Here is a 90,520-nt window from a genome sequence, read left to right on the forward strand (position 1 = left end):
CGCCCTTGGCACCGTAGTTCTTGATGCCCTGCGGGATGTCGAGCTTGTCGTTGAGGTCGCGAATCTCCTGGACCAGAGCCTCGACCAGCTCGTCCTCGGTCTCGCCGGCGAGGTGCAGGATCTCCTTGGCGATGAAGGCGTAGCGGCTCTTGGCGCGAGCGTCCTTGGCGTTGAACTGGATGACCTTGCCCAGGTACATGGCGTTGGCGCAACCGTGGATGATGTGGTCGCCCTCAAAGGCGGCACCGGTCTTGTGAGCCATGGAGTGGACAATGCCCAGCAGACCCGAGGAGAAGGCGATGCCGGCGATGCACTGGGCGTCGTGCATGTGCTGGCGGGCCTCATGATCGCCCTGATAGGACTTGGGCAGCCACTCGACGATCTCGCGGATAGCATGCAGGGCGTTGGCGTCGGTGTACATGGAGCCAGCGGTGGAGACGTAGGCCTCGATGGCGTGAGTCAGAGCGTCCATACCGGTGTGAGCGCACAGCTTGGAGGGCATGGTGTAGGTGAGCTCGGGGTCGACGATGGCGACATCAGGGGTGATGTTGAAGTCGGCCAGCGGGTACTTGATGCCCTTGGCGTAGTCGGTGATGACGGAGAACGCGGTGACCTCGGTAGCGGTGCCGGAGGTAGAGGAGATGGCGCAGAAGTGAGCCTTCTGACGGAGCTCCGGGAAGGAGAACGGGACGACCGCCTCCTCGAAGGTCTCCTCGGGATACTCGTAGAACAGCCACATAGCCTTAGCGGCATCGATGGGCGAGCCACCGCCAATGGCGATAATCCAGTCGGGCTGGAACTCGGTCATGGCCTCGGCGCCCTTCATGACCGTCTCGACGGACGGATCGGACTCGACGCCCTCGAACAGCTTGACCTCGAAACCGGCCTCCTTGAGGTCGGCCTCGACGTCCTGCAAAAAACCGCCGCGGCGCATGGAGCCGCCGCCGGTCACGATGATGGCCTTGCTGCCCTTGAGGTTCTTCACCTCGTGGCGAGCGCCCTCACCAAAGTACAGATCGCGAGGATTGGTAAAACGTCCCATACTGTGCCTCCTAAACAAGCCCCTCTTAGACTTGCGTATATAACGGAGCACCCGATTGGCTCCGTTAGGACCGTTTTGCGCGTTGCCGGCGATGACAATGCGCGATGTCTAAACGTCTCAACGCTCAGACAAATAGTATTTTACCGTTCTGGTTGGTCAGTTATTTACCGAAAGTCGACAATGATGAAACGTTTTTTCTATCCCTGAAGACCCTTATGCGGCATTCATACTCCCAAGCTGGGCAAACGTTTTATCAAGGTTGACCACATATCCAGGGCAGGACTGTGCCCCTCCAAAAGACACACCGTTCGCCGCCAAAAATCGACCGTTTGCGGCACCGTGATACCACTCGGTCGTCCAAGGTGCCGACATTTGTGCGACATCCGTCTTCGTGGTGCAAAGGTGCATGTCCAAGTGCGGCACTCCCAATGTGCCTCATGCGGGTAAACTAGAACCTTATATAGAGACATTTGAACCCTAACCGCAGCAAAGGAGGCCCCATGGCATTCGATCCCATTCAAGAAGATTGCCATCGCCTCGTTCTTGAGGCCTTGCGCCGCGACAATATCCCGCTCACCGACGGCCCTGCCGTAGAGCGTCTGATGGAACAATTCACCCGCAACCCCGCGCCGCTCATCGTGCACGACCGCGACCGCGCCGGACATCTGATTGCCAAGGTAGTCGAGGCTGTCGACTACCGCATTCCCTTTATCCCTGACGATACCCAGGCAGAGCAAGAAGAGGCCGCTGCCGAAAACATGCTTTGCGAGGCAGCCGCACTCGACCCGACCAATTGGGACGCTCAGCGCATGTTGACCGCCCTCACCGCTAACTCCAACGAGGAGTACGTACAGTACTTGGTATCCAAGTGCGATGAAGTCGAGCACGACCTGGCACTCAAGATCGCCTCGGCGCAGGACCCCTACGAGCGCGAGGCCGCAGGCGACCTTACACGCCGCCCCTACCTGCGCTGGCTTGCCGCCCTTGCGTCGCGCGCCCTCATTAGCGGCCGTTACCGCCTGTCGCTCGAAACCGCAAACCGCAGCCTGGACTTTGCCCCCAACGATCCGGCCGGTGTCCGCCACACTGCGATGCTCGCCATGGCAAAACTCGAATACCCCGCCGAGGAGCTCAAACGCTTTCGCTCTGCCCACTCCGTCCCCTATCTTGCCAACACGCCGCTGCGTCGTCGTCCCAAGGACGCGGAGCGCGACTTAGACCCGTGGACACTCATCGCGCTGATGAGCGCTGCCTGGCGCGAGCTGGACTACGAGGGCGCCGAGCACTACTTGCGCATCCTTGCGCGCTCGTGCCCGCACGCAGCCGAGGCGCTTTACTTTCAAACCGAGTTTCCCGATGGCGTCTATGCCCGCGTCAACGTGGGCGTGGGCTCCACCGACGAGCTTGTCCTTGCGCTGTCCGAAGCGACGCCGGTACTGCAGGAGGGCTTGGGCGCCCCCGACAACGCCAGCTTTGCCGCCTGGGTCGCCACCAACGATATCGTGCGTTCCCAGATTGACGAGCGCATCCTGCGGGCGGCCGAGCAGGGCTTGCCGTTTAAGGGAGGAGACCTCTAATGGATCCGAGCGTCTACATCCCCGCCTACCTGGAGCGCGCCTACGTTGCGTCGCACCCCGAACTCACCGATGCAGCACGCGATCTTGTCCATAACGACGTAAGCGTCAACCCTCATAAGTATGCGCAGACCGAGCATGCCCAGGCACTGCTTTCCTATGCCGGTGTTCACCGCCACCTGCTCGACGAGCTCCATCGTATCGAGAATATGGGCAGCGATGAGGAGTTTGAGCAGACGCGCAACCGCCTGTTCGACGATATGCGCGATGAGCTGCTCAAGATCGTCCGCGTCGATGCGTATGTCTTCGATGCCCAGCTGCTTGCCATCATTTTGGCGGACACGCCCGTCGACGCCTGCCTGGGCGACCTGATGAAGCTCGAGGCGACCACAGCCGATTACTTACGGCAAAGCGTGCCCGGATTCGATATGGAGGCCCCGCACTACTGGACCAACAAGGTGCTGACAGACGGCGTGACGGCGGCCGATCTCACCGTGAGCGAGCCGGCGCTTATCGGGTGGCTCCACACGCTCGAGGCCATCTCGCAGCTGTGTATGGCGAGCGCTCGCTACCGTGCTGCCGTCAACTATTCTCGCCGTGTTCTTAAGGCGGAAGGCTATCCCACCCGAGCTGCCGGCACCGTGCTACTCGCCCTCGCTCGTCTGGAAGACGAGGACGGTTTTTTTGCCCTGGCCCACCAGCTCGAGGAACAGATGGGGGCCGATGCCCTCGAGAACTCCCCCTGGTACCTACTCGCCCGCACGATCCTGCTGTTCAAAACGAACAAGATGCGCCCGGCGACACGCGCCCTGCGTGAGTTTGCCAACCGCTGCGAGGGCGGCGCGTTCTTTCTGCTGAACCCCATGTATCAGACTCCGTACCTTCCCTGCCGGCCCGAGCCGCACGACCCCTGGGACCTTTCGCACCAGGCAGTTTGGGAGGCCGACGGTATCATCTCGGATACTCCCGACTTTGCCCCCTGGGCCAACGCTTGCGAAGACGTATCACAGCTTGCCCAGGAATTTGCGCGCCGTTATGGCTTTTAACGGCACGATCGCCACGACCATGTCATTCACGTTAGGAACGGCTTCATGAACTTCCGCTCATCTCTCGCCTGCACTTCGAGCGATATCGCCCGCTGGGGGCTGCGCTCCATCCTTAAGCGCCAGGGCGGCGTACTCCCCGGCCGCATCGCCATGAAGATCGACCCCGAGCTGCTAAGCGACCTCGCGGGCCTTGTCGACCGCAGCGTGGTGGTCACCGGCACCAACGGTAAGACCACCACCTCCAACCTCATCGCCGACGCCGTTGCCGCCAGCGGCGCCACCGTGGTATGCAACCGCGCCGGCAACAACATGGAGCCGGGCGTGGTGGGTGCCCTGCTCGAGGGCCGCAGCGATCTTAAGCGTGCCGCCAGCAGCAAGCGCGTAGGCGTCTTTGAGTGCGACGAGCTCTACACGGTGCGCGTCTTGCCCAAGCTCAAGCCAACGTACTTTGTGCTGCTCAACCTGTTCCGCGACCAGCTGGACCGCTACGGCGAGATCGACCACACCCAGGACGTCATCGTCCACGCGTTGGAGCTTTCGCCGGCAACGACGCTCATCTATAACGCCGACGACCCGCTCTGCGCCTCGATCGCCGCACGCGTCCCCAATATGAGCATCGCCTTTGGCATCGACGGCGCCACGGGCACCGAGTCCGATCGCATTAGCGACTCGCGTTTTTGCTCGCAATGCAACGCGCCGCTGGAGTACGACTATGTTCAGTACGGCCAGCTCGGCGCCTATCATTGTCCTTCGTGCGGTTGGAGTCGCCCCGCGCTGGTCCGTCGCGTGACAGGCGTTGAGCTCGGCTGCGACGGCTACGGCTTTGACCTGGCCTTTGGACCCGAGGCAAAAGCGCCCGCAACGCACATCGCCACACGCTACAACGGCTTGTACATGGTCTACAACGTTGCCGCCGCCTTCTTTGCGGCGCGCGAGTTGGGCGTGGACGCAGCGCATCTGCAGCCCACGCTCGATGCCTACGTCCCCGCCGGCGGGCGCATGGGCCGCTGGGAAATCGCCGGCCGTACCGTCGAGGCAAACCTGGCCAAAAATCCCGTGGGCTTCGATCGCCAGATCCAGTCCATTAAAACGGCAGGCGGCAGACTCTGCGCCTTCTTCCTGAATGACAACGACGCCGACGGCCACGATGTCTCGTGGATCTACGACGTCGACTTCGAGCGCATCGCCGATACCCCAGGGCTTATCGCCTTTGCCGGGGGTACGCGCGCGCACGACATGCAGGTGCGCCTGAAGTACGCCGGCATCGACGCCGCCATCATCTCGAATATCGAGCAGGCGATCGGCGCCGTGGCAGATGAGGCAGCCGATGACACCTTCTACGCCGTCGCCAATTACACGGCATTCCCGCCGCTGGTCAAAGAGCTCGACGGACTTAAAGACGCCGATGCGAGCTCGGTTGCCTCCTGCGCCGTAACACGCACCGATGGCAGCGCCGTCCCCACCGATATTGCGTCGGTCGAGCTTCCGCGCCCGCTGCGCATCGTCTATCTGTATCCCGATGCCCTCAACCTCTATGGCGACGGCGGCAACGTCATCGCCCTCGAGCGCCGCTGCGCCTGGCGCGGCATTCCCGCGCGCGTGGACGAGGTCCGCATGGGCGAGACGCTCGATCTTACCGACGCCGACATCGTCATGATGGGCGGCGGTGCCGACCGCGATCAGTTGGCTGTGGCACACGAGCTGCTCGCTCAAAAGGACAAGGTTGCGACATATGTTGAGGACGGCGGCTCGTTGCTCGCTATCTGCGGCAGCTATCAGCTGCTCGGTCGTTCGTACTATATGGGCGAGAATCGCATCGAGGGCCTAGGTGTCATCGCCGCCGAGACCGTGCGCGGCTCCGACCGCCTGATAGGCAACGTCGCCGTCAAGACCGACCTGGCACCCGAGCCCTTTGTGGGGTTCGAGAACCACGGCGGCCGCACCCTGCTCGATGCAGAGGCCACGCCGCTCGGAACGTCTGTCGTCACGGGCACCGGCAATAACGGCGACGATGGCTTTGAAGGCCTCATCTACAAGGGCGTCATCGGCACGTACCTACACGGACCGGCACTGCCCAAGAACCCCGAGCTCGCCGACTGGCTCATCGCCCATGCCCTTGAGCGCCGTGGCGATGCACAGGCCGCCGCCCTGCTGCCGCTCAAGCCCCTCGACGACACCTACGAGCACGCCGCCCACGACGCCGCGATGAAGCTCCTCCCCTAACGCCCCGCCACCACAAAGGGACAGGCACCTTTGTGGTGGTTTTGACCCGTCCCAGCGGTTTGTCTCAATCTGTAACATCTAGACCACCAAAGGTCGTCTTACTGTTACAGATTGAGACGTTCGTCCCGACGCCTGCATTTTGTCTCAATCTGTAACAGATAAGGCCGATTTACCCGCCCAGATGTTATAGATTGAGATTTTTGAAGATCGGGGGGGAGAGGGCCAGCTCCTGTGTGGTGGTTTTCCAGTTTGCCAACGATATACGCGCCGACAAAAAAGTCTGCTATACTCTTTCCCGCTGTCCCCATCGTCTAGCGGCCAAGGACGCCACCCTTTCAAGGTGGATATCGCGGGTTCGAATCCCGCTGGGGGCACCACAGAATCTGAGAAGCCCGTTACCAATTCAGTAGCGGGCTTTTTGTTACCGATGTGCCGGGATTCGAACCCGACAGGGTGCGGAGCTGAGGAAACGCGAAGCGTTTTCCAGCGCAGCACGCAAGGAGCGAAGCGACGCAGCGAAGGCGGGCGGCGCCAGCCGCACGCGGATATCCCGCTGGGGGCACCATTTAAAACGAGAAGCCCGTTACCCTCGCGGTGGCGGGCTTTTTTCTACCCCAACGCCGGGATTCGAACCCGACAGGGTGCGGACCCCGGCAAATCGGCGGCAAAACGGACTCCAAAGCGTCCTTCGCAATCAAAAAGCCGGGGCCCGCGCGATGCGGACCCCGGCTTAATACCGTGACGATATGCTGGCTATGCCCTACACGTAGAACAGGATGTCATCGTAGGTCGGAACCGGCCAGTAGTCGGCGGCCACGATCTCCTCCATGGCATCCACGGAGGCACGCAGCGTATCCATAGCGGGAACGACCTCGTGTGCATACACATTGGCCTGCTCCTGGCCATCGAGAGCCTCGGCCTTCTGATGCACGGCATCGAGCGCCTTGATGGAGTCGTTGATGGCGGTGATACCGTTGCAGAGCTTGTTGAGCGTGTTCTGCTCGCACTGCATGGCGGCCTCAGCACCGGCGGCACGAATTGTCTCAAGGCCCTTAGCGACCTTGGTGGCATAGGCGGTAATGACCGGACGATAGGTACGACGTGCCTCGCGAATCATCGTGGTAGCCTCGATGTTCATGAGCTTGTTGTACTTCTCGAGCTTGCAGTCGTAGCGGCACTGAGCCTCGGCCTTGGTCAGAACGCCCGTCTCCTCAAAGAGCGCGATAGCCTTATCGGAAACAAAAGCGGGAAGAGCGTCGGCCGTGGTCTTGTTGTTGGCAAGGCCGCGCTTCTCGGCCTCGATGGGCCACTCGTCGGAGTAACCGTCGCCGGAGAACAGGATGCGCTGGTGATCGGTCAGCACCTTCTTACAGTACTCGAGCGCGGCGTCCTGGAACTTATCCTCGGGCGTACCCTCGAGTGCATCGGCGAAGGACTTGAGCGACTTGGCCACGGCGGCATCGAGCACCAGGTTGGAGTCGGAGACGTTCTGCTCGGAGCCGCAGGCACGGAACTCGAACTTGTTGCCGGTGAAGGCGAACGGAGAGGTGCGGTTGCGGTCGGTGTTGTCCTGCATCAGCTTGGGCAGGGTATCGGCGCCCAGGTCGAGCACGCCGCGCGTGGCATGGACGGAAGCCTTGCCATCGATGATCTTCTCGACGACCTCGGTAAGCTGGTCGCCCAGGAAGATGGACATAATCGCCGGAGGAGCCTCGTTGGCGCCCAGACGATGGTCGTTGCCGGCCGAGGCAACGGAGGCACGCAGGAGCTCCTGGTAGTTATCGACGGCCTCGATCACCGCGGTGAGGAAGACGATGAACTGCAGGTTGTCGAGCGGGGTGTCGCCCGGATCGAGCAGATTCTCGGACTCGGTGCCAAGCGACCAGTTATTGTGCTTGCCCGAACCGTTGATGCCCTCGAAGGGCTTCTCGTGCAGCAGGCAGACCAAATCGTGGCGGGAGGCGATGAGCTTCATCTTCTCCATCATGACCAGATTCTGGTCGATGGCCTCGTTGACCTCGCCATAGACGGGGGCGAGCTCATGCTGGCAGGGAGCGACCTCGTTGTGTTTGGTCTTGGCGGGAATGCCAAGCGCCCACAGCTCATCGTCCAGGTCCTTCATATAGGCCGAGACGGTGGGGCGGATAGCGCCAAAGTAGTGCTCCTCGAGCTCCTGGCCCTTGCAGGGAGCAGCACCAAAGAGGGTGCGGCCGGTGATGACCAGGTCCCTGCGCTTGCGGTAAGCGTCCTTCTTGATCAGGAAGTACTCCTGCTCATCGCCCACGGAAGGAACGACCTTCTTGGGGGTCTTACCAAACAGCGCCAAAACGCGCTTGGCCTCACGCGAGAGCGCGGTCATGGAGCGCAGCAGCGGGGTCTTCTTGTCCAGGGCCTCGCCCGTGTAGGAGCAGAAAGCCGTGGGGATGCACAGGACATCGTCCTTGATAAAGGCGGGGCTGGTGGGATCCCAAGCGGTATAGCCGCGGGCCTCGAAGGTGGCACGCAGGCCGCCGTTGGGGAAGCTGGAGGCGTCCGGCTCGCCCTGGATGAGGTTCTTTCCCGTAAACTTGGTAATAGCGGTGCCGTCGTGGTTGGGTTCGAGGAAGCTGTCGTGCTTCTCGGAAGTAATGCCCGAAAGCGGCTGGAACCAGTGCGCGTAGTGCGTCGCGCCCTTGGAGATGGCCCAAACCTTCATGGCATGGGCAACGGCGTTGGCCACATCCAGGTCGAGCGGCTCACCGTCCTCGAGGGTTGCAGCAAGGCGTTTCCAAATGTCCTTGGGGAGGTAGTCCTTCATGACTTCCTCAGAGAACACCATGGTCCCGAAGCGGTCAGTAAGTTCGGCCATACGGAACTCCCTTCGTATCGGCACCGCGTGAGAAGCGGTGTTGATTACTAACGAACGAGTCATAGCTTAGACTCGCCGTGTTTCCGCGACATTACCGTTATGTTGCCGTCGCGAAACTAATCAATAAGGTTACCGCATCGCGGCAATGTTGCCACCCTCAACAGCCAATCAACTGTATAAATTGCAGACCTCTCCGCATGGTTTACGGGTAGTCTTTTTGGGACGGGGCTTTTTTAGCTGCCCTATTTAAATATGGTCTCAAGCTTTGGAGGCGCCAGATTGGGTAGCTAAAAAAGCCCCGTCCCAAAAAGACTACCCTGCGTACCTGGTTGATGGGGTAAAAAAGCTCCAAATTAGCTACGCTGTTATAGGGAATGCCGATAGCGAAACATCTTCGATTGATATTTCCAAATAGCGAGTAAAACTCCACCGTAGCGCAGCGGTGCTGTAGAATCCTTACAACACATCACGCTAATGTATCTAAAGGAGCACGACATGCGCGTCGACGAGGTTTTTAAGCAGGCAGCATCCCAGGGCACCACGCCCGTTTCGTTTGAGATGTTCCCGCCCAAGGGCGAGCTTACCCTCGACACGGCTCGCGAGGTGGCTGGCAATCTGTGCAAGCTTTCGCCGAGCTTTGTCTCGGTCACCTGCTCGGCCGGCGGCTCGGGCAACGGCTCCGCCACCGCCCCCATCGCGCATATGATTACGGGCGAATTCGATACGCCCTCGGTGGCGCACCTCACCTGCGTTGGCCGCACGCATGCCGATATCGCCGCCAAGATCGACGAATACCGCTCCGCCGGCGTAGAAAATGTGCTGGCCCTGCGTGGCGATCTTCCCGCCGGCGCGAGCGAGAATGACAAGCCCGCCTCGGACTACGCCTACGCCCGCGATCTCATCCCCGAGCTCGTCGACGCCGGCTTTTGCGTGGGCGCCGCAGCCTACCCCGAAGGCCACATTGCCTGTGAGAATCTCAACCTCTCGGTCGAATATCTCAAGCAAAAGCAGGACGCCGGCGCGAGCTTCTTTGTGACGCAGCTCTTTTTTGATAACGAGTGCTTCTACCGTTTTCGCGAGCTTGCCGACAAGGCCGGTATCACTGTGCCCATTACCGCAGGCATCATGCCGTTTATGGGCAAGTCGCAGATCAGCCGCATGGTCTTTATGTGCGGCGCGTCGCTGCCCTCCCCCGTCATCAAGATTCTCGCCAAATACGAGAACGACCCCGAGAGCCTGCAGGCAGCCGGTGTAGATTATGCCGCCCGCCAGCTTTGCGACCTTAAGGAGCACGGCGCCGACGGCCTGCACCTGTACACTATGAATCGTCCTGCGATCGCCGCAACTATTATGGAGCGCCTGGGGTAATGGAAAAACCGCACATCGATACAGCTTTTGGTGAAGTGCCGGCCGACCTTGCGTCGCCGGCGCTCTACCGTATCGATGATGCCCACCATCCCCGCGTCGATCGTGCCGAGATGCTGCGGTATCTGGGTTACGGCGGCCAGCAGATTGAACCCGAGCTGTCGCAGCGTATTGAGCTTGTCGTTGAACGTTTGGAACTGGACATTGAGCCCCGTGGCGTGCGCCGCGTATTTGCCGTCGACGCCATGGGCGTGGACGAGCAGGGAGAGCCCAGCATCCGTCTGGTTGGAACCAACGTTGAGCTGCGCGGTCGCGATATCTATCGACATCTCAAAGACGCCCGCTTTGCCGCGCTCATGGCATGCACCCTCGGCATGGACGCCGAGCGTCGTCTGCGCACCACGGGAGCCCAGCAGCCCCTAGAGGGAGCCGTGCTCGATGCCGCGTGCTCCGCCTATGTGGAAGCTGCCGTCGAGCAGATGGACCAGCAGGTCAAGGCTGCGGCCGCCGCACACGGACTCGCCGGTAACTGGCGCTTCAGTCCCGGCTACGGCGACTGCCCGCTTACGGCTCAGCGTTCAATCGTGGCTGCACTCAACGCCACGCGGCTCATCGGGCTTACCGTCACACCTACCAGCCTGCTCATGCCCACCAAGAGCGTGACCGCGGTGATCGGTCTGTTTGACGGCGAGGTCCACGACGCCCAGAGTCGCCCCACCTGCAATATCTGCCGCATGCGCGAGCACTGCCGCTTCCGCGCCGCCCACACCACCTGCTATTCCAGCCATTAGGAGCCCCCGATGTTTACTCCGCTTATCACTCATGATCTGGACGGCACCGCGCTGGCGGCGCCCGTTGATGCTGCCCGCCGCAAGGGCGCCACGTACAAGACGCGCACGATCGACGACCTTTACATTAAGGACGATCGCCTGCGCGCCGCCATCGAGGGCACGGGGCACCTGCTGTTCGACGGCGGCATGGGCACCATGCTGCAGGCGGCCGGCATGAAGGCCGGCGCCCTGCCCGAGCTGCTCAACTTTGAGGAGCCCCAGGTCATTACCGATATTCAGCGTCAGTATGTCGAGGCCGGCTGCGATGTGATCACCGCCAACACCTTTGGCGCCAACGCCCACAAGCTCGACGGTGCCGCCACCGTGGCAGATGTCTTTGCCGCCGCTGTCGCCTGCGCCCGCGCGGCCGGTGCCCGCTACGTCGCCGGCGACATCGGCCCCATCGGTGCGCTGCTTCGCCCCTTGGGTACCCTCAGCTTCGACGAGGCCTATGACCTCTTTGCCGAGGAAGTGCGCGCTGGCGTCGACGCGGGTGTGGACCTCTTTATTATCGAGACCATGACAGATCTTGCCGAGATCAAGGCGGCGGTCCTTGCCTGCCGCGAGAACTCCGAGCTGCCCGTCTTTGCCACCATGACCTTTGAGGAGGACGGCCGCACCTTCCTGGGCACGAGTCCCGAGGTTGCCGCTATAACGCTCGACGCCATCGGCGCCGACGTCCTGGGCATCAACTGCAGCCAGGGACCAGCCGAGCTCCGAGGGCTCGCCGCACGCATGCTCACCGTTACCGACAAGCCCGTTATGGTGCAGGCCAACGCGGGACTCCCCCACGTGGACGACGACGGTAACACCGTCTTTGACATCCAGGCCCCCGAATACGCCAAGGCCGTCGCCGGCATGATCGCCGACGGCGTGAGCGTCGTGGGCGGTTGCTGCGGAACCACGCCGGCGCACATGGCAGCGCTGTGCACGCTTATCGATACCCACACGCCCAGTCCGCGCCACCGCAAGCCCAGCATGTCGGTCACAAGCGCCCAGACCGTGGTGGACCTCCCCTGTGACGGCCACAAGATCGCCGTCATCGGCGAGCGCATCAATCCCACCGGCAGAAAGCGCCTGCAGCAGGCCCTACGCGACGGCGACCTGGACTACGTCGTAAGCCAGGGCATCAGCCAGCAGGAGCAAGGCGCCGACATCCTGGACGTCAACGTGGGCCTGCCCGAGATCGACGAGGTCAAGATCATCCAACAGGTCACCGAGCAGCTCCAGGGTTCCACGCTGCTGCCGTTGCAAATCGACTCCACCGACCCCGCAGCCGTCGAGGCCGCCGTGCGCCGCTACGCCGGCAAGCCCATCATCAACTCGGTCAATGGCAAGCAGCAGATCATGGATGAGATCTTTCCGCTGGTCGCCCATTACGGCACCAACGTCGTCGGCCTCACGCTCGACGAAGGCGGCATTCCCGATACCGCCGAGGCTCGCTTCGCCATCGCCGAGCGCATCGTGGCCGAGGCCGCCCGCTACGGCATCGGACCGGACCGCATCCTCATCGACTGTCTGGTCATGACCGCCTCGACCAATCAACGCCAAGCCGAGCAGATTCTGCGCGCCATGTCCCTGTGTAAGGAGCGTCTGGGCGTCAAATGCGCGCTCGGCGTGTCGAACATCAGCTTTGGTCTGCCCGCCCGCCCGCTGCTGGGCTCGGTCTTTTTGGCTGCCGCTTTTGGCGCGGGTCTGGACGCCCCCATCATGAACCCGGGCTCCAAGCGCTTTATGGATACCGTCTACAGCTATCGCGTCTTGAGCGTTGAGGACGAGGGCTCAACCGGATACATCGAGCGCTACGCCGGCTGGACCGATCCGTACAAGATCGCCGCGAACCCGGCGGCGGCTCAGACAGTATCGACCGACACTGTGCCCGCCGCTGGCACCGCCGGCAACGACGACCCGATTCGTCGCATGGTCGTCTCGGGCCGCAAAGGCGAGATTGCGGCCGAGACCGAGCGTCTGCTGGCAGACCACGACGCCATGGACCTCATCAACAACCACTTTATCCCCGCCCTCGACGAGGTTGGCGTTCTCTTTGACCAGGGAAAGTTCTTCTTGCCGCAGCTCATGGCCTCGGCCGAGGCCGCGCGCGTGGGTTTTGACACCATCAAGCGCCTGATGCCCGCCGGCGAGATTGCCGACAAGGGCAAAATCTGCGTGGCCACCGTCAAAGGCGACATCCACGACATCGGTAAGAACATCGTCAAGATGCTGCTCGATAACTACGGCTATACCGTCTTTGACCTAGGCCGCGACGTCGACCCGCAGGAGGTGCTCAAGACCGTACGGGAGCGCGACATCAAGCTCGTCGGCCTCTCGGCGCTTATGACCACCACGGTCGTCGCTATGGAGGAGACCATCAAGTTGCTTCATGCCGAGGTGCCGGGCGTCAAGATCATCGTAGGCGGCGCCGTACTCACCCCCGAATACGCCAAGCAGATCGGCGCGGACTACTACGCCAAGGACGCCGCCGAAAGCGCTCGTATCGCCGAAGAGGTCTTTGGGCAGTAACACAACGGAAACAACCGAGCACCAAAACGTGCCGCATGCGCCACTTGGCACGTGCGGCACGTTAGAATAGACAAGGCTATGCTCGTTTTGGCAGATAGGAGTGCAAGGATGGCGATCACGCCCGCAGAAATCGCGGAAACCCGCGGCATGGTTGAGGAGCAGAACCTCGACATCAGGACCATCACCATGGGTGTTTCGCTCATGGGTTGCGGCGACGAGAACCTCGACCGCATGTGCACGAAGATCTACGACCACGTGACGCACACGGCTGAGCATCTGGTCGAGACCGCCGAGAACCTCGAGCGCGAGTACGGTATCCCCATTGTCAACAAGCGCGTTTCCGTCACCCCGGTGGCGCAGATCGCCGCATGCTGCAAGGATGAGGACCTCACCCCCATCGCGCATGCCCTCGACCGCGCGGCCGAGACGCTCGGCATCGATTACCTGGGCGGCTTCTCCGCACTCGTCCAGAAGGGCATCGGCGACGCCGACCGCCGCGTCATCCAGTCCATCCCCCAGGCGCTCGCTACCACCAGCCGCGTCTGCTCCAGCGTCAACGTCGCCAGCCTGCGCGCCGGCATCAACATGGACGCCGTGCTCATGGCGGCTCAGACCATCATCGATGCCGCCAAGCTTACGGCAGATGAGGATTCCGTCGGTGCTTCCAAGTTTGTCTGCTTTGCCAACATGGTCGAGGACTCCCCGTTTATGGCGGGTGCCGTTCACGGCGGTGGCGAGGCCGACGCCGTCATCAACGTAGGCGTCTCGGGCCCCGGCGTTATGGCCGCAGCCCTGGAGAAGCTGCCCGATTCCGCATCGATGATGGAAGTCGCCGAAAAGATTAAGCAGACCGCCTTTAAGATCACCCGTGCCGGCGAGCTCATGAGTCGCGAGGCTGCCCGTCGCCTAGGTGTCGAGAAGGGCATTGTCGACCTGTCGCTAGCGCCTACGCCTGCCGTCGGCGACTCCGTCGCGCGCATCCTCGAGATCATCGGCGTGGGCACCTGCGGTGGCCCCGGCACGACCTGCGCGCTCGCCATGCTCAACGATGCCGTCAAGAAAGGCGGCGTCATGGCCAGCTCCAGCGTGGGCGGCCTCTCGGGCGCCTTTATCCCCGTGTCCGAGGACGCCGGCATGATCGCCGCCGTCGAGGCCGGCGCGCTTTCGCTCGAGAAGCTCGAGGCCATGACCTGTGTGTGCTCCGTTGGCCTGGACATGATCGCCATTCCCGGCGACACCCCGGTCGAGACTATCGCCGGCATTATCGCCGACGAGATGGCCATCGGCGTCATCAACAATAAGACCACGGCCGTGCGCGTGATCCCCGCCATCGGCAAGGGCGTGGGCGACTGCGTCGAGTATGGCGGCCTGTTTGGCCGTGCGCCCATCATGCCGGTGAACCCCAACGCCGGCACCGTGCTTGCCCACCGCGGTGGACGCTTCCCGGCACCGCTGAACTCGCTCAAGAACTAGCAGGGAGTTACAGGGCGAGGAGCCCCGGTGAGGGCAAATATATAAGGTCGCCTGCTCGGACAGTCCTGACTCGCACGGAGAGCACATTAAGTGCTCTCCGGCTCGTGCGGACCTCGCGATCGACCTTATATATTTGCCCTCACCGGGGCTCCCGCACAACGGGACCTCAGTTGGGTTCTATCCCGGTTGCAGTTGCTTCGCTCCTGCACCACTTGGCTGGTGCGGCGGCTTGGCGTTGGAACGGTTCTTTTTCTGATATATGCTTGTTGCGGCTCTTCTTTTGGGAGGGGCCGCTTTTTTGTTGTAAGGGGGATGGCCCGTGGCTGATGGTCTAATTCAATCTGAGCTTCTTTCTGCGGATTGGAATGGCGAATGGATGCGCTTGCAGGCTGCTCGGCGGCGGGCTGATGATTCTTTTGAGTGGGATAAAAGGGCCCGGCATTTTCGTCCACTGGAGACTGCCCCCTACGCCCGAGATTTTATAAAGCTGCTGGCGCTTGAGCCCGGCGAGTCGTTGCTCGATATGGGGTGTGGGGCCGGGTCGATTGCTATTCCGCTTGCTCAGGCTGGACATCCCGTGATTGCTGCTGATTTTTCCCCTGCTATGTTGGGCACGCTTGATGCTGGCATTGAGTATTATGGGCTCGAGGATCGCATTACACCGCTTGAGCTTGCTTGGGATGATGACTGGGATTTGGTTGGACCGGTCGCGAAAGCGGTAGATGTTGCCTTTGCGAGTCGCTCGGTTACTACGAACGACCTAAAAGGCGCGCTTGCCAAGCTCGACCGTACGGCTCGGCGGCGTTGTGCTGTCACGATGGTCGCCAACTCCAGCCCACGCTATGACCTGCACGTGATGAATGCCATCGGCGCCTCGGTTACCCGTAGCAATGGTTTTGTGTACGCCTTTAACATCCTTATTCAGATGGGTGCACTACCGCAGGTCACGTATTTTGAATCGCCCCGTCGTGACACCTTCGATAGCCTCGAGGCCGCCGTGGCAGACCTCTCCCGTATGCTCGAGCATGGCAACGAGGATAAGATCGATCGTCTGCGCGACTATATCGCCCAACATATGATCGAGAACCCCCATGCCGGCGAGCCGGGATCCAAGGGCGTGCCGCAGGGACCTTACATGCTCGACCACATCCGCAAGGTCCGATGGGCGTTCATTGCCTGGGAGCCGGTCTCTGCGCCCCGACCGTAGCCCATCTAAAGTATGCATCGTCTACCCGCCCGGCATCCGCATTCTTTGCGAACTGGCAAACGCGCTCCACACCGCGCCGTTCCTGCGCTATCGTGGGACAGCTCACGTAGATTAAGGCCCCATCGCGGGGCGCCCCATACATAGAAAGCGAGATCCCATGGCACTGACAGGAGCCCAGGTCAAGCAGCTTCGCAGCATGGCCCATCACCTCAACCCCGCCATCATCATCGGTAAGTCCGATGTCAACGAGGGTACCGTCGAGCAGACGGCCGCCTACCTGGAAAAGCACGAGCTCGTTAAGTGCTCCGTGCTGGACGGCTCCAGCCTTTCTGCCCGCGAGGCCGCCGAGGAACTCGCCGAGCGCTGCCACGCCGACGTCGTTCAGGTTATCGGCCGCAAGTTCTCGCTGTATCGAGAGTCCTCGCGCAAGGATATCGAGAAGATCAAGCTTGTCTAAGGGCCGATCGGTTCACACAGAGCAAGCCTGCGGGCGTCCGAATGATGCGGGCGCCCGTTTTTTATCGTTCAATGAACGGTCGGTTGACCCTGCTTTCGACCAGACGCTCGTAGAGACGCTTGGTCTCGGGCTCGGGAACGCCTGCGACCTGTTCCTTAAGATGATGGATATGCCCGCTATAGAGCTCGACGATATCGCGGCGTCTCCCCGCCGCTCCGTACACGCGCATGGCGCATCGCACCATGTCCTCGCGTGCGGTCTCCTGACGTAGCCCCGCTTCTACCAGCCAGATTGCCGACTGCAGGTCGTTTTCTTCCAAGGCAGCGCTTGCTCCCACAATCATGCAGTCGATAAACTTCGACTGCATGATGCGGCGCATGCGCAAAAAGTACGTCGGATTGCAACCGTTGGGGATATACAGCGGTCCGGTATAGAGCTGTTCGATCTTAAGACACAGCTCGACCAGGTGAGGCCCACGCACTCTTGTGCGATTACCCAAAATCTCGCGGCTTATCTGCTCAAATAGCTTCACATCGGTCTTAACGTAATCCCTGTTGAGGCCAAGGCAGTCGTTTTGAATCAGGACGCACGACTTGCCATCTGGCGTGGGTCCCAAAGCGGATCGTAAGCGTGACACAGTCGAATACAAGTTGTTACGGGCGCTACTGTACTCGGCATGTGGCCACAGTTCCATAGCCAAGGTCTCGCGATCGACAAACGAATCGATACCCAACGCAAGCCGCTCGGCAAGCGTTGCCGCTTTCTTACGACGCCACATCTTGTCTGTGATGGGGAATCCGTCGCGCTCGGCACGAAACGCGCCAAACATGCGAATCTCGATATGATCGATAGCGTCGACGGGTTCGACCTCGCCGACCTGGAACAGCCGCTCGCTCTCTCCCTCCAAATCGTCGCGCAGCGAATATCGCGATAGCTCACGCACCGGGAGCTTCTTTCGAATCTTGGCAGCAGGCTCGCCCAAGCAATGCATCGCAAGGCGTGCAAACAGCCGATACGCTGGCTCCAGAATCCCAGAACGATTCATAGACATCCAGGCGGCAAGATCGCTGTCACGGCCCGCAGACGCCAAATGCAGCGCTACGACCCAAGCCTCCGCGCCGCCGACTTGTGTCCGACTTAGGTCGAGCAGCTCTGCCTCTTCTCGTACCGACACCATCGACGTATTGCGAAGGCTTGATGCACGCTCCAACAGCAACGCGTTGTCGCGCATGTATGCGATCGACTCGTCAGCAAGCTTGAGTACCTGGACCGCGCGGAACTTCGCGTTGACCGGGCGCCCCTCGGCGAGCGCCTGCCAGCCTTCAAGTAGCAGGCCAAACAGCTGGATTTGATTGTCACGCACGCGCACGGCAAAGCGATCGAACTCATTAAACGCCGTATCGTCAGTCATTGGCAGGCCTGCAAGCAGACGCCGTGCCGCCAGCACCATACGCACCCAGACAGCCGGTGCCTTAAGCCCACGAGCATCGAGTGCCTCCCGTGTTCGAGACATCTCGTCGTCACGCTCATCGATTCCCATAAAGGACCCATCGAAGAGCTCCACCAACATCCGATCTGCCCGTATGAGAATCTCTGCAATATCGAGTTCGCAATCATATACCTTGTTCGCCTTGAGTCCCGAAAGTGCTGCGCCGTCTTTCGCCTGTTCGGTCAGCCGGCTCTTAACCTCGATATGCGCCGACAGCATATCGAGCGCAGCACAAGATGCCTCATTTTTTGGAAGAGCAGGATTGGCTGGAAGCCCAAGCTCGCAATCTCCATAACAGACGACCGTAAGCACCTGGGCGACTTTCCAAGAAACCAAATCAATCTCGCGGACCGACTGTGCGCTCGCATGTTCGACAATCGAGGCCATATACCGGGCCAGTTTAGTATTCGAAACGCTTACCGCCGCCAAATAGACACCAAGTGCCTCGGTGGGCGTCGGCTCCAACGCGGGATTGTCGGCATCCGTCGTCCTCAGTACCGCGCGACAGACATCCCCTCCATGCCCAGTCAGAGCCAAATCGACACCATACTGTCCAGCAAGCTCAAGGACGGCATCGCGATCCAAAAAGGCATCTGCCAAATCCATCGCAGCATCGCATCGGCCCGCCTTGAGCAGAATGCGTGCCGCGCGCATAACGAGCTCTGGACGAATTTCCGCAACCATTTTTCGTAATCTCAGGCGCGCGTTATCCTCGGTGCCCATACACGTAAAGCTTCGGTCGACCGGATCGACACCAAAAATCGGATAATCACGAACAAGATAGGACTGATCGATCATGGAAAGCCTGACACCGCATGCCTCAAGTTCCGCAATCTTGCCCTCGCCCATCAGGGCCATCACGCACGCCACGTTAAATAGGGCGCCGTTATCGATTGATGCCATATCGGCAAGTGCCGCACCGTATACGTTGACAATCTCGTTTTCGAGCAAGCTGGCAACGTCGCCCTCTCCGTACAGCCCCGTCTGCATAGCCGAAACCAACTCGGGAACACCCTGTGTGAGCTGGTAAAAATCGAGCGACGTGCTAATCGAGAACGCCGATGCCCAAGCCGAATACTCATAGGCATGCACCTTGAGCATCTGCGCATTGATCTTGACCGAGTCACCCAGCCCGCGAATCAACTGGCGATTTGAGGGACGGCAGGTGACAAAGACCCCGATCCCCATAGTGCGCAGGCCTCGAATTCGATCGATAAGCTCCTCGGTATCTTGCTGATCGAGGTTGGGGACGTTATCGATCGCAATCAACGATCGCGGTTTGTCCTCAAGTTCATCTGTGACCACTTCGAGCTGTATAAACACCTCGCGGGCAATCGCGCGGTCAGCCTCGATGATTCGTACCAGACCGCGCGTCGGGTCGCTTTTGACTTCCTGAGTGTACTGAAGCAATATCGATGTTTTCCCAAACCCATCTGGTGCATAGAGCAACACAATACCCGCCTTGCGGCCCTTGACAATCAACTCGCTCATCAGGCGATCACGTCGGACCATATAACCTATGCCCAATGGCGCCAATTCGAGATCGTCCGTATCGTTCAGCCCGTTCATCATGCTCGCTCCTTACCTCGGCCACATGGACACCGTAATCGCAAGACAGCCCAAGCCATCCCGTAAATCGAACGACGCAGAGTTTTAGGTTGTCTTTCGGTTCGCATTTGGCAAGTTTTTGTTCAGCGAGCGCCGATTGAAACTTTTCCCCCAACCACCCGGTCTTTGCGCAGGTCAATGCGCTTGCCAGCATGTCCCACTCATTTGGCAGTGTAACGCAATGGGGCTTGTAATATTTTGTTGCGCAACTCGCCTACGCGCTGCTACCGTTTGCGACTCATTAGTAGCATTTTTGAATAGAATATGCTAGAGAATGCATCACACTATACGCGGCACCACCGTCAAGCTTTTGGCAAGCTAATGTTATGCACACCATAAAGCCCGCGCTCATTCTGATTCCGCTGGCAGATATTGCGGACGGACGCAGCATAGGGGCCCATGAGTCTATAAGCTAGCCGCCATCCCGCATATGCATAATAAAAAAGGCCCCCGCAGAACGGGAGCCTGTAACAAAGTAATAACAAATCGCTCGGATTGTACTACTCGCAGAGCGAAAGGGCAGCCTCGTCGGCAACGACGACGCAGTTGGTGTGCAGCTGCAGGATCGAAGCCGGGCACTCGGGCGTAACCGGGCCATAGCACATATCGTGAACAGCCTGAGCCTTGGCCTCGCCGTTGGCGACGACCAGGATCATGCGGGCATACATGATGGTCTGGGTACCCATGGTGTAAGCCTGGCGGGGAACGTCGTCGATGCTATCGAACAGGCGGCTGTTGGCCTGAATGGTGCTCTCGGTGAGGTCGACGCAGTGCGTACCCTTGGAGAAGTGGTCATCGGGCTCGTTGAAGCCAATATGACCGTTATTACCAATGCCGAGCAGCTGCAGATCCGGGTAACCGGCGGCAGCGACGATCTTGTCGTACTCGGAGCAGGCAGCGGCGGCATCGGGGTTGGAGCCATCGGGCACGTGCGTGTTATTCAGATCGATGTTGATGTGATCGAAGAAGTTCTCGCGCATGAAGTAGTGATAGCTCTGGGGATCATCGTGCGAAAGGCCACGATACTCGTCCAGGTTATAGGTGCTGACCTCGGAGAAGTCAATATCGCCCTTCTTGTACCAATCGGCGAGCTGCTTGTAGGCGCCAATAGGAGTGGAGCCGGTAGCAAGACCGAGTACGCAATCGGGCTTAAGGATAACCTGCGCCGAGATGATATTGGCAGCCTTGCGGCTCATATCCTCGTAGTCTTTAGCTTTAATGATCTTCATTACGCATCCTTTCTCGTAGAAGAGAGGCAAGGCTCCCCTTACAAGCACTTGCCCGCGGCCTGCGTCGGCCGCAACCAACGTGTGCGGCCACCAGGGCGAGGTCGCGTAATGTATGTATCTCGTGTCTAGCCGCGTCGAGGCCCCTGCCCGTCCACGGTGACCCGAAGCCTTTTAGCCTCGGACAATTTCCATCTTGCCACGGAGGGCGCCCTCTTTCAAGGGCGCCCTCCGTAAACGTGTTTGAATTGTAGGCCAAAGGGCAAGCGAACGAGTTAGCGCTCGCGAGCGACGATGAGCTGATCCATCTCCTCGACATGCTCGCCGACGGAGCCCTTGATGCTCGAGAACTCAACAGAGTTGCACACCAAAATGGGAACCGTCACATCGTAGCCCTCGGCCTCGATTGCCTCGCGTTCAAACTCGATAAGCACATCGCCCTTATGGACGATATCGCCCACCTGTGCATGCACGGTAAAGTGTTTGCCCTCAAGCTGAACGGTATCGAGTCCAACGTGGATTAAAACATCCAAGCCATCGACCGTGTTGAGCGCAACGGCGTGTCCCGTTGGAAAAATCGCCTCGATCTTGGCATCCGCAGGTGCAATCACGCGCGTGCCCGTAGGCCGAATGGCAACGCCTTGGCCCAAAAGGCCAGTGGCAAACGTCTGGTCGTTAACCTCGGAAAGCGGAATGACATCGCCCGAGATGGGAGCATCCAGCGTAAGGACCCGACCACGCATACCAAAAGACCTTAGGACTTTAGTGAACATGCTCCCCCTTGGACATACCAATAATCAAAACCAGTTTACTAGTTTACCACTTGGCATTGGTTTTTGACCATTAGGGGAGTTCGCGCTTGACAACCTCGACGATGTCGTCAACGACGCGCTGAGTCAGCTCGTGCGTCTCGGCCTCGGCCATCACGCGAACCAGCGGCTCGGTACCGCTCGGGCGCACCAGAATGCGGCCGCGACCGTTAAGCTCCTTCTCGGCGGCAGCGACAGCGTCCCAAATGGGCTGGCAATCGTCCAGACCGGCCTTGTTGTCGGAATGCACGTTGACGAGCACCTGCGGGTACTTCTTCATGATGCCGGCAAGGTCGGTGAGGGTGCGGCCAGTGCGCTTGAGCACGGCCAGCAGCTGCAGCGCCGTCACCAGGCCATCGCCGGTGGTGTTGTGCTCCAGGAAGATGATGTGGCCGGACTGCTCTCCGCCGATAACGGCGCCGTCCGCGAGCATGCGCTCCAGCACGTAGCGGTCGCCCACGGCGGTCTGCACCATCTCAAAGCCCTGTTCCTTCATAGCGATGGAAAAGCCCAAGTTGCACATAACGGTCGAGACGATCTCGGAGTTGGCGAGCTTACCGCGAGCGGCGAGGTCAGAGCCGCAGATGGCCAGGATGTAATCACCATCGATCTCGTTGCCCTCGCTGTCCACGAACAGCACGCGATCGGCGTCACCGTCGTGGGCCAGGCCGATGTCGGCGTGGGTGCGCAGCACGAGCTCGCGCAGGGGCTCAAGATGAGTGGAGCCGCACTCGACATTGATGTCGGTGCCACAGTAGTCTGTATTGATGGCGTGGACCGTGGCGCCCAGACGCTGAAGCGCGGCAGGCGTGGTCTGGCAGGAAGCACCGTGACCGCAGTCAACGGCAACGACCAGGCCGTCGAGCTTAAGGCCGTCGAGGGTGCTGATAGCGTGGTCGACGTATGCCTTGCGAGCGTCCTTCATCTTGATGATGTGGCCCACACCGGCGCCGGTCGGCAGCGTGTCGGCAGCCATGGCCTCCTCGGACATGACCCAGGCGCTGATCTCTTCTTCAACGGCATCGGGAAGCTTCATGCCCTTGCGGCTAAAGAACTTGATGCCGTTAAACTCCGGCGGATTGTGCGAAGCGGAGATGACGATGCCGCCGTCGAGGTCGTTTTGGACAGTGAGCAGCGCCACGGCCGGCGTAGGGATAACGCCGCAGCAGTGCGGGCGACCGCCCTCGGCCATAATGCCAGCGGTCAGAGCGCTCTCGAGCATGGTGCCCGAAAGACGCGTGTCACGGCCGATGCAAATGTCCGGACCAAGGAACTTGGTCGCCGCACGGCCAAGGCGAAACGCGAGGTCGCACGAGAGGTCGGCGTTGGCGACGCCACGGACGCCGTCGGTGCCAAAGATGTTCTGGGGCATAGGATCGCTCCTTCCCAAGTGGGCAAAACGCACTCGCCCACCCTAGTCGAAAAAGAAAAGCGGGACCCGCCGAGCAATCGGCAGGCCCCGCTTGTACATTGTATCTCGTAAGGAGAAAAACCTTAACGCTTGGAGAACTGGGGAGCGCGGCGGGCCTTCTTGAGGCCGTACTTCTTGCGCTCGACCACGCGAGCATCGCGCGTAAGGAAACCGGCCTTCTTGAGGTCAGCACGGTAGTCGCCAGCGTTCAGAAGAGCGCGAGCGATGCCCAGGCGCAGAGCGCCGGACTGACCGGAGATGCCGCCGCCATCGCACAGAGCGATAACGTCGAACTGACCGGCGGTATCGGTCACCTTGAAGGGAGCAAGGGCGTTCTCAACGAGCTGATGACGGCCGAAATACTGCTCGGCGTCACGCTTGTTGATAGTCACCTTGCCGGTGCCGGGGACGAGACGGACGCGGGCGACGGCGTTCTTACGACGGCCGGTACCCTGGTAGACAACGGTGTTCTCAGCCATCTTTAAGCCTCCAGCTCAATCTTCGTGGGGTTCTGGGCAGCATGCGGATGCTCGGCACCAGCGTAGACCTTAAGCTTGGTCATCTGGGCACGGCCGAGGGTGGTCTTGGGCAGCATGCCGCGAACGGCGCGCTCGATGACCTTCTCCGGGTGCTTCTCCATAGCCTGGTGGAAGCTCTCAGCCTTGAGGCCGCCGTTGTAGCCGCTGTGGCGATAATAGGTCTTCGTGTCGGCCTTGTTACCGGTAAGCTGGACCTTATCGGCGTTGATGACGACAACGAAGTCGCCGCAGTCGCTGTTGGGCGTGAACTGGGGCTTGTTCTTACCGCGCAGGATCATTGCGATCTGGGTGGCAAGACGGCCCAGGACAGCACCATCGGCGTCGACGAGAACCCAGTTGCGCTGGACCTCGCCCTGCTTGGCGTAGTGAGTCGATTTCGAAATCACTTAGACTCCTCCATGTACAGTACGTGTTGTTACAGAGATTCACGGGGCTCTGCAAGTAACCCGTCCATATTACCCCGCCCGTCGCCCGAGTCAACAGGTATTTTGGCTCTGACCAGACTTTCTGCACATGTCGTCCATCGGTAATGATGTCGCGACGCTAGCGCTCGACAAATGCCTCGATATCACTCAGCAGACGCTTTACCTCCTGACGACCCTGAATATACAGGTCGAGAAGCTTTGCCGGATCGTGCTCGACGTGACCGACCTCGACAGGCTTTTGCGGGGCAACGACCAGCGCGCGGCCCTCGCGCTCATACTTCCACAGATGCATGCGCTGGATGTTATAGCGGTCGTGGCGCGTCTCAATAGCCTCGAGCAGATAGGGGTAGTCGGCATAGCGGGCGCGTGCGGCAGGCATAAACTCGTAGGGCTTTTTCTCGTACGAGCGGTCCTGCGTGACAATGACAACCGCGCGATCGAAGCCGGCCTCCTCCAGCACGTGCTCGATGGGGACCGAATCGGCTACGCCGCCGTCGACGTATTTGTGCCCGTCGATCTCGACCGGCGGCGTCACCAGCGGCAGCGACGTCGAGGCGCGCACGGCATCGAGGTCGAGCACGGCGCTTTTGACCGGCAGGTATGCAGCGGTTCCAAAGAGCATGTCCGTCGCGACGGCGTACATCTCGATGGGGCTCGCGTCGAATGCCTCGTTATCAAAGGGATCCAAGCGGTCCTGGACATCGTTGAAGATGAAGTCGTAACCCACGATGGAGCCCGTGGACGCAAACGATGCGGCACCCATGAAGCGGTTGTCGTTGCAGAAAGTCAGGTTGATGCGGTTGGCACGGCCGATCTGGTGCGACTTGTAGTTCACGCCGTTGAGGGCGCCGGCCGATACACCGTAGACAGCCGGAATCTCGACGCCAGCCTCCATGAGGACGTCGAGCACGCCCGCGGTAAACTGCCCGCGAAAACTGCCGCCCTCCAAGACGAGCGCGACCTTGCCGGCGTTCTTTGCCTTATCTTCTGCCGTCATGTTGACCTCCTACTGTTTCGTTTTGGCCTTCTTCTACCCAGTTTTGAGATGGCGAGCGCATGGGTTTTGGAGTTGAGGAGGACGGGGCGGCTGGCGGAAAGCACGTCCCGTTCTGGGGGGCGATTCCGGGATGGACTTTCCGCCAACAACCCATCCGGAAAATGCATCCCATTCTGAGCGTAGATTCTGGGATGCAACTTCCGCTTGAGGCGTCAACGTGAGTAGTCAATTTGGGACGGGGCTATTTTAGCTGCCCTTTGACTGTCGACGAATTATTGGGGACCGGAACTAATATCGACTGGCTTATAGGGGTAGCTAAAATAGCCCCGTCCCAAATTGACTACTCCACCTTGTAGAGGCTTTGCGCGGAGAATCCGCGTATTTGCTTCGCAAATCCGCACCGGCTTCGGCCGCCTCCCGGCGTCCTCGCCCGCGGGCTAAAAACGCTTACGCGTTTTCTTTACGCCCGCGCCCTGCATAGAGTTCGATTCTCCGCGGTGCGGGGATGACGCTGGCGCAGGGCGTTGCCGGCTGTCATCCGATCGGCATCGCATCTATATAGGGTCGAGGCTTTGCGCGGAGAATCCGCGTATTTGCTTCGCAAATACGCGCCGGCTTCGGCCGCCTGCCGGCGTCCTCGCCCGCGGGCTAAAAACGCTTACGCGTTTTCTTTACGCCCGCGCCCTGCATAGAGTTCGATTCTCCGCGGTATCTATAAGTAATAAAAAAGCAGGTAGGTGCGTTTACCTACCTGCCTGTAGCTATTGGTGGAGGCGCGGAGAATCGAACTCCGGTCCACGAAAGCCCCCTGATTGGCATCTCCAAGCTCAGTCGCTGGTTTAGTCTCGGACGCTTTGCGCGCAGCGACACGCTCGCGGCATCCCAACCGGTTCGGTCTTAGCCCGCGCCATACCGATTACGTGCGCGGGAGCATTCCCCTAACATGACGTCGCGCCGGTGTCGGGGAAATCACCGGGTTGACGCGCCGCTATAAACTAAGCAGCGAGAGCCATAGGCTCAAAAGAAGAGTTGTTGTCAATTCAATTTGACGGTACCCCTGTTTAACGAGGCGAGGAGACCTCGGCTTGCTTCCTCTCTCAGAGCTATCGTGTCGAAACCAGTCGCCCCCGAATGTTGGGAAAGTCTGGATGGTATCGGGCCTGCAAACACCCGATAACCGTCGACTTTTCAAGGAACACGCGGGGTAAACCCCGCTCGTGGATAGCTATCTTACCACGTTCTAAAGGCAGACAGCTGCTCTATGCACGAGCTGTGAAGGCCCTAATGTGCACCATACTTCGCATTTTTGCCACTGAACGCGTCACGTATATTTTCGCCAAGCAAAATTGACCCGTCGGAAGGACCGTTATGGATACCAAGCAGCAACTCGTCAATGCCCTCGCAGGCCTGGGCTCAACCATTACCGAAGCTATGGATGTCATCGAAGGCTTTGTCCCCTGTGGACATCCCGCCCTCACGGTATCGAACGCCCTTGTTGCGCTGGACGCTGACGATGATGCAGCTCTCGCCCAGCAGTTTGAGACCGTCGCGGGCTTTATCGACCACGTGAGCGAGAACCGCGGCGTGGCCGCCTACCACGGCATCGAGGTCGAGCTCGCGGGTCCCAAAGCCGATCTGCTCGCAGCAATCCGCGAGGTAGGCGCCCTTATGCAGACCGCAGGCGTCAAGAACACCCAGGTCAACGAGTGGGTCTACCGCAGTCTAGCAGCACTAAACGATTCCGACGAAAAGGCCGCCGAGAAGCTCGTCGAAGCTCCCGTCATCAAGGCAGCGCTTTTGTAATTAAAGGATGCGTGGCCTTCTGAGCGCCGACGTTCCGAAGGCCACGCAAACAGTTCGCGCTAACCGATAGCCGCGCCACCACGTTCGGCCAAAGCTAGAATCGGCATCATTTGGCGCGGGGTCTTTGCTGCAAGATCGGCATGTTCGAGCAGCTTGCGATTGTTGGTCACCAAGTAATCGATCTGCGCGCGCTTGCACGCGGCGAGTACCAAGTTGTCCTCGTAATCGCGATGGAGCGCTAAGTATTTGTCGGCCAGCCAAAGGTCCGATGCATCAGTACCCACGGCCGTGGCGTTTTCGGTCATGTTCCGAACAAACGCCAACGCCGCATCGCCAATTGCACGGACAGATGCCTCGTCGAGCGCTCCCCCGCCGGCAAGAACGCTACGCTTCAGCTCGTGTTGGACAACGTACAGCACGTCCTTGGCAATATGCACCGGAAAGAACAGCAACGCCCCCGTCTCCGTCGCCTGCCCAATAAACGTACGCGCGGCAAGCGACTCGGTATGGTCGACGCAAAACGAATCGACCCATACGTTGGCATCCACCATGATCCTAAGGGGGCCTCCACTCACAGGATCATCCCCTTTTGGCGATAATGCTCATCCATGGCTTCGGAATAGATTGTGTCCCAATCGCGATCGTCGGATACGGGCGACGTAGCGATGCCCAGGTCCGCGTAAATCTGATCCGCCGCCGCCCATGATGCGACAAACGGCGAGGTGGCACCAGCGCTAGGCGGCTGGTCGTCAATGGCCGACAACACCTCTTCGCACGAACCGCCACCCTGCGCAACCTTGGCCACCACCTTTTTGATGAGCTCGGGCAGTGACCCGCCCGAAAGCCGCAGCGCCTCCTCGGCGCGGTTCTTGACCTGGCGATCCACGCGAACGTTCACCTGCGCCATGCCGCTAGCAGCACCCACGTCGATCTCGCTCCCTTCAATTGCTAGCCTCGATAGCAACACTATATAGAGACGCTATCAATTGGGGTCAAATACAAAAGGCCTGCATCCGGACGACACCGATGCCGTCTGGGCGCATGCCAGATAACGTGGGCAAACACGTCTCCTAACGCAGATATGCCTTCGCGTTGCTCAGGCTGTAGGCGATTGTCGAGCCGTTGTGCAGCAGCAACGATGCCTGCGGGGCAATCGCGCCGGTAATGCCCAGTACCAAGAGCGCCGACTTGGTGAGCATCACCTTAGAGTAGGAGCTCGTCAGACGATCAACGAGGCCCTGGCTCATACGGCGCAGGCGCACGATCGCAGCAAGATCCGTATCGGTCAGGATGATATCGGCGACCTCCTTGGCGACGTCGCTTCCGCCACCCATTGCAAGCCCCACGTCGGCCAAAGCGAGTGCCGACGAATCGTTGACGCCGTCGCCCACCATGGCAACATGGCTCCCCTCGCCCTTAATGCGCTCCGCATACGCGTACTTGTCCTCGGGCAGCAGCTCGGCCTTAAACTCGTCGACCCTGTCTCTCGCGCAATGCGCTCGGCCGTGCGCTCGGAATCGCCTGTGAACATAACGACATGCTTGACGCCCAGAGCATGCAGGTCGGCGATGACCTCACGGACCCCAGGCTTGAGCGGGTCCTCGATGCCGAGCACGCCGACGACCTTGCCATCGACCGCCAAATACAGCGGCGACAGGCCCTGCATCTGAGGCTCGATTTGCTCCTTAATGTCGGACTCGAGCTGCGCGCCCTCATCCTCAAATACAAAGTGCGCGGAACCGATGATGACGCGACGCCCTTCGATGGACGAAGCGATGCCGTGTGCCACGAAGTACTCGACGGCAGCATGCCGCACGCAATGCCCTGCACGCAGGCATTCTTTACCGGAGCGCTGGCGAGCAGCTTGATGCCAGCCGTACCAAGCAGAAAACCGCCACCGACAAGCAGGGTGTTAAACGTCGACTTCTTCATGTTGCTTCTCCCTTTTGCCGCATTGGACACGGCACGGTGCCTCAACACCCGAGTGAATAAGTTTGCATGAGCACACTTTTGGATAATAGTTAAGTAGGACTAACTATTAAGGTCAATAATGGTTAACTTTCTGGAAATCTTAGGGTGCAGACCGACCGACTTTCGACAATCGGTCTGCCGCAACGTACATCTCCGGCATCCAAGAAAGACTCTCCCCCGTCCCAGCAAATCGAGGTCTAATACTTTTCCCGAGAAGTGAACGAGCAAAATCGGACCCCTGAAGCATCCGCATTTTTTAGTAACAAAACCGCAGGGAAAACTCGGCAAAACCGCAGGAAACAGCGTCCAAATAGTGTCGATGCTTCAGAGGTCCAAATAAGGTCGTTCACTTCTCGGGAAAAGTATTAAGCTTCGCTTTCCACAGCCCAAAAATGTGACCAAGGGACCGTCCCTGCGCCACATCCACAAAAAAATGAGGGTGCCAACGGCACCCTCATTCACCAAATTCCATTCAGCCCGACTGACCAGAACGGCTGAGTCGCCACGGAACCCGGGAGCCCCGGCAGGGCGGGCGCTTGCTCAAAATGAGTTCCCTTCAAAAACAATGGGCGCGCCAACGGCGCGCCCATTCACTCTATTTCCATTCAGCCCGACTGACCAGAACGGCCGAGTCGCCACGGAACCGAGGAGCCGGGCGCAGGGCCTTGCCTCTCAATGAGTTCCGCACGAACAGGAGGCGCCAGTGGCGCCTCCGTCGTGAGTCAGGACTGTCCGAAATTGAGAGGCAAGGCCCTGCGCCCGGCCCCTCGGTTCCCGCTTACGAGAGCGACGTTCTCAGCAACTCGTTGAAGAGCTTTGGGTTACCCTTGCCGCGGCTCGCCTTCATGCACTGGCCCACCAAAAAGCCGATGACCTTCTGGTTGCCGTCACGATACTGCTGTGCCTGATCGGCACAGTTTGCCAGCACCTCGTCCACAATCGGCTGCAGCGCGCCGGCATCACTCACCTGACGCATACCGCGCTCGTCGACGATCTTGTTGGGGTCGTCGCCGGTCTGGGCCATGGCCTCAAAGACCTCGTGAGCCTGGTTGGAGCTGATGGCATCGGTCGCCAGCAGCTTGGCAAGCGCTGCCACCTGAGCCGGCGCGATGCCGGACTCGACGAGCGACACGCCCGCGCCCTTAAGGTAGGCGATCATCTCGTTCACCAGCAAGTTTGCAACCGTCTGGGCCTCCTTGCCAGCCATACCGGCAGCGGCGGCCTCAAAGAACTCGGCAAACTCCGGGTCACCGGCGATTTGCTCGGCATCGGCCGCCTTAATGCCAAAATCGGCCTCAAAACGGGCGCGCTTGGCATCGGGCAGCTCGGGAATCTCACCTCGGCAGCGATCGATGAACTCGTCGTCCAGATCGAACGGCGCCAAGTCGGGGTCGGGGAACAGACGATAGTCGTCGGCCGTCTCCTTCACACGCATGACCACGGTGCGCTTGCGGCTGGGCTCCCAGTGGCGGGTCTCCTGATAGATAATGCCGCCCTCCTCGAGCACCTCGGCCTGGCGGCAAATCTCGTAGGCAAGGCCGTCGTGCAGGCTCTTAAACGAGTTGAGGTTCTTAAGCTCGGTTTTGGTACCCAGCTTGGTCTCGCCGCGACGGCGCAGCGACACGTTGCCGTCGCAGCGCATAGAACCCTTCTCCATGGAGCAGTCCGAAATGCCCAGCGTCACAAAGATGCGACGGAGCTTTTCCATAAACAGGCGAGCCTCCTCAGGCGTACGCAAGTCGGGCTCGGTGACGAGCTCGATCAAAGGCGTGCCGCAGCGGTTGTAGTCGACGAGCGACTCGGCCGCGGCGGTAATGCGGCCCTCGGCACCACCCACGTGGACCATTTTGGCGGCGTCCTCCTCCATGTGGATGCGCAGAATGCGGATGGGCACCGTGTAGGAACCGTCCTCGCGACGCTCGGGCATCTGCAGGTTGGACGCGTCATAGCTGGCCAGATGGCCGGCGCGCTGGTTGCCCTCGCGCATGGTCGACGTCATGGACGTGGACAGGCCCTCGGCGTTGGCCGAGGCGCTCGCCAGGCTCTGGGCCTCGGCCTCGCCAAACGCGCAATCGGGGCGCTCTGCAGCGCCGCGGCCAGTCACGTCCAGGTCCAGGTGACCGTACATGGCAAAGGCGACCGGACCCTGCGTGGTCTGGAAGTTCTTGGCCATATCGGGATAGAAGTAGTGCTTGCGGTAGAACATCGAGTGGCGCTGGATCTCGCAGTTGGTGGCGAGGCCGGCCTTAACGATGCTCTCGATGGCGCGCTTGTTGGGCACCGGCAGGGCGCCGGGCAGGCCCAAACACACCGGACACACGTTGGCGTTGGGCTCGTCATCGTGGCTGAGCTTGCAGTTGCAGAACATCTTGGTATCGAGTGCGGTGAGCTCGGTATGAATCTCCAGGCCGATCACGGCCTCCCAATCCTGCAGGACCTCGGAAAGCTCCTTCATTACAGCTCGCCTCCCTTCCCGGCAAAATCGGGTGCGACGGAAAGCGCGGGCGCACCCGTGGCGGCATCGGCAAAGCCGCGCTCCAGGGCGCGGGCAAACGTGAGCAGCTGACGGTCCTTAAACGCCGGACCCACCAGCTGGGCAGAAACGGGCAGCTGAGTATCCTCGCCCAAGCCCAGCGGCACCGAGATACCACCGTTGCCGCAAATGTTGAGCGAGATGGTGTACAGGTCGGAGAGGTACATCTGCGTGGGGTCGCTGATCTCGCCAAACTTAAAGGCCGTGCGCGGCGAGGCGGGCATGAGGATGGTGTCCACCTTGGCATACGCGATGTCGTAGTCCTGCGTGATGAGCGTGCGGGCCTTTTGCGCAGCGTAGTAATACTTGTCGTACACGCCCGAGCTCAGCAGGTAGGCGCCGAGCATCTGACGGCGCTTGGCCTCGGCGCCAAAGCCGTGGGCGCGCGACAGCGAGCTCTGGTCGGACAGGTTGGCGCAGCCCTCCTCCTGATAGCCGTAGCGAATACCGTCGAAGCGGGCCAGGTTGGAGAACGCCTCGGCCGGGCCGATGACGTAGTAGGCGGCGATGGCGGCATCCAGGTGCGGCAGGTCGACCTCGACCAGCTCGGCGCCCTGGTTCTGCAGCTCCTGGGCGGCGCGCTGAACAGCGGCCTTGACCTCGGACGTCAGGCCCTCGGCCTCCATAAACGCGGGGATGATACCCACGCGCTTACCCTCGATGCTGTCGTTGAGATGCTCGGTAAAATCGACGGCGCAATCCTGGCTGGTGCAGTCGTACGGATCGTGGCCCGCGCCGGTAAGCGCGTTCATGGCCAGCGCGACATCCTCGACCGTGCGGCCGAAGGGGCCCACCTGGTCGAGCGACGAGCCAAAGGCGACCACGCCGTAACGGCTCACGGCGCCATACGTGGGCTTAAAGCCCACCACGCCGCACAGCGACGCCGGCTGGCGAATGGAGCCGCCGGTGTCCGAGCCCAGCGAGAGCGCGACCTCGCCCGCGGCGACAGCGGCAGCGGAGCCGCCCGAGGAGCCGCCGGGCACGCGCTCGGTATCCCAGGGGTTGTTGGTGCGGTGGAACGCCGAGCTCTCGGTGGAGCTGCCAAAGGCAAACTCGTCCATGTTGGCCTTGCCCATGGGCAGGCAGCCGGCATCGAGCATGCGCTGGACGCAGGTGGCGGTGTAGACGCTCTGGTAGTTCTCGAGCATGCGGGAAGCGCAGGTGGTGCGCGTGCCCACAAGGTTCATGTTGTCCTTGATGGCCAGCGGCACGCCCGCGAGCGGGGGCAGCGGCTTGCCTGCGGCACGATCGGCATCCACGCGCGCGGCGGCCTCGAGCGCAAGCTCGGGCGCCACCTGCAGGAATGCCTGGACCCCGCCCTCGCGCGCCTCGATGGCGGCAAGGGAGGCCTGGGCCACCTCGGTAGCGGTAAAGTCGCCCGCGGCAACGCCCGTGGCAATCTGGACAGCGGTAAGGGAATCGAAGCTCTGCGCCATTACTCGCTCTCCCCCTCTCCCAAAATGGACGGCACGCGGAAGTAGCGGTCGCGCGCGCTGCCGGCGTTTTCGAGCGCGACGTCGAGCGGCAGGTCGCGCTCGGACTCGCGCAGGTCATCACCCATCACGTTGGACAGGCTTCCGATGGGATGGAACGTGGGCTCCACGTCGGGCAAGTCATATTGCAAGACGGGCTCGAGCATCTGGACGGCATCGTTCATGTAGGACGTCATCTGGGCGAGCTCGTCATCGGTCAGTGCGATCTTTGCGTACTCGGCGATACCGCGCACGTCTTTCTCGCTGAGTGCCATAGGCGCTCCCTTCCGCATAACAGTTAAACCGCTCTAGTATACAAGGCAACGCCGGCTTGGAGCAGGCGCTTTACCCAAATGCAGCGAAAACGTAACGAGGGCGGCGGTTGGCAGGCGGCGGGCCGGCGGTTCTGCAGCGAAACCGCACCGTCCATAGCAAAAACCGCCACAAAGGTGCCTGTGAACTGCGCCCTTTGTGGTGGCCGGATCCGCAGGATGGCATGACCCGGGGCGCAAACCATCACAACATTCGACGTTATTCGGCAAAATCGCGATTTTCATCGAATGTTGTGATGGTTTTTACTGCTTTGCGGCACGATCCAAATGCCGGTGTCCAAACAGCAGCAGTGCCGCGGGAACCGCCGTCACGACCATACCCGCCCCGATGAGCGTCTGCTGCACGCCAAACATCGCCGCCAGCCACGGGGCAATCGCCAGCGGCGCCACGCCGGCGAACATGTTGCCAAAGCCCATGACCGAGTTGACGCGACCGAGCTGTTCGAGCGGGGCCGTCGTTTGCACGATCGTGTTGTGGAGCGGGTTGACGACGCCCCAGGCCACGCCCAGGGCAATCTGGCCGACGAGGGCTACGCCCACGTACGGCGTCCCCACATAGAGCAAACTTCCCAGGCCCACGGACAGAAGCGCCACAAGCAGCGTCTTAAGGTTGACCAGGTGCGGCGGCAAGCGGAGCGCGACCACGGCGCCCAGCACCGCGCCCACGCCGCAGGTAGACGAGAGCCAGCCCATCCACTCGACACCGACATGCAGGACATCACGGTAGAAGAATGACTCCAGTGGATCGAAGGCGCCATAGCCAAAGTTCGAAAGGAAAATAATGCAGAACAGCAGGGCGAGGACGCTGTTGGTAAAGACTGTCTTGATGCTAGTCACGAAGGTGACGCGGGTGGATTTATTGGAGTCGGAGCTTTGAATGGCAGTACTTGCCGTTGTGCTGCTATCCGCGGGAGCACTTTCGCGCGCGGCGACGCGACCTGCTTGCGGCCTAAAGCCCCAACCGGCGACGAGCGCCAGTACGGCAAAGATCATCATGAGCAAAAACACCGCGTGTGACGATGCAGCCGCCGCGACAAAGCCGCCCAGTGTGGGGCCGACGATAATGCTCACGTTGGAGAGCATGGCGATGGCGGAGTTGATGTCTTTGAGCTCGACGGGGTCGTCGGTGAGATACGCCGGATAGGACGTGGCGACGGGCTGGGCGAATCCTATCACAAAGCCCAGGAGCACCGCGCCGGCAAGGACTGTTCCGGTCGCGCTGCCAAAGGCGATAATCGCCGCGCCGGTTGCCAACGTGCCGAAGATACTCGCCCGGAAATGCCGGCACGGACCCCAAGCGTCAAGCGCCGCTCCACCCGCAAAGGATCCCAGGATCACGAAGACGTTCATAAACAGGACGGCCAGCGATGTCGCAACGACCGAGGCATCGTCTGCATAGGTGAGCGTTCCGATGACGCCGATGAAGTAGCTGGTCTGAAAGCCGGTATATATGAGAAAGCGCATTGCCACCAGGTGCTTAGCCTGCGCGGACAACGAAGGGTGAGGTTTTGAGAGAAGAGATACGAGCACGGAGACTCCTCGTTTCATACGAATACGGGCGGTGGACATTCGCCGCCGTCTGTCAAATCAATCTATCCGCATGAAACATTAAGGACGCATCAAGCCCCTTCTCTCCGTTTTTCGCCCGTCATGAACTACTTGGTAGATTGTAAGGCATGTCACAAAAATCTACCAAAGCAAAAACCACCACAAAGGTGCCTGGCCCCTCTGTGGTGGAAATGACGTTTGCCCAGATAGAACCTGCCAAAATGAACCTGTCCCTTTTTGGCAGGTTTTAGGCCAGATGGTCTTGGATAAGGTCGCAGATGGCGCGGGCGTCGTTGATGTTGATGGCTCGGGTCGCAAAGCCTGCGTCGAAGGCCTGACGTGCCAGGGCTTCGTTGCAGGCAAGGGCCAGCGTGCGGCCGTCGACCAGGTCGAGCGAGCTCTTGCCACGCAGACGGTCGACACCGGAGCGCGCGACCACGATGTTGTCGAAGCCCTCGGTCTTGTAGCCCTCGATGATCACCACGTCGACATCGTTGTAGCGCGACAGCAGCTCGCGCGCGGGCATCTCGTCCTCCTCGCGTGTGTCGGCGTACTCCGCCCAGCGCGTGGCGCAGATGAGGCCCACGTGCTTGGATCCGGCCTGGTGATGGCGCCAGGTATCCTTAGCGGGCACGTCGATATCAAAGCCGTGGTGCCCGTGATGCTTGAGCGAACCCACGCGCAGGCCGCGACGGGTGAGCTCGGCGATAACTTTCTCGACGAGCGTGGTCTTGCCCGAGTTTTGGTAGCCGATAAACGCGATCGCGGGGACGGCCGGTGTCGGAGCTGCGGGCGCGACGGCGACGGGTGCGCTCGCGGGTGCGGCACCGTCAGTGGCCACGGCCTCAACAGCAGCAGCCTGACGCTCTGCGCGGTCCCACACGCCCGAGCGGCCGCCCTCCTTGTGCAGCAGGCGCACGTCGACGATCTCCATACCGCGATCAACCGCCTTGCACATGTCATAGATCGTTAGGCACGCGGCACTCGCGCCGGTCAGAGCCTCCATCTCGATACCCGTCTTGCCCGTCACGCCGGCCGTAACCAGTACGTGAAAGCCAACCTGCCCGTCCGCGCGCGCCGGTGCCCAGCCCTCGGGCACGTCCTCGGCCGGCGTCCCCGCCGGAGCGATGGGCGCAATGTCGCATTTGCTCTTGGTAATGAGCAACGGATGGCACATGGGAATGATGTCGCTCGTGCGTTTGATGGCCATGATGCCCGCCACGCGCGCGCAGGCAAGCACGTCGCCCTTTTTGGCGCGGTCCTTCAGCACCATGGCCTGTGTCTCGGGATGCATGAGGATGGTGCCCTCGGCGATGGCGATGCGATGGGTCTCGGCCTTGTCGGACACATCGACCATGCACACCTCGCCCTTGGCGTCCACGTGCGTCAGCTCGTTGCGACGTGCGTCACGGGCGGGTTCGGTGGCCGCGCTGGAAGTCGGCTGCGCGGACGCGTCGGCGTTGCCAGCATTCGCCGCGGCCGTGACTTTGTGGGCAGACATCGCGGCCCTGCGAGCGGCCTTGGTGGCGTCGGCGTACCTGCTCTTGGCCATATGATCATCCTCCGATTTGGGACATGAATCGTTGCGTGCCCTCAATTATCGCGTGTTCCTGCGGTTTGTGGGCCACGGCATCGCGCCAAATCGAAAGTACCTGCATATCATCACCACGGCGCAGGGCGTCGCGCACCGAATACTCGGCATCGCTAAACAGGCACGGACGCACGTTGCCATCGGCCGTCAGGCGCAGACGGTTGCAATTCGCACAAAAATGGTTGGACATGGCGCTAATGAAGCCAACCGTTCCCGCCGCGCCCGGAAAGCGCCAATAGCGCGCAGGGCCCGCGCCGGCAGGAGCATCGTTGATGTCGAGCGGCTCGAGCTCGCCCAGTCCCGTCGCGGTGGCCCCGGCATTGATGCGCGCCCGCAGCTCGTCACTCGGCACGGTATCGCTCGCGTCCCACAGCTCGGGATTGAGCGCGGGCGCATGCGGGTCCACAGCGCAATGCGAGCTCGTGTGCTCGTCGCCGATGGGCATATATTCGATAAAGCGCAGGTGGATGGGACGGTCGAGCGTGAGCCGCGCGAGGGCCGCCACATCCTGGTTGAGCCGGCGCACAACAACGCAGTTGACCTTAACGGGCTCAAAGCCCCAAGCCAGCGCCGCGTCGATGCCGGCCATGGTCTGCTCGAGCCGACCCAGGCGCGTGATCTTTTCAAAGAGCGTAGGGTCGAGCGTGTCGAGCGAGATGTTGACGCGGTTAAGCCCGGCATCTTTGAGCTGCGGCGCCAGCTTGGGCAGCAGGGCGCCGTTGGTGGTGAGCGAGATGTCCTCGATCTGAGGGATCGCGCGGATGTCGCGAATAAGCGGAATAATACGGCGGCTGACCAGCGGCTCGCCGCCCGTCAGGCGCACGCGGCGAATGCCCTCCCCCGCCACCAAGCGCACAAAGCGGGCGATTTCCTCGGCGCTGAGTAACTCGTCGTGTGCACGGGGCGCCACGCCATCGGCCGGCATGCAGTAAATGCAGCGGAAATTGCACTTGTCGGTAACGGCAATGCGCAGGTAGTTGATATCGCGGCCAAAACCGTCATGCTGCACGTGCCCGTCCACGCAGCCCTCCCCTCACGCGGCGTTTTATTCTTCGAAAAACATAATACCCCACGAGAGAATCATGCCGACACCCGTACGACAGGACAGGTCGCTTCGAACAAGACCGGCTTTCCAAGCCCATCCTCAACACACAAACCTTGACTCTACAATCGTTGTAGGGTTTTCACTACACTGGTACGGAAACAGACCCAGCCAGAAAGCCCCACCTATGGAACACGACCTCACACGCGGCAATGTCCTTAAGACCATCGCGGTCTTTGCCCTGCCCTATATGCTCTCGTACTTTTTGCAGATGCTCTACGGCATGGCCGACCTGTACATGATGGGGCAGTTTAGCGGTGCCGCCGGCATCACCGCCGTGGGCAATGGCGCACAGACGCTCTATATCATTACCGTGACGCTCGTGGGTCTGGCCATGGGAACGACGGTTATCGTCGGCCACGCCGTGGGCTCGCGCCGCTTCGATCGCGCCGAGACCGTCATCGGCAACACTATCACGCTGTTTATGGGTGTCTCGGTAGTGCTGGCAGCCATCCTGCTCGCACTGTGCCCACAGATCGTGGCACTTATTGGCACGCCAGCCGAGGCAGTCGAAGGAACCGCCGCCTACCTGCGCATCTGCTTTGTCGGCATTCCGTTTATCGCCGTATACAACATCCTCTCGGCCATTTTTCGCGGGCTGGGCGATTCGCGCTCGCCCATGTACGTGATCGGCGTGGCGTGCATCATCAACATCGCGCTCGATTTTCTGTTTATCGGCCACATGGGGCTCGGCCCCGTGGGTGCGGCACTCGGCACGGTAACCGCCCAGACGGCAAGCGTTGCCCTCGCGCTCGTGTGGCTTAAGAGCCGCCGCACGAACATCCACGTTAAGCGTAGCGACCTGCGCCCCCAGCCCGAGGTGCTCGGCGGCATCCTTAAGATCGGCGTGCCCGTGGCCGTGCAGGACGGCTGCATCCAGGTGGCGTTTATGTTTATCACCGTCATCGCCAACCATCGCGGCCTGGTCGACGCCGCCGCCGTGGGCCTGGTCGAAAAGATGATCAGCTTTTTGTTCATTGTACCGAGCTCCATGGGTGCCACCGTCAGTGCACTCACGGCGCAAAACGCCGGCGCGGGTAAGGGCGACCGCGCGCGTCAGGTGCTCAAAGACGCCATGACCATCTCGGTGGTGTACGGCTGCCTGATCACGGTGCTGATGTGGCTGGTGGCGCCGGCGTTTATTGGCTTTTTTGCCAAGGACGCTGCAGTAGTCGCTGCCGGCACCGGCTATATGCGCAGCTATATTTTCGACGCGATTTTTGCCGGCATCCACATTTGCTTTAGCGGCTTTTTCGCTGCATACGGCAAGAGCTACATCGGCTTTGCGCACAACGTGCTGGCCGTGGCACTCATTCGCGTGCCGGGCGCGTGGCTGCTGTCGAACGCCTATTCCGACACGCTGTTTCCCATGGGCATCGCCTCGCCGTGCGGGTCGATTCTGTCGGCAGTCATCTGTGTTGTCGCGTTTACCGTGCTCAACCGGCGCGGGGCTTTTGACAAGTTAGCAGCGTAGCGGGGCAATGCGAAATCTCCCTCATTGACGACATCATCAGCGACGACCCCGCGACCTACGTGACGCAGATCACGATGCCGGTTTCCCCAACAAAGTAAGAACCACCCGGAAGGCATCGCGCTTTCGGGCGGTTCTTCAATTTGACTATTGATGCCTTAAGCCTGGGGCACCTCACCGGTAGCCAAGATCTGCTCGAGTGCGTCCTCGTCCAGCACGGGTACGCCCAGCTGCTCGGCCTTGGTAAGCTTGGAACCCGCTTTGGGACCGGCAACCAGATAGCTCGTCTTCTTTGATACGCTGCCCGAGACCTTGGCGCCGAGCACCTTGAGCGCCGCGCCCGCCTCGTCGCGCGTGCGGTTGACGAGCGTGCCGGTGAGCACGAAGGTCAGACCCGCGAGCGGCTGTGCGTCGGCGAGCTCGCCTGCCACACCAGCGTCGGCTGCGGCTTGCGCGTGCGCGGCGCCCAAATCGACCTCGAGCGACAGGCCCGCCTGGCGCAGACGTTCCAGGACGGCAAGGTTCTCGGGCACGGCCAGGAACTGCTTGACGCTCGCCGCAATCTTGGGGCCGATGCCCTCGCACTCGGCAATATCCTCTTCGCTCGCCAAGATAAGCTTGTCAATCGACAGGAATCGCTCGGCGATGACCTCGCCCACGCTCTTGCCCACGTGACGGATACCCAGGGCAAACAGCACACGACCGAGCGGCTGGCTCTTGGACTTGTTGAGCTCGGCGATGATCTTTTCGGCCGTCTTGAGGCCTACCGGGATGGGGTCGCCCTTCTTAACGCCCTTTTTGCTGTTGGAGCTGGCATAGGTGCGCCCCGTGTCCAGGCCTGCGATGTCGTCGACCGTAAGCTGGTAGAAGTCTGCGACGTCGTGAATCAGCCCGGCGGCGATCATCTTGTCGACGATCTCGTCGCCTAGGCCATCGACGTCCATGCAACCGCGGCTCACCCAGTGGAGCAGGCGCTCCTTGAGCTGTGCGGGGCAGTCGATGGACACGCAGCGGTAAGCCACCTCACCATCCTCGTGGACCACGGGGCTACCGCACACGGGGCAGACCTCGGGCATATACCAGTCGACCGAATCGGCCGGACGCTTGTCGAGCACCGGACCCACGACCTCGGGGATAACGTCGCCCGCCTTGTGCACGATGATGGTATCGCCCTCGCGCACGTTTTTGCGGCGGATCTCGTCGATGTTGTGCAGCGTGGCGCGCGCGATGGTGGAGCCGGCAACCGTCACCGGGTCGAACTCGGCGACCGGCGTGAGCACACCGGTGCGGCCCACCTGGATGCGAATTTCGCGCAGGATGGTCTGCTTTTCCTCGGGCGGAAACTTAAAGGCAATGGCCCAGCGTGGTGCGCGAGCGGTAAAGCCCAGGTCGAGCTGCTGCTGGAAGCTGTCAACCTTTACGACCACGCCGTCGATGTCGTAATCCAGGTCGCCGCGGTGCTCGAGCGCCTGGGCACAGAACTCGTGGACCTCGGACGGCGTGGCACAACGAGCCACGTTAGGGTTGACGCTAAAGCCGGCGCTACGCAACCAGTCCAGAAACTCGCGCTGGCTGTGGACGTGCAGCGGATCGGTATCGGCGATGGCATAGATAAAGGTGGCCAGGTCGCGGCGCGCCGTGACCTTGGGATCCTTCTGACGCAAGGATCCGGCAGCGGCGTTGCGCGGGTTGGCGAAGGGGTCGCGGCCCTCGGCATCGGCCTCTTCATTCAGGCGAACAAAGCTGCCCTTGGGCATATAGACCTCGCCGCGTACCTCGATGGTGCGCTCGCGGTCGGTGCCCATATGGGCGAGCGCCGGCTCGGATAGGTGCATGGGCACATCCTTGATAGTGCGCACGTTGAGCGATACGTCCTCGCCCGTGGTGCCGTCACCGCGCGTGGCGGCGCGTACGAAGGTGCCGTTTTGGTAGGTAAGCGCGACGCCCAGACCGTCGATCTTAAGCTCACAGGTATAGGTGACGCTACCGGCACCGAGCGCATCCTCGGTGCGCTGGAGCCAAGCGTCGAGCTCGTCCAGATCCATGGCATCGTCCATGGAATACATGCGCGCCATGTGCGTGACCGGCGTAAACTGCTCGCTCACGTAGCCGCCCACGCGCTGGGTATAGCTGTCGGGCGTCACCAGGTCAGGGTAGGTAGCCTCGATTTCCTGCAGCTCAACGAGCATTTTGTCAAAGGCAGCGTCCGTGATCTCGGGCGCATCGAGCATGTAGTAGCGGTAAGCATGGTAGTCGAGCTCGTGGCGCAACTCAGCCGCGCGCGCTGCCGCCTGGGCACGGGTATCGGCCGGCGCAGCGGTATCCGTGCTCGCTGGCGTTTCGGTATCGATGTCCACGCCGTCACCAAACAGGCTCGATTGCTCCATAGCGGCACTCCTTCGCTCGATTTCAAACGGATACTAGAGTACCACCGGTCTCAATGGGGCCGAATAGCAGTCTCAAACCGCACCGAATTGGCAGCGACCGGACCAGGGTTGGACAGTTAGTTCAGATTTGTATAATTACGCGCGCCGAATCGAGCTGAAATACCGGCTTTTCGCCCCAATCAATCGTTCTGGACGGCAAATTAGGTTTGCTTCCGTCTTCGAGACACCCATCTCGGCCCGTCTTTCATTTCAAAACCGCTCAAAACACGCCTCAGACCGCACCCGTTTTATACAAATCTGAACTAACTGTCCAAGCCCTTCCGAACCATGCCCTTGCCATTTCTAAATGATCCGTTTTCCTCCGTCCCCAACGGATCAATAAGAGAAGAGGGGCTGTCCCGCGCTGGCGGAACAGCCCCTCTGGCTTCGATATGTGCGATACAGCTCGTTAGAAACCCTGACCGTAGCCTTGCCCCTGACCCTGTTGGCCCAGCAGTTCTTCCAGGTACTGGCGCAGTTGCTCGTCGGTAATGCCGCCGTTGCCGGTGTCGGTCGCGCTGTCGTTCTGCTGCTGGTTCTGCAGCTCCTCATCAGAACCCAGCTCGACCGTGACCTTTTTCTCTTCCTTGCCGCGCACGAGCGTGATCTCGACCTTCTCGCCCACCTCGTGGCTGCGCAGCGCGATAATCAGGCCATCGGCGCTCGTAATCTCATCGTCACCCAGCTTGGTGATGACGTCGCCCTCTTGGATGCCAGCCTTGGCGGCAGGACCGTCCTCGACGACACTTGCCACATACGCGCCGCTATCGGTGCCGAGATTGTTAGTGCGGGCGTTGAGCGCGTTGACGCTCGAAAGCGTGGCGCCCAGGTACGGATGAACCGGCGTCTTGCCGTCGATGATCTGGTCGGCGATGTTCTTGGCATAGTTGACCGGAATGGCAAAGCCCACGCCCGAGCTGGAGCCCGAGTAGCTCTCGATAAGAGAGTTAATACCCACGAGTTCGCCATTGTCGTTAACGAGCGCGCCGCCGGAGTTGCCCGGGTTGATGGCGGCATCGGTCTGGATCATGTTGGCGTAGATGGTGTTGCCGCTGGTAGAACTCATAGCCGTGGAGCGATACAGCGCCGACACAATGCCCGTGGAGACAGATTGCTCGTTGCCGAACGGCGAGCCGATCGCCATAACCCACTCGCCCACGTTGAGCTTGGAGGAATCACCAATCTCGATCGGCGTGAGCTTGGAGGCGTCAGCATCCTTGAGCTTAATGACGGCGAGGTCGCTCGAGGCGTCGTTGCCCACGAACTCGGCCTCGTAGGTGGTACCGTCGTCCATGGTAACCACGTACTGATCGTAACCATCGACCACATGGTTGTTGGTGAGGATGTGGCCCTCGGTATCGAGCACCACGCCCGAACCGACGCTGCCCGAACCATCCGACTCGTCGGCAGACTGCGAAAGCGAGCCATTCTGGCTACCGCTCGAAGTGGCGGTGATGGAAACGACGGAGGGCAGGGCCTTGGCAGAAACGGCCTCGGCAAGCGTGGTGTCCTCGGAGTCGATCGTAATCTTTTGCGTCGATGAACCCGAAGCACCCGCCGTCACGACATTCTTTCCGCCGCCAATGTTGAGCGTGCCACTCATAATGAGCGCGATGACCAGCAGGGCGCCGCAGGCGCAGCCGGCGAGCGCCGTAATAAAGATCGGCAGCTTTTTGGTCCTGGTCTTGACCACCGTGTGCTTGTTTACAACCTGCTGACCGCCCAGCGGCTGGCCGGTCCGTGTGTCGTAGGCCTGCACGTAGGGAATGTTGCCGTCGGCAGGCGTCGACTCCACCTGCACGCGCGGCTGCTGCTGGGTCTCGCCAGCGTTGCCCGCATCCTGGGGACGCTGGGAATCGTTCTCGCTCATGACTGCGATCCTTTCGTCTAATAACCAAAGGCCCGCCAAACATGTGGCGGGCCATCATTGTTCACGTTGAGTTGTACCCCAATATGCGGGCGAACGTGTATGAGAACGCAATCTTTAAGGAATGCTTAAGTTCTGCTGCAAACTCGAAAGGGATCCACGCATGCGGCAAAACCACCACGAAGGCGCCTGCCCCCTTTGCGGTGAAAAGCTAGTCCTTAAACAGATAGCCCACGCCGCGGACGGTGGTAATGTGTGCCGCAATCTGCGGGCCCACCTTGGAGCGGATGCGTCGAATGTGCACGTCGACGGTGCGCGTGCCGCCGCAGTACTCAAAGCCCCACACGCGGTGCAGCAGCACCTCGCGGCTGTAGGCGCGGTTGGGGTGCGTCGCCAAAAAGCTCAGCAGCGAGTACTCCATCAGCGTCAGGTCGATGGGCTCGTCGTCGAGTGTCACCTGGTAGGTAGCCAGGTTAATCTCGAGGTTATCGATGTTGAGCACATCGTCGGCGGTGATGGTCTCCTCCTCGCCCATCAGGCGCTGCGCACGAGCCTTAAGCTCGTTGGGTGTCGCCGTGGGGCATACAAAGTCGGCATGCGCGTGATTGGGCAGGCGCAGGGTGCCGAGCGCCTCGTCGTCGACGATTACCAACATGGGAACGCCGCCGCGGTCGTCGAGCCATTTGGCAATCTGATCGATGCGGTCGCTGCGGATGCCATCGGAATCGAGGATCAGCAGGTCAAAGTCATGCGCCGCAGTCGGCGAATCGGGGGTTGCCAGGCTCACCTCGACACCCAGGGTGGTCGTCAAGCTGCGGGCAAACTCGTGGAAGCGCGTCGTGCGCGCCATGAACAGGGCACTCTTTTCGGACATATCGACCTCCAAGGAAATGAGCTCAATCGTACTGGAACAAGCCGGCGCGATTAGGAGTTCGCCAGGTAGTGCTTGATCTCCCACTCGGTGATCGTGGACTCAAACTTATGCCATTCGTCGCGCTTCTTTTTGAGGAAGAAGCTGTGGATGTGCTCGCCGAGGGCATCCTTCATAAACTGCGAGTCCTCAAACACGTCGAGCGCCTCTTTGAGCGAGCGCGGCAGCGGCGTATAGCCGGCCTCGACCATCTGACGGTCGGTAAGCTTGAGCGTCTCGGCCGTTGCCTCGGGCGGGAGTTCCAGCTTGCGCTCGATGCCGTCCAGACCAGCCGCCAGCGTGACGGCGTTGACCAGGTACGGATTGGCCATGGGATCGGGACTGCGCAGCTCGATGCGCGTGGACAGCTGCTTGCCGGGCTTGTAGACCGGGATGCGGACCATGCTCGCGCGGTTGCGCAGGCCCCACGTAGCGTACTGTGGCACGGAGTCGCCGCCCGTGGTGATGCGCTTGTACGAGTTGACCGTGGGGTTGGTGATGGCGCTGATCTCGCGCGCGTGTGCCAGAATGCCGGCCATATAGTGCTTGGCGATATCGGAGAGGTGGTACTTCTCGTCGTCCTCGCCCCAAAAGACGTTGTTGCCGTCGTGGTCGAACAGCGACTGATGCAAAAACATGGCGCTGCCGTCCTCGCCCGCCAACGGCTTGGGCATAAAGGAGGCGTGGCAACCGCTCTCGTAGGCCTGCTGCTTAATGATGAGTTTGGCCGTGGTGATGGCGTCGGACATGCTCAGGGCCTCGGCGTGACGCAAGCTCATGCCGTGCTGCGAGCGGCCGGCGGCGTGGAAGGTGTACTCCACGGGCACGGACATCTTCTCGAGCGTGAGCACCGTGTTGCGGCGCAGGTCGCGAGCGGCATCGCTCACCGAAAGGTCGAAGTAGCCCACGTTGTCGAGCGGCTCGGGGGTGTGCTCGTCGGGGAAGTAGTAATACTCCAGCTCGGCACCCACGTTGAGCAGGTAGCCGGCCTTCTCGGCCTTATAGAACATGCGGCGCAGGGCGTCGCGCGGGTCGCCGGCAAACGGCTTGCGATCGGGAGTGCACACATCGCAGAACACGCGGGCGACGCCGTTATGGCTCGGGCGCCACGGCAGGATCTGGAAGGTCGAAGCATCGGGGAATGCGAGCATGTCGGCTTCCTCGGGCGTGGCAAAGCCCTCGATGGCGGAGCCGTCAAAGCCAATACCCTCCTCAAAAGCGACCTCGAGGTCTTCGGGGCTAATGGCAAAGTTCTTGAGGCGGCCGAGAATGTCGACAAACCACAGACGCACAAAGCGGATGTCACGCTGCTCTACGGAACGGAGTACGTAATCGATGTTCTGCTGGTTCATGTCGCTCCCCTTTCTTTCGGGCGGGTTTCGACTGGTCTATATCGCAGATACTATCGCAGAAAAATGTTTCCGCAGGGTTAAAGCGTATCAAGCGCCCAAAAAACGTGCGCGAACAGGCAGTTACGAACGAGCGGCTAGCGCGAGGTCGAAGCGCGGTGTTCGATGTGGCCGGGAACCTCGATGCGTTCGGGCGCCAGCTTTGCGGCATCGCCCACGGTGGTGGTAACAACGTCGATACGCTCGGAGAGGCGATCGACCACGCGCTCGGCGATGGTGGGGGTGTCCTGCGCGGCCGTGGTGACTCCGCCAAAGAGCACATGGTTCCAGGGACAGTCGTCAAACGTCGCGATCTTGAGCCCCGCCGGCAGCGAGGGACCAAGCTGCGCCAGCGCCTCGGTCAGGCTCAGGAAAACCAGGCCGTTGACGGCAATGAGGCCGAGCTCTTTTCCTGCATAGCCGCGGATGGTCTCGTCCAGGCGGCCGACGCCCGTGGCACCGCCATCGGCCAGGGTGACGACCTCGCCGGAAAGGCCGCGGCGCGAAAGCTCGTCGGTAAAGGCCTCGTCGCGCTCGCGACGGACGGGGCTGTCGTCGCTTGCTTCGGTGAGCAGGCACAGGTGCTCGCTGCCCGCAGCAGCCAAGGCGTCTACCAGGCCGGCGACCAGCTCACGGTTGTTAGATGTCACCAGATCGACACCGCCGTCGGCAACGTCGCGGTCGAGCAGCACAACGGGCAGGCGTCCCGCTGCCGCGACGATCGCCTCGTCGTTACCACCGCAGGTATTGACGACCAGGCCGTCCACGCCAGCGTCGATAAGCCTGGTGAGCGACTCGGCCTCCTTGGCGGGATCGTTGCCGCTAATGGCTGTCATGAGCGAGCAGCCGCGCGCGGCGGCGCTGGCGGAAAGGCCCTCGAGCATGGCGCTAGAGAACGGGTTGGCGATGTCGGCCAAGATCACGCCGATGAGGTTGGTACGCGAGCTGCGCAGATTGCGCGCGGCGGCACGTGGGCGATAGCCGGTACGCTCGATAACCTCCGCAATGCGAGCACGGGTTTCCTCGGTCATTTGCCCGGGGCGGTTATTGAGATAGCGCGAGACCGTGGCCGGGCTCACACCCGCCTCGACGGCAATGTCCTTGATTCTCATCTGCGCCATAGCGCACCCCGTTTCCCCATTGTCGGCAGTCTGAGCCATTTTAGGCATTTTTTAAAATTCTCGGTTGCAAAACGCTGTAGGTGAGCAGCATCGTTTTTGCGTCTCGAGCAGATGCGATAATGGGCTAGATAGACGAGTCTTTGGACAGCTCAAAATAGTCGGGATGTAAGGCGATAACCGGACCTTGCTCTTCGGGCATCAGGTGCAGGTGTGTCTCTGCCAGATAGCTCGCCGCGTCGGTATCGCCCCTCTTAATGGCCTCGAGAATCCGGCGATGCTGCCGACGAATCGGCTCCCAATCTAGATCCTGCGACACCATACGCAACCAGTTGTATCGCTCAAAATGCGTATTGACGCTCTTCATCCAATCCCACAACATGTGACGGCCGGCAATCTCAAAACACGTCTCATGGAACAGGTTGTCCAGATCAAAGAAACGACGCGTTTCGCCATGGTCGAGCGACTCGGACTCGGCAAGAATCTGATCGAGCCGATGCTTTTGCTCGGGTGTGGCGACCGAGCAGCATTTAATGAGTACGCTTCGCTCGAGTTTCTCGCGCAAGAAACAGGCGTTCTCGGCGCGCTCCATGCTGATCTTAGAGACGTAAGTGCCGCTTTTGGGACGCGTTTCCACCAGCTCCTGCTCACGCAGGCGCACAAAGGACTCGCGAATGGGCGTACGCCCGATTCCCGTCTCCTTTTCCAGACCAATCGCCGAAAGGCGCGTGCCGGGCTTGAGCTCGGCATAGATGATCTTGGAGCGCAGTGCATTGTATGCCTGATCTTGCAAGCTTTGATTATGCTGGTGCTGTTCCATAAAGCCCTCGGATAAACCCTCGGTTAGTCGAATACCACCATGCAATACTATCGCATCGACACGCCCCAGCTCCCAATCAGTCTTTTTGGGACGGGGCTCTTTTAGCTACCCTAGCCCGCAGATCGGCCCCTTGCCACAAAAGTGGCCCATCTACTACGTTAACACGGATAGCCTCGGCCATACCAAAAACCGTGAAAACAAAACCGCAGGTAGGCAGCTCGTCGATTTTCGAAAAAGCCGACTATGGTTGACCCCTGCGGCTTAAACGTAGTAGATAGGCCCTTTTCGTGGCGCAGCACTACTGCACCCCAAATTGGCACCCCGAGCCTGTTATAAGTTGCTGTGAAATACGGACGGTTGATGATCAAGGCGCGCTATGCGGGTTGCTATAGCTCGAACGTCCCACGTCCGATGCACCAAAGCGTTTGCGACAGCTTCGCAAAACGCCTCGAGAGGAATTCGATCGGTTTGGACGCGCTCCATCCCTTCGATACGCTCATAACGGTAGTAGCGTGCAAACATAGCTACCGCCCTGTCCACCTGCTCAATTGCGGATATATTTGTCGCCGCCTCGCGATCCAAGATCACATCCTCGGTATCACCAAAACGGACGCAGTCGATGCCCGGAAAATCATTCTTATCCGCCAAAATCGCCGCAGCGTTGGTATAGCCATCTTTGCCGAGCAAGCGAAGCGTGCGCATAATATCCGGCGTTAGCTCAGAAATGCCGAGATGTTCAACACACTTATGCCCGAGCGTGTGAAAACTCAAGTCCTGGCGAGCCGACGTGAGCGCGTCGAACGTTACGTTGCCGCCTTCGAGCGTCAGCCTGCCATACTCAAACCGGTCGACCTCCACCGTTGCCGAATCGTTTCGCCTGTAGGCCTTCAAGATATAAGACGAAAACCGTTTGCGTACTGATTTATCCGAGACGCAAACGGTTTTCGTCTTGCACGGTGCGGGCGACGCCATCGAGGCGCACAACCCCACTGCCGCTCACGATGCGATGTATCTGCACCTGGCCTACAACCGCAACATGATTGTGGAAGGCACGCAGACAAAAGGCATTTAAGGCTCGGCAATGATCTTTCTTTGATAAAACGCAAGCGGCGGCCGCCCAAACACGGGACGGCCGCCGCTTGCGTTTTATCAAATGGTGCAATGGGGTCAGGTTCACATGCACCAAGTTGGTGCAAAGCAACCTGTCCCCATGCAACAAGGGGTTAACTAGAGCTCGCAGGCGACCTTGTAGCCATCGCCGATGGCGTCGCGAATGTTGCCGCACTTGTTGGCATCGCCCAGCACGTGAGTGGTAACGCCGGCTGCCGCCAGGTCGTCGGCCAGCTTGGTATTGGGACGATAGCCCATAGCAAGCACCAGCGTATCGGCACCGGCGATGGTGTGGACCTCGCCGTCCTTCTCGTAGCTGATAGTGTCCTCGGTAATCTCGGTCACCTTGGCCTCGGTCAGCACGTGAACGCCCTTTGAGAGCATGCGCGTGATGAGCACCGCGCGACCGGCACCACCCTCGTTGGCGGCGAGCGTCTTGGTCATCTCGATGACGGTGACGTCGCGGTTGGCCGGCGACAGGTCGTTGACCAATGGGGCCAGGTAATCGGCCGTCTCGCAGCCAACGGTGCCGCCACCCACGATGACGATCTTCTTGCCCGGGAAAGCCTTGCCGCCCAGCAGGTCGTCAGCCGTCATAACCTGCTTAAAGCCCTGCATGAAGGCCGGGGCGATAGGCTCGGCGCCATAGGCCAGGACGACCTCGTAGTCGGTGTAGTCACGCTGAATGTCCTCAGCAGTAAGCTCGGTGCCAAAGACGCACTTTACGCCGGCCTCGGCCAGGCGACGGTACTGATACTTGATCACGCGGGTGAGTTCCTGCTTTGCCGGCGGAACGGCTGCGATGCGCATCTCGCCGCCCGGCTCGTCCTGCTTATCCACGAGCACCACGTTATGACCGCGTTTGGCGGCAATGTAGGCTGCCTCCATACCCGCGGGACCGGCGCCCACAACCAGTACGTTCTTGGCCTCGGCGACAGGCTCGTAGCCAGCCTCGTCGTGCTCCACGTCCGGGTTGACGGTGCAGGAGATGCGCTTGCCAAACATAATGCCGTTCAGGCAACGCAGGCAACCGATGCAGGGACGGATCTCGTCGGCGTTGCCAGCGGCTGCCTTGTTGCAGAACTCGGCATCGCACAGATTGGCGCGGCCCATCATACAGATGTCGGCCGCGCCGTCCTCAATCAGCTCCTCGGCGATCCAGGCCTCGTTAATGCGTCCGACGGTGGCGACGGGAATGTTGACGTGCTTTTTAATCTCGCGCGAGCAGGCGGCGTGCGAGGCCTGCTGGGTACCGGCGGCGGGAATCGCGGAGCCACGCTTGATGGTGGTGCCGCCCGACACGTGAATCATGTCGACGCCGGCCTTTTCCAGGCGACGCGAGACGTAGATCATGTCGTTGAGGGTCAGGCCGCCATCGGTGTACTCATCGCCCGAGATGCGGACGTCGATGATAAAGTCCTTGCCGCAGCGCTCGCGAATCTCGGCGATGACCTCGAGCAAGAAGCGCATGCGAGCGTCGAGCGAGCCGCCGTACTCGTCGGTACGCTTGTTGTAGAGCGGAGTCAAAAAGCCGCCGAGCATGCCGTGGGCGTGTGCCGCATGGACCTCGACGCCATCGACACCGGCCTTCTGCATACGCACGGCAGCGTCGCCAAACTGATGCGTGAGCTCGTGAATCTCATCGACCGTGATAGGGCGCGGTGCCTCGCGGGCATAGGACGGGCCCACAAAGGACGGAGCGATCAGGCGCGGCGTACCCGGAATGTTAAAGGCCATGTAGGCGGGGTGGAAGAGCTGCGGCATGATCTTGCAGCCATACTCGTGGACGGCCGCGGCGAGCTTTTCCCAGCCGGGGATAAACGTGTCGTCGTAGCAGCACATGTCACCCGGTAGATAGGTATAGGTGGGCTCAACCGTCACGACCTCGGTAATGATGAGGCCCACGCCGCCCTTGGCGCGGGCACGGTAATGATCGACCAAGTCGTCGGTCACATAGCCGTGATCGGCTAGGTTGGTAGATACCGGCGGCATAAAGACGCGGTTCTTGACCTCGGTCGTACCGACCTTGATCGGGCTAAAGAGCATCGGGTAGGCACAGGACTCCATACAGGCTTCCTTTCGTTTGAGCCGCTCGGCGGCAGTTGCTAACACACCTATCGTATCAGCAACTGCCGTATCTGCAGTCATACATGCCCAAGCGCTGTTCGGCTAATGAATACCGCGACCCAAGTCTTCGGCGATTTTGTCCACGCCCTTAAGTGCAGCGCACGTCTTTTTGTTGGAGCAATGCCCCGTGCAAACGCCACCCTGAGCGCAGTCGGCGCAGGTGCCCTTGCGGTAGATGCGCACGCATACCGCGACAAACGCAATACCGATAACAGCCAGTACAACAATATCGATTGGTGCCATAGCAAGCCTCCTCTAGTTAACCACCACTTACTTTACCCCATTCTCCACCTGCCAAAAAGGGACAGGTTTATTTTGGTCGGTTTTATCTGCGGAAACGCCACATCTCCCCCACCGCCAAAAAGCCCGAGTGTCGCTGGGACACCCGGGCTCGTGGAAAGGGGCTAATCCTTATTCGGACTTAAGCGGAAACTGCGGCGGAAGCAGTGCTGGTCTCGTCCTCGTCGGTCCATGCATGCGCAGGGATAGGACGAAAGATCTGGAAGAGCATCGCAACCAGCAGCACGATGGCCACAATCGTCCAGATACCAAACTGCCCCAGAACAAGCAGGTTGTAGAACTGGTTGATGAACAGGCCGATCACCCAAGCGAAGGCGCACTCGTAACCGATGGCAATCGCGGTCCACTTTCCGGAATCCATCTGGTTGCGGATAGTGCCCATGGCGGCAAAGCACGGAGCGCACAGCAGGTTGAATGCGCCAAAGGCAACGCAAGCGCCCATGGTGGGGAACATGCCGGCAAACGCGGTCCACAGGCTCGGGTCGGTCTCGGCGGCATCAGCCACGGACAGCAGCGAGCCGGCGGTGGCGACGACGTTCTCCTTAGCCACAAGGCCCGAGACGGTCAGCGCAGTTGCCTGCCAGGTGCTAAAGCCGAGCGGAGCGAAGATCCAAGCGACCAGGTTACCGAGCATGGCAAGCACGGAGTAGTCCATGAACTCCTCGGGGATGCCGTCCATTGCAGGCAGGAAGCCAAAGGAACCGTTGTAGCTTCCAAAGTTGGAGAGGAACCAAACAACGACGGTGGATGCGAAGATGACCGTGCCGGCCTTCTTGATAAAGGCCCAGCAGCGCTCCCACACGTGCAGTGCCCAAGAGCGGATCGCCGGGAAGTGGTAGGCAGGAAGCTCCATAACGAACGGCGTCGGGCGACCGGCGAAGAGCTTGGTCTTCTTGAGCATAAGGCCCGAGGCGATGACGGCGAAGACGCCCAGGAAGTAGAAGAGCGGGCTGATCCACGCGGCGGTGGTGGAAGAATCGCCGATGATGGAACCCATGAGCAGGGCGATGATCGGCAGCTTGGCGCCACAGGGAATAAACGTGGTGGTCATGACCGTCATGCGGCGGTCCTTCTCGTTCTCGATGGTCTTGGTGGCCATGACGCCGGGAACGCCACAGCCCGAGGACACGAGCATGGGGATAAAGGACTTACCGGACAGGCCAAAGCGGCGGAACACGCGATCCATGATGAAGGCGACGCGGGCCATATAGCCGCAGTCCTCCAGGAAGGACAGCATGACGAACAGCAGGAACATCTGCGGCACAAAGCCAAAGATGGCGCCCAAACCGCCGACGATGCCGTCGCAGACCAGCGAATCGACCAGGCCGCCGTCCTCGGTGCCACCCGCCACAAGGGCATCGTGCACCACGGTGGTGATACCCGGGACATAGGGGCCGTACTGCGCCGGGTCAACCGAGTCGGCATCGTCGCCCGCAGCCTCGACGGCTGCATCGTAGGCGTCGCGGCCCTGACCGAGCACATACCAACCGTCGGTACCAAAGAGCTGGTCGTTGGTGAAGTCGGTCACCGTGCCGCCTAAGGTGGAAACGGCGATGTAGTACACGCAGAACATGATGACCACAAAGATCGGCAGGCCCAGGATACGGTTGGTAACCACACGGTCGATCTTCTCGGAGGTGCTCATCTTGGCCGGAGCCTTGGTGAGGCACTCGTCGATGATGTGCGCGATGACGCCATAGCGCTCACCGGTGATGATGGACTCGGCGTCGTCATCGCAGTCCTGCTCGCACTGGGCGACCAGCTCTTCCACGCGAGCGGCCTTCTCCTTGGTGAGGTTGATGAGCTTGCAGGCGTCCGCATCACGCTCGAACAGCTTGACCGCGTAGTAGCGACGCTTGTTGGCGGGAACGCTCGCCGGCAGGTTGTTTTCGATGTGGTCCAGAACGTCCTCGAAGGAGGAATCGAACTTGTGCTCCGGCACCTGGCCCTTGGAAGCAGCGGACTTCTTAACCTGCTCGAACAGCTCCTTAATACCCTTGTTCTTAAGGGCCGAAATCATCATGACCGGACAGCCGAGCTTCTTGGAGAGCTTGTCCGTGTCGATCTTGTCGCCGTTCTTCTCGACCAAGTCGGCCATGTTGAGGGCGACGACCACGGGCAGGCCGGTCTCGATAACCTGAAGCGCCAGGTACAGGTTGCGCTCGAGGTTGGTGGCGTCGACCACCTGGACGACCACATCGGGCTCGCCGCTCATGAGGTAATCGCGCGAGCATTGCTCCTCGGGACTGTAGGGGGAAAGCGAGTAGATGCCGGGGAGGTCCGTGATGGTAACGTTCTTGTCGCTCAGGAGCTTGGCCTCCTTTTTCTCAACCGTGACGCCGGGCCAGTTGCCAACGTAGCCGTTGGCGCCGGTGATCAGGTTGAAAAGCGTGGTCTTGCCGCAGTTGGGGTTACCCGCCAGCGCGACATGGATCTGAGAATCCGCCATTCAATCCTTCTTCCTTGTGAGCCCGCGCTGCTTTCTCCGCGCAGGCTGGATAATGTGCTTCAAAGTTGCTGCATTAAGTTAGAAATGTCTAACTTAATCTGCGGAAATATACGCCGTGGGCCCTTACTGGACCTCGACGACGGCCGCCTCCTCCTTGCGGATGGAAAGCTCGTAGCCGCGCACGTTGATCTCGACCGGATCACCGAGCGGTGCAACCTTCACGACCTTGAACGAAGTGCCCTTGATGAGCCCCAGGTCCATAAGGTGGCGGCGAAGTGCGCCCTCACCGTGGAGCTTGACGATGGTAGAGCTCTCGCCCACCTTAACGTCACCCAACGTCTTCATCCTCTTATCCCCCTTTCGGTTTTTATGAAATGCTGCAGATTAACCGACGGTCATGATGTGCATGGCAACCTTGGAATCGATGCCAAAGCGTGAGCCCAGCACCGTGACGATGATATTGGCGCCACTCGAGCTCACCACGTGGATCTCGCTGCCCTCGACAAAGCCGAGGTCCTTGAGGTGGTGCTTTATGTCCTCATTGCCCTTTACACGAGACACGTGCACGGTTTCGCCCGCTTTTACCATAGAAAGCGGCATGGCCGGCATCTGCGGTCCGCAAGACATGAGTGAGCTCCTAACATCGGTTCGTCCTCAACATCGACGCGATAAAAGTTAACCGCATCTATGTTCGAACTAGTAAACTAACACGCGGTTAACTTTTTGGAAAGGGTCCCTATTCAGTTTTCGAAAAAGTTTCCCATATTAAACAAAGGCACCGCAAAGACGGTCTCTTTGCGGTGCCTTGTCATACCAATGTATGCAACAGAGGGGACTCTCCTTTTTCACATTGTTCCGCTTAGAGCGAGAGGTTTCTGATCGACGTGACGCACGAGGCCTCATCCACGCCCGAAACACGAAAGACGACGCTCTCACCGCACTCACCATAGAGGGCCATGAGTCCCATGATATCGCGGCCATCCGTGTGGCGATCGCCGATGCTGACCGACACGTCACTACGATGCTTGGCGATAATGTCATAGAGAAGCGCAACCGGGCGGGCATGTAGTCCCAACGGATCTTTAATCGTCTTTGTAAACTCGACCATGTCCCCTCCCGCAGCATCGCACATTTGGCCGGCCAAACCCAGCCACGTGGTAGTTATTGTAGCGTTAGATGCTTGTCGAGAGCGGGACGGAAACCACATCCCACTTCGAGTGTCAACGATGGGACACGGTTTCCGCCAGAAGGCTCAACCGGAAACTGTGCCCCATTATTTTACCGAATTCTGGGCCGCGCTTTCCCAGAGGACCCCCTTTGGGAAAGCGCGGACCATTCTGGACGCAGATTCCGGGACGCACTTTCCGCGACGTCCGGTCACCCTATGCCCTCGCAACGCCCGCGCATAAAAAACGAGGGGAGGCACGCGTCCTTCCCTCGTTAGAGACAATATGTAGCCGCTCGCCTACATCAAGCGCAGGCTGACGTCCTTGAGCTGGGCGCCGGAAACGGCACTCGGGGCGCCCGACATGAGGTCGGAGCCGCTGGCCGTCTTGGGGAACGCCATGACGTCGCGGATAGAATCGGAGCCGGTAAGCAGCATGCACACGCGGTCCAGACCCAGGGCAAAACCGCCCATCGGGGGCGCACCAAACTTGAGCGCCTCCATGAGGAAGCCAAACTGCGACTCGGCGCGCTCCTCGGTAAAGCCCAGGAGCTTGAGCATGGACATCTGCATCTCGGCGTTATGGATGCGCATGCCACCGCCGCCGGCCTCAAAACCGTCCATGACAAAGTCGTAGGTGCAGGAACCGGCAGCCAACGGGTCGGCCTCGATCTTGGCGATGTCGGTCTCGGTCGGCAGAGTGAACGGCTGGTGCTCGGCTGCATAGGCCTTACGGTCCTCATCCCAGTGGAACAGCGGGAAGTTGACGACCCACAGGAAGTCGTGCCCCTCGCGTTTGATCTCGAGTGCGTTGGCCATGTGAGAGCGCATGCCGCCCAGGATCTCGTCAGAGAGCAGGCGCGGGCCGGCGGCGAACATCACGAGGTCGCCAGGCTCGACGTTCATGCGCTCGCGCAGAGCCGCCATCTCCTCGTCCGAGAAGAACTTGACGATGGGGCTGTTGATGGAGCCGTCCTCGCGGAAAGCGATCCAGGCCAGACCCTTGGCGCCAAACGTGGAGGCCACGCCGGCGAGCTTATCGATCTTGGCACGTGCCCAGGCACCGGCGCCCTTGGCGTTGATGGCCTTGACGACAGAGCCCTCCTCGTTTGCGGCAGTCGCAAAGACCTTGAACTTGGAGTTAGCAAAGATGTCGGTCAGATCGACCAGATGCATGCCATAGCGGGTATCGGGCTTGTCGGAGCCATAGGTGTCCATGGCCTCCCAGTAGTCCATGCGACGCAGCGGCGTGGGCATCTCGACACCCATGCGACCGAAAGCATCGGCCAGGACCTCTTCGAGTGCGCTCATGACGTCGTTCTGGTCCACGAAGGACATCTCGATATCGACCTGGGTGAACTCGGGCTGACGGTCGGCACGCAAGTCCTCGTCGCGGAAGCACTTGGCAACCTGGTAGTAGCGCTCGACGCCACCGACCATGAGCAGCTGCTTTAGGAGCTGCGGGGACTGCGGCAGGGCGTAGAAGTTACCCGGCTGAATACGGCTGGGAACGATGAAGTCGCGGGCGCCCTCGGGCGTAGACTTGAACAGGGAGGGCGTCTCGACCTCCATGAACTCACGGTTGTGAAGCGCCTCGCGAATGGCAAAGGTGAAGTCGGAGCGCAGCTTGAGGTTGGCCATCATCTCGGGACGACGGAGGTCCAGATAGCGATAGCGCAGACGGGTGTCCTCGCTGGTCTCGATGCCGTCCTCGATCTGGAACGGCGGGGTGACGGAGGTGTTGAGCACCTCGGCGTGGTCGGTCAGGACCTCGATCTCGCCGGTCGCGAGCTTGGCGTTGGTGGTCTCCTCGCCACGAGCGCGCACGACGCCGTGAATCTTGATGGGCCACTCGGGACGCATGGTCTCGGCGATCTTAAAGGCATCGCCGTCGGAGTGCTCGGGGTCGAAGGTAAGCTGCGTGATGCCCTCGCGGTCGCGAAGGTCGCAGAAGATAAGGCCGCCGTGGTCGCGGCGACGGCTCACCCAACCGGTGAGGGTGACCTCTTCGCCCACGTTCTCGCGGCGAAGCTCGCCGCAGGTATGGGTGTGCATGGAATGCTCGTCGATGGGACGGGTCTGGCTCATACCAGTGATCCTCCTTTATGGATCTGTGCCGCCCCGTGTCGTTCCGGGCGGCGTCGTACAGATTTGCCCAGCCTGCGTAAACCGCGCAGCCGGACATGGCGTTCTATCTTATCGCACCCGCGCCGATGTACCGCGAAAAAGTGGCTCCCGCTCAAAGACTTGACGGAGACGAAACAATTGGCGCACCGCACTGCCCGCCCGCGCTTGTCACGTGCGACAATGTGCCTACAATACAACTGCACTCGGAAAGGCCCGCCATGACTTCACGCCTCATCGTTATGGATATCGATTCCACGCTCATCAACCAGGAGGTCATCGACCTGTTGGGCGAGGAGGCAGGCGTGGGCGGGCAAGTTGCGCGGATCACCGAACGCGCCATGCGCGGCGAGCTCGACTTTAAGCAGGCGCTCGAGGAGCGCGTGGGGCTGCTTGCCGGCTTGGACGAGAGCGTTTTCGAGCGCACCTTTGAGCGCGTGACGTTTACCCCCGGCGCACTGGAGCTTGTGCGCTCGGCGCACAGCAAAGGCTGGAAGGTCGGCGTGGTAAGCGGCGGCTTCCACGAGGTCGCCGACAAGATCGTGGCCGCCGCGGGCATCGATTTTTGCCTGGCCAACCGGCTGGAGGTCGTAGACGGCAAGCTCACGGGCAAGCTGGCGGCAGACATTGTGACCAAGGAATCCAAGCTCATCCAGCTGCTGGATTGGGCGGTTGAGTGCGGTGTCGATATGGCCCATACCGTGGCGATCGGCGACGGCGCCAACGACATCCCCATGATTCAGGCCGCGGGCACGGGCATCGCATTTTGCGCCAAGCCCAAGACGCGCGAGGCCGCTCCGTTTGCCATCGACGAGCGCAACCTGATGCTCGCCATGGACATCATCCTGCGTGACTAGCCGATCCATCTAACAACAGAATCAAATCCCCTATATCTAGTTTCCGAACAATTTTGTCTTAGTGTTCGGAAACATACCCTTTGAGTGCTAGACTTTGCGCCGTCGAAGGGAAGATATATGGATAAGCGAGATCTAGAGCAGCTGCTGAGCGATGTTGCCGACGGAGCAGTCACCCCGGCAGTCGCCCTTACGCGCATCCAAACGGCGCCAACCGCCGATCTGGGTTTTGCGCAGCTCGATCTTTCGCGCGGGGTGCGCCAGGGAGCCGGCGAGGTTGTCTACGGCGCCGGTAAAACCGCCGAGCAGATTGCCACCATTATCAAAGCGCTGCGCGATGCCGGTCAGGAGCGCACCCTGGTTACGCGCCTGGATGCCGAAAAAGCAGCCCGCACCTCGGAGCTTCTCGACAACGGGATCGACCTGGGATATGTCCCGAACGCCCAGCTCGCCCTCGTAGGCGGTAAGCCCTCCCCTACCGGTAACGGACGCATCGTTGTCGCCTGCGCCGGTACGAGCGACTTGCCCGTCGCCGAAGAAGCCGCGTTGACGGCCGAGTTCTACGGCAACGAGGTCGACCGCCTCTACGACGTAGGTGTCGCCGGCCTGCACCGTCTGCTCGCGCATGCCGAGGAACTTGCCCAGGCACAGGTGGTCATCGCCATCGCCGGCATGGAGGGCGCGCTGGCGAGCGTTATCGGCGGTCTGGTAAGCTGTCCGGTCATCGCCGTTCCCACCAGCGTGGGCTACGGCGCGAGCTTTGGTGGCGTAGCCGCGCTGCTCGCCATGCTCAACTCCTGCGCCAGCGGCGTTTCGGTCGTCAATATCGACAATGGCTTTGGTGCTGCCTACCAGGCAAGTCTTATCAATCATCTGAGCGCCGGAACACCCTGCGCCCGTTAAGGAGCATTCCATGTCCAACCATCAGCATACGCTTATCATCGACGGCACCTCGGGCATCAGCGGCGATATGACCGTCGCGGCCCTGCTCGATCTGGGCGCCAGCGAGGAGCACCTGCGCGAACAGCTCGCCACGCTGCCGGTCGACGGCTTTACGATCGCTGTCACGCGTGCAAACAAGCATGGCATCGACGCCTGCGACTTTGACGTTCAGTTGGCAGAGGAGCTCGAGAACCATGATCACGATATGGCCTGGCTCTTTGGCAACGAAGCAGCTGCCGAGCACACGCACGAGCATGAGCACCACCATCATGACCATGGCGGACATGAACACGAACACTGCCACGAGCATACGCACGAGCATGACCATGAGGGCCACGGTCATTGCCACGAGGATCACCATCACGCCCACCACCATCACCACCGTTCTTTGGCGGACGTCACCGCCATCATCGACGGCTCACAGCTAAGCGATGGCGCCAAGCGTCGTGCCCTCGCCATCTTTACCGCACTCGCTGCTGCCGAGGCCAAAGCTCACGGCAAAACGCCCGACACCGTCCTGTTTCACGAGGTGGGCGCCATCGACTCCATCGTCGACGTCTGCTCTGTCGCCATCTGCCTCGACGACCTGGGCATTGAGGATGTTGTGGTCGAGTCGCTCTCCGAGGGCCACGGAACCATCCGCTGCGCCCACGGCCTCATGCCCATTCCCGTCCCCGCTGTCGTCAACCTGTGCCAGGCAGGCAATATCGCCCTCACGCCTGCACCGGTCGCCGGCGAGCTCGTGACGCCAACGGGCGCCGCCATCGTCACCGCGCTGCGCACGTCCGACCAACTGCCCTCACGCTACCACATCGAAGCCGTCGGCTACGGCGCCGGCAAACGCCCCTACGAGGGTTGCTCCGGCACGCTCCGCTGTCTGCTCGTTCACGCGGACGCATAGCCATGGATGCCCGCAAGGCAAAAAGCCGCGCTGCCATCGTTGCAGCGTTCTCCGAGCTCCTGCGCGAAGAGGACTACGGCAAGATTACCGTCGGCGACATCATCGCTCGCGCCCATGTGGGTCGGGCAACGTTCTACGGCCTCTTCAAGAGCAAAGATGACCTGCTCGCTGAGTTCGTGTGCGATATCTGCACCCATGCCCTCGACGATGACGGTACACCCCTCAATGACCCGCTCGTACAGGTCGAGCATATCCTCAACAACCTCTGGGATCGTCGTCAGGGCGTACGCGCCCTCGTAGCCGGCGCCGGCTCGCGCGTCTTCGCCGACTGTCTCCGCAAGACCATCATGTCGCGCGCAGCCGAAACCGTCCCTGTCGACCCCGCAGGCCCCGCCAGCACCATGGATCGCAACTTCCTCCTCCACCACATAGCCTCAAGCTTCGTAGCCACCGTCCAATGGTGGGCCTGGCACAACTTCCAAGCCGACAAGGCCGACGTAGCCAAAGACTACCTCTCAGCCATAAAACCCCTCTTCACCTAAGTAAGAGGCTCATCCCAGAGCATTGCCCCAACCCAAGGCGCCCGCGCATCCCAACGTGTCACTCGCACTTCAACGCCCCCAACAGCAACAAGCCCCTCCCATCCAAATTCAGAAATATGTTGGGTTGCTTGTACGAACGCAACAAAGACCCCGCAGCTGGCCGCATGGGGTAACTTCCCAGCGCATTCCGCAGGACGAAAGAACCCCCGCCGCACGAAGTGCGCAGCGGGGGTTCTTTCATGTCCGAGGACGCGCTGGGAAGTTACCCCATGCGGCCAGCGGACAACAATGTGGCCTTGGACTAGAACATGCCCAAGAAACCGTGCACAAACAGCGCGGCCAGAGCGGCACCGATAAACGGCGCGATGCCAGGAACGAGCAGGCCGTACTTCCAGTTGTTGTCAGCCTTGTTCTTGATCGGCAGCACCTGATAGGCCATGCGAGGACCAAGGTCGCGTGCCTGGTTCATGGCGAAGCCGGTGATGCCACCCATGCCCATGCCAACGGCCCAAACGATCAGGCCGACGCAGATAGCGAGCATCAGAACGTTCTCGCCGGCGCGGCTAGCGGCAGCAAGGATGGCGCTGATGAACACAAAGGTGCAGATAGCCTCACAGAAGAAGTTGCGGGCATAGTTCGTGCCCTCGGTGGTGGGGTTGGTCGAGAAGATGTTGCGCTGGGCAATGGGGTCGACGACGCCCTCGGAAGCCTTGAACTCGTCGGTATACATAAACCAAGCGATTACGGCGCCCACAAAGCCGCCGAGCATATCGGCAATCATGAAGGGGATGCAGCTGCTCCACGGCACCAGACCGACGATGCACTGGGCAAGCACCATAGCCGGGTTCATGCACACGGCGCCGCCAAAGACAAACAGGCAGACCGAGATGCCAAAAGACCAGGTGGTGATGGCAAACATGTGGCCGGAGCCCTGATACTTGGTGCCCTTAAGCACGGTATCGCAGTGTACGCCCACGCCAAAGATGATCATGAGGGCCGTTGCGCCGAATTCGCAGAGGAGCTTGGTAAGCATAAAACCTTATCTTTCTTGTCGGTAACAAACGATTCGTTTAGGCCGCGCGCTAGTGCTGAGCGACGACAACGCCCAGGCCATCGGGAATGACGGCTACCTTGGCATCGGCACCCTTCATTTCAAAGGCGAGCTTGAGCGCCTCCTCGAGGGTGTTGACCGGCGTCATATGCATATCCTTGAGCATCTGGTGATCGCACAGGTCGGTGACCATGATCACAGGGTGATGCGCCAGGATGCGGGCAAAGATCTGGCTCGTCCACTGGTCGGGCAGGGTCTCGTCCTTAGGACGGTCGATGCAGGCGCGCTCAAACTCTGCCGGATCGTTGTCGGCGATGTTGTGATAGAAGCCCTCGCCTCCGTGACCATCGGCGCAACCGGCGACATCGATGATCACGCCGCCCTCGGGAAGTGTGGCCTCGGCAGCGCACATGCCCTTCACGGCCTGATAGACGTTCTGATCGAGCGGATAGCCACCGTTGGTGGTGATGGCAATCTCGCACTCGACGGGCTCAACGCCGGCAAGGCTCTTCACAAACTCGCAGCCGGCCTCGTGCGCCTTGTGAATGTCGCCGGCAAAGGAGCCGATGACCTCGTGCTTGCCGTTGAGTACCACGTTGAGCACAAAGGCAAGGTGAGCCATCTCGGCAGCGGCAAACATGTCCTCGCTCACGTGGTTGTGGCACAGGTTGCCGGCGCGCGAATGGGAATCGTTCACAAACTGGCCGTTGTGGTTGTACATGATGGTCTTGTAGCTGGCGATGCCGGGCAGCACGGACTTGCGGCTGCCAGAAAAACCGGCAAAGAAATGCGGCTCAATAAAGCCCTCGGCAAGCAGTAGATCGCAATCGGCGGCAATCTTGTTGATGATGCACTCGCCACCAGAAGGCAGGGTGCCGATCTTTTCCATCATGCTGTCGTCGGTCGCGACGTGCATGACAATTTCCTCGTTGGCAACGATCTCCTCGCCATACTTGTTGACGAGTTCCTCGTGCGTCGACGGACGATGCATACCCGTAGCAACCAGAATGCGAACGCGCGCCTCAGGCGCAGCGGAGTGGATGTGATGCAGCAGAATAGGCATCGTCACACGCGAGGGAACGGGGCGCGTATGGTCAGAGCTAATGATGACAATATCCTTCTTGCCAGCGCAAAGCTCCTCGAGCGAAGGCGATCCATAAGGGTTGGCAAGCGAATCCTCTACCAGCTTTTCCTGCGATTTTGCAGTCTTAAACTCGTTTTGGTGACCTTCCATCACACCCGCGAAGTTCTTATCCTCGAGCTCCAGATGCAATGTCTTGTGGTCAAACGGCAGTTCACATTCAAACAATGACGAGCGCCCTCTTCCTTTCAACTGACACACTAGATAAACCGTTGGAAGGATACGCCGCTCACCGAAAAACGCCACCGTCCACCGAGTCGTTAACACAACGTTCATATTTAACCCACAACAAAACGGCCGCGACCCCAAGAGGGACCGCGGCCTCCTGTCAAAGAAGCTATAGGCAGGGTGGCTTACGCAGCGCCGAGGCAAACATCAATCCTGTGGCATGCGCGTGTAAGCTATCTTGCATAAATAGGTCAATATACTGCATAGAATGACGCATTGGGTTTCGAACCGCAACATGGTAGCCCCCTCCGGAGCGTGCATTTTTGCGAGTATTCAGCATCGCAAGATAAGATTTTCGTGTCAAAAGTCTTTCAAAAGGTAGATCGTCCTCATGACTCGTCCCATCTGGATAACATGCGGCGAGAAACCAGCCGTATATGAGCATCGCCAAGGCCCAATTGTCTTGCAAAATCATCAACAAAGGCAGCGAGGGCCGGCTATGGCCTTATGCATCGATCTTTGGCTGCTGAAAACTCCGTTTTTTGCACGTCGCCCCAGGCACCACCCTCACCCAGCGGCCTTCCGCCGAAGCTGGACATCGCAAGGCCCGCCATAAGTTTACTTTTAGGCACACTCCGCAGGACGCAAGAAGCCCTCGCCGCACTCCACGCTTTGCGCGAAGCGCGCCATTCTTCTCCTCAGCTTTAATTCCAGAGGACCGAGGACGAAGGGGCCCGACGGGCTTCCCTCTGAATGCATTCCGCAGCACGAAGCCCTTTCCAAACGCGCGAAGCGCGCCATTATTCCCCCAGCAGTAATCCGCCGAAGACCGGACATCGCAGGGCCCGCCATCAGTTTACTTTTAGGCACACTCCGCAGGACGCAAGAAGCCCTCGCCGCACGAAGTGCGCAGCGAGGGCTTCTTGCATGTCCGAGGACGTGCCTAAAAGTAAACTGATGGAGGGCCCGGACGACTGCAGGGCTATCGATTACCCCGTGTTCTGCAGACCTGCCGAGACGCCGGTCACAGTCGAAAGAATCAGGCTCATGTACTCGGCCTTCTTCTCCTCGGCCATCTCGTCCTGGTTCATACGCACCTCGCGGAGGGCGCGGACCTGGGCGATGGACAGGGCGTCGACGTAGGGGTTACGCACGCGAACGGCACAGCCGAGCACGCGACGACGCTGCAGCGGCCACTCGTCACCGACGATGGCAAGGACCCACTTACGGGTGAGCTGCATCTCGGTAAAGACCTTCTTGGACAGATCATCGCGGTCGCCCAGATGCAGATACATCTTGGCAATGCGCTGATCGGTCTTAGCAATCGACATCTCGATGTTATCGATAAAGGTGCGGAAGAACGGCCACTCCTGGTAGGCAGCCTTGAGCTGGTCAAGATCGCCCAGCTGCTCGCAGGCGGTGCCCAGGCCGTACCAAGCGGCCAGGTTAATGCGTGCCTGGCTCCAGCTGAAAATCCACGGAATGGTACGCAGGTCGTCGAGCGACTTGGCACCCAAGCCGCGCTTGGCGGGACGCGAGCCGATCGGCAGCAGACCGACCTCGGTCAGCGGCGTCACAGTCGAGAACCACGGTGCAAAGTCCTCGGTGTTCAGCAGGTCCAGATAGCGCTCGTGGCTTGCGGCGTTGAGTTTCTCGGCCATATCCCAGAACTTCTGCGTGGTCTCGGTGTTGGTCTTCTCGACGCTCGGGGCCGACTGCAAAAGCGTTGCGGCGGCAACGGACTCAACATGGCGCTGAGCCAGCGTGCGGTTGCCGTAACGGGCAAAGATGACCTCACCCTGCTCGGTGAGCTTAAAGAAGCAGTTGACCGAACCCTTGGGCTGCGCCAGTACGGCCTTGTTGGCCGGGCCGCCACCACGGCCCACGGCGCCGCCGCGACCGTGCATGAGCACCAGGTCGATATCGTTCTTCTCGGCCCACTTGGCGATGCGCTCCTGCGCGGAGTGCAGCGCAAGCATGGCCGTGGTAGGACCGGCATCCTTGGAGGAGTCGGAGTAGCCCAGCATAACCTCCATGCGGCGGTTGGTCTGGGCAAGACGCTTCTGCACCACGGGCAGCGTAAGCATCTGGTCGAGCACGTCAACACAGCCCTCGAGGTCCTCGAGCTGCTCGAACAGCGGGATCACGTCGAGCTCGGGAACGTCCTCCTCGTGTGCGAAGGACAGGTGGGCCAGCTCAAAGACGTCGGCCACATGCTGGGCACTCTTGGTAAACGAGATGATGTAGCGGTGTGCCATCTTCTTATCGTAGCGCTTTTGGATGGAGCCGATAGCGCGGAAGGTGTCGATGACCTCGCGCGTCATGGGCTGCAGGTCGCCATGGATACCGTTTTCGTGGATGTCCTTGAGGGCGCGGGCATGCACCACGGAGTGCTGACGGAACTCCATCTCGACCATATGGAAGCCGAAGGACTCGACCTGCCAGATGATGGTCTGCACCGGGCCGTAGGCGGCACGGACGGCACCGCAGGCAGCCAGCGAACGCTGAACGACGCGCAGGTCATCCAAGAACTCGTCGGCGCTGTGATACATGGTGTCGGTGATACGGCGTACGGTGGCGTTCAGACGGTCGGCCATGACGAGCATGACGGCGCGATGCGGCTCGTGCTCGGAGATAAGCTCGGCGCGGGCCGTGTAATGCGCACTCATCTCGACCTGATGGTTCCACAGGTTGATGAGCTCGGCAGACGGCTTGCTGTAGGTGGCCTCGAGCGTGAGGTTGCGGCCGATGCGGCGGCACTTGTCCTCGAGCTTGAGCACCATGTGGGTGAAGTACTTGGCGGCGACCTCACGGCTCACCTTGGCGGTAACGTTGGGGTTACCGTCGCGGTCGGAACCGATCCAGCTGCCGGGATGGAAGAACGCCGGGCACAGCGGCGGCACGGTACCGGCCTTGTCACCCAGCACCCAGTCGTCAAAGCGACGATAGATGACGGGGATGACGTCGAACAGCGTGTTATCGAAGATGTCGATGATGGTATCGGCTTCCTCGACCGGCGTGGGCTTCTTGAGCGCGATGGGGCTCGTACGCACCAGGGCGTCGATCTCCTGCAGCATATGGCGCTCGTTCTCCACCAGGTCGGAGCCGCCCAGACGCGGACGCTCCTCCAGCAGGTTAGAGATACGGCGAATCTTGCCCTCGACGGCCTTGCGACGGGCCTCGGTGGGATGCGCGGTAAAGACGGGATGGAACTCAAGCTTACCGAGCAGCTCGTTGGCGCCCTTGACACCCATCTCATCCACCAGCTGGTGATAGGCGACGGTGAGTTCGTTGGCGGGATCGACCTCGGTATCGGTCGATGCGCCGGCCTCACGCTCGCGCAGCTGCTTCACACGGTAGTTCTCCTCCGACAGGTTTGCCAGATGGAAGAAGCTCGTAAAGGCGCGGACGATAACCTGCTGCTTATCGAGCGGTAGGCTGTCGATCAAATCGACGACCTCGCGAAACGCCACAGCAGTGGGCTCGTCGGCGGTGGGCACGCCCTGCTCGTCGACGGCCTCGTCGGCGGCACGGCTACCGGGGTTGCCGGCATTGGCCACGATCTCGGCCGACAGAATCTTGTCGAACAGGTCCGCGATCTCGGGATCATACTCGCTAAGCACACGGCGCTCCAGGCGCAGGAACAGCGCAAGGTTGTCGCGCAGCTCCTCGGGAATCTCAATCTCGGCGAGACGCTCCCTGGACTCGGCATTCGAGCCGATTCGGTTAACGAGGCGGTTGACCACGGCAGCGACGCGCGCCGCGGCTTCGGGTACAGACTGGTTGCTTAGGTTCTCAGCCACGTTTCCTCCCATTCCTCCTTCTATGCACGTAACATGCGGTATTCATTATAGGCACTTGAGAAATACTTTCGACACTGATTGCGCTTTACCACACAAAAGTATTTTCTGCATTGCAAGGCTTTTTGCCCCAAATGGTCGTATTTCTCGGTGGGCGGCATATGCAAACGGGGACATTCCGCATAAAAGCGAAACACCCCCGTAACAATCGTTCGCCGCGAGCGGGACGCGTTAGCGGACCCGCAGCTCAAAATGATGCGCTACAGGCGCTCGCGAACCGCCTCGACCACGTTGGACAAATCGACCAGTACCTCGTCATGGCTCTGCATGTCGCGCACCTTGACCTTGCCGGCGGCAAGCTCGTCGCCGCCCAAGACCAAAATGAGCTTGGCGCCCACCTTGTCGGCCTGCTTAAACTGAGCCTTGAGCGAACGACCCTGATAGTCTGCCTCGGTCACGATGCCTGCGGCGCGAAGCTTCTGCGTAATGGCAAAAACGTTCTGACGCAGTTCCTTGCCGGCGTTGGCAACGTAGACACACGGAGCCTCATCGGCACCCAGGTCGCTGCCAAAGGCCTGCAGGGCCAGCAGGGCGCGCTCAAAACCGACGGCGAAGCCGACACCGGCCGTGGGCTTGCCGCCCTCGAGCTCGACCAGGCCGTCGTAGCGGCCGCCGCCACCGATGGAGCCGACGCCGGCGCCAGGGGCCTCGACCTCAAAGACGGTACGGGTGTAGTAGTCCAGGCCGCGCACCAGGGTGGGATCCTCGACATACTCGATGCCGGCGGCATCCAGATAGCGCTTGACCTGCTCGTAATGCTCGCGGCACTCGTCGCACAGGTTGTCGCCCATCAGCGGGGCCTCGGCCATGATCTCGCGGCAATGGTCGTTCTTGCAGTCGAAGGCGCGCAGCGGGTTGAGCTCGGCGCGCTCGCGGCACTCATCGCACATCTCGTCGGCGTGATCGAGAATGAACTGCTTGACCTGCTCGCGATAGGCCGGACGGCACTGGGCATCACCCATCGAGTTAATGAGCAGACGGAGCTTGGAAAGATCGAAGCCCAGACGCTTGTAGAACTCCATGAGCATAATGATGCACTCGGCGTCCGCAGCCGGATCGGGAGCACCGAGCCACTCGATGCCCACCTGATGGAACTGACGCAGGCGGCCCTTCTGGGGGCGCTCGCCGCGGAACATGGCCTCGGCATAGTAGGCCTTAAACGGCGTGGAGCCCTGGGGCACCAGGTTGTTCTCCACGACGGCGCGCACCACGCCGGCAGTGCCCTCGGGACGAAGCGCCAAGCGCTGTTTGGGCTTGAGCTTGGCATCGGTGCCCTCGGTAAAGACACGTTCCAGGTTGGCGCCGCTAAACACGCGGAACATCTCCTTGCGCACGACATCGGTCGACTGGCCGATGCCGTGGACAAACACGTCCACCTGCTCGATCGCGGGCGTCTCGATGGGCTTAAAGCCAAACGGCTCGAACACGCCGGCAGCAATCCGCTGCATCTTTTGCCAGGCGCGCATCTCGGCGCCGATAAGGTCGCGGGTTCCCTCCGCCTTCTGTGCCTGCATGGGCAAACACCTTTCTTTTAGTATCGCGTCATAGGTAGTGGTCATTATACGGCACAAAAACAAAACGCGGCGACGCGTCTGACCGAACGAGGGTATGGGAGCTCGTTCGGCCAGACGTGCCGCCGCTGCAGCCGATCCGCTTTCCTCCGCCCCCTTCGAATCACACGATCTGTTGGGGACAGAGGAAAACGGATCATTTTGCATGCCCGTGGCCGCCTTGGAAACCGAATGATGGTACGAGCATCCATTCGGCTTCCAAGGCGACCACGGACAGAACACGGGGCGAACAGAAAAGAGCGACGGACGTCTACTCCCCCGCCACGCTCGCACGCAGCTTAGCGGCGATGGGCTCGGATGCCAGCAGGAATACGAGCATGACCACAGAACACACCAGGCACACGATCCAGGTGCTCGCAAAGGAGCCCGTGGCATCGAACAGCACGCCCGAGACAATGGCACCCACGGTGCCGCCGACCATCTCGAGCGAGGTAATGGTGCCCGTGACCTTGCCCAGATCGGCCATGCCAAACTGCTTGGACGCGGCGATAGTGGGCGTGATGGTGCCCATGCACGTTCCGACACCAAAGCTCACGGCAGCCACGATGGGACCAAGATCGGTCGCGGGGAAGCACAGGGCGACGCAGGCGATAATGCACGCAACGGATCCCAACACGTTGCCAAAACGTAGGCCAAAGCGATCGTAAATGACGCCGAGCGAAATCTTGGCGATAACGACGGTGACCATATAGGCCGAAAGCACAGTGCCCGCCCACACGGGATCGTGACCGCCCGTGACAATCTTGGCGCCGTTGACGGTAACGCTCGTCATGTTGGTGATCTGGTTGGGCAAGATGGCACCGTTAACGAGGCCCATAAAGAGAAAGGCGACGACAAGCAGCCAAAACGCCGGGCTCTTCTTGATACGAGACCAACCGACGTTAACCTCGGGAGCCGTGTGCTCGTCCTTGTCGCCAGCTGTCGAGACGGACGGATCGCCCGGGTTCTCGCCGAGCGGCTTAAGGCCTATCTCAGAAGGCTTGGTGCGGAAGGAATAGGCCGTGATGGGCAACGCCGCCACCATGCAGATAGCCGCGAGCACCAGGAAGGCGGAACGCCAGCCAACGCTCACGATAAGCGAGCTCACGGTGGGAGACAGAACAGCGCCTCCAAAGCCCGAGCCCGAAAGTGCTATGGAGATCGCAAGACCTCGCTTGGCCGTAAACCAGTTGGCGGTCACAAGGCTAATGAGCAGGCGGGTCGAGGCGACGGCAAAGCAGCCCGAGACGGCAAAGAGCACGTAGACCTGCCACAGCTCACCGACAAAGCTCATCCCGGCAAGAACGGCAGAGGTGGCGATAACGGTAAGGGAACCCAAGATGCGACCGCTCACTTTGTCGGCAACATGGCCAATGACAAGCGAGCCGACAACGCTCACCACGGTTGAGATGGCGTTGGAGATGTTGTACTGAGCAAGGGAAATGCCCAAGTCGCTCACGATAAGCGGCTGAAACAGGCTCATGCAGTTAACGAAAATCGTGTAACACGTGGCCATGATGACAAAGCCGGAGGCCACGACGAGCCAACCGGGGAAGAATTTATGCTGCTGGGACATGGATTACTCCTTGTGGTCGGCGATATAGCCCAGGGCGACCGCCGCATAAGCCGCGGCGCCGAGCGGCAACTCGGCATCGCTAAAGCGTGCCTTGGGATGGTGCTGGGCAAAGTGCTCGTCCGTATCGGTCACAGCCGCACCGAACGTAAAGTACGCGCTCGGTATCTCGCTCGAGATAAGCGCAAAGTCCTCGCTCGCCATGGCATGGAACAGAGGCAGGAAGGCGGCCTTGGGCAACGTCGCACCCACATAGCCAAGCGAAGCCTGGGTCATATCGTCATCGAGCACGAGCGGGGGAACATCCGAGAGCGTCTCGATAGTCGCCGGCGTACGATAAGTCGTGGCAACGCCTTTGACGACCTCCGCGATGCGGGTCTTGAGGTGCTCCATGAGCTCAACGTCAAAGCCGCGCAATGTTCCCTCGAGCACGCAGGTGTCGGGAATCACATTGGCCGCTTGGCCACCGGCAAACTTACCCACGGTGAGCGCGACCTCCTTGGCCGCCGGCACCTCGCGAGCGATAAGCTCCTGGAGCGCCAGGTGCACATGCACGCCTGCCGTGATGGGGTCGATGCAGATCTCGGGACTCGAACCGTGGCCGCCCTTGCCCTGCAGCGTGATGCGGAAACCGTACACGCCCGAAAGCGCCGGGCTGCCGTAGAGCACCAGGCCAAGCGGCGACTGGCTGTTGACATGCATGGCAAAAGCCGCCTGAGGACGCGGGTTCTCGAGCAAGCCGTCGGCGATGGCAGCGCGTGCCCCCTCAAAGGTCTCCTCGCCCGGCTGGAACAACAGCTTGACGGTGGCATTGGCGTCGACAAGCACGGCCTCGCGAGCCTTGAGCAGGCGCGCCGCACCAAGCAGCGCCGTCGCGTGCATATCATGACCGCAAGCATGCATGCAGCCATTGGTAGATGCAAAGAGCTCGCCGGATTCCTCGACAACGGGCAGGGCATCCATGTCGCCGCGCAGCATAACGACCGTACCGGCCTGTTCGTCCGTGCAGACGCCATTGCCCTGGGCCGCGGCGGCACCGGCACCGACAAGGCCCACAACGCAGGAACCATCGACGAGCGTGGAAAATGGGATGTCCATCTCGTTCAGGCGCGCTTGGATATACGCAGAGGTCTGTGGGAGATCGTTACCGAGTTCGGGCATCCGATGCAGATCGTGACGCCATGCGGCAAGCTCATCGGCAAAAGCCTGAGCCTCTTTGACCAGACCGTCGCCAATGGCGGCTTGCGCCGCCGCTGAGGTCTGAAGCGCTGGTTGTGGTTGGAAATCGGACAGAGCTGGTGCCATAGATGCCCTCCAGTAAAGTTTTAGCAGCAAGCACTTTCATACTCTAAAGTGCAAGGCATAACTTTAAAGGCGACGCATAAAAAACGCCGCCCCAGAGGGACGGCGCAACAGATTGTTTACAAACGCGCTCGCGGCTTTTTACGCAAAAAGCCAAAGTGCGTCTCGCTCAAGATAATCGACAGGAAGATGAGCGCAAAGCCGGCAAGCAAACGCGAGGTGAGCACCTCCCCCATCAGCAGCACCGAGAACAGCACGCCCGATGGCGACTCCATCGAAAGCAGTAGTGAGCCCGTCGAGGCCGGGACATGCGCCAAGCCCACGTTTTGGATGAGCAAACCCACGCATGTGCAGCCCACCGAGAGAAATGCCATCACGCCAATAAAGCTCGGCGTCCACACGGATAAAGGCGCCTGGGTCTCGAACGGCAGCGAAGAAATCAGGCACAGCACACCGTTGCCCGCAAACATCCAAAACGTGATGACGTTGATGTCCATCTTGCGACCGTACTTAGCGGCCACCGCCATCTGGATGGCAAAGAAGACCGCGCCGCCCAGCGTAATAACATCGCCGACATTGAACTCGACGCTATCAAGCGCCACCAAGCCAATGCCCGCCAGACACAGCAACGCGGCGCCCAAGTTGTAACGGGTAAGTTTTTCGCCGCTTAGGACATAGCTCGCAAACGGAACCAAGATGCAGTACGTGCCCGTCAAAAACGCGCTTTTGCCTGCCGTGGTCTGCGCCAGGCCAATCGTCTGCAAACCGTAGGCACCCCACATGAGCGCGCCCATGCCAAGTCCAACAATCAGATTTCGAGCGTTGAAATGGGCAACAATGCGCTTGTGGAAGACGGCAAGCATGACCAGCGACGCCGGAAGAAAGCGAATGTAGAGCAGCTCGAACACCGGAATGGTATCGAGCGCGTCCTTCATGGTGGTAAAGGAATAGCCCCAGATGACCGCTATCGAAAGCAGCAAGACCTTCCAGAACAGCGGCGAGCGCGCACCGGCACCGCGAGAGGCACCGCCGGCACCCAGGTCTTCGCGGGCTACAGGGCTATCGGGCATATTTTCGATTTCAATAGCGGCATGATGGGCCATAGGGCATCCTCGCGCTCGGTCTGGGCGTGGTGTCCGCACGCGCGCGACCGCATGCCGCCTCATGGTCAAATAAAAACGGGACGCGCCGGACCCCCGGCACGCCCCGCAACTGTAGCAACAATCAAGCAGCCCACGCAATTCAGCCCACTAAAGTATCGAAAACAAAAGCCTCGATGCTCCGGCAACATCAGCGTTCACATTGTTGCGCTAGATTAATTTAGTACTCTCCAGCTTTTCGATAATCCAGTCGTTGGCTTTGATGACCGGACGGCGGAAGACCACACCCAGGGCCAGCGACGGAATCAGATAGCTCGCCAGAATACCCAGCTCAACCCAGTACTCCATATGGTAGGCGCCAGCCATGGCAGCATGCATGGCATTGATGCCATGGGTAAACGGCAGGAACGGATAGATCGCCTGGAACACGGGGCCGGTCATCTCGATGGGGAATGTACCGCCCGAACCACCGACCTGCATGACCAACAGCACGACAGCGAGCGCCTTGCCGATATCGCCAAACGAAACCGTAAGCGTGTAGACGATATTGGAGAACACGAGACTCGCGATCCAGCCCGCCAACACAAACTGCAGCGGGTTGTCGCACTGGATTCCAAAGAACAAGATATCGCCGGCGCACACGAGCGTCGCCTGCAGCAAGGCCAAGCCGCCAAAGAACAAGTAGCGGCCCAAATAGATCTCGTGCAGGCGTACGGGGATGAGCTCGTTGATAAGCTCATCGTCGACCGAGACCTTCATCATGGCTGCCAGCACAATCGAACCCACCCACAGCGACAGAATCGTATAGAACGGCGCCATGGCCGAACCGTAGTTGCGGATCGGATAGACCGGCTTGCGGTCGAGCGCGACGGGGCCGGAAAGCGACACGGCCAAACCCTCGGGATCGTTGCCGATCATCGTCTTAATCGTCGCAAGATCATCCGACATCAAGGCACCGTCGAGCTCGTCCTTAAACGCGCCGATCTTGTCCGACGCCTCGCCCAGCTGATCGGAAACCTTGTTGACCAGCTTTGCAGCCTTGGAGAGGCCCTTTGCCAGCGAACCGGATGCATCGGTCAGGCCGTCTACGGCGCTATCCAAATCGCCCGAGATACCATCGAGCGAGTCTAGAATGCCCGAGACGGTCTTCTTGAGCTCCTTGGCCTTAACCGAGAACGTGGAATCGTAATCGGATTTGGCGCCCGCAATGCCGGCCTTGGCATCGGCGATGGCCTGATCGACCTCGGCACGCGTGCTGTTGACCTCTGCCATGCTGTCAGAAAGGGACTTAGCAGTTGCCGTCAGGTCCTTGGCGTTGTTGCGATACTCCACCGCGATCCTGCCCAGCGATGTTGCTACAGACTTAAGGCTCTCCTGGAGCTTTTCGTCACTGACCTGCTCGGCAAAGCCGCGGAGCTGGTCGGCCGTGGCGTCGATATCGTCGGCACGTGTATTGAGCGCCGCCGCGGCATCGTTGAGCTGGGACACCGTAAGGTCCACATGCTGGTTTGCGGTGTCGAACGCCTTCGCGAGCTCGGCAGACACATTGTCGAACGAGCCCGCGCTTCCGTCAATCGCCGCGTCAACGGCATCGTTGGCGGCCTTGAGCGCTTCCTTGGAATCATTGATGCCGCTCTTGGCGTGTTCCATCAACTGCTTGGTCGACTCATCGACGGTACCCGTCTGCTGGAGCATACCGCTCGCCGACGTCAGCGAATCGGACGTGGAGCTCAAAATGCCCGCAAGCGACGTTGCGCTGGCCTGAACGCCCTGCAGGTCCTGGACCGAATCGCCGAGCGTCGAGGACAGGTTGGCGATAAAGTTGCTGACCTGGTCGGTGCTCATGTAATCGAGCAGGCTGGACACCGTCTTAAGACCGATGCTCGTAATGGTCTCGGTAAAAGTTTCGTTAACCTGGCTTTGAACGGCGTTCGAACCCTTCTCGGTCACGATCTGCGCGATGGCGTTGGCCTTCTGGTTCTCGTAAAACTCGATATCGGCGTGCTTCACCTCAGTCGAGAAAAGCGTCATCATGTCGGCGCTAAACGTTTTAGGGATAACGACGGCAGCGTAGTACGCGCCCGACTTAACGCCCTCGATCGCCTTATCGCGGTCGTTGAGGACAACCCAGTCGAAGTTCTCGTTGCCGCGCAGGGTGGCGGTTACGTTTTCGCCCACGTTGACCTCGACGGGAATCAGATCGCTCTCGTAGCCCTCGTCGGTGTTGACCACGGCAATCTTAAGATTGCCGGTGTTGCCGTACGGATCCCAGCTGCCGGCGATGTTAAACCACGCGTACAGACACGGCACGATAATGAGGCCCATCACGACAATCAGGCCGATCACGGAGCGAGACACGTTTTGGACATCGCGCTTAAACAGATGCAGGATGTTCTTCATTTATGCCTCACCTCCTTTGGAGTGCTTGCCAAGCGCGGTGGTATCTCCATCATTTGTGGCTGTGCTGTCGCTGCCCTGAGATTTATGGTGCGATCCTATATGCGGCAAGCGGCCCGCGGACTGATCGCCGCCCTTGGCACCACGCTCGCTGGCGTTGAGGCCAAACATGTGGCGGGCGGCAGGAATGGCGGCCGTGTGTTCGCGCATCTCGCGACGCAAGTCCTCATCCGAAAGCGCCGAGATGCGCATCTGGGTATTGAGGCTCGCGCGGATATATTCGATATTGATAAGCCAGCCGCAGATAGCAATAACCGAGATGATCCAAATGACAAGCAGGATGATCTTGCCGTTATTGTCGATATCGAGAACCGTCGACAGGACAAAGAGCAGGACCTGAACGCCCACCACGGCGGCAAAACCGCCCTTGATGTAGTAGGGGTAACGGTGCTCAAAGGTCACCGCATGGTCGAGCAGTTCGCGACGGTACGAATCAGAATCGAGCATGACACGCATGGCCGTGCGCAGCGAGTAGCGCTGGCGCGGCAGGTCGTTGGACTCGCAAATCATCATACCGGTCGTGGAAAGCTGTTTATCAAAGAGCAGGTTAAGGTTGAGCAGCAGCGGACGCAGCTGCAGGCCGATAAAGAGCGCCACGATCAAGAACACGCCCAGAATGCACAGGTTAAACAGGTAGTTGAACGAATACATGCCGCCGACCGTCTCGCGCAGCAGATTGATGCCGTAGGTAAAGGGCAGCAGCGGATGCAACCACTGGAAGAAGCCGGGCATCATCTCGATGGGGTACATGCCCGAAGAGCCCGGAATCTGCACAATGACCAGGATGACGCCGATCGCCTTGCCGATATGCTTAAACGTGGTGGACAGCGCATAGATGATATTGACGTAGGTGAACGAAATGGCGATGCCGCCCAGCACGAACAGCAGCGGGCTGACGCACTGCACGCCAATCACCAGATCGCCTACCGTAACGATAATGGCCTGGAACGCGCCCAGGATCACCAGTAGCAGCCAGCGGCCAAAGTAGCCCTGACGCGCGGTAAAGCTGCCGATGCCTTCGCGGTCGACCTCGAGCTTGTAGATAGCGATAAGCACGTAGCCGCCCACCCAAAGCGCCAGATTGGTATAGAAGGGAGCGATGCCCGAGCCAAAGCTCTTGACCGGGAAAAATGACTTGGAAGTCAGCTCTACGGGAGATGCCATAAAGTCTGCCACGTCATTGACGTCGACACCCATCAGTTCAGCCAGCTCGCCCATGGACTCGGAGGTCTGCAGCGCCGCAATGTCGTTGGCGGCGGTTGCGAGCTTGTCCTGGACCTTGGCAAGCGAGGCATCGGTCTGGGACAGCGTGGTCTTGGCCTGACCGAGCGTAGCGTTGAGTTGCGAAAGTGTACCGCGCGCACTTGCAATAGCAGGCGTGAGGCCAGACACGATTCCCGTCAGATCACCCGAGACGGCGGCAAATGAATCAAGCGCGCTCGAGGCCTTCGGCAGCGCGTTTTGACCCAGGTCCGTCTGGGCCTGGCCAAGGTTAGTCGCACCAGTCTGGATTGCGTTATTGATAGCGTCGCTGGCACCCGAGACAGCCGCGGCGTCATTCGCCATGGCGCTCGACTGCGCAGACAGACTATCCTTGATGCTCTGAAGCTTTTCATTCTGCTCGCGGAGCAAATCGATGGTCGATACAATGCGCGCGTCAATTTCCTCGGAACCTGTCGACGTGTCATTAACGAGAATTTCCAAGTGCCCGATAACGGCCTTATTGTGGTCGATCGTCGCCTGGAGAGACTCAAGCGAGTTGTCGATACGGGTGGTCGTAGATGCGACCGTGCCCGTCAGCTTGCCAATCGCAGCGTTCGCGGAGGCTGACGTCTTGGTGAGCGCAAGGCTGCCTTCCGAGAGCGCTTTGGAGAGCGAGGTGATGGAATTACCCGCCGTGGCGCGAGCCTCGCCCAGCAGGTCGTTGCCCTGGGAGATCGCCTGCGTCAGCGACGGCGCCTGACCCTGTAGACCGGCAAGTGCTGCATCTGCCGAGGCAATGGAACCACTCGTCTTATCGATGGCGGCATTCATGTCGCCAATCGAACCACGCACCTCGCCCAAGGTATCGGATGCTTCGGACACCGAACTTGCCAGCGAATCCTGGGTCTGGGTTGCCTTGTCCTTTAAATCGACTCCGGCATCCTTGGCGATACCGGCAACAGTCTCGCCCGCCGTGGAGACAAATTCCGAGTTGATCTGCTCCTCGATGGTGCTTGCACCGGTGTCGGTAACCTTGGGCGCAATAGCGCTCTTCTTCTCATTGACGTAGTACGTAAGCTTGGGCTGATGGTAGTTGCCGTCGAGCATCGAAACCAGGTTATCCGAGAAGTTCTTGGGGATTACGATGGCCGCATAGTACTCACCGCTCTCGACGCCCTCTTTAGCATCGGCCGCCGAATCGACGAAGGTCCAGCCCAGCCGATCGTTCTCCTTGAGCTGATCGACGACCTTATCGCCCGCGTTGAGCTCGCCCACCAAGTCGTTTTGGGTGCCCTGATCGTTGTTGGCGATGGCAATCTTGATACCCTGGGTGTTTCCGTACGGATCCCAGTTTGCCACGATGTTGTACCAGGCATACAGCGAGGGAATAACGCACACGCCGAGGGTAACCACCAGGGCGACGGGATTCACAAGCAGTCGCTTAATGTCGCGCTTAAATATCGCAAAGGAGACCTTTGCATCGGATAGTTTGCTGCCGAGACTCACGCTTGGACCATCCATCCTGTCGTTGAATCGAATCGTACTATCGATAACCATTGTACGAAGGCGTTTTAACGTCTCAATGCACAATGGTATTGAGTTTTGCGGGTAGCAATATACTACGAAGATGAGTTAACGTACAGTTGTACAGTATCTTAAATTTCAGCAGGTCACAAAACCACAACCCGCACAAATTAGCAATCCGATTAGTCGTTAGGAACGTTCTTAAACGACCAGTCAAACAAGAACGTCCCCAATGACTAGTTTGGACCACGGTAACGTCGATGTTTTGGCAATGCCAGCGAGCGGGCACCAGAGCGAACAAATTGGCATGAAAAGAGGACGGCATAGACCTTCTGGTCATGCCGTCCTCTTTGAATGACAAGTTGTCGCTCTGGTGCCCGCGCAGCGTCGACCGGTCCGCCGTTCGTTAGAACGGCGGAACTGAGGGCAGCGTCGAGCCGTTCCGCCGTTCGGCAGAACGGCGGAACCAATTACATAAGCTCGCAGACAGCCGCCGCGAAGGCAACGGGGTCCTCGGGCAAAATACCCTCGACGAGCAGGGCCTGGTCATAGAGCAGGCCGGAGTACTGCTTGATCTTGTCGGCGTCGCCTGCCTTCTGAGCAGCGACGAGCTTGGCAAAGACCGGGTGCTTGGCGTTGAGCTCGAGCACGCGTTGGCTCTTGGGCATACCGTCGGGCGCACCCTCGGGACCCTTCTGAAGCACCTTCTCCATCTCGAGCGAAAGCGGACCCTCGGTGGTGATGCACGCGGGAGCATCGGTCAGGCGCGCAGAGACGGCGACCTTCTCGACCTTGTCACCGAGTGCCTCCTTCATGGCGCTAAAGAGGTCCTCGTTCTCCTTAGTGGCGTCCTCGGCCTCCTTCTTCTCGTCCTCGGTCGCCAGGTCAAGATCGCCGGTAGCGACATTCTTGAGCTCCAGGTGACGATCTTCGACCTCGGGCTCGGCACCGTCGGCAACGGCCTTCTCGGCAGCCTCGCGGGCAGCGTCGTCCTCGTAGATCTTGGGCATATCGACGGCAACGTACTCACGCATAGCCTGGAACGTGAACTCATCTACATCCTGCGTCAGCAGCAGCACGTCATAGCCTCGGTCGAGAACACCCTTTACCACGGGCATCTTGGTCAAGCGCTCACGCGAGTCGCCGGCGGCGTAGTAGATGGCCTTCTGATCTTCGGGCATGCCCTTGGCATACTCGGCCAGGGTAATCATCTTCTGCTCCTTGGCAGACCAGAACAGCAGCAGGTCGGCGAGCTCATCGGCCTTCATGCCATAGCTCGAATAGATGCCGTACTTAAGGCCACGGCCAAAGTTCTCAAAGAACTTCTCGTAGGCCTCGCGGTCGTTGTCACGCATATCCTCAAGGTCGGCGGTAATCTTCTTTTCCACACGCTTGGCGATGGCCTTGAGCTGACGGTTCTGCTGCAGCGTCTCGCGCGAGATGTTGAGCGACACGTCGGCGGAATCCACGACGCCGCGGACAAAGTTATAGTAGTCGGGAAGCAGGTCGTCGCACTTCTCCATGATCAGGACGTTGGAGCTGTAGAGCGCCAGGCCCTTCTCGTAGTCCTTGCTGTACAAATCGAACGGCGCGCGGCCCGGCACAAACAGCAGGGCGTCGTACTCGAGCGTACCCTCGGCGTGGAAGCTGATGGTGCGCGCAGGATCGTCAAAGTCGTGGAACGTAGACTTGTAGAACTCGTCATAGTCCTTCTGCTCAACATCGGAGCTGCGCTTCTTCCAGATCGGCGTCATGGAGTTAACGGTCTCGAGCTCCTGGTAGTCCTCGTACTCGGGCTTGTAATCCTCCGGCGCGTCCTCGGGCTTGGGTTTCTGGCGGCTCTTGGAGACCATCATTTGGATCGGGTAGCGCACATAGTTGCTGTACTGCTGAATCAGGCTCTTGAGGCCCCACTCGGTCAGGAAGCGATCGTAGGTCTCGGCCTCGCCATCGGCGTCGAGCTTCTCGTTCTCGCGCAGCGTCAGGATGACATCGGTGCCGTGCTCGGCGCGCTCGCCGTCCTCGATGGTATAGCCCTCAAGACCGTCGGATTCCCACACATGGGCGACATCCTCGCCATAAGCGCGGCTGACCACCTTCACGTGGCTGGCGACCATAAAGGCCGAGTAGAAGCCCACGCCAAACTGACCGATGATGTCGACATCCGAACCCTGCTGCTCGGCGTTCTCGGTCTTAAACTCCTCGGAGCCGGAATGGGCGATGGTGCCCAGGTTGCGCTCGAGCTCCTCGGCGGTCATGCCAATGCCGTTATCCGAGATGGTAATGGTGCGGGCGTCTTTATCAAAGGAGATGCGAATAGCCAGGTCGCCCTGGTCGAGCTTGACGCTCGGATCCTGCAGGCTCTTAAAGTTGAGCTTGTCGACGGCGTCGCTCGCGTTAGAGATAAGCTCGCGCAGGAAGATTTCCTTGTTGGTGTAGATGGAGTTGATCATGAGGTCGAGCAACTTTTTGCTCTCGGTCTTAAATTGACGCATGTGCAGTCCTTTCGCGCTACCCCCGTCCGCAAAAACAGCCCGGTTGCCCGAGCCGTATCGCAGACCTGCTATGTTCAGACTTAGATTTTATAACCCATTAGCGCGCATATATACATGCGGAATCGAAAAACTGTATGTCCGAGCACTCCGATGCGCCAATTGCCAAGGAGTGTCCCCAACTGTCGACAGAAAAGGAACGTCCCTATCTGCCATCTACGCGCTTGGCCATCCAGGCATGGGGCTGGCCCTCGTCTTCGTAGTCAACCGGGGCAATTTGTGTGTAGCCAGCCTTTTCATAGAGCGGCAACACGTATTCCTGCGCGTGCAGCTTAATAAGTTTAGCGCCGGCATCGCGTGCGCATGTATCGCTGGCCTCGACGATCGCGCTTGCCAACCCGCGACGACGCATAGCCGGCAGCACGGCGACGCGCCCCATAATGTAGGTCTCCCCCGCGGCGACGCCTTCGTCCAAGTCGCACGCCGGTGGCACCGGAGCCTCCGCATCTGCCGCGCGCTCCAGCTCCTCGGGAAACACGCGCGAGCAGCCGGTGAGTTGGCCATCCACATACAGCGTCACATGGATGCAGCCCGGGTCCTCGTCAATCTGTTCAAACTCGTTTTCATAGCCTTGTTCGTCCATAAAAACGGCGCGGCGCACCAGCGCCGCGTCCTCAAAGCAACCTGTCTTAAGTTGGATATCCAAGGCGGCCCCTTCATTCAGTAAGAACGTTAGGGACAGATTTTAGCGAAAATGAGCCCCGCGCACACTAAACTTCGCACGCGCTTTTGCCAGGCAATCGTAGTGGCCCACGTTATGGGCGTCACTCGCGATAAAGCTGTACAGATTTTGCTCGAACAGGCGTTGCGCCGGCTTTTTCTCGCGACCAAAGCGCCCACCCGCAATAAAGTCGGCAGAAGCCTGCAGCTTACAGCCCATGTCGACCAGACGCTTAGCAATGCTTACGTCCTTTTGAATGGCACGGTAGCGCTCAGGGTGGGCAATAATCACCTGGCAACCGCGACACTGCAAGTCGTAGATCGTGTTCTCGTATTCCTCAAAGTCATACGAATCAGCACGCGTCGAGAGCTCAAGCAAAAACTCGTTTGAGTCCTCGAAATGCAGGCGATCGGCCCATTCGATGCCCAAATCCATGAGCTTGGCATGATTGACCTCAAAGCCCATCTGCAAATGCATATCGCCCGCATGCGCGCAAAGCAGTCGATAGGCCTCCCACATTTTTTCGAAGTCAAAATACGGGTCCCGGCAGTGTGGTGTACACACCATGTGCGTAACGCCGACGGCGCGGGCCGCCTCGAGCATCGCCAAGCTTTGCTCGAGGTTCGCCGCGCCGTCGTCAACACCGGGCAGGATATGGCAGTGGATGTCTCGCATATCGCCCTCTTATCTGCGTCGTTGCTATTTCTTAAAACGCTTCGCCTTCGCAGGGGTCCCCGTTGCAGCGGCACCGCCAACAGCAGGGTTAACTCCGGCAACAGCGTTGTTCTGGCCCTTGTCCTCGCCATAGTAAGAGTAATAGTAGTCATGGCTCGAGGTCTCACAGCAGTTCATGACCGTGCCAATTACGTTAACCTCGGCCTTGTTGAGCTGATCGAAAGCAGCGAGAATCTCATTGCGCTTGGCAAAGTCCTGGCGGACGACATAGATGGTGCCGTCGGTGATCGCGGCGACTTCGGCAGCGTCGACAAACGTGCCCACGGGCGGCGTATCAAAGATGACGTACCGGTACTTTTCCTCCAGCGCGGCGACAAGCTTGGCAAAGCGGCGCGAGGCAACGATGTCTGCCGGATTGGGAATGCGCGGCTCGGCGTCGAGGAAAAAGAGGTTGGGCTGACCGGTGTCGACAACGGCCTCATCGATCGACATCTGATCGGAAAGCACGGCGTACAGGCCGCCGGCATGACGGACGCCCAGCATATTGGCAAGTGTGTGGTGGCGCATGTCGCACTCAACGAGGAGAACGCTCTTGCCGCTGGTTGCGATGGCCTTGGCCAGGTTGATCGCGATGGTGGACTTGCCCTCGTTGGGAATGGAGGAGGTCACCGTAATGGACTTGATGGGCGTATCGACACTCGCAAAGCGAATGTTGGCGAGCAGCGTCTTGGCTGCGTTGTTAAAGGCGAGGGTATCGCCGGACTTCTTTTTACGGGCCATGGATTACTTACCGCCCTTCACAACGGGGAAACGGCCGATAACGGGCACGCCGAGCAGCTCGACGGCGTCATCGACAGAACGGACACGCGTGTTGAGCATGTCGAGCAGCACAACAATCGCGACAGCGACAAACAGGCCGGCCAGGGCGGCAACTGCAATGTAGAGCTTGCGGTTGGGGCCGCTGGGCTGGGTGGGGACCTTTGCCTTGTCGATGACGTTGACGGCCTGGGCGGCGTCGACGTCCTGGGCGACGGTGGAAACCGAGTTGGCCATGGCGTTAGCGACAGCGGCAGCGCCATCGGGACTGGCACCGGTCACAGACAGCGAGATAACGCGGGTCGTGGTCTCGCTCGTAACACTCACCTTATAGTCGGCCAGGCTGGAAAGGCCCAGCTCCTTGGCGGCACCGCTCTTGACGCTGTCGCTATCGAGCAGCGTGGCGATGTCGTTGGAGAGCATCTGGCTTGCAGACAGATCGTTGTAGTAGCTCGTCTGGCCGCCATCGGTCTTGGCGAGAATGTACATGCTCGTCGTGGCGGTGTAGGTGTTGTCCATCATGATGAAGGAGACGACGCCCATGGCGATCGCGCAGACCACCGGAAGGGCAATGACCAGCTTGAGGTGCTTTTTAAGCAGCTGGAACAGTTCAAGAAGGGTCATGCAGTTCGCCTTTCATTTCCCTAGTTCGTATCGACAAAACTGCTCGTATAATATCGCATATTTCTACCATACCCGAGCTCTATACATAAGATACAGCGTCCGCGTGTAAGTTGCGCAACAATTCACGCGGCAGCGGAGGCGCGGGCGTACTGTCTAATCCTCGGTTTTTGCTATGCCGCTACGCGAACGGTCCCTCTTGTTGCACGGGAAACGTTACCGTAATGGTGGTTCCCACGCCCGGCTCACTCGACAGGTCAATCGCGGCGTGATGGTACAGAGCGGCGTGTTTGACGATCGCCAAACCCAGGCCGGTTCCGCCACGCGCCTTAGAACGACTCTTGTCCACGCGATAAAAACGCTCGAACACTTTACCCTGCTCCTCGGGCGCAATACCGATACCCGTATCGGCAACAGACAGGTACGGATGACCCTCGTCATTGGTCCCGCAGCGCAGCGTGACCGTACCGCCAGGTCGGTTGTATCGAATGGCGTTGCTTGCAAGGTTGTAGATCAGCTCGTCAATCAGGCGCGGCACGCCTTCGATCACCATGGGCTTCGTCTCGTGCCCAATGGTCACATTCGACTGCCGGGCAACTTGCTCAAGACGCTGTTCCACCGTCAAAATGGCGCGAGAGAGCTCGATGGGTTCTGTGGACCCAATGGGCACCGCCTCGCCCTCGGATGCTCGCTCCGCCTCGTCCAAGTTGGAAAGCGTAAGAATGTCGTTGACGAGCGCTGCCAGGCGGCCCGCCTCGCGATAGATGCGGCCACCAAAGTTGCGCAAGTCGTCCTCGCCCTCAACCATGCCGTTTGCAATAAGCTCGGCATAGCCCGAAATCGCGGTAAGCGGGGTCTTGAGCTCATGGGTGATATTGGCCGTGAACTCGCGGCGCATTCGGTCGTTGTCCGCTAGCACCGCCATTTGACGCTTGAGTTCCTGGCGCTGCGACTCGATACGCTCAAGCATGGGGACCATCTCGGCATAGGCGTGCTCATAGCTACGGCGTGGGTGGTCCAAATCCACCTCTTGCAACGGCGCGATGATTGCACGGGACTCGCGGCGCGCCATAAAAAACGAGAGTACTGCACCCGCTGCTGCGATAAGCAGCATCGGCGCCACCATCGACAGCAAAATCGCCGCAACGCCAGGCTGGGCTTGCGCCAAGCGGACAACTTGGCCGTTATCAAGGGCGACGGCGCGATACAGCATAATCTCGTCGAGCGTAGAGCTTGCGCGCTCCGCGGAACCCAAACCACTCTCAAAGGCCTCGATGACCTCGGGGCGATCGCCATGGTTGGGCAGTGAGGAAGGCGACGCCTCGTTGTCGTAGGCAACCGATCCATCCTTGTTAATCAGCGTGATGCGCAAGTCCTCGCGATCGAGGCTACGCAAGAACGGGATAGGCTCCTGCTGTTCGTCGAGGGCGGCAGCAATGAGCTCGGTTTCCTGCGCCAGATTGGCACTCGTGGCATCCGCCAAGGTGTTTTGCACAAAGAACGCACCCAGCACCGTAAACGCCACGATAACCGCCATGGCGCAAACAAAGATCGTCACAAAAACGCGGTGCGACAGCGTATGTTTTCCCTGGGGGGCGAAGACCACGGGCTACTCCTCCGATGCGGTGGCCGCGGTGTCGTCACCTTCGGCACCGTCACCGGCAGAAGGCTCGGCCAAGCGGTAGCCCACGCCGCGCACCGTCTCGATGGCGCTGGCATGCTCGCCCAGTTTTTGGCGAAGCGTCTGCACGTGCACGTCGACGGTGCGCGAACCGCCGTCGAAGTCCCAGCCCCACACGCTCTGCAGCAACGACTCGCGGGTAAAGACCACGCCGGGCTTGCGCATGAGGTACTCGAGCAGGTCGAACTCGCGCAGGGTGAGCTTAAGCGGCTCGCCGGAAACGGTCACCTCGCGATGGCTGGGCGAAAGCACGATATCGCCCACGCTGAGCACATCGCTCGCCTGCTTGACCATGCCGCCGCGACGCAGCAGTGCGCGGCAGCGGCTCGCAAGCTCCATGAGCGAAAACGGCTTAGTCAGGTAATCGTCGGCACCGCCATCGAGCGCCATCACCTTGTCGAGCTCGGTATCCTTGGCGGTAAGCATCATGATGGGCACCGTCTCCGTCAGGCGATCGGCACGCAGGCGACGCATAATCGCCAAGCCATCGGTATCGGGCAGCATGATATCGAGCAGCACGGCATCGGGCACCCGTCGCGCCACGGCAGCCTTAAACTCACCGTCGCACGAAAAGCCTTCGGCCTCGATCCCCTGCTTGCGCAGTGCATAGACCGTCAAATCCCTGATGTTGTCATCGTCCTCGACGTAATAGATCATGTTGAACCCCTTTGCGGCCGGCATGACCGCATCTTAATCCTAAAGGTACCTTTACTAGATGGTATCAGCCAAAACGCCCCGTCAAATAATCCGCCGTACGCGGGTCAGTAGGATTTTTGAAAAGCTGAGCGGTGGGCGCGTGCTCCACCAACTCACCTAGCAAGAAAAACGCGACGGAATCGGATATGCGCGCCGCCTGCTGCATATTGTGTGTAACGACCACGAGCGTGCAGGTCTCTTTGAGCTCGCAGGCCAGCTGCTCCACCACGAGCGTCGACACGGGGTCGAGCGCCGAGGTCGGCTCGTCCATCAGCAGAATATCGGGCCGCACGGCAAGCGCACGGGCGATGCACAAACGTTGCTGCTGTCCGCCCGAAAGCCCCAGACCAGACTCCTTGAGTTTGTCCTTGACTTCGTCCCACAGGGCAGCACGGCGCAGGGAGTCCTCGACCAGCTCATCCAGCACGGCGCGATCGCGCACGCCCATACCGCGAGGACCGTAAGCGACGTTGTCGTAGATGCTCATGGGAAACGGGTTGGGGCGCTGGAACACCATGCCCACGCGCTGGCGAAGGCGGCAGATGTCGTAATCGCCCAGGATGTCTTGACCATCGAGCGCAATCTTGCCCTCGATGCGGCAGTCCTTGATGCCGTCGTTCATGCGGTTAAAGCAACGCAGCAACGTCGACTTGCCGCAGCCCGAAGGACCGATAAACGAGGTAATCTGCTTGTCGCGGATCTTGATGGACACATCCTTAAGCGCGTGGTGATCGCCATAGAACAGGTCGAGGCCCTCGACATCGATGCGCGTCGGCGAGGCGGCAAGGTCCTCTGCCGTGGGGCGAGTCGCATCTCCAACTTCGCGCTCATGCGCGGCCTCGGCCTGCGCTTCCATTAGCTCCTCGAGCTCCGTGGGCCCCACAGCCGCAGCAGCCGTCATACCGCATACCTCCACATCGATATCAAATCAGCAGTATCGATAGTAAAAATCGCAGCTCATATATGCGTGAGCGTATTGTCAAGTGTTTGTAAGGACCTCCTCGATACGCGACGGGCAATCATATCGACCGTGCACACCCAAGCGTCCGCTCAGACACGAAGATAAACCGCACGCGCCAAACCCCAAGCGACACAGCCGGTAAACGATATACTCTAGAGCCAAAGGAGACCATCCCGTCGAAAGCGAAATCAGTGAAGCATCTCACCCCTCTTGCAAAGCGTTCCGCGCAGCTGACCGTTGGCCTTGCCTGCGCCGTCGCCCTTGTCGCCGGCATTCCGTCCGTCGCCGGTGCCCAAGTGCTCACGACCGATAACATCTGCGGCAAAGCCGCCGATGCACGCGGCATTGCAGCCGAAGACCTGCCCGATATCGATGCCTCCAATGCGTTTGTCATGGGTAAAAACGGCACCGTCTACTATGCCCGTAGCGCCGACGAGCAAGTCAAAATCGCCTCGATCACCAAGGTCATGACTGCAATCCTCGCGGTCGAGAACTGCAAAATGGACGAGAAAATCACCGTGAGCAACGCGGCGGCAGCCGTAGGCAACTCGACCGCGGGACTCCTCGAAGGCGACGAGCTCACCGTCGAGCAAGCGCTGCGCGGCCTGATGATCCCCTCGGGCAACGACGCCGCCATCGCGCTTGCCGAACACGTGGGCAAAAAACTTGACCCCAAGACCAAAGATGCCGTCGCTACGTTTGTAAAAGCCATGAACGAGCTGGCCGAGAAGCTCGGCTGCACGGGAACGCTCTTCGAGAACCCGCACGGGCTGGATTTTGACGAATGGGCCGGCGATATGCATTCAACCGCACACGATGTGGCATTGATGATGCAAGAGGCCATGAAGGACGACACGATTCGCGAAGTCATGGCGAGCAAAGATCCTTGGATCGAAGTGACGGGCGCCGACGGCTCCGATCATTCGCATTCCATGGATACGCACAATGTTTTATTGGGCCAAGACGGCAATATCGGCGGTAAGACCGGCACCACCGACGATGCCGGATACTGCTTTGCAAGCGCCTACAATCGCGATGGCGACGAGATCTATACCGTTGTCTTGCACTCCAGCACCACCGACCAGCGTTTTGCCGATACGGCCGCACTTGCTAGTTGGTATTACGACCACAAGGTAACGGTCGAAATCGCCAATACGCAAAAGAAGACTGCCAACGGAAATCCGCTGATGGCACGTGTCAGTCAAACCGACTGGACAGACAAAACGATCGACGCCACGCTTGCCGACCCCACCGCGCAGGCAACGGTGTTCTCACTCGCCGGCGAAGTGACCGAAAAGGTTAGCTACGATGACCTTTCGGGCACGGTGCATGTTGGCGATAAGGTGGGCAGCGTTACGCTTAAGCAGGACGGCACCAAGATTGCCGTCATGGACCTGGTTGCCGACGAGGAAGGAACGGGGCCCAATCCCATCGAGTGGCTGCTCGTGAAGCTCGACCGCCTGGGCCGCCGCATCGACAACCGCCCGCTCACAGCCGAGAGCGAGACCGTAGCCAAGGCTCCTGAGGTGTAGGGCCAAAGCGATATCACATCGAACCAAATGAGGTGTCCAACGGGGCGCCTCATTTTTTGAGGGTTCGAATCCCCAGCTAACGTTCTCCATACCAAAAAGGGCCCCTTACGGAGCCCTTCTTCAAATTCGTACTGGCGGAGAGCTGGGGATGTCCGGGCATGCTACGCATGCCCTCCGGCTTCAAAGCCTAGCGGCTTTTCGCCCACGGGCTACAAACGCTTTCGCGTTTGCTTAACGCCCGTGCCCTCTCGGGTTCGAATCCCCAGTTAACATTCTTCTAATCAAAAAAGGGCCCCAAATGGGACCCTTCTTTCAAGTCATACTGGCGGAGAGCTGGGGATTCGAACCCCAGATGCCCTTTTGGGGCATACTCGCTTAGCAGGCGAGCACCTTCGGCCTCTCGGTCAGCTCTCCGTAACAGCCGTTCCATAGTAACCAAACACTCGAATCCGGGCAAGGGGAAATTTTGATAATTGGCCGGCAGGCTTTCCTCCCCCATAAATCAAACCCCTATCCCAACGACCGGCTGAGGGAGCCGAGCTCATCGTTTCCCATCGTGCGCCACATTTGGAAGATGCAGACGCGTGCCAGGAAAAAGAACCCGTTATCGACCAGCTGCACAGCAGCGTCTGCCAGCTGGTTGGACACGGCGGGCACCGGCGGCAGTTCGAGCCCCGCCTTACTGATGGTCTCAACCGCTTCCTCGAACGTCGGTGGCTCATTGACACCCATCTCGTTCATAAGGCCCTGCATTTCCTCCAGTGCGTTGCTACCCGACTCCTCGCCGCGCGGTACCAAGCGGTAGCACGCCAACGCCAGCTCGAGCTGATCGCAGTTCCAGTAGGCAAACGCTAGGCGATAGAACAGGTAGCCGATTGCGGAACGGTCACTGGCAATGCGCAGGCCGTGGCGCGCCACCTCAATGACCTCGTCATAGCGCTCCAGACGCGCCAGCACGTTGATGAGTGCAAAGTGTGATTGCATGGATGAGCGCGCCAGATCGTAAAGATGACGCACCTCGGGCAATGCCCGCTCAAAATCCTCCTGATCGGCGTAAAAGCTGCAAATCTCATGCTGGGCAAAGTACAGCGCATCGGGAGCGCGCAAAATACGAACGGAGCGGTCTTCCTCCATTACCGGCAGTACCATACGCACCAGTTGGTTGTCGCAAAACAGCGTCTGGACCGGTCCTGTCGCCAAAAGCTCGGCAACGGCGCACTTGGCCTCCAGCTCCTCAACAAGACGGGAAAAGCCCTCAAACGCACCCGCGCGGTCGACTTTTGCCCGCTCGCGCAACTCAGCGACGCGCGCCACATACGGGTCATCGCCCTCCTCCATAACCTCAAGCTCATCAGCCGTATCGGCAAGCAGCAGGTCGCGCAACGCCGGCGGCAGCGAACGGTGGTCGTCACGCGGGCGAGCATGAACCTCAGCGGGCTCAATCGCATCCGGCGCGTCCGACTCATATGCCTCAAGCATGCGCTTGCACGGCATATCATCCATATCCATGCTTTCAAAATTCTTAGCGGCGGGAACGCAATTGGCCAGATAGGCCGCACGCCCAAAGGAATATGTTGCAACAATGCGCTCACCCTGCTCGCCATCGGGAGCCGCAATCTGAACGTAGCAGCGCGTAATGCTGGCACCGGCAGCAAAACAAGCCGCTGCCAGCGTGAGCGCCACGCGCGCGTCGTGCTCCGCGGCCCAAATCGTACGCACGTCCTCGTCCAACTCACGCCAGACGTCATCCTGGGCGTCGTATTCACGTTGGGGCATGGCATCCACGACCGAGCGCCCAAACCGAACGAGCATAATCCCCTCGGCAACGTTTGCCCGATAGGTATAGTCAAGCCGCGTGACCACGTTGAGGGCTTCGACCGCGCGCGCAAAACGGGTGCGCACGTCCCACTCACCGCCTGGCTGGCAAGCTACCGTACCCGGTTTGCCCCACGGGTTGTCACTCGAGGCCGTATCGAGCAGTCGGGGGACATCGCTGGTCGTCTTGGCGATATGCCACGCGTCAAAGAGCGCGCAGCCCTCAAGGCTCGGCGAGGATGCCGCAGGGGCCAATCCGGCCCCAATACGCTCAAGGATGCCGGAGAGGCGGTTAAGACGACACTCGATAGCAAGCAGCATGTCAATCTCGTCCTGGTCCAGCAGGCTACGATCAAAATTGAGATAGAACAGCTTTGAGCGGTCGATACGCGCTAGGCCCATCTCGGACTTGGCAGCGATGGTGCGCAGTCGGGGCAAATCGACCTCGCTCATAAGTGCGGCGGCATAACGCTCGATACCGCTCGGATTATCGGCATGGTCAACGCGGTAGAGCAGCGTCTCGATAGCATCGGGGAGCGGTGCCGTGTTAAAGCCCAAAAACACTTCGACCGGCTCGGGCAACTTTACGAGTTTGATCTTGTTGGCGGTGTTTTTTATACCCTCATCGAGCTCGTCGGCAGGTACCGTGTTCGCAAGGGCGTTTTTGGGGTCGGCAAATATCACGTAGCGCAAGAACATCGAGGCCATAAACTCGCCATAAGGGAGAGCACGGCTCGAATTCCATGTCTCGTGGTCGGACTGCTCACGCATGGGCCCTTCGGGAGAGCCGACCGTTCGCGCGCAAGCGCGCATTGCACCGTTGGCTCCCCGCACCAAAATCTCGCCAACACTGGAATCGGACTCGTCAAGGACCAATTTCATTTCGGGGCTTTTGGGCAATGGCACTTTCTGAACAGGGCCGTCAACCTTATAGACCTCACCTGACACGCTCACGTAGCCCAAAAGCGATATGTGGCTTTTGCCTACGAATTCGACGACGTAGCAAGACTCTTTAGGATCCTCGCCAAAAACTTTCCAGACAACACCATACGAGCGCCCCGCGGGTTGCTCTGGCATCGATGGAAAACGCTTTTTGGGGTCGAGAAACCTGAGCTTGTATGTCGGACGCTCTGCCACGAAATATCACCCTGATCGGTCGTACAGCGAAGGATTGGTCGCGGACGGACCGCGACATCTACTCGGAATCTTACACGAGTCGATAAGAAATAGTCTCCCGCGGGCGGAGGCGCACGATTCCAGTCGAGTGTCTGGGGTCGAATGGCGGCGTAAAAGAAAAGCCCCCGTTGCCGGAGGCTTCAAGTTCGATTGGTGCGGCGTATAGGATTCCGCGCATCCGCTTCGCGGATCCGCACCGGCTTCGCCCGCCTGCCGGCGCGCTCGCCCGCTCGCTAAAAACGCTCCGCGTTTTCTTTACGCTCGCGCCTCGACCGAGGTTCGAATCCATGCATGGCTTCCAAAAAAGAAAAGCCCCCGTTGCCGGGAGCTTTAAAGTCAATTGGTGCGGCGTATAGGATTCCGCGCATCCGCTTCGCGGATCCGCACCGGCTTCGCCCGCCTGCCGGCGCGCTCGCCCGCTCGCTAAAAACGCTCCGCGTTTTCTTTACG

67 protein-coding genes, 2 tRNA genes, 1 other RNA gene and 1 pseudogene (1 of these 71 only partly in view) are annotated in these 90,520 nt (G+C 60.1%); 18 read left to right on the top strand and 53 right to left on the bottom strand.

The genetic code is table 11. From position 1 onward, the window contains the following. Nucleotides 1–1,042, bottom strand: the 5' portion of a protein-coding gene (locus ACTQVX_RS03095; protein WP_441032446.1) for an iron-containing alcohol dehydrogenase. Its footprint begins 173 nt before the window's first position; 1,042 of the gene's 1,215 nt are visible here — the first part of the coding sequence; its start codon is at nt 1,040–1,042; the stop codon falls past the left edge of the window. A gap of 500 nt (nt 1,043–1,542) precedes the next feature. On the opposite strand from ACTQVX_RS03095, the gene ACTQVX_RS03100 reads away from it, so the two are divergent. The 4 genes from ACTQVX_RS03100 (at nt 1,543) to ACTQVX_RS03115 (ending at nt 6,262) form a co-directional block, all read left to right on the top strand. After that, the gene (locus ACTQVX_RS03100; RefSeq protein ID WP_441541333.1) at nt 1,543–2,619 is read left to right on the top strand and encodes a hypothetical protein; all 1,077 of its coding nucleotides are present in this window, start codon (nt 1,543–1,545) and stop codon (nt 2,617–2,619) included. Beyond that, nucleotides 2,619–3,662 (top strand): hypothetical protein, encoded by a 1,044-nt coding sequence (locus ACTQVX_RS03105; protein WP_441560150.1) that lies wholly within the window; start codon nt 2,619–2,621, stop codon nt 3,660–3,662. The genes ACTQVX_RS03100 and ACTQVX_RS03105 overlap by 1 nt, the downstream gene beginning before the upstream one ends. Before the next feature lie 45 nt (nt 3,663–3,707). Then, nucleotides 3,708–5,885 (top strand): MurT ligase domain-containing protein, encoded by a 2,178-nt coding sequence (locus ACTQVX_RS03110; RefSeq protein ID WP_441560152.1) that lies wholly within the window; start codon nt 3,708–3,710, stop codon nt 5,883–5,885. 300 nt (nt 5,886–6,185) lie between these two features. Continuing rightward, a tRNA-Glu gene (locus ACTQVX_RS03115) sits at nt 6,186–6,262 on the top strand. Nucleotides 6,263–6,645: 383 nt separating this feature from the next. Here the strand turns inward: ACTQVX_RS03115 and ACTQVX_RS03120 are convergent. Beyond that, nucleotides 6,646–8,733, bottom strand: a complete 2,088-nt coding sequence (locus tag ACTQVX_RS03120) for a glutamine synthetase III family protein (RefSeq protein ID WP_441032435.1) — start codon at nt 8,731–8,733, stop codon at nt 6,646–6,648. Nucleotides 8,734–9,228: 495 nt separating this feature from the next. Between ACTQVX_RS03120 and ACTQVX_RS03125 the strand changes: the two genes are divergently transcribed. The 6 genes from ACTQVX_RS03125 to ACTQVX_RS03150 all read left to right on the top strand — a co-directional run bounded on the left by ACTQVX_RS03125 (nt 9,229) and on the right by ACTQVX_RS03150 (nt 16,585). Next, entirely contained in the window at nt 9,229–10,101 is an 873-nt protein-coding gene (locus ACTQVX_RS03125; RefSeq protein ID WP_441560154.1) for a methylenetetrahydrofolate reductase, read from the top strand. Next, a complete protein-coding gene (locus ACTQVX_RS03130) occupies nt 10,101–10,889 on the top strand; it encodes a hypothetical protein (RefSeq protein WP_441055160.1) in 789 nt (262 codons plus the stop codon). The genes ACTQVX_RS03125 and ACTQVX_RS03130 overlap by 1 nt, the downstream gene beginning before the upstream one ends. Before the next feature lie 9 nt (nt 10,890–10,898). Then, nucleotides 10,899–13,448, top strand: coding sequence for a homocysteine S-methyltransferase family protein (locus ACTQVX_RS03135; protein WP_441560156.1), 2,550 nt, complete (start codon nt 10,899–10,901; stop codon nt 13,446–13,448). Nucleotides 13,449–13,556: 108 nt separating this feature from the next. After that, a complete protein-coding gene (locus ACTQVX_RS03140) occupies nt 13,557–14,921 on the top strand; it encodes a PFL family protein (RefSeq protein WP_427719427.1) in 1,365 nt (454 codons plus the stop codon). Between the two features lie 523 nt (nt 14,922–15,444). Further along, nucleotides 15,445–16,128: a hypothetical protein gene (locus tag ACTQVX_RS03145; RefSeq protein ID WP_441560205.1), complete on the top strand. Its 684-nt coding sequence runs from the start codon at nt 15,445–15,447 to the stop codon at nt 16,126–16,128. 157 nt (nt 16,129–16,285) lie between these two features. After that, complete coding sequence (locus ACTQVX_RS03150; RefSeq protein ID WP_427795027.1) at nt 16,286–16,585, top strand: YhbY family RNA-binding protein; 300 nt, start codon at nt 16,286–16,288, stop codon at nt 16,583–16,585. A gap of 61 nt (nt 16,586–16,646) precedes the next feature. On the opposite strand, the gene ACTQVX_RS03155 is transcribed toward ACTQVX_RS03150, so the two are convergent. The 8 genes from ACTQVX_RS03155 to ssrA form a co-directional block, all read right to left on the bottom strand. Next, nucleotides 16,647–19,484, bottom strand: a complete 2,838-nt coding sequence (locus tag ACTQVX_RS03155) for an AfsR/SARP family transcriptional regulator (protein ID WP_441560158.1) — start codon at nt 19,482–19,484, stop codon at nt 16,647–16,649. A gap of 698 nt (nt 19,485–20,182) precedes the next feature. Next, nucleotides 20,183–20,911, bottom strand: coding sequence for a glucosamine-6-phosphate deaminase (gene nagB, locus ACTQVX_RS03160; RefSeq protein ID WP_427719421.1), 729 nt, complete (start codon nt 20,909–20,911; stop codon nt 20,183–20,185). A gap of 272 nt (nt 20,912–21,183) precedes the next feature. Beyond that, nucleotides 21,184–21,651, bottom strand: a complete 468-nt coding sequence (locus ACTQVX_RS03165; RefSeq protein ID WP_427719420.1) for a PTS sugar transporter subunit IIA — start codon at nt 21,649–21,651, stop codon at nt 21,184–21,186. A gap of 100 nt (nt 21,652–21,751) precedes the next feature. Then, nucleotides 21,752–23,089 carry a phosphoglucosamine mutase gene (gene glmM, locus ACTQVX_RS03170; protein ID WP_441057823.1) on the bottom strand — a complete coding sequence of 446 codons (1,338 nt, stop codon included), beginning with the start codon at nt 23,087–23,089 and terminating at the stop codon, nt 21,752–21,754. A gap of 122 nt (nt 23,090–23,211) precedes the next feature. Further along, nucleotides 23,212–23,607, bottom strand: coding sequence for a 30S ribosomal protein S9 (rpsI, locus tag ACTQVX_RS03175; RefSeq protein WP_022094634.1), 396 nt, complete (start codon nt 23,605–23,607; stop codon nt 23,212–23,214). A 2-nt stretch (nt 23,608–23,609) separates the two neighbouring features. Continuing rightward, nucleotides 23,610–24,053 (bottom strand): 50S ribosomal protein L13, encoded by a 444-nt coding sequence (rplM, locus tag ACTQVX_RS03180; protein ID WP_370450665.1) that lies wholly within the window; start codon nt 24,051–24,053, stop codon nt 23,610–23,612. A 157-nt stretch (nt 24,054–24,210) separates the two neighbouring features. After that, nucleotides 24,211–25,089, bottom strand: a complete 879-nt coding sequence (locus ACTQVX_RS03185) for a patatin-like phospholipase family protein (RefSeq protein ID WP_441560160.1) — start codon at nt 25,087–25,089, stop codon at nt 24,211–24,213. 765 nt (nt 25,090–25,854) lie between these two features. Then, nucleotides 25,855–26,218, bottom strand: a transfer-messenger RNA (tmRNA) gene (gene ssrA, locus ACTQVX_RS03190). Nucleotides 26,219–26,457: 239 nt separating this feature from the next. Here ssrA and ACTQVX_RS03195 point away from each other — a divergent pair. Further along, nucleotides 26,458–26,892 (top strand): hypothetical protein, encoded by a 435-nt coding sequence (locus ACTQVX_RS03195; RefSeq protein ID WP_427719414.1) that lies wholly within the window; start codon nt 26,458–26,460, stop codon nt 26,890–26,892. A gap of 59 nt (nt 26,893–26,951) precedes the next feature. On the opposite strand, the gene ACTQVX_RS03200 is transcribed toward ACTQVX_RS03195, so the two are convergent. The 10 genes and pseudogenes from ACTQVX_RS03200 to moaA form a co-directional block, all read right to left on the bottom strand. Further along, nucleotides 26,952–27,467: a type II toxin-antitoxin system VapC family toxin gene (locus tag ACTQVX_RS03200; RefSeq protein ID WP_441560162.1), complete on the bottom strand. Its 516-nt coding sequence runs from the start codon at nt 27,465–27,467 to the stop codon at nt 26,952–26,954. After that, entirely contained in the window at nt 27,464–27,817 is a 354-nt protein-coding gene (locus ACTQVX_RS03205; protein ID WP_441560164.1) for a hypothetical protein, read from the bottom strand. The genes ACTQVX_RS03200 and ACTQVX_RS03205 overlap by 4 nt, the downstream gene beginning before the upstream one ends. Before the next feature lie 145 nt (nt 27,818–27,962). Then, entirely contained in the window at nt 27,963–28,349 is a 387-nt protein-coding gene (locus ACTQVX_RS03210) for an HAD-IC family P-type ATPase (protein ID WP_441560206.1), read from the bottom strand. A gap of 80 nt (nt 28,350–28,429) precedes the next feature. Then, nucleotides 28,430–28,708: pseudogene (locus ACTQVX_RS03215) on the bottom strand (heavy metal translocating P-type ATPase); the annotation flags it as partial. 933 nt (nt 28,709–29,641) lie between these two features. Further along, nucleotides 29,642–31,318: an Asp-tRNA(Asn)/Glu-tRNA(Gln) amidotransferase subunit GatB gene (gene gatB, locus ACTQVX_RS03220; RefSeq protein ID WP_441560166.1), complete on the bottom strand. Its 1,677-nt coding sequence runs from the start codon at nt 31,316–31,318 to the stop codon at nt 29,642–29,644. Then, on the bottom strand, nt 31,318–32,832 hold the full coding sequence (gatA, locus tag ACTQVX_RS03225; protein WP_441560168.1) for an Asp-tRNA(Asn)/Glu-tRNA(Gln) amidotransferase subunit GatA: 1,515 nt from the start codon (nt 32,830–32,832) through the stop codon (nt 31,318–31,320). The genes gatB and gatA overlap by 1 nt, the downstream gene beginning before the upstream one ends. Next, nucleotides 32,832–33,143: an Asp-tRNA(Asn)/Glu-tRNA(Gln) amidotransferase subunit GatC gene (locus tag ACTQVX_RS03230; RefSeq protein ID WP_022095059.1), complete on the bottom strand. Its 312-nt coding sequence runs from the start codon at nt 33,141–33,143 to the stop codon at nt 32,832–32,834. Before ACTQVX_RS03230 ends, gatA begins: the two co-directional genes overlap by 1 nt. A 300-nt stretch (nt 33,144–33,443) precedes the next feature. Continuing rightward, nucleotides 33,444–34,730 carry an MFS transporter gene (locus ACTQVX_RS03235; RefSeq protein WP_441560170.1) on the bottom strand — a complete coding sequence of 429 codons (1,287 nt, stop codon included), beginning with the start codon at nt 34,728–34,730 and terminating at the stop codon, nt 33,444–33,446. Between the two features lie 265 nt (nt 34,731–34,995). After that, the gene (mobB, locus tag ACTQVX_RS03240; RefSeq protein WP_441560171.1) at nt 34,996–36,300 is read right to left on the bottom strand and encodes a molybdopterin-guanine dinucleotide biosynthesis protein B; all 1,305 of its coding nucleotides are present in this window, start codon (nt 36,298–36,300) and stop codon (nt 34,996–34,998) included. Nucleotides 36,301–36,304: 4 nt separating this feature from the next. Continuing rightward, on the bottom strand, nt 36,305–37,360 hold the full coding sequence (gene moaA, locus ACTQVX_RS03245; protein WP_441560173.1) for a GTP 3',8-cyclase MoaA: 1,056 nt from the start codon (nt 37,358–37,360) through the stop codon (nt 36,305–36,307). A gap of 208 nt (nt 37,361–37,568) precedes the next feature. Here moaA and ACTQVX_RS03250 point away from each other — a divergent pair, with 208 nt between their 5' ends. After that, nucleotides 37,569–38,915, top strand: coding sequence for an MATE family efflux transporter (locus tag ACTQVX_RS03250; RefSeq protein ID WP_441560175.1), 1,347 nt, complete (start codon nt 37,569–37,571; stop codon nt 38,913–38,915). 155 nt (nt 38,916–39,070) lie between these two features. On the opposite strand, the gene ligA is transcribed toward ACTQVX_RS03250, so the two are convergent. From ligA to ACTQVX_RS03285, 7 genes are all read right to left on the bottom strand, one after another. Continuing rightward, the gene (gene ligA, locus ACTQVX_RS03255) at nt 39,071–41,299 is read right to left on the bottom strand and encodes an NAD-dependent DNA ligase LigA (RefSeq protein ID WP_441560177.1); all 2,229 of its coding nucleotides are present in this window, start codon (nt 41,297–41,299) and stop codon (nt 39,071–39,073) included. A 448-nt stretch (nt 41,300–41,747) separates the two neighbouring features. Continuing rightward, the gene (locus tag ACTQVX_RS03260) at nt 41,748–43,208 is read right to left on the bottom strand and encodes a S1C family serine protease (RefSeq protein WP_441560179.1); all 1,461 of its coding nucleotides are present in this window, start codon (nt 43,206–43,208) and stop codon (nt 41,748–41,750) included. Nucleotides 43,209–43,416: 208 nt separating this feature from the next. Next, the gene (locus ACTQVX_RS03265; RefSeq protein WP_427728642.1) at nt 43,417–44,079 is read right to left on the bottom strand and encodes a response regulator transcription factor; all 663 of its coding nucleotides are present in this window, start codon (nt 44,077–44,079) and stop codon (nt 43,417–43,419) included. Between the two features lie 50 nt (nt 44,080–44,129). After that, entirely contained in the window at nt 44,130–45,467 is a 1,338-nt protein-coding gene (locus ACTQVX_RS03270) for a glutamine synthetase family protein (RefSeq protein WP_427728639.1), read from the bottom strand. Nucleotides 45,468–45,601: 134 nt separating this feature from the next. Then, the gene (locus tag ACTQVX_RS03275; protein ID WP_441067982.1) at nt 45,602–46,624 is read right to left on the bottom strand and encodes a LacI family DNA-binding transcriptional regulator; all 1,023 of its coding nucleotides are present in this window, start codon (nt 46,622–46,624) and stop codon (nt 45,602–45,604) included. 124 nt (nt 46,625–46,748) lie between these two features. Beyond that, complete coding sequence (locus ACTQVX_RS03280) at nt 46,749–47,441, bottom strand: GntR family transcriptional regulator (RefSeq protein ID WP_441560181.1); 693 nt, start codon at nt 47,439–47,441, stop codon at nt 46,749–46,751. A gap of 330 nt (nt 47,442–47,771) precedes the next feature. After that, nucleotides 47,772–48,299 carry a hypothetical protein gene (locus ACTQVX_RS03285; protein ID WP_441560183.1) on the bottom strand — a complete coding sequence of 176 codons (528 nt, stop codon included), beginning with the start codon at nt 48,297–48,299 and terminating at the stop codon, nt 47,772–47,774. A 52-nt stretch (nt 48,300–48,351) separates the two neighbouring features. On the opposite strand from ACTQVX_RS03285, the gene ACTQVX_RS03290 reads away from it, so the two are divergent. Next, a complete protein-coding gene (locus tag ACTQVX_RS03290) occupies nt 48,352–48,513 on the top strand; it encodes a hypothetical protein (RefSeq protein WP_441560184.1) in 162 nt (53 codons plus the stop codon). Between the two features lie 155 nt (nt 48,514–48,668). On the opposite strand, the gene ACTQVX_RS03295 is transcribed toward ACTQVX_RS03290, so the two are convergent. The 7 genes from ACTQVX_RS03295 to aspS form a co-directional block, all read right to left on the bottom strand. Then, entirely contained in the window at nt 48,669–50,618 is a 1,950-nt protein-coding gene (locus tag ACTQVX_RS03295; protein WP_441560186.1) for an NAD(P)/FAD-dependent oxidoreductase, read from the bottom strand. Nucleotides 50,619–50,720: 102 nt separating this feature from the next. After that, nucleotides 50,721–50,921 (bottom strand): hypothetical protein, encoded by a 201-nt coding sequence (locus tag ACTQVX_RS03300; protein WP_117634210.1) that lies wholly within the window; start codon nt 50,919–50,921, stop codon nt 50,721–50,723. Nucleotides 50,922–51,099: 178 nt separating this feature from the next. After that, the gene (gene feoB / locus ACTQVX_RS03305) at nt 51,100–53,427 is read right to left on the bottom strand and encodes a ferrous iron transporter B (protein ID WP_441560187.1); all 2,328 of its coding nucleotides are present in this window, start codon (nt 53,425–53,427) and stop codon (nt 51,100–51,102) included. 123 nt (nt 53,428–53,550) lie between these two features. After that, nucleotides 53,551–53,772 (bottom strand): FeoA family protein, encoded by a 222-nt coding sequence (locus ACTQVX_RS03310; RefSeq protein WP_006234774.1) that lies wholly within the window; start codon nt 53,770–53,772, stop codon nt 53,551–53,553. 39 nt (nt 53,773–53,811) lie between these two features. Then, nucleotides 53,812–54,054 (bottom strand): FeoA family protein, encoded by a 243-nt coding sequence (locus ACTQVX_RS03315; RefSeq protein WP_441064096.1) that lies wholly within the window; start codon nt 54,052–54,054, stop codon nt 53,812–53,814. A 232-nt stretch (nt 54,055–54,286) separates the two neighbouring features. Further along, nucleotides 54,287–54,535: an HPr family phosphocarrier protein gene (locus ACTQVX_RS03320; RefSeq protein ID WP_427719814.1), complete on the bottom strand. Its 249-nt coding sequence runs from the start codon at nt 54,533–54,535 to the stop codon at nt 54,287–54,289. Nucleotides 54,536–54,892: 357 nt separating this feature from the next. Further along, on the bottom strand, nt 54,893–56,680 hold the full coding sequence (aspS, locus tag ACTQVX_RS03325) for an aspartate--tRNA ligase (RefSeq protein WP_427719815.1): 1,788 nt from the start codon (nt 56,678–56,680) through the stop codon (nt 54,893–54,895). A gap of 257 nt (nt 56,681–56,937) precedes the next feature. Between aspS and serB the strand changes: the two genes are divergently transcribed. The 4 genes from serB (at nt 56,938) to ACTQVX_RS03345 (ending at nt 59,955) form a co-directional block, all read left to right on the top strand. Then, nucleotides 56,938–57,573, top strand: a complete 636-nt coding sequence (gene serB, locus ACTQVX_RS03330; RefSeq protein ID WP_427795050.1) for a phosphoserine phosphatase SerB — start codon at nt 56,938–56,940, stop codon at nt 57,571–57,573. Nucleotides 57,574–57,690: 117 nt separating this feature from the next. Next, nucleotides 57,691–58,473 (top strand): nickel pincer cofactor biosynthesis protein LarB, encoded by a 783-nt coding sequence (gene larB / locus ACTQVX_RS03335; protein WP_441056475.1) that lies wholly within the window; start codon nt 57,691–57,693, stop codon nt 58,471–58,473. Between the two features lie 10 nt (nt 58,474–58,483). Next, nucleotides 58,484–59,413, top strand: coding sequence for a LarC family nickel insertion protein (locus ACTQVX_RS03340; protein WP_441560188.1), 930 nt, complete (start codon nt 58,484–58,486; stop codon nt 59,411–59,413). 2 nt (nt 59,414–59,415) lie between these two features. Further along, nucleotides 59,416–59,955 carry a TetR/AcrR family transcriptional regulator gene (locus tag ACTQVX_RS03345; RefSeq protein ID WP_154517701.1) on the top strand — a complete coding sequence of 180 codons (540 nt, stop codon included), beginning with the start codon at nt 59,416–59,418 and terminating at the stop codon, nt 59,953–59,955. 301 nt (nt 59,956–60,256) lie between these two features. Here the strand turns inward: ACTQVX_RS03345 and larD are convergent, their stop codons facing one another. The 17 genes from larD to pstB all read right to left on the bottom strand — a co-directional run bounded on the left by larD (nt 60,257) and on the right by pstB (nt 85,487). Next, the gene (gene larD, locus ACTQVX_RS03350; RefSeq protein WP_441017382.1) at nt 60,257–60,988 is read right to left on the bottom strand and encodes a D/L-lactic acid transporter LarD; all 732 of its coding nucleotides are present in this window, start codon (nt 60,986–60,988) and stop codon (nt 60,257–60,259) included. A 49-nt stretch (nt 60,989–61,037) separates the two neighbouring features. After that, complete coding sequence (gene larA / locus ACTQVX_RS03355; protein ID WP_441547517.1) at nt 61,038–62,315, bottom strand: nickel-dependent lactate racemase; 1,278 nt, start codon at nt 62,313–62,315, stop codon at nt 61,038–61,040. Nucleotides 62,316–63,304: 989 nt separating this feature from the next. Beyond that, the gene (locus tag ACTQVX_RS03360; RefSeq protein ID WP_441560190.1) at nt 63,305–66,118 is read right to left on the bottom strand and encodes a phosphoenolpyruvate carboxylase; all 2,814 of its coding nucleotides are present in this window, start codon (nt 66,116–66,118) and stop codon (nt 63,305–63,307) included. Nucleotides 66,119–66,375: 257 nt separating this feature from the next. Further along, complete coding sequence (hisS, locus tag ACTQVX_RS03365; RefSeq protein WP_154517690.1) at nt 66,376–67,689, bottom strand: histidine--tRNA ligase; 1,314 nt, start codon at nt 67,687–67,689, stop codon at nt 66,376–66,378. A gap of 307 nt (nt 67,690–67,996) precedes the next feature. Then, nucleotides 67,997–69,301, bottom strand: coding sequence for an MFS transporter (locus ACTQVX_RS03370; RefSeq protein ID WP_441032221.1), 1,305 nt, complete (start codon nt 69,299–69,301; stop codon nt 67,997–67,999). 3 nt (nt 69,302–69,304) lie between these two features. Beyond that, nucleotides 69,305–70,603 (bottom strand): M20 family metallopeptidase, encoded by a 1,299-nt coding sequence (locus tag ACTQVX_RS03375; protein WP_441560191.1) that lies wholly within the window; start codon nt 70,601–70,603, stop codon nt 69,305–69,307. Nucleotides 70,604–70,719: 116 nt separating this feature from the next. Then, entirely contained in the window at nt 70,720–71,703 is a 984-nt protein-coding gene (locus tag ACTQVX_RS03380; protein ID WP_441537419.1) for a DMT family transporter, read from the bottom strand. Between the two features lie 207 nt (nt 71,704–71,910). Continuing rightward, nucleotides 71,911–74,100 (bottom strand): YhgE/Pip family protein, encoded by a 2,190-nt coding sequence (locus ACTQVX_RS03385; protein WP_441042485.1) that lies wholly within the window; start codon nt 74,098–74,100, stop codon nt 71,911–71,913. Next, a complete protein-coding gene (locus ACTQVX_RS03390) occupies nt 74,101–76,866 on the bottom strand; it encodes a YhgE/Pip family protein (protein ID WP_441560192.1) in 2,766 nt (921 codons plus the stop codon). It lies immediately after the preceding gene. Nucleotides 76,867–77,354: 488 nt separating this feature from the next. Then, complete coding sequence (gene htpG / locus ACTQVX_RS03395) at nt 77,355–79,379, bottom strand: molecular chaperone HtpG (protein WP_441560194.1); 2,025 nt, start codon at nt 79,377–79,379, stop codon at nt 77,355–77,357. Between the two features lie 202 nt (nt 79,380–79,581). After that, the gene (locus tag ACTQVX_RS03400; RefSeq protein ID WP_441560196.1) at nt 79,582–80,082 is read right to left on the bottom strand and encodes a GNAT family N-acetyltransferase; all 501 of its coding nucleotides are present in this window, start codon (nt 80,080–80,082) and stop codon (nt 79,582–79,584) included. Nucleotides 80,083–80,121: 39 nt separating this feature from the next. Then, nucleotides 80,122–80,772, bottom strand: a complete 651-nt coding sequence (locus ACTQVX_RS03405; RefSeq protein WP_441560198.1) for a tyrosine-protein phosphatase — start codon at nt 80,770–80,772, stop codon at nt 80,122–80,124. A 24-nt stretch (nt 80,773–80,796) separates the two neighbouring features. Further along, nucleotides 80,797–81,552, bottom strand: a complete 756-nt coding sequence (locus ACTQVX_RS03410; protein WP_441560199.1) for a CpsD/CapB family tyrosine-protein kinase — start codon at nt 81,550–81,552, stop codon at nt 80,797–80,799. A 3-nt stretch (nt 81,553–81,555) separates the two neighbouring features. Further along, complete coding sequence (locus ACTQVX_RS03415; RefSeq protein ID WP_154517680.1) at nt 81,556–82,212, bottom strand: YveK family protein; 657 nt, start codon at nt 82,210–82,212, stop codon at nt 81,556–81,558. Nucleotides 82,213–82,390: 178 nt separating this feature from the next. Beyond that, nucleotides 82,391–83,815, bottom strand: coding sequence for a sensor histidine kinase (locus tag ACTQVX_RS03420; RefSeq protein ID WP_427729173.1), 1,425 nt, complete (start codon nt 83,813–83,815; stop codon nt 82,391–82,393). A 3-nt stretch (nt 83,816–83,818) separates the two neighbouring features. After that, entirely contained in the window at nt 83,819–84,547 is a 729-nt protein-coding gene (locus tag ACTQVX_RS03425; RefSeq protein ID WP_441560201.1) for a response regulator transcription factor, read from the bottom strand. 64 nt (nt 84,548–84,611) lie between these two features. Then, nucleotides 84,612–85,487, bottom strand: a complete 876-nt coding sequence (gene pstB, locus ACTQVX_RS03430; protein WP_154517678.1) for a phosphate ABC transporter ATP-binding protein PstB — start codon at nt 85,485–85,487, stop codon at nt 84,612–84,614. 251 nt (nt 85,488–85,738) lie between these two features. Between pstB and ACTQVX_RS03435 the strand changes: the two genes are divergently transcribed. Further along, nucleotides 85,739–87,079 (top strand): D-alanyl-D-alanine carboxypeptidase family protein, encoded by a 1,341-nt coding sequence (locus ACTQVX_RS03435; RefSeq protein WP_441560202.1) that lies wholly within the window; start codon nt 85,739–85,741, stop codon nt 87,077–87,079. A gap of 323 nt (nt 87,080–87,402) precedes the next feature. Here ACTQVX_RS03435 and ACTQVX_RS03440 read toward each other — a convergent pair. Further along, a tRNA-Ser gene (locus ACTQVX_RS03440) sits at nt 87,403–87,493 on the bottom strand. Between the two features lie 96 nt (nt 87,494–87,589). Further along, entirely contained in the window at nt 87,590–89,776 is a 2,187-nt protein-coding gene (locus tag ACTQVX_RS03445) for a tetratricopeptide repeat protein (RefSeq protein WP_441560203.1), read from the bottom strand. Between the last annotated feature and the right edge of the window lie 744 nt (nt 89,777–90,520).

Origin of the sequence: Collinsella sp. LCP19S3_A6, from assembly GCF_052122015.1 — a bacterium.
Lineage (GTDB): Bacteria > Actinomycetota > Coriobacteriia > Coriobacteriales > Coriobacteriaceae > Collinsella.

Excerpts from the sequence above, each read along its gene's own strand:
- ACTQVX_RS03100 (WP_441541333.1), top strand. The coding sequence starts at position 1,543 with ATGGCATTCGATCCCATTCAAGAAGATTGCCATCGCCTCGTTCTTGAG.
- ACTQVX_RS03105 (WP_441560150.1), top strand. The coding sequence starts at position 2,619 with ATGGATCCGAGCGTCTACATCCCCGCCTACCTGGAGCGCGCCTACGTT.
- ACTQVX_RS03110 (WP_441560152.1), top strand. The coding sequence starts at position 3,708 with ATGAACTTCCGCTCATCTCTCGCCTGCACTTCGAGCGATATCGCCCGC.
- ACTQVX_RS03120 (WP_441032435.1), bottom strand. The coding sequence starts at position 8,733 with ATGGCCGAACTTACTGACCGCTTCGGGACCATGGTGTTCTCTGAGGAA.
- ACTQVX_RS03125 (WP_441560154.1), top strand. The coding sequence starts at position 9,229 with ATGCGCGTCGACGAGGTTTTTAAGCAGGCAGCATCCCAGGGCACCACG.
- ACTQVX_RS03130 (WP_441055160.1), top strand. The coding sequence starts at position 10,101 with ATGGAAAAACCGCACATCGATACAGCTTTTGGTGAAGTGCCGGCCGAC.
- ACTQVX_RS03135 (WP_441560156.1), top strand. The coding sequence starts at position 10,899 with ATGTTTACTCCGCTTATCACTCATGATCTGGACGGCACCGCGCTGGCG.
- ACTQVX_RS03140 (WP_427719427.1), top strand. The coding sequence starts at position 13,557 with ATGGCGATCACGCCCGCAGAAATCGCGGAAACCCGCGGCATGGTTGAG.
- ACTQVX_RS03145 (WP_441560205.1), top strand. The coding sequence starts at position 15,445 with ATGGGGTGTGGGGCCGGGTCGATTGCTATTCCGCTTGCTCAGGCTGGA.
- ACTQVX_RS03150 (WP_427795027.1), top strand. The coding sequence starts at position 16,286 with ATGGCACTGACAGGAGCCCAGGTCAAGCAGCTTCGCAGCATGGCCCAT.
- nagB (WP_427719421.1), bottom strand. The coding sequence starts at position 20,911 with ATGAAGATCATTAAAGCTAAAGACTACGAGGATATGAGCCGCAAGGCT.
- ACTQVX_RS03165 (WP_427719420.1), bottom strand. The coding sequence starts at position 21,651 with ATGCGTGGTCGGGTCCTTACGCTGGATGCTCCCATCTCGGGCGATGTC.
- glmM (WP_441057823.1), bottom strand. The coding sequence starts at position 23,089 with ATGCCCCAGAACATCTTTGGCACCGACGGCGTCCGTGGCGTCGCCAAC.
- rpsI (WP_022094634.1), bottom strand. The coding sequence starts at position 23,607 with ATGGCTGAGAACACCGTTGTCTACCAGGGTACCGGCCGTCGTAAGAAC.
- ACTQVX_RS03185 (WP_441560160.1), bottom strand. The coding sequence starts at position 25,089 with ATGACGGCAGAAGATAAGGCAAAGAACGCCGGCAAGGTCGCGCTCGTC.
- ACTQVX_RS03195 (WP_427719414.1), top strand. The coding sequence starts at position 26,458 with ATGGATACCAAGCAGCAACTCGTCAATGCCCTCGCAGGCCTGGGCTCA.
- gatB (WP_441560166.1), bottom strand. The coding sequence starts at position 31,318 with ATGAAGGAGCTTTCCGAGGTCCTGCAGGATTGGGAGGCCGTGATCGGC.
- gatA (WP_441560168.1), bottom strand. The coding sequence starts at position 32,832 with ATGGCGCAGAGCTTCGATTCCCTTACCGCTGTCCAGATTGCCACGGGC.
- ACTQVX_RS03230 (WP_022095059.1), bottom strand. The coding sequence starts at position 33,143 with ATGGCACTCAGCGAGAAAGACGTGCGCGGTATCGCCGAGTACGCAAAG.
- mobB (WP_441560171.1), bottom strand. The coding sequence starts at position 36,300 with ATGGCCAAGAGCAGGTACGCCGACGCCACCAAGGCCGCTCGCAGGGCC.
- ACTQVX_RS03250 (WP_441560175.1), top strand. The coding sequence starts at position 37,569 with ATGGAACACGACCTCACACGCGGCAATGTCCTTAAGACCATCGCGGTC.
- ligA (WP_441560177.1), bottom strand. The coding sequence starts at position 41,299 with ATGGAGCAATCGAGCCTGTTTGGTGACGGCGTGGACATCGATACCGAA.
- ACTQVX_RS03260 (WP_441560179.1), bottom strand. The coding sequence starts at position 43,208 with ATGAGCGAGAACGATTCCCAGCGTCCCCAGGATGCGGGCAACGCTGGC.
- ACTQVX_RS03265 (WP_427728642.1), bottom strand. The coding sequence starts at position 44,079 with ATGTCCGAAAAGAGTGCCCTGTTCATGGCGCGCACGACGCGCTTCCAC.
- ACTQVX_RS03270 (WP_427728639.1), bottom strand. The coding sequence starts at position 45,467 with ATGAACCAGCAGAACATCGATTACGTACTCCGTTCCGTAGAGCAGCGT.
- ACTQVX_RS03275 (WP_441067982.1), bottom strand. The coding sequence starts at position 46,624 with ATGGCGCAGATGAGAATCAAGGACATTGCCGTCGAGGCGGGTGTGAGC.
- ACTQVX_RS03280 (WP_441560181.1), bottom strand. The coding sequence starts at position 47,441 with ATGGAACAGCACCAGCATAATCAAAGCTTGCAAGATCAGGCATACAAT.
- ACTQVX_RS03295 (WP_441560186.1), bottom strand. The coding sequence starts at position 50,618 with ATGGAGTCCTGTGCCTACCCGATGCTCTTTAGCCCGATCAAGGTCGGT.
- ACTQVX_RS03300 (WP_117634210.1), bottom strand. The coding sequence starts at position 50,921 with ATGGCACCAATCGATATTGTTGTACTGGCTGTTATCGGTATTGCGTTT.
- feoB (WP_441560187.1), bottom strand. The coding sequence starts at position 53,427 with ATGGCGGATTCTCAGATCCATGTCGCGCTGGCGGGTAACCCCAACTGC.
- ACTQVX_RS03310 (WP_006234774.1), bottom strand. The coding sequence starts at position 53,772 with ATGAAGACGTTGGGTGACGTTAAGGTGGGCGAGAGCTCTACCATCGTC.
- ACTQVX_RS03315 (WP_441064096.1), bottom strand. The coding sequence starts at position 54,054 with ATGTCTTGCGGACCGCAGATGCCGGCCATGCCGCTTTCTATGGTAAAA.
- ACTQVX_RS03320 (WP_427719814.1), bottom strand. The coding sequence starts at position 54,535 with ATGGTCGAGTTTACAAAGACGATTAAAGATCCGTTGGGACTACATGCC.
- aspS (WP_427719815.1), bottom strand. The coding sequence starts at position 56,680 with ATGAGCCAGACCCGTCCCATCGACGAGCATTCCATGCACACCCATACC.
- serB (WP_427795050.1), top strand. The coding sequence starts at position 56,938 with ATGACTTCACGCCTCATCGTTATGGATATCGATTCCACGCTCATCAAC.
- larB (WP_441056475.1), top strand. The coding sequence starts at position 57,691 with ATGGATAAGCGAGATCTAGAGCAGCTGCTGAGCGATGTTGCCGACGGA.
- ACTQVX_RS03340 (WP_441560188.1), top strand. The coding sequence starts at position 58,484 with ATGTCCAACCATCAGCATACGCTTATCATCGACGGCACCTCGGGCATC.
- ACTQVX_RS03345 (WP_154517701.1), top strand. The coding sequence starts at position 59,416 with ATGGATGCCCGCAAGGCAAAAAGCCGCGCTGCCATCGTTGCAGCGTTC.
- larD (WP_441017382.1), bottom strand. The coding sequence starts at position 60,988 with ATGCTTACCAAGCTCCTCTGCGAATTCGGCGCAACGGCCCTCATGATC.
- hisS (WP_154517690.1), bottom strand. The coding sequence starts at position 67,689 with ATGCAGGCACAGAAGGCGGAGGGAACCCGCGACCTTATCGGCGCCGAG.
- ACTQVX_RS03370 (WP_441032221.1), bottom strand. The coding sequence starts at position 69,301 with ATGTCCCAGCAGCATAAATTCTTCCCCGGTTGGCTCGTCGTGGCCTCC.
- ACTQVX_RS03375 (WP_441560191.1), bottom strand. The coding sequence starts at position 70,603 with ATGGCACCAGCTCTGTCCGATTTCCAACCACAACCAGCGCTTCAGACC.
- ACTQVX_RS03380 (WP_441537419.1), bottom strand. The coding sequence starts at position 71,703 with ATGGCCCATCATGCCGCTATTGAAATCGAAAATATGCCCGATAGCCCT.
- ACTQVX_RS03385 (WP_441042485.1), bottom strand. The coding sequence starts at position 74,100 with ATGAAGAACATCCTGCATCTGTTTAAGCGCGATGTCCAAAACGTGTCT.
- htpG (WP_441560194.1), bottom strand. The coding sequence starts at position 79,379 with ATGCGTCAATTTAAGACCGAGAGCAAAAAGTTGCTCGACCTCATGATC.
- ACTQVX_RS03405 (WP_441560198.1), bottom strand. The coding sequence starts at position 80,772 with ATGCGAGACATCCACTGCCATATCCTGCCCGGTGTTGACGACGGCGCG.
- ACTQVX_RS03410 (WP_441560199.1), bottom strand. The coding sequence starts at position 81,552 with ATGGCCCGTAAAAAGAAGTCCGGCGATACCCTCGCCTTTAACAACGCA.
- ACTQVX_RS03415 (WP_154517680.1), bottom strand. The coding sequence starts at position 82,212 with ATGACCCTTCTTGAACTGTTCCAGCTGCTTAAAAAGCACCTCAAGCTG.
- ACTQVX_RS03425 (WP_441560201.1), bottom strand. The coding sequence starts at position 84,547 with ATGATCTATTACGTCGAGGACGATGACAACATCAGGGATTTGACGGTC.
- pstB (WP_154517678.1), bottom strand. The coding sequence starts at position 85,487 with ATGACGGCTGCTGCGGCTGTGGGGCCCACGGAGCTCGAGGAGCTAATG.
- ACTQVX_RS03445 (WP_441560203.1), bottom strand. The coding sequence starts at position 89,776 with ATGAAATTGGTCCTTGACGAGTCCGATTCCAGTGTTGGCGAGATTTTG.